This is a genomic window from Polaromonas sp. P1_G1 (assembly GCF_056405595.1).
The window spans coordinates 1-108,886 of record NZ_JBFUBU010000019.1 but is presented as its reverse complement, the minus strand read 5'-3'; the positions used below and the strand labels follow the sequence as shown (position 1 = coordinate 108,886).

110 protein-coding genes (1 of these 110 cut by a window edge) are annotated in these 108,886 nt (G+C 64.1%); 48 read left to right on the top strand and 62 right to left on the bottom strand.

Annotated features, from left to right (window positions below; all coding sequences use genetic code 11):
* Nucleotides 1–353, bottom strand: the 5' portion of a protein-coding gene (locus AC1D1Y_RS11865; RefSeq protein ID WP_477682516.1) for a hypothetical protein. The gene continues 25 nt to the left of window position 1, outside the view; 353 of the gene's 378 nt are visible here — the first part of the coding sequence; its start codon is at nt 351–353; its stop codon lies off the left edge, out of view.
* A 117-nt stretch (nt 354–470) separates the two neighbouring features.
* On the opposite strand from AC1D1Y_RS11865, the gene AC1D1Y_RS11860 reads away from it, so the two are divergent.
* The gene (locus AC1D1Y_RS11860; RefSeq protein ID WP_477682515.1) at nt 471–1,067 is read left to right on the top strand and encodes a DUF6151 family protein; all 597 of its coding nucleotides are present in this window, start codon (nt 471–473) and stop codon (nt 1,065–1,067) included.
* On the opposite strand, the gene AC1D1Y_RS11855 is transcribed toward AC1D1Y_RS11860, so the two are convergent.
* The 5 genes from AC1D1Y_RS11855 to AC1D1Y_RS11835 form a co-directional block, all read right to left on the bottom strand.
* On the bottom strand, nt 1,064–2,365 hold the full coding sequence (locus tag AC1D1Y_RS11855) for a glycosyltransferase (protein ID WP_477682514.1): 1,302 nt from the start codon (nt 2,363–2,365) through the stop codon (nt 1,064–1,066). The genes AC1D1Y_RS11860 and AC1D1Y_RS11855 overlap by 4 nt on opposite strands.
* A gap of 318 nt (nt 2,366–2,683) precedes the next feature.
* Nucleotides 2,684–4,015 (bottom strand): phosphoglucosamine mutase, encoded by a 1,332-nt coding sequence (glmM, locus tag AC1D1Y_RS11850; protein ID WP_477682513.1) that lies wholly within the window; start codon nt 4,013–4,015, stop codon nt 2,684–2,686.
* Nucleotides 4,016–4,120: 105 nt separating this feature from the next.
* Complete coding sequence (gene folP / locus AC1D1Y_RS11845; protein ID WP_477682512.1) at nt 4,121–4,978, bottom strand: dihydropteroate synthase; 858 nt, start codon at nt 4,976–4,978, stop codon at nt 4,121–4,123.
* Between the two features lie 83 nt (nt 4,979–5,061).
* Entirely contained in the window at nt 5,062–6,984 is a 1,923-nt protein-coding gene (gene ftsH / locus AC1D1Y_RS11840; RefSeq protein WP_477654014.1) for an ATP-dependent zinc metalloprotease FtsH, read from the bottom strand.
* A 154-nt stretch (nt 6,985–7,138) separates the two neighbouring features.
* The gene (locus tag AC1D1Y_RS11835) at nt 7,139–7,906 is read right to left on the bottom strand and encodes an RlmE family RNA methyltransferase (RefSeq protein WP_477682511.1); all 768 of its coding nucleotides are present in this window, start codon (nt 7,904–7,906) and stop codon (nt 7,139–7,141) included.
* 42 nt (nt 7,907–7,948) lie between these two features.
* Between AC1D1Y_RS11835 and AC1D1Y_RS11830 the strand changes: the two genes are divergently transcribed.
* The 3 genes from AC1D1Y_RS11830 (at nt 7,949) to AC1D1Y_RS11820 (ending at nt 11,350) form a co-directional block, all read left to right on the top strand.
* The gene (locus tag AC1D1Y_RS11830; RefSeq protein WP_477654016.1) at nt 7,949–8,425 is read left to right on the top strand and encodes a YhbY family RNA-binding protein; all 477 of its coding nucleotides are present in this window, start codon (nt 7,949–7,951) and stop codon (nt 8,423–8,425) included.
* 101 nt (nt 8,426–8,526) lie between these two features.
* The gene (locus AC1D1Y_RS11825; protein ID WP_477682510.1) at nt 8,527–10,587 is read left to right on the top strand and encodes a M3 family metallopeptidase; all 2,061 of its coding nucleotides are present in this window, start codon (nt 8,527–8,529) and stop codon (nt 10,585–10,587) included.
* A gap of 103 nt (nt 10,588–10,690) precedes the next feature.
* Entirely contained in the window at nt 10,691–11,350 is a 660-nt protein-coding gene (locus tag AC1D1Y_RS11820) for a glutaredoxin family protein (RefSeq protein WP_477682509.1), read from the top strand.
* 75 nt (nt 11,351–11,425) lie between these two features.
* Here AC1D1Y_RS11820 and rpiA read toward each other — a convergent pair whose 3' ends face one another.
* Nucleotides 11,426–12,097, bottom strand: a complete 672-nt coding sequence (gene rpiA, locus AC1D1Y_RS11815) for a ribose-5-phosphate isomerase RpiA (RefSeq protein WP_477654019.1) — start codon at nt 12,095–12,097, stop codon at nt 11,426–11,428.
* Between the two features lie 87 nt (nt 12,098–12,184).
* On the opposite strand from rpiA, the gene AC1D1Y_RS11810 reads away from it, so the two are divergent.
* Nucleotides 12,185–13,237: a quinone-dependent dihydroorotate dehydrogenase gene (locus tag AC1D1Y_RS11810; RefSeq protein WP_477682508.1), complete on the top strand. Its 1,053-nt coding sequence runs from the start codon at nt 12,185–12,187 to the stop codon at nt 13,235–13,237.
* On the opposite strand, the gene xth is transcribed toward AC1D1Y_RS11810, so the two are convergent.
* Nucleotides 13,234–14,085, bottom strand: coding sequence for an exodeoxyribonuclease III (gene xth / locus AC1D1Y_RS11805; RefSeq protein WP_477682507.1), 852 nt, complete (start codon nt 14,083–14,085; stop codon nt 13,234–13,236). The genes AC1D1Y_RS11810 and xth overlap by 4 nt on opposite strands.
* 21 nt (nt 14,086–14,106) lie before the next feature.
* On the bottom strand, nt 14,107–14,364 hold the full coding sequence (locus tag AC1D1Y_RS11800) for a hypothetical protein (protein ID WP_477682506.1): 258 nt from the start codon (nt 14,362–14,364) through the stop codon (nt 14,107–14,109).
* 167 nt (nt 14,365–14,531) lie between these two features.
* Here AC1D1Y_RS11800 and AC1D1Y_RS11795 point away from each other — a divergent pair, with 167 nt between their 5' ends.
* Entirely contained in the window at nt 14,532–16,637 is a 2,106-nt protein-coding gene (locus AC1D1Y_RS11795; protein ID WP_477682505.1) for an oxidoreductase, read from the top strand.
* Nucleotides 16,638–16,760: 123 nt separating this feature from the next.
* On the opposite strand, the gene AC1D1Y_RS11790 is transcribed toward AC1D1Y_RS11795, so the two are convergent.
* The 3 genes from AC1D1Y_RS11790 to AC1D1Y_RS11780 all read right to left on the bottom strand — a co-directional run bounded on the left by AC1D1Y_RS11790 (nt 16,761) and on the right by AC1D1Y_RS11780 (nt 17,873).
* Nucleotides 16,761–17,174, bottom strand: a complete 414-nt coding sequence (locus tag AC1D1Y_RS11790) for a hypothetical protein (RefSeq protein ID WP_477654024.1) — start codon at nt 17,172–17,174, stop codon at nt 16,761–16,763.
* Nucleotides 17,175–17,296: 122 nt separating this feature from the next.
* A complete protein-coding gene (locus AC1D1Y_RS11785; protein ID WP_436154996.1) occupies nt 17,297–17,509 on the bottom strand; it encodes a DUF3820 family protein in 213 nt (70 codons plus the stop codon).
* 10 nt (nt 17,510–17,519) lie between these two features.
* On the bottom strand, nt 17,520–17,873 hold the full coding sequence (locus AC1D1Y_RS11780) for a translation initiation factor Sui1 (protein ID WP_477682504.1): 354 nt from the start codon (nt 17,871–17,873) through the stop codon (nt 17,520–17,522).
* Nucleotides 17,874–18,073: 200 nt separating this feature from the next.
* Between AC1D1Y_RS11780 and AC1D1Y_RS11775 the strand changes: the two genes are divergently transcribed.
* Nucleotides 18,074–18,823 (top strand): DUF2726 domain-containing protein, encoded by a 750-nt coding sequence (locus AC1D1Y_RS11775; RefSeq protein WP_477682503.1) that lies wholly within the window; start codon nt 18,074–18,076, stop codon nt 18,821–18,823.
* 8 nt (nt 18,824–18,831) lie between these two features.
* Here AC1D1Y_RS11775 and AC1D1Y_RS11770 read toward each other — a convergent pair whose 3' ends face one another.
* A complete protein-coding gene (locus AC1D1Y_RS11770; RefSeq protein WP_477654027.1) occupies nt 18,832–19,473 on the bottom strand; it encodes an FHA domain-containing protein in 642 nt (213 codons plus the stop codon).
* 89 nt (nt 19,474–19,562) lie between these two features.
* Nucleotides 19,563–20,000 carry a surface-adhesin E family protein gene (locus AC1D1Y_RS11765; RefSeq protein WP_477682502.1) on the bottom strand — a complete coding sequence of 146 codons (438 nt, stop codon included), beginning with the start codon at nt 19,998–20,000 and terminating at the stop codon, nt 19,563–19,565.
* A gap of 345 nt (nt 20,001–20,345) precedes the next feature.
* Here AC1D1Y_RS11765 and AC1D1Y_RS11760 point away from each other — a divergent pair, with 345 nt between their 5' ends.
* The gene (locus tag AC1D1Y_RS11760) at nt 20,346–20,564 is read left to right on the top strand and encodes a CsbD family protein (RefSeq protein WP_477654029.1); all 219 of its coding nucleotides are present in this window, start codon (nt 20,346–20,348) and stop codon (nt 20,562–20,564) included.
* A gap of 165 nt (nt 20,565–20,729) precedes the next feature.
* Nucleotides 20,730–21,857 carry an ROK family protein gene (locus AC1D1Y_RS11755; protein WP_477682501.1) on the top strand — a complete coding sequence of 376 codons (1,128 nt, stop codon included), beginning with the start codon at nt 20,730–20,732 and terminating at the stop codon, nt 21,855–21,857.
* A 132-nt stretch (nt 21,858–21,989) separates the two neighbouring features.
* Here the strand turns inward: AC1D1Y_RS11755 and AC1D1Y_RS11750 are convergent, their stop codons facing one another.
* Entirely contained in the window at nt 21,990–24,431 is a 2,442-nt protein-coding gene (locus AC1D1Y_RS11750) for a penicillin-binding protein 1A (protein WP_477682500.1), read from the bottom strand.
* A gap of 220 nt (nt 24,432–24,651) precedes the next feature.
* Between AC1D1Y_RS11750 and AC1D1Y_RS11745 the strand changes: the two genes are divergently transcribed.
* The 3 genes from AC1D1Y_RS11745 to AC1D1Y_RS11735 all read left to right on the top strand — a co-directional run bounded on the left by AC1D1Y_RS11745 (nt 24,652) and on the right by AC1D1Y_RS11735 (nt 26,265).
* Complete coding sequence (locus AC1D1Y_RS11745) at nt 24,652–24,897, top strand: DUF3606 domain-containing protein (protein WP_477677262.1); 246 nt, start codon at nt 24,652–24,654, stop codon at nt 24,895–24,897.
* Nucleotides 24,898–24,917: 20 nt separating this feature from the next.
* Nucleotides 24,918–25,160, top strand: coding sequence for a DUF3606 domain-containing protein (locus tag AC1D1Y_RS11740; protein WP_477682499.1), 243 nt, complete (start codon nt 24,918–24,920; stop codon nt 25,158–25,160).
* Nucleotides 25,161–25,251: 91 nt separating this feature from the next.
* Nucleotides 25,252–26,265 carry a Vgb family protein gene (locus tag AC1D1Y_RS11735; protein ID WP_477682498.1) on the top strand — a complete coding sequence of 338 codons (1,014 nt, stop codon included), beginning with the start codon at nt 25,252–25,254 and terminating at the stop codon, nt 26,263–26,265.
* Between the two features lie 43 nt (nt 26,266–26,308).
* Here AC1D1Y_RS11735 and AC1D1Y_RS11730 read toward each other — a convergent pair whose 3' ends face one another.
* The gene (locus AC1D1Y_RS11730) at nt 26,309–26,719 is read right to left on the bottom strand and encodes a very short patch repair endonuclease (RefSeq protein ID WP_477682497.1); all 411 of its coding nucleotides are present in this window, start codon (nt 26,717–26,719) and stop codon (nt 26,309–26,311) included.
* Between the two features lie 132 nt (nt 26,720–26,851).
* On the opposite strand from AC1D1Y_RS11730, the gene AC1D1Y_RS11725 reads away from it, so the two are divergent.
* Both AC1D1Y_RS11725 and AC1D1Y_RS11720 read left to right on the top strand, forming a co-directional pair.
* Nucleotides 26,852–27,991 carry a ParB/RepB/Spo0J family partition protein gene (locus AC1D1Y_RS11725; RefSeq protein ID WP_477682496.1) on the top strand — a complete coding sequence of 380 codons (1,140 nt, stop codon included), beginning with the start codon at nt 26,852–26,854 and terminating at the stop codon, nt 27,989–27,991.
* Complete coding sequence (locus AC1D1Y_RS11720; RefSeq protein ID WP_477682495.1) at nt 27,984–29,129, top strand: hypothetical protein; 1,146 nt, start codon at nt 27,984–27,986, stop codon at nt 29,127–29,129. Before AC1D1Y_RS11725 ends, AC1D1Y_RS11720 begins: the two co-directional genes overlap by 8 nt.
* Before the next feature lie 28 nt (nt 29,130–29,157).
* Here AC1D1Y_RS11720 and AC1D1Y_RS11715 read toward each other — a convergent pair whose 3' ends face one another.
* A complete protein-coding gene (locus tag AC1D1Y_RS11715) occupies nt 29,158–30,252 on the bottom strand; it encodes a DNA cytosine methyltransferase (protein WP_477682494.1) in 1,095 nt (364 codons plus the stop codon).
* A 79-nt stretch (nt 30,253–30,331) separates the two neighbouring features.
* Nucleotides 30,332–31,600 (bottom strand): MFS transporter, encoded by a 1,269-nt coding sequence (locus AC1D1Y_RS11710; protein WP_477682493.1) that lies wholly within the window; start codon nt 31,598–31,600, stop codon nt 30,332–30,334.
* A 146-nt stretch (nt 31,601–31,746) separates the two neighbouring features.
* Here AC1D1Y_RS11710 and AC1D1Y_RS11705 point away from each other — a divergent pair, with 146 nt between their 5' ends.
* A complete protein-coding gene (locus tag AC1D1Y_RS11705; RefSeq protein WP_477682492.1) occupies nt 31,747–32,292 on the top strand; it encodes a GNAT family N-acetyltransferase in 546 nt (181 codons plus the stop codon).
* An 18-nt stretch (nt 32,293–32,310) separates the two neighbouring features.
* Here the strand turns inward: AC1D1Y_RS11705 and AC1D1Y_RS11700 are convergent, their stop codons facing one another.
* From AC1D1Y_RS11700 to AC1D1Y_RS11690, 3 genes are all read right to left on the bottom strand, one after another.
* On the bottom strand, nt 32,311–33,108 hold the full coding sequence (locus AC1D1Y_RS11700; RefSeq protein ID WP_477682491.1) for a tetratricopeptide repeat protein: 798 nt from the start codon (nt 33,106–33,108) through the stop codon (nt 32,311–32,313).
* Between the two features lie 81 nt (nt 33,109–33,189).
* The gene (locus AC1D1Y_RS11695) at nt 33,190–34,533 is read right to left on the bottom strand and encodes a S41 family peptidase (RefSeq protein ID WP_477682490.1); all 1,344 of its coding nucleotides are present in this window, start codon (nt 34,531–34,533) and stop codon (nt 33,190–33,192) included.
* Entirely contained in the window at nt 34,530–35,720 is a 1,191-nt protein-coding gene (locus AC1D1Y_RS11690; protein WP_477682532.1) for an aminotransferase-like domain-containing protein, read from the bottom strand. The genes AC1D1Y_RS11695 and AC1D1Y_RS11690 overlap by 4 nt, the downstream gene beginning before the upstream one ends.
* 142 nt (nt 35,721–35,862) lie before the next feature.
* Between AC1D1Y_RS11690 and AC1D1Y_RS11685 the strand changes: the two genes are divergently transcribed.
* From AC1D1Y_RS11685 to AC1D1Y_RS11660, 6 genes are all read left to right on the top strand, one after another.
* Nucleotides 35,863–36,474, top strand: coding sequence for a TetR/AcrR family transcriptional regulator (locus AC1D1Y_RS11685; protein ID WP_477682489.1), 612 nt, complete (start codon nt 35,863–35,865; stop codon nt 36,472–36,474).
* Nucleotides 36,475–36,531: 57 nt separating this feature from the next.
* Nucleotides 36,532–37,059, top strand: coding sequence for an SRPBCC family protein (locus AC1D1Y_RS11680; protein WP_477677996.1), 528 nt, complete (start codon nt 36,532–36,534; stop codon nt 37,057–37,059).
* Nucleotides 37,049–37,471: a PaaI family thioesterase gene (locus AC1D1Y_RS11675; protein WP_477682488.1), complete on the top strand. Its 423-nt coding sequence runs from the start codon at nt 37,049–37,051 to the stop codon at nt 37,469–37,471. Before AC1D1Y_RS11680 ends, AC1D1Y_RS11675 begins: the two co-directional genes overlap by 11 nt.
* Nucleotides 37,472–37,610: 139 nt before the next feature.
* Nucleotides 37,611–37,901 carry a helix-turn-helix domain-containing protein gene (locus AC1D1Y_RS11670; RefSeq protein ID WP_007873948.1) on the top strand — a complete coding sequence of 97 codons (291 nt, stop codon included), beginning with the start codon at nt 37,611–37,613 and terminating at the stop codon, nt 37,899–37,901.
* Between the two features lie 51 nt (nt 37,902–37,952).
* Nucleotides 37,953–39,272, top strand: coding sequence for a type II toxin-antitoxin system HipA family toxin (locus AC1D1Y_RS11665; protein WP_477682487.1), 1,320 nt, complete (start codon nt 37,953–37,955; stop codon nt 39,270–39,272).
* Nucleotides 39,272–40,249 carry an AraC family transcriptional regulator gene (locus tag AC1D1Y_RS11660; protein ID WP_477682486.1) on the top strand — a complete coding sequence of 326 codons (978 nt, stop codon included), beginning with the start codon at nt 39,272–39,274 and terminating at the stop codon, nt 40,247–40,249. Before AC1D1Y_RS11665 ends, AC1D1Y_RS11660 begins: the two co-directional genes overlap by 1 nt.
* A gap of 13 nt (nt 40,250–40,262) precedes the next feature.
* Here AC1D1Y_RS11660 and AC1D1Y_RS11655 read toward each other — a convergent pair whose 3' ends face one another.
* Nucleotides 40,263–41,255, bottom strand: coding sequence for a Bug family tripartite tricarboxylate transporter substrate binding protein (locus AC1D1Y_RS11655; protein ID WP_477682485.1), 993 nt, complete (start codon nt 41,253–41,255; stop codon nt 40,263–40,265).
* Between the two features lie 36 nt (nt 41,256–41,291).
* A complete protein-coding gene (locus tag AC1D1Y_RS11650) occupies nt 41,292–42,701 on the bottom strand; it encodes a M20 family metallopeptidase (protein WP_477682484.1) in 1,410 nt (469 codons plus the stop codon).
* Nucleotides 42,702–42,849: 148 nt separating this feature from the next.
* On the opposite strand from AC1D1Y_RS11650, the gene AC1D1Y_RS11645 reads away from it, so the two are divergent.
* The gene (locus AC1D1Y_RS11645) at nt 42,850–43,800 is read left to right on the top strand and encodes a LysR family transcriptional regulator (RefSeq protein ID WP_477682483.1); all 951 of its coding nucleotides are present in this window, start codon (nt 42,850–42,852) and stop codon (nt 43,798–43,800) included.
* A gap of 25 nt (nt 43,801–43,825) precedes the next feature.
* Here AC1D1Y_RS11645 and AC1D1Y_RS11640 read toward each other — a convergent pair whose 3' ends face one another.
* The gene (locus AC1D1Y_RS11640) at nt 43,826–45,469 is read right to left on the bottom strand and encodes an alkaline phosphatase family protein (protein ID WP_477682482.1); all 1,644 of its coding nucleotides are present in this window, start codon (nt 45,467–45,469) and stop codon (nt 43,826–43,828) included.
* Between the two features lie 226 nt (nt 45,470–45,695).
* Here AC1D1Y_RS11640 and AC1D1Y_RS11635 point away from each other — a divergent pair, with 226 nt between their 5' ends.
* Entirely contained in the window at nt 45,696–46,715 is a 1,020-nt protein-coding gene (locus AC1D1Y_RS11635; protein ID WP_477682481.1) for a BLUF domain-containing protein, read from the top strand.
* 56 nt (nt 46,716–46,771) lie between these two features.
* Nucleotides 46,772–47,416, top strand: coding sequence for an endonuclease III (gene nth / locus AC1D1Y_RS11630; RefSeq protein WP_477682480.1), 645 nt, complete (start codon nt 46,772–46,774; stop codon nt 47,414–47,416).
* 9 nt (nt 47,417–47,425) lie between these two features.
* Here the strand turns inward: nth and AC1D1Y_RS11625 are convergent, their stop codons facing one another.
* The 3 genes from AC1D1Y_RS11625 to AC1D1Y_RS11615 form a co-directional block, all read right to left on the bottom strand.
* Nucleotides 47,426–48,547 (bottom strand): ABC transporter substrate-binding protein, encoded by a 1,122-nt coding sequence (locus AC1D1Y_RS11625; RefSeq protein ID WP_477682479.1) that lies wholly within the window; start codon nt 48,545–48,547, stop codon nt 47,426–47,428.
* 90 nt (nt 48,548–48,637) lie between these two features.
* A complete protein-coding gene (locus tag AC1D1Y_RS11620) occupies nt 48,638–49,615 on the bottom strand; it encodes a Bug family tripartite tricarboxylate transporter substrate binding protein (RefSeq protein ID WP_477682478.1) in 978 nt (325 codons plus the stop codon).
* Nucleotides 49,616–49,730: 115 nt separating this feature from the next.
* A complete protein-coding gene (locus AC1D1Y_RS11615) occupies nt 49,731–50,951 on the bottom strand; it encodes a pyridoxal-phosphate-dependent aminotransferase family protein (protein ID WP_477676612.1) in 1,221 nt (406 codons plus the stop codon).
* A gap of 115 nt (nt 50,952–51,066) precedes the next feature.
* Here AC1D1Y_RS11615 and AC1D1Y_RS11610 point away from each other — a divergent pair, with 115 nt between their 5' ends.
* Entirely contained in the window at nt 51,067–54,861 is a 3,795-nt protein-coding gene (locus AC1D1Y_RS11610) for an FAD-linked oxidase C-terminal domain-containing protein (protein WP_477682477.1), read from the top strand.
* Nucleotides 54,862–54,906: 45 nt separating this feature from the next.
* On the opposite strand, the gene AC1D1Y_RS11605 is transcribed toward AC1D1Y_RS11610, so the two are convergent.
* Nucleotides 54,907–55,482 (bottom strand): hemerythrin domain-containing protein, encoded by a 576-nt coding sequence (locus AC1D1Y_RS11605; RefSeq protein WP_477682476.1) that lies wholly within the window; start codon nt 55,480–55,482, stop codon nt 54,907–54,909.
* A gap of 234 nt (nt 55,483–55,716) precedes the next feature.
* On the bottom strand, nt 55,717–55,974 hold the full coding sequence (locus AC1D1Y_RS11600) for a hypothetical protein (protein ID WP_477682475.1): 258 nt from the start codon (nt 55,972–55,974) through the stop codon (nt 55,717–55,719).
* 127 nt (nt 55,975–56,101) lie between these two features.
* Between AC1D1Y_RS11600 and AC1D1Y_RS11595 the strand changes: the two genes are divergently transcribed.
* A complete protein-coding gene (locus AC1D1Y_RS11595) occupies nt 56,102–56,698 on the top strand; it encodes a 3'-5' exonuclease (protein WP_477682474.1) in 597 nt (198 codons plus the stop codon).
* A 57-nt stretch (nt 56,699–56,755) separates the two neighbouring features.
* Here the strand turns inward: AC1D1Y_RS11595 and AC1D1Y_RS11590 are convergent, their stop codons facing one another.
* Nucleotides 56,756–58,060, bottom strand: a complete 1,305-nt coding sequence (locus AC1D1Y_RS11590; protein ID WP_477682473.1) for a c-type cytochrome — start codon at nt 58,058–58,060, stop codon at nt 56,756–56,758.
* A gap of 110 nt (nt 58,061–58,170) precedes the next feature.
* Here AC1D1Y_RS11590 and AC1D1Y_RS11585 point away from each other — a divergent pair, with 110 nt between their 5' ends.
* Nucleotides 58,171–58,404 carry a hypothetical protein gene (locus tag AC1D1Y_RS11585; RefSeq protein ID WP_477682472.1) on the top strand — a complete coding sequence of 78 codons (234 nt, stop codon included), beginning with the start codon at nt 58,171–58,173 and terminating at the stop codon, nt 58,402–58,404.
* Nucleotides 58,405–58,458: 54 nt separating this feature from the next.
* Here AC1D1Y_RS11585 and AC1D1Y_RS11580 read toward each other — a convergent pair whose 3' ends face one another.
* The 3 genes from AC1D1Y_RS11580 to AC1D1Y_RS11570 form a co-directional block, all read right to left on the bottom strand.
* A complete protein-coding gene (locus AC1D1Y_RS11580; RefSeq protein ID WP_477682471.1) occupies nt 58,459–59,730 on the bottom strand; it encodes an aKG-HExxH-type peptide beta-hydroxylase in 1,272 nt (423 codons plus the stop codon).
* Nucleotides 59,684–60,877 carry a radical SAM protein gene (locus tag AC1D1Y_RS11575; RefSeq protein ID WP_477682470.1) on the bottom strand — a complete coding sequence of 398 codons (1,194 nt, stop codon included), beginning with the start codon at nt 60,875–60,877 and terminating at the stop codon, nt 59,684–59,686. The genes AC1D1Y_RS11580 and AC1D1Y_RS11575 overlap by 47 nt, the downstream gene beginning before the upstream one ends.
* Nucleotides 60,878–60,956: 79 nt before the next feature.
* Nucleotides 60,957–61,151, bottom strand: a complete 195-nt coding sequence (locus AC1D1Y_RS11570) for a hypothetical protein (protein ID WP_477678253.1) — start codon at nt 61,149–61,151, stop codon at nt 60,957–60,959.
* A 462-nt stretch (nt 61,152–61,613) separates the two neighbouring features.
* Between AC1D1Y_RS11570 and AC1D1Y_RS11565 the strand changes: the two genes are divergently transcribed.
* Nucleotides 61,614–61,955, top strand: coding sequence for a hypothetical protein (locus tag AC1D1Y_RS11565; RefSeq protein WP_477682469.1), 342 nt, complete (start codon nt 61,614–61,616; stop codon nt 61,953–61,955).
* A 16-nt stretch (nt 61,956–61,971) separates the two neighbouring features.
* On the opposite strand, the gene dnaB is transcribed toward AC1D1Y_RS11565, so the two are convergent.
* The 10 genes from dnaB to ppsA form a co-directional block, all read right to left on the bottom strand.
* A complete protein-coding gene (gene dnaB / locus AC1D1Y_RS11560) occupies nt 61,972–63,384 on the bottom strand; it encodes a replicative DNA helicase (RefSeq protein WP_477654068.1) in 1,413 nt (470 codons plus the stop codon).
* Between the two features lie 180 nt (nt 63,385–63,564).
* Nucleotides 63,565–64,017, bottom strand: a complete 453-nt coding sequence (gene rplI / locus AC1D1Y_RS11555; protein WP_477654069.1) for a 50S ribosomal protein L9 — start codon at nt 64,015–64,017, stop codon at nt 63,565–63,567.
* An 11-nt stretch (nt 64,018–64,028) separates the two neighbouring features.
* Complete coding sequence (rpsR, locus tag AC1D1Y_RS11550) at nt 64,029–64,313, bottom strand: 30S ribosomal protein S18 (protein WP_007871078.1); 285 nt, start codon at nt 64,311–64,313, stop codon at nt 64,029–64,031.
* 10 nt (nt 64,314–64,323) lie between these two features.
* Entirely contained in the window at nt 64,324–64,632 is a 309-nt protein-coding gene (gene priB / locus AC1D1Y_RS11545; protein ID WP_477682468.1) for a primosomal replication protein N, read from the bottom strand.
* Nucleotides 64,633–64,692: 60 nt separating this feature from the next.
* Entirely contained in the window at nt 64,693–65,058 is a 366-nt protein-coding gene (gene rpsF, locus AC1D1Y_RS11540; RefSeq protein ID WP_007871089.1) for a 30S ribosomal protein S6, read from the bottom strand.
* Nucleotides 65,059–65,290: 232 nt separating this feature from the next.
* The gene (locus AC1D1Y_RS11535; protein ID WP_477682467.1) at nt 65,291–67,402 is read right to left on the bottom strand and encodes a sodium:solute symporter family protein; all 2,112 of its coding nucleotides are present in this window, start codon (nt 67,400–67,402) and stop codon (nt 65,291–65,293) included.
* Entirely contained in the window at nt 67,403–67,660 is a 258-nt protein-coding gene (locus tag AC1D1Y_RS11530; protein ID WP_477682466.1) for a DUF4212 domain-containing protein, read from the bottom strand. It abuts the gene before it with no gap.
* On the bottom strand, nt 67,647–68,276 hold the full coding sequence (locus AC1D1Y_RS11525) for a tetratricopeptide repeat protein (protein ID WP_477682465.1): 630 nt from the start codon (nt 68,274–68,276) through the stop codon (nt 67,647–67,649). The genes AC1D1Y_RS11530 and AC1D1Y_RS11525 overlap by 14 nt, the downstream gene beginning before the upstream one ends.
* Nucleotides 68,267–68,563, bottom strand: coding sequence for a hypothetical protein (locus tag AC1D1Y_RS11520; protein ID WP_477682464.1), 297 nt, complete (start codon nt 68,561–68,563; stop codon nt 68,267–68,269). Before AC1D1Y_RS11520 ends, AC1D1Y_RS11525 begins: the two co-directional genes overlap by 10 nt.
* Nucleotides 68,564–68,684: 121 nt before the next feature.
* Nucleotides 68,685–71,084, bottom strand: a complete 2,400-nt coding sequence (ppsA, locus tag AC1D1Y_RS11515; RefSeq protein ID WP_477682463.1) for a phosphoenolpyruvate synthase — start codon at nt 71,082–71,084, stop codon at nt 68,685–68,687.
* Between the two features lie 187 nt (nt 71,085–71,271).
* On the opposite strand from ppsA, the gene ppsR reads away from it, so the two are divergent.
* Nucleotides 71,272–72,093 (top strand): posphoenolpyruvate synthetase regulatory kinase/phosphorylase PpsR, encoded by an 822-nt coding sequence (ppsR, locus tag AC1D1Y_RS11510; RefSeq protein WP_477654075.1) that lies wholly within the window; start codon nt 71,272–71,274, stop codon nt 72,091–72,093.
* Nucleotides 72,094–72,133: 40 nt separating this feature from the next.
* Here ppsR and AC1D1Y_RS11505 read toward each other — a convergent pair whose 3' ends face one another.
* Nucleotides 72,134–73,348, bottom strand: coding sequence for a M20/M25/M40 family metallo-hydrolase (locus AC1D1Y_RS11505; RefSeq protein ID WP_477682531.1), 1,215 nt, complete (start codon nt 73,346–73,348; stop codon nt 72,134–72,136).
* Between the two features lie 210 nt (nt 73,349–73,558).
* Complete coding sequence (locus AC1D1Y_RS11500) at nt 73,559–74,539, bottom strand: GlxA family transcriptional regulator (RefSeq protein ID WP_477682462.1); 981 nt, start codon at nt 74,537–74,539, stop codon at nt 73,559–73,561.
* Nucleotides 74,540–74,634: 95 nt separating this feature from the next.
* Between AC1D1Y_RS11500 and AC1D1Y_RS11495 the strand changes: the two genes are divergently transcribed.
* Nucleotides 74,635–75,480 carry a dienelactone hydrolase family protein gene (locus tag AC1D1Y_RS11495; RefSeq protein WP_477682461.1) on the top strand — a complete coding sequence of 282 codons (846 nt, stop codon included), beginning with the start codon at nt 74,635–74,637 and terminating at the stop codon, nt 75,478–75,480.
* On the opposite strand, the gene modC is transcribed toward AC1D1Y_RS11495, so the two are convergent.
* From modC to modA, 3 genes are read right to left on the bottom strand one after another with little or no spacing between them, the layout of a single operon-like run.
* On the bottom strand, nt 75,455–76,543 hold the full coding sequence (gene modC / locus AC1D1Y_RS11490; protein ID WP_477682460.1) for a molybdenum ABC transporter ATP-binding protein: 1,089 nt from the start codon (nt 76,541–76,543) through the stop codon (nt 75,455–75,457). The two genes, AC1D1Y_RS11495 and modC, sit on opposite strands and share 26 nt — an antisense overlap.
* The gene (modB, locus tag AC1D1Y_RS11485; protein WP_477682459.1) at nt 76,540–77,223 is read right to left on the bottom strand and encodes a molybdate ABC transporter permease subunit; all 684 of its coding nucleotides are present in this window, start codon (nt 77,221–77,223) and stop codon (nt 76,540–76,542) included. The genes modC and modB overlap by 4 nt, the downstream gene beginning before the upstream one ends.
* A 14-nt stretch (nt 77,224–77,237) precedes the next feature.
* Nucleotides 77,238–77,993: a molybdate ABC transporter substrate-binding protein gene (gene modA / locus AC1D1Y_RS11480; RefSeq protein WP_477682458.1), complete on the bottom strand. Its 756-nt coding sequence runs from the start codon at nt 77,991–77,993 to the stop codon at nt 77,238–77,240.
* Between the two features lie 98 nt (nt 77,994–78,091).
* On the opposite strand from modA, the gene AC1D1Y_RS11475 reads away from it, so the two are divergent.
* On the top strand, nt 78,092–78,880 hold the full coding sequence (locus AC1D1Y_RS11475; protein WP_477682457.1) for a TOBE domain-containing protein: 789 nt from the start codon (nt 78,092–78,094) through the stop codon (nt 78,878–78,880).
* Nucleotides 78,881–78,883: 3 nt separating this feature from the next.
* Here the strand turns inward: AC1D1Y_RS11475 and AC1D1Y_RS11470 are convergent, their stop codons facing one another.
* The 8 genes from AC1D1Y_RS11470 to AC1D1Y_RS11435 are packed head-to-tail and all read right to left on the bottom strand — an operon-like array spanning nt 78,884 to nt 86,358.
* Nucleotides 78,884–79,735 (bottom strand): heme ABC transporter ATP-binding protein, encoded by an 852-nt coding sequence (locus AC1D1Y_RS11470; protein ID WP_477682456.1) that lies wholly within the window; start codon nt 79,733–79,735, stop codon nt 78,884–78,886.
* Nucleotides 79,732–80,790 (bottom strand): FecCD family ABC transporter permease, encoded by a 1,059-nt coding sequence (locus AC1D1Y_RS11465; RefSeq protein WP_477682455.1) that lies wholly within the window; start codon nt 80,788–80,790, stop codon nt 79,732–79,734. The genes AC1D1Y_RS11470 and AC1D1Y_RS11465 overlap by 4 nt, the downstream gene beginning before the upstream one ends.
* Nucleotides 80,787–81,197: a VOC family protein gene (locus AC1D1Y_RS11460; protein WP_477682454.1), complete on the bottom strand. Its 411-nt coding sequence runs from the start codon at nt 81,195–81,197 to the stop codon at nt 80,787–80,789. The genes AC1D1Y_RS11465 and AC1D1Y_RS11460 overlap by 4 nt, the downstream gene beginning before the upstream one ends.
* Nucleotides 81,194–82,126, bottom strand: coding sequence for a heme/hemin ABC transporter substrate-binding protein (locus tag AC1D1Y_RS11455; RefSeq protein WP_477682453.1), 933 nt, complete (start codon nt 82,124–82,126; stop codon nt 81,194–81,196). Before AC1D1Y_RS11455 ends, AC1D1Y_RS11460 begins: the two co-directional genes overlap by 4 nt.
* Nucleotides 82,127–82,165: 39 nt before the next feature.
* Nucleotides 82,166–82,546, bottom strand: a complete 381-nt coding sequence (locus AC1D1Y_RS11450) for a VOC family protein (protein WP_477682452.1) — start codon at nt 82,544–82,546, stop codon at nt 82,166–82,168.
* A complete protein-coding gene (locus AC1D1Y_RS11445; RefSeq protein WP_477682451.1) occupies nt 82,543–83,682 on the bottom strand; it encodes a hemin-degrading factor in 1,140 nt (379 codons plus the stop codon). The genes AC1D1Y_RS11450 and AC1D1Y_RS11445 overlap by 4 nt, the downstream gene beginning before the upstream one ends.
* Nucleotides 83,679–84,119 (bottom strand): hypothetical protein, encoded by a 441-nt coding sequence (locus tag AC1D1Y_RS11440; RefSeq protein WP_477682450.1) that lies wholly within the window; start codon nt 84,117–84,119, stop codon nt 83,679–83,681. Before AC1D1Y_RS11440 ends, AC1D1Y_RS11445 begins: the two co-directional genes overlap by 4 nt.
* Nucleotides 84,094–86,358, bottom strand: a complete 2,265-nt coding sequence (locus tag AC1D1Y_RS11435; RefSeq protein WP_477682449.1) for a TonB-dependent hemoglobin/transferrin/lactoferrin family receptor — start codon at nt 86,356–86,358, stop codon at nt 84,094–84,096. The genes AC1D1Y_RS11440 and AC1D1Y_RS11435 overlap by 26 nt, the downstream gene beginning before the upstream one ends.
* 333 nt (nt 86,359–86,691) lie before the next feature.
* On the opposite strand from AC1D1Y_RS11435, the gene ahpC reads away from it, so the two are divergent.
* The 14 genes from ahpC (at nt 86,692) to AC1D1Y_RS11365 (ending at nt 100,659) form a co-directional block, all read left to right on the top strand.
* Nucleotides 86,692–87,255 carry an alkyl hydroperoxide reductase subunit C gene (gene ahpC, locus AC1D1Y_RS11430; protein ID WP_007874200.1) on the top strand — a complete coding sequence of 188 codons (564 nt, stop codon included), beginning with the start codon at nt 86,692–86,694 and terminating at the stop codon, nt 87,253–87,255.
* A 108-nt stretch (nt 87,256–87,363) separates the two neighbouring features.
* Nucleotides 87,364–88,932 carry an alkyl hydroperoxide reductase subunit F gene (gene ahpF / locus AC1D1Y_RS11425; protein WP_477682448.1) on the top strand — a complete coding sequence of 523 codons (1,569 nt, stop codon included), beginning with the start codon at nt 87,364–87,366 and terminating at the stop codon, nt 88,930–88,932.
* Nucleotides 88,933–89,230: 298 nt separating this feature from the next.
* Nucleotides 89,231–91,351 carry a TonB-dependent siderophore receptor gene (locus AC1D1Y_RS11420; RefSeq protein ID WP_477682447.1) on the top strand — a complete coding sequence of 707 codons (2,121 nt, stop codon included), beginning with the start codon at nt 89,231–89,233 and terminating at the stop codon, nt 91,349–91,351.
* Between the two features lie 20 nt (nt 91,352–91,371).
* A complete protein-coding gene (locus AC1D1Y_RS11415) occupies nt 91,372–92,541 on the top strand; it encodes a PepSY-associated TM helix domain-containing protein (protein ID WP_477682446.1) in 1,170 nt (389 codons plus the stop codon).
* Nucleotides 92,538–92,732: a hypothetical protein gene (locus AC1D1Y_RS11410; protein WP_477682445.1), complete on the top strand. Its 195-nt coding sequence runs from the start codon at nt 92,538–92,540 to the stop codon at nt 92,730–92,732. The genes AC1D1Y_RS11415 and AC1D1Y_RS11410 overlap by 4 nt, the downstream gene beginning before the upstream one ends.
* Before the next feature lie 189 nt (nt 92,733–92,921).
* Nucleotides 92,922–93,695: a ferredoxin--NADP reductase gene (locus tag AC1D1Y_RS11405; RefSeq protein ID WP_477682444.1), complete on the top strand. Its 774-nt coding sequence runs from the start codon at nt 92,922–92,924 to the stop codon at nt 93,693–93,695.
* 132 nt (nt 93,696–93,827) lie between these two features.
* Nucleotides 93,828–94,304: a bacterioferritin gene (bfr, locus tag AC1D1Y_RS11400; RefSeq protein ID WP_477654094.1), complete on the top strand. Its 477-nt coding sequence runs from the start codon at nt 93,828–93,830 to the stop codon at nt 94,302–94,304.
* A gap of 383 nt (nt 94,305–94,687) precedes the next feature.
* Complete coding sequence (locus AC1D1Y_RS11395) at nt 94,688–96,976, top strand: TonB-dependent receptor (RefSeq protein WP_477682443.1); 2,289 nt, start codon at nt 94,688–94,690, stop codon at nt 96,974–96,976.
* Nucleotides 96,977–97,067: 91 nt separating this feature from the next.
* On the top strand, nt 97,068–97,775 hold the full coding sequence (locus tag AC1D1Y_RS11390) for a Fe2+-dependent dioxygenase (RefSeq protein WP_477682442.1): 708 nt from the start codon (nt 97,068–97,070) through the stop codon (nt 97,773–97,775).
* Between the two features lie 237 nt (nt 97,776–98,012).
* The gene (locus tag AC1D1Y_RS11385; RefSeq protein ID WP_436155071.1) at nt 98,013–98,258 is read left to right on the top strand and encodes a (2Fe-2S)-binding protein; all 246 of its coding nucleotides are present in this window, start codon (nt 98,013–98,015) and stop codon (nt 98,256–98,258) included.
* A gap of 132 nt (nt 98,259–98,390) precedes the next feature.
* Entirely contained in the window at nt 98,391–99,077 is a 687-nt protein-coding gene (locus AC1D1Y_RS11380) for an energy transducer TonB (RefSeq protein WP_436155072.1), read from the top strand.
* Between the two features lie 29 nt (nt 99,078–99,106).
* Nucleotides 99,107–99,820, top strand: coding sequence for a MotA/TolQ/ExbB proton channel family protein (locus AC1D1Y_RS11375; protein WP_477682441.1), 714 nt, complete (start codon nt 99,107–99,109; stop codon nt 99,818–99,820).
* Between the two features lie 72 nt (nt 99,821–99,892).
* Entirely contained in the window at nt 99,893–100,303 is a 411-nt protein-coding gene (locus AC1D1Y_RS11370) for an ExbD/TolR family protein (RefSeq protein WP_477654099.1), read from the top strand.
* Nucleotides 100,304–100,446: 143 nt separating this feature from the next.
* A complete protein-coding gene (locus AC1D1Y_RS11365) occupies nt 100,447–100,659 on the top strand; it encodes a hemin uptake protein HemP (RefSeq protein ID WP_477682440.1) in 213 nt (70 codons plus the stop codon).
* Between the two features lie 209 nt (nt 100,660–100,868).
* Here the strand turns inward: AC1D1Y_RS11365 and AC1D1Y_RS11360 are convergent, their stop codons facing one another.
* Nucleotides 100,869–101,276, bottom strand: coding sequence for a GlcG/HbpS family heme-binding protein (locus AC1D1Y_RS11360; RefSeq protein ID WP_477654101.1), 408 nt, complete (start codon nt 101,274–101,276; stop codon nt 100,869–100,871).
* Nucleotides 101,277–101,467: 191 nt separating this feature from the next.
* On the opposite strand from AC1D1Y_RS11360, the gene AC1D1Y_RS11355 reads away from it, so the two are divergent.
* On the top strand, nt 101,468–102,157 hold the full coding sequence (locus AC1D1Y_RS11355) for a Bax inhibitor-1/YccA family protein (RefSeq protein ID WP_477679083.1): 690 nt from the start codon (nt 101,468–101,470) through the stop codon (nt 102,155–102,157).
* Between the two features lie 44 nt (nt 102,158–102,201).
* Here AC1D1Y_RS11355 and rlmD read toward each other — a convergent pair whose 3' ends face one another.
* Nucleotides 102,202–103,662 (bottom strand): 23S rRNA (uracil(1939)-C(5))-methyltransferase RlmD, encoded by a 1,461-nt coding sequence (rlmD, locus tag AC1D1Y_RS11350; protein ID WP_477682439.1) that lies wholly within the window; start codon nt 103,660–103,662, stop codon nt 102,202–102,204.
* Nucleotides 103,663–103,718: 56 nt separating this feature from the next.
* Here rlmD and AC1D1Y_RS11345 point away from each other — a divergent pair, with 56 nt between their 5' ends.
* Entirely contained in the window at nt 103,719–104,138 is a 420-nt protein-coding gene (locus AC1D1Y_RS11345; protein ID WP_477682438.1) for a VOC family protein, read from the top strand.
* A 73-nt stretch (nt 104,139–104,211) separates the two neighbouring features.
* Here AC1D1Y_RS11345 and AC1D1Y_RS11340 read toward each other — a convergent pair whose 3' ends face one another.
* The 3 genes from AC1D1Y_RS11340 to surE all read right to left on the bottom strand — a co-directional run bounded on the left by AC1D1Y_RS11340 (nt 104,212) and on the right by surE (nt 106,854).
* Nucleotides 104,212–105,033, bottom strand: coding sequence for a peptidoglycan DD-metalloendopeptidase family protein (locus AC1D1Y_RS11340; protein WP_477682437.1), 822 nt, complete (start codon nt 105,031–105,033; stop codon nt 104,212–104,214).
* A 154-nt stretch (nt 105,034–105,187) separates the two neighbouring features.
* Nucleotides 105,188–106,057 carry a protein-L-isoaspartate(D-aspartate) O-methyltransferase gene (locus AC1D1Y_RS11335; RefSeq protein ID WP_477682436.1) on the bottom strand — a complete coding sequence of 290 codons (870 nt, stop codon included), beginning with the start codon at nt 106,055–106,057 and terminating at the stop codon, nt 105,188–105,190.
* Between the two features lie 11 nt (nt 106,058–106,068).
* Nucleotides 106,069–106,854, bottom strand: coding sequence for a 5'/3'-nucleotidase SurE (gene surE, locus AC1D1Y_RS11330; protein ID WP_436155081.1), 786 nt, complete (start codon nt 106,852–106,854; stop codon nt 106,069–106,071).
* Nucleotides 106,855–107,011: 157 nt separating this feature from the next.
* On the opposite strand from surE, the gene AC1D1Y_RS11325 reads away from it, so the two are divergent.
* Complete coding sequence (locus tag AC1D1Y_RS11325; RefSeq protein WP_477682435.1) at nt 107,012–107,986, top strand: NADPH:quinone oxidoreductase family protein; 975 nt, start codon at nt 107,012–107,014, stop codon at nt 107,984–107,986.
* Nucleotides 107,987–108,031: 45 nt separating this feature from the next.
* Here AC1D1Y_RS11325 and AC1D1Y_RS11320 read toward each other — a convergent pair whose 3' ends face one another.
* A complete protein-coding gene (locus AC1D1Y_RS11320) occupies nt 108,032–108,517 on the bottom strand; it encodes a surface-adhesin E family protein (protein WP_477682434.1) in 486 nt (161 codons plus the stop codon).
* Between the last annotated feature and the right edge of the window lie 369 nt (nt 108,518–108,886).

Below are 108,886 nucleotides of genomic sequence, written 5' to 3'. Positions count from 1 at the left end.
GTTGGGCGACGGGTTGGTGCATCTTTTTTCCGCATAAATGCGATCGTGAGCATGTAGATGCCTGAGCAAAAACTGGTCAGGCCGAACAAAATACACGTGGATATCGAGAAGAAGGCATACGTTCCATGTCCTGCAATGGGTATGCTGCCTCCGCTACGGCTCAAACGGGGTACTTGGCCTATGGAATAGAGGTCATAGGTATAAAAAACGAAACAAAAGCCAATGCTGGTGGCTATCAAAAACGCAAAAAATGCAATCAATCTGGGGCCAAATGGTTTGCCTCGAATCGGGTGAGTGCAGAGAAGCGCAATAAACGCAGCAAATGCAAGCCAGCCAAAAAAACTTGTATACATAGATTGAAGATTTGAGGTGATCGACCAGCGGCGATGTGACCGGCCCTGGATGACGCGATCACATTGTCTGAATGTACAGGTATAACGAAACCATACGGCGTGCGGTAAGCTCCGCGCATGAATCACCCATTGCGCTGCCAATGCGGCACTCTACGAGGCAACGTCAGCCACACCGAATCCGTGTGCCGCGGCGTCTGCTACTGCAAGGACTGCCAGGCCTATGCGCACTTCCTGGGCAAGGCCGGTGAGATCCTCGACGAGATGGGCGGATCGGACGTCGTCGCCACGCTTCCCCAGCATGTCACTTTCACGCAAGGCCTCGAAGCCCTGACCTGCATGTCCCTCAGCGACAAAGGCATGCTGCGCTGGTATGCGAGTTGCTGCAACACACCGATTGGCAATACTGGGCGCGACTACAAAGTCTCGCATGTCGGCCTGCTGCACAACTGCCTGCAAGATCCATCGACCAGCCTGGACAGCGCTTTCGGGCCGGTACGCATGCGGGTCGGCATGAAGAGCGCCAAAGGCAGCCCCAAAGCCATGGCGGCCAGCACCACCGTGTCCATCCTCCGGTTCATGGCCAGGCTGATACGCGCAAGGCTGGATGGCAGCTACAAAAACACGGCCTTCTTTGACCCGGAGACGGGAACGCCGCGTGCCTCGCCAAAGGTACTTACGCCGGATGAGCGGGCCCGTTTGATGGAGGCCGTTTAGGCCTCTGTCCTTGGGCCCGCTGCCTGCTCTACCAGTGCCAGCAGTTCAGGCAGGCAGCGTGTGGCGAGGTCAAATCGCGCCACCATGGCCTGGCGCGCCGCATGTCCCAGGTGCGCATGGGCGGCCGGGTCGGCAAGGACGCCGACGACGGTGTCCGCCAGCGCCCGCACGTCAAAAAAATCGAACAGCAGGCCGTTGACGCCGTGGGCCATGACTTCCTCGACGGGCGCGGTGCGGCTGGCGACCACCACGCAGCCCGCGCTCATGGCCTCCAGGCAACTCCATGAGAGGACGAAGGGATAGGTCAGGTACACATGGCAGCGGGACACCTGTAGCAGCTCGAGATAGCGGGCATAAGGCAGTGTGCCGACAAAATGCACGCGGTCCACCGGTAGCTGGTCGCCGACTTCCTTGAGCAGGGCCTCGCGCCATGTGCCGCCGCCCGCTGGTTTGCTGCCGTAGCTCACGTCGTCCCCGCCGACCAGCACGCAATGCGCGTGGGGCCGGGCTTTCAGGATGGCCGGCAGAGCCCGCATGAAGATATGAAACCCCCGGTACGGCTCCAGGTTGCGGTTGATGAAGGTCAGGACCTCATCGCCGGGCTTGAATTGCAGGCCTTTGTCCGCCAGCGAAAACCGGGCCTGGGCATCAGGCCTGGCCAGGTCTGTGGCGATGCCGTCGTGGACCACCCGCACTTTGCCGCGGTATTCTTCAGGCACCTGGCGGCGCTGCCACTCGGTGGGCGCATAGGCAGAATCCGCGGCGACTAGCGCATGCATCAGGGCGGTGTTTTTCAGGCGCAAAGCGGATCGTCCGGCCATGCTTTCACTATGGAACTCCGGGTCAAAACCATAGTCGGCCCCCTTGGGGGAGTAGTAGAACTCGGAAAAAATCATGAGCCTGGCATCCGGCCAGACGTCCTTGCAGAAAAGGGCTTCGCCCCAGCCGGGGTGCGCGATGATGAGTTCAGGACTGAACCCTTCGCCGGCCAGTTGCTGCATGGCTTGCGCGCAAGCCGCGCCGCGCGAAAGCTTGCGCTCGAAATCACGGCCCATGGCCACCTGGCTGGCGGCTTTCAGGCTTTCGGGCTGGTAGCGCACGACTTCGACGCCGTCAACCGGCCGGGGAGTGATCGCAAGGGCAAGGACATGGTGCCCCCGCGCCGCCAGGGCCCTGGCCAGGTGGACGAACTGCCCGGGAAAGTTCTGGTGGATAAACAGGTAACGCCGCCGCGGCGGCCCAGATGGTTCGGACGGCCTTTGGCCGGCATCAAGGAGAGCGGGAATCCTGGGCTTCATGGCGTGAATGGCGCTGAACGGCTTTCAACGGGCCCGGCCTTCGATGTGGCGGATGCGAACGTACGGCGGGCGGCGAGAAATCAGGCTATCAGCGCCACCCAGGAAGCCACCCGCAAACTGTCTTGCCGTAGACAATCTTTGCGGGATTTTTGCGGGCGTTGGATCCGGGGCAAGCTGTTGACGAGGCCGGCCCTGTCAATCGACAGCTGTGATGCAGCCAAAAAGGAAAACACCTACGCGATGACTGAATGCCGCGCGAAGAGGTGTTAACGGCACCGCCTTTGGCCGATCGGCTTGGCGCCGGGCCAGGTGTGCGCCTTAGCTGCGCACCGTATCCGCCACCCGCTCGGCGCAGCTTTTCGCCTGGGCCGCGTCACGTGCCTCGACCATCACACGCAGCAGCGGCTCGGTGCCGCTGGCGCGTATCAGCAAGCGGCCGGTATCGCCGAGCTCGGCTTCCACGGTTTTGCTCATGTCGGCAAGGCGCTTGCTGCTTTGCCAGTCCTGGCCGGGTTTGAGGCGCACGTTGATCAAAGTCTGCGGGAACAGCACGACCTCGCCAAGCAGCTGGGCAATGGTCTTGCCGCTGCGCACGCAGGCCTGCAGCACCTGCAGGGCGCTGATGAGGCCGTCGCCGGTCGTGTGCTTGTCGAGCGCCAGCAGGTGGCCGGAGCCCTCACCACCCAGCAGCCAGCCGCGCTTGTCGAGCTCTTCGAGCACATAACGGTCGCCGACTTTGGCGCGCACGAATTCGACGCCCTTCTTTTTGAGCGCGACTTCCACGGCCATATTGGTCATCAAGGTGCCGACGGTGCCGGGGACTTTTTCGCCGCGCGCCAGGCGCTCGTTGACCATGAGGAAGAGCACTTCGTCACCGTTGAAGAGGCGGCCGTCGGCGTCCACCATCTGCAGCCGGTCGGCGTCGCCGTCGAGCGCGATGCCGTAGTGGGCCTTGTTGGCCTTGACGGCCTTGATCAGCGCATCGGGATGCGTGGCGCCGACTTCGTGGTTGATGTTGAGGCCGTCGGGCGCGCAGCCGATGGCGATGACCTCGGCGCCCAGTTCATGGAAGACCATGGGCGCGATCTGATACGCCGCGCCGTGCGCGCCGTCGACCACGATCTTCAGGCCCTTGAGCGTGAGGTCGTTGGCGAAAGTGCTTTTGCAAAATTCGATGTAGCGGCCGGCCGCGTCGTCGAGGCGGCGCGCCTTGCCCAAGGTGGCCGAGTCGGCCCAGACGGGTTCCTCATCGAGGGCGGCTTCGACGGCGAGCTCCCAGGCGTCGTCGAGCTTGGTGCCCTGGGCGCTGAAGAACTTGATGCCGTTGTCGGGGTAGGCGTTGTGGCTGGCGCTGATGACCACGCCCAGGCTGGCACGCTGGGCGCGCGTGAGGTAGGCCACGCCGGGTGTGGGCAGCGGCCCGAGCAGCACCACGTCGACGCCGGCGGAGTTGAAGCCCGACTCGAGCGCGCTTTCCAGCATGTAGCCGGAGATGCGGGTGTCCTTGCCGATCAGCACCGTGGGGCGGGTCTCGGTGCGGCGCAGCACGCGGCCCACGGCGTGCGCCAGGCGCAGCACGAAGTCGGGTGTGATGGGCGGCTGGCCCACCGTGCCGCGTATGCCGTCGGTGCCGAAGTATTTTCTGGTCATTGGTTTTGTCCCTGTGGAGCTTGTTGTTCTGGATGTTGTTCTGAAAAATGTGGGGCTATTTTAGGGTGCCCCGCCCTGCCCTGGTGTCAGCCAAAGCCTGAAGACTCAGCTTGCAGCCGTCCAGACCTTCAATGCCTGAACCGTCTCTTTCACGTCATGCACGCGCACGATGCGCGCGCCACGGTCCACGGCCAGCAGGGCCGCCGCGACGCTGGGCACCATGCGGTCGGCCACGTTGAGCTGGGCCACTGCCGCCAGCGAGGTGCTGGTGACGGCGGCGAGCGAGGACTTGCGCGACCAGGCGGCCAGCAATGGGTAGCCGGCCGTGAGGAACTCCTGCTGGCGCGCCAGCAAGGCGAAGTTTTGCGCGACGGTTTTGCCGAAGCCTATACCCACGTCGAGCACGATGCGTGACTTGTCGACGCCGGCGGCCCGCAGGCCGGCCGCGGCGGCTTCCAGGAAGTCGCGCACCTGCGGCACCACGTCGCCCTCCATGGGCGCGACCTGCATGGTTTGCGGCTCGCGGTGCATGTGCATGAGGCAGACACCGCAGCTCGGGTGCCCGGCCACAACCTCGGCCGCACCGGGCTTGCGCAGGGCCCAGATGTCGTTGATGACGTCGGCGCCCAGGTCCAGCACGGCCTGCATGACCTCGGGTTTATAGGTGTCTATGGACAGCGGCACGCCCAGCCTGGCCGCATGGCGCACCACGGGCAGCACGCGCGCGAGTTCTTCTTCCAGCGGCACAGGCGGCGCGCCGGGGCGGGTGGACTCACCACCGATGTCCAGCAGGTCGGCGCCGTCCTTGAGGAGCTTGTCGCAGTGGGCGAAGACGCCGGCAAAGCCGTCGCCTTCACTGAAGTATTTGCCGCCGTCCGAGAAGGAGTCGGGCGTGACGTTGACGATGCCCATGACGCGGGGCTTCGACAGGTCTATCTGAAAGCGGGAGGTTTGCCAGATCATGGTTTGTCCTCGGAAATAAAAAACCGGGGACTGGCCCCGGTTATGGCGACTGACTGGCAGTCACGTTTTGTTCGTCACCGGCCTCATGCCACCGTAGGCGCCGGGTCTGTGCTGACGGCCGGCGTGCCGCCCGTGGGGCCGCCACCGCCGCCGACGGAGGAGTTGCGCGGCGTCCAGTCCTTGGGCGGGCGCGGCTCCTTGCCGGCCATGATGTCGTCGAGCTGGTCCATGTCGATGGTTTCCCATTCGAGCAGGGCCTTGGCCATGGCGTGCATCTTGTCCTGGTTCTCTTCGATCAGCTTGCGCGCCAGGGCGTATTGCTGGTCGATGATGCGGCGCACTTCGCCGTCGACCTTTTGCAGGGTCGACTCGCTCATGTTGTTGGTCTTGGTGACCGAACGGCCCAGGAAGACTTCGCCTTCGTTTTCGGCATAGACCATGGGGCCCAGGGCTTCGGTCATGCCGTAGCGCGTGACCATGTCGCGGGCCAGCGCGGTGGCGCGCTCGAAGTCGTTGCTGGCGCCGGTCGTCATCTGGTTCATGAAGACTTCCTCGGCGATGCGGCCGCCGAACAGCATGCTGATCTGGCTCAGCATGAATTCGCGGTCGTAGCTGTAGCGGTCCTGCGCGGGCAGGCTCATGGTCACGCCCAGCGCACGGCCGCGCGGGATGATGGTGACCTTGTGGACCGGGTCGCACTTGGGCAGCAGCTTGCCGATCAGCGCGTGGCCGGACTCGTGGTAGGCCGTGTTGCGGCGCTCTTCCTCGGGCATGACCATGCTCTTGCGCTCGGGGCCCATGAGGATCTTGTCCTTGGCTTTTTCGAAATCCTGCATCTCGACGGTGCGCGCGTTGCGGCGCGCGGCCATCAGGGCGGCTTCGTTGCAGAGGTTGGCGAGGTCGGCGCCGGACATGCCGGGCGTGCCGCGGGCGATCACGCTCGGGTTCACGTCCTGGCCCAGCGGCACCTTGCGCATGTGCACGTTGAGGATCTGCTCGCGGCCGCGGATGTCGGGCAGCGTGACGTAGACCTGGCGGTCGAAGCGGCCGGGGCGCAGCAAGGCGGCGTCCAGGATGTCGGGGCGGTTGGTGGCGGCCACCACGATCACGCCGACGTTGGTTTCAAAACCGTCCATCTCGACCAGCATCTGGTTCAGGGTCTGCTCGCGTTCGTCGTTGCCGCCGCCCAGGCCGGCGCCGCGCTGGCGGCCGACCGCGTCGATTTCATCGATGAAGATGATGCAGGGGGCGTTTTTCTTGGCGTTCTCGAACATGTCGCGCACGCGGGCAGCGCCCACGCCGACGAACATTTCGACGAAATCGGAGCCGGAAATCGAGAAGAAAGGCACTTTGGCCTCGCCGGCGATGCCCTTGGCGAGCAGGGTCTTGCCGGTGCCCGGAGGGCCGACCAGCAACAGGCCGCGCGGAATACGGCCGCCGAGTTTCTGGAATTTCTGCGGGTCCTTGAGGAAGTCGACGACTTCCTTGACTTCTTCCTTGGCTTCGTCGCAACCCGCGACGTCGGCGAAGGTGACGGGATTGGTGGACTCGTCCAGCATGCGCGCCTTGGACTTGCCGAAGCTGAAGGCGCCGCCTTTGCCGCCGCCCTGCATTTGCCGCATGAAGTAGATCCACACGCCTATCAGCAGCAGCATGGGGCCCCAGCTGATCAGCAGCGAGGTGAGCAAGGAAGTTTCTTCGCGGGGCTTGACGTCGAACTTGACGTCGTTGGCGATCAGGTCGCCGACCAGGCCGCGGTCCAGGTAGGTGGCGGTGGTGCGGACCTTGCGGTCGTCCACGGTGGTGGCCGAGATTTCGGTGCCGCCCTGGCCTTCGGCGATGGTCGCCGTCTTGATGCGCTTGCCGCGCACCTCTTCCAGGAACTCGGAGTAACCCAGGTAGTTGGAACCGGCGCCGCCGCGTGTATCAAATTGCTTGAATACGGTGAACAGCACCATGGCGATCACCAGCCAGATTGCAATTTTGGAAAACCACTGATTGTTCAAGGACTACTCCGGTGTAAGAACAAAAGTCACATGCGCCTGATTTTAGGCGTTTCAAGGGCAAAAACCGCGTATTCCGGTCCCGGCCCTTGGTTTAAAGCGGGTTTAGGGCTGCTGACACTGTGACATTTGCCACCGCGATGTGCACAGGATGCACTTATTGTGACCCCTGGGCGGGCTTTTTCAGCCCCCGGCCGATCAGAAAGGTTTCCGATGATCCCGGGCGCGAAGCCTTGGGCTTGAGCGGCTTGACGAGCTTGAAGGTGTCCCGGAACAGCTTGACCAGCTGGTCGTAGCCGCTGCCGTGGAACAGCTTGACCACCAGCGTGCCCTCGGGTTTCATGCGGTTCTGGGCGAATTCGACGGCCAGCTCGATCAGGTGGGCGATGCGGGCCGCGTCGGCCGACTCTATGCCCGAGAGGTTGGGCGCCATGTCGGAGACCACCAGGTCCACCCGGACCTGGCCCTCGGGGGTGGCCAGGGCGTCCTCGAGCTTTTGCAGCACTTCGGCTTCGCGGAAATCGCCCTCAATAAAGGTCACGCCCTCGATGGGCTCCATGGGCAGCAAATCCAGGCCGATGATGCGGCCGTTGAGCGTGCCCGCCGCCGCGCCGGTGGGCGAGAGCCGGCGCCGCACGTACTGGCTCCAGGCACCGGGCGTGCTGCCCAGGTCAACCACGCAGTCGCCCGGCTTCACCAGGCCGAAGGTTTCGTCGATTTCCTTCAATTTGTAAGCGGCGCGGGCCCGGTAGCCCTCTTTCTGGGCGAGCTTCACGTAGGGGTCGTTGATGTGGTCGTGCAGCCACGCCTTGTTGACCTTTCCCTTGCCCCCGGCCTTTACGGCGGTTTTGCCGGCCGCCTTGGCGGCGGCTTTGGAGTCGGTCTGGACGCCGGGCTTGAAACCGGTCTTGGCATTTACTTTCATGGGGCCTATTGTCCTCTCCCCGACTCGCCCGATAATTGGGCCATGGCTCAAATACAACTTACCCCCGCCCAGCGCAAGGACCACCGCGCCGATGCCCACCACCTGAACGCAGTCGTGATGATCGGCTCCGATGGCCTGACTCCCGCCGTCAAGAAGGAAACCGACGCCGCGCTCAACGCCCACGGGCTCATCAAGGTGCGGGTGCTGTCGGACGACCGCGCCGGCCGCGAGGAGATCTTCCAGACCCTGGCCGACCAGCTCAACGCCGCGCCCATCCAGCACATCGGCAAGCTGCTGGTGCTGTGGCGGCCGATGCCGCCCAAGGAAAAAAAGGTCAATGAAGACCGCATGCCCGGCCCGCGCGACGTCAAAGTGCTCAAGAACAGTTCGCGCCACGGCCAGCGGCCCGAGGTCAAAACCCTGCGTGTGCTGGGTAACCAGCGCCTCACGCCGGGCGGCACCGTCAAGCGCGCCAAAAAGCCCCAGCTCAAAAGCGCCAAGAAAAGCGCCCAGGGCTGAGCCGCTTTCCCGCCCCGGGGCAATCGCCCCGATAGGCGCATTCTTCTCACCGCGCGGCCTCAAGCCTTTAGATTCGAGACTTCCGCCCACAGCTATCCGCCATGACCAATCCCCTCCTCGATTTCTCCGATCTCCCGCTGTTCGACCGTATCCAGCCCGAACATGTGGGCCCCGCCGTCGACGAGCTCATGGCCAAGGCCGACGCGGCGCTCGAAACCGTCACCGCCGCGGACTTCCCGGCCACCTGGGCCGGCATCGCCCGCGTGCTGGACGTCGCCACCGAGAACCTGGGCCGCGCCTGGGGCGCCGTGAGCCACCTCAACAGCGTGGCCGACACGCCCGAGCTGCGTGCCGCCTACAACGCCGCCCTGCCGCGCGTGACCGAGTTCTGGACCCGCCTGGGCGCCGACGAGCGCCTCTACGCCAAATACAAAGCCATCGATGTGGCCACCCTGAACACCGAGCAGCGCCAGGCCCACAAAAACGCCATCCGCAACTTTGTGCTCTCCGGCGCCGAGCTGAAAGGTGCCGACCGCGAGCGCTTCGCGAAAATCCAGGAACGCCAGGCCGAACTGAGCCAGAAATTCAGCGAGAACGCGCTGGACGCGACCGACGCCTTCGCTTATTACGCGACCGAGGCTGAAATCGCCGGCATCCCGGCCGACGTGCTGCAGACCGCGCGCGCCCAGGCCGAGGCCGAAGGCAAGGCCGGCTACCGCCTGAGCCTCAAGATGCCCAGCTACCTGCCCGTCATGCAGTTCGCCGTCAGCGGCAAGCTGCGCGAAACCCTGTACAAGGCTTACACCACCCGCGCCAGCGACCAGGCCGCGCCCGAGTTCAGCAAATTCGACAACGGCGCGATCATGCAGGAGATCCTCGCGCTGCGCCTCGAGGAAGCGCAGCTGCTGGGCTACCGCAATTTCGGCGAGGTGTCGGTGGTGGCCAAGATGGCCCAGTCGCCCGACGAAGTCATCACCTTTTTGCGCGACCTCGCGCGCCGCGCCCGCCCCTATGCCGAAAAAGACGTCGCCGACCTTCGCGCCTTCGCCGCCAGCCAGCTGAACCTGGCCGAACTCCAGCCCTGGGACTACGCCTACGTCGGCGAAAAGCTCAAGGAAGCGCGCTACGCCTTCAGCGAGCAGGAAGTCAAACAGTACTTCACCGCGCCCAAGGTGCTGGCCGGCCTTTTCAAGATCGTCGAAACCCTGTTTGAAGTCGCCATCCGCAAGGATTCGGCCCCGGTGTGGAAGCCCGGCGTGGAGTTCTACCGCATTGAACGCGGCGGCGAACTCGTCGGCCAGTTCTACCTCGACCAGCCGGCCCGCACCGGCAAGCGCGGCGGCGCCTGGATGGACGACGTGCGCGCCCGCTGGTTGCGCCCCGACACCGGCAAGCTGCAAACCCCGGTGGCCCACCTGGTCTGCAACTTCGCCGACGGCGTCGGCGGCAAGCCGGCGCTGCTCACGCACGACGACGTGACCACGCTGTTCCATGAATTCGGCCACGGCCTGCACCACATGCTCACGCAGGTCAACGAGCGCGACGTCTCCGGCATCAGCGGCGTCGAGTGGGACGCGGTCGAGCTGCCCAGCCAGTTCATGGAGAACTTCTGCTGGGAATGGGACGTGCTCAAGCACATGACGGCCCACGTCGATACCGGCGCGCCGCTGCCGCGCGCGCTGTTCGACAAGATGCTGGCCGCCAAGAACTTCCAGAGCGGCATGCAGACGCTGCGCCAGGTGGAGTTCTCGCTGTTCGACATGCTGCTGCACACCTCGCACAAGCCGGCCGACGACCTGATGGGACTCTTGAACGAGGTGCGCCGCGAAGTCGCCGTGATCCCCTCGCCGCCCTACAGCCGCACCGCGCACACCTTCAGCCATATTTTCTCGGGTGGCTACGCCGCCGGCTACTACAGCTACAAGTGGGCCGAGGTGCTGTCGGCCGACGCCTACGCCGCTTTCGAGGAAACGGCTGCGGCCGCGCCCTCGCCGGCCGGCGACGATGGCGGCAAGACCACGGTCACGGTGGAAACCGGCCGGAAATACCGCAAAGCCATCCTGGAGGCCGGCGGAAGCCGCCCCGCCATGGAGTCTTTCAAGGCTTTCCGTGGCCGCGAACCCTCGATTGATGCTTTGCTGCGTCATCAGGGTATGGCCTGACACCCTCGAAACGCCTAAAACGTTGTGAGACTTGCAGGGCCTGCGTTAAGCTTGTCCTATCCCTGTTTTCCCCCACCCCGTACCTGAGACCGACTGGAACACCATGAAGACAAATGCCGTGAAATCCCTCGCGCCCCATGCCCTGCTGGCCCTGGCAGTGCTCGCGGGCGGTCTTTTTTCACCCCTGGCCCAAGCCCAGCCGGTCTACCGCATCGTCGGGGCCGACGGCAAGGTGACCTTCTCCGACCAGCCGCCGCCCGCGGCCACCAATGCCAAGGTCAGCGCTGCCAATACCGGCGGCCCCGGCGGCGCGGCGCCCACCGGCCTGCCTTTCGAATTGCGGCAAATCGCCAACAAATACCCGGTCACCCTGTATTCCGGCAACGACTGCGGCCCCTGCGGCACCGCCAAGTCCATGCTGACCAATCGCGGCATCCCTTTTTCCGAGCGCACCGTCATCACCAACGAGGACTTCAAGGCCTTGCAGCGGCTCAGCGGCGACACCTCCCTGCCCTTCGCCACCATCGGCAGCCAGCAGCTCAAGGGCTTTTCCGACGTCGAATGGACCCAGTTCCTGAACGCCGCCGGCTACCCCGCCGCCTCGGTGCTGCCGTCCAGTTACCGCCCACCGGCTGCCACGCCCCTGGTGGCCGTCACCGCGCCATCAGCCACGGGCAACGGCCCAGCCCGCGCCGCCGCGGCGCCCGCACCGTTGGCCCCGCCGCCACCGGCCGCGGACAACCCGGCCGGCATCAAGTTCTAAGCAAGCTGTTTTAAACGCTCAAATGCAAACGCCGGGTTTCCACCCGGCGTTTTGCTTTCTGAACAGAGCCCGAACTTAGAACACCAGCGTCTTGACGCCGCCCGGCGCACCCAACAGGCACACATGGGCTTTCTGGAAGGCGAACACCCCCACCGTCACCACGCCCGGCCATTGGCTGACCTGGGTCTCAAAGGCCAGCGGGTCGGTGATCTTCAGGCCGGTCACGTCCAGGATGTGCTGGCCGTTGTCGGTCACCAGCGGCTTGCCGTCCTTCAGGCGCAGCACGGCCGTGCCCCCCAGCGCCGCGAACTGGCGCGCGATGCGCTGGGTCGCCATCGGGATCACCTCCACCGGCAGCGGGAAGTTGCCCAGCACCGGCACCAGCTTGGATTCGTCGGCAATGCAGACGAACTTGCGCGATTGCGCGGCCACGATTTTTTCGCGCGTGAGCGCCGCGCCGCCGCCTTTGACCATATGGCCCGCGTTGTCGATTTCGTCGGCCCCGTCGATGTAGACGCCCAGTTCGTCGACCTCCGTCGCGTCGAAGACCTTGATGCCCAGCGCCTGCAGGCGTTCGGTGGAAGCCACCGAGCTGGACACCGCGCCCTTGATGCGGTCCTTCATGGTGGCCAGCGCGTCTATGAATTTGTTGACGGTGGAGCCGGTGCCGACGCCGACAATGCTGCCTTCTTCGACGTAGTGCAGGGCCGCCTGGCCGACCAGGGTTTTGAGTTCGTCTTGGGTCATGGGAGTGTGGGAGGGGGTGAAATCGGAAGGTGAAACGGGTTTTGCGACAATCGGGGCCAGTACAAGCCACCTCCACCGAATTATCCAATGTCCCTGCTCCCCTACGCCCTGGCCCGTCCCTTTTTATTTGGCCTGGACGCCGAAACCGCCCACGAGCTGACCATGGCCTCGCTGGCGCGCACCCAGGGCACGCCGCTGGCCCTGGCCTACCTGTCCAGCCGCGTCAGCGACCCGATAGAGCTGGCCGGCCTCAAGTTCCCGAACCGCGTCGGCCTGGCCGCCGGGCTGGACAAAAACGCGCGCTGCATCGACGGCCTGGCCGCCATGGGTTTCGGCTTTGTCGAGGTCGGCACCGTCACCCCCAAGGGCCAGCCCGGCAACCCCAAGCCGCGCATGTTCCGCCTGCCYGMGGCCAACGCGCTGATCAACCGCCTGGGCTTCAACAACGAAGGCCTGGACGCCTTCCTGGCCAATGTGCGGCGCTCCAGCGTGCGCAAGCCCGGCGCGCAGGGCGGCCTGCTGCTGGGCCTGAACATCGGCAAGAACGCCGCCACCCCGATTGAAAACGCGGTCGACGACTACCTGGTCTGCCTGGACGGCGTCTACCCGCATGCCGACTACGTCACCGTCAACATCTCCAGCCCCAACACCAAAAACCTGCGCGCGCTGCAAAGCGACGAGGCGCTCGACGCCCTGCTGGGCCGCATCGCCGAACGCCGCGAAGCCCTGGCCGCGCAGCACGGCAAGCGCGTGCCGATCTTTGTGAAGATCGCGCCCGACCTCGACGAAGCCCAGGTGGCCGTCATCGCCGCCACGCTGCAGCGCCACGCCATGGACGGCGTGGTCGCCACCAACACCACGCTCAGCCGCGAGGCCGTCAAAGGCATGCGCCATGCCGAAGAAGCCGGCGGCCTGAGCGGCGCGCCCGTGCTCGAAGCCAGCAACCGCGTCATCACCCAGCTGCGCGCGGCGCTCGGCAAGGGCTTCCCCATCATCGGCGTGGGCGGCATTTTGAGCGGCGCCGACGCCGTTTCCAAGATCAAAGCCGGCGCCGACGTGGTGCAGATCTACACCGGGCTGATCTACAAAGGCCCGGACCTGGTCACGCAGGCCGCGCAGGCGATCAAGAAGAGCCGTTAACCGGCAGCCCGCTTTTTCGGCGCAGCTTTTTTGGGTGCGGTCTTTTTGGCCGCAGCCTTGCGCGCTGGAGCAGCCTTGGTCGCCAGCTCCACCCATACCGGCGCATGGTCGCTAGCGTGCTCCTGCCCGCGCACCCAGCGGTCCACGCCCGCGGCTTTCAGGCGCGGCGCGAGCGCGGCGTTCAGCAGGACGTGGTCTATGCGCAGGCCCGCATCGCGCTGCCAGTGCTGGCGGAAGTAATCCCAGAAGGTGTAGATGCGCTCGTCCGGGTGCAGCGCGCGCAGGCTGTCCACCCAGCCTTGGGCCAGCAGCTTTTCATAGGCCGCGCGGCTTTCGGGCTGCAGCAGCGCATCCTTGCGCCATGACTTGGGGTTGTAGATGTCGAAGTCGGTCGGCACCACATTGAAGTCGCCGGCCAGCACCACCGGGTGCTCCGAGGCATACAGCGCCTTGGCGTGCGCCTGCAGGCGGCTGAACCAGGCCAGCTTGTAATCAAACTTCGGGCCGGGCTGCGGGTTGCCGTTGGGCAGGTAGAGACAGGCCACCACGATGCCGTCCACCGCCGCTTCCAGGTAGCGGCTCTGGTCGTCGGCCGGGTCGCCGGGCAGCTCGCGGCGTATCTCCAGCGGCGCCTGGCCTTTGGCCAGAATCGCCACGCCGTTCCAGGATCGCTGGCCTTTCCACAAGGCTTCATAACCCAACTCGCGCAAGGCCTGCTGCGGAAACACGCCGTCCAGCGCCTTGAGTTCCTGCAGGCAGGCCACGTCAGGCGCGTCTTTCTCCAGCCATGCGAGCAATTGCGGCAGCCGCGTCTTGATGCCGTTGACGTTGAAGGTCGCGATCTTCATCAGGCGCCGGTCAAACGCCGGTCAAACCCCAGGTGAAGGTTTTCCCCGGCCCGGCGTGCGCCGGAAGGCCTCGGCGCCGCCGCTGCCGCCGCCGTCGGGAAAGCTGTGCTGCCTGAGCTTGCCGGCCACGCCGGGCTCCGCGGGCTTCATCGGTTTTTCGATCAGGGTGCTGGCGTCGTTGCCGTCGGCGGCATCGTCGGGTTCGCTGTGGCGCGGATGCGGCACGGGCGCGCCTTCGCCGGTTTTGGCGCGTGTGAGGCTGGTGGTGTTTTTGGCCATGTTTCCAAGGTAGCAGCCCCGCCTGGCCACGCGTGTCGGACAACACCGCAAGGGCTTCAGGGTAAGCACCGAGCCCGCATAGAGACTGTCCCCTAGAGTACCTGGCGGGCTTTGTCGCGCCCCCTGTTGCGACTACGATGCAGGCAGTTTTGACAGGAGACCCGCTTTTGGCCGCGACCCCATCTTCCAACCCCGCGTCGGGCCCCTCCGGTCCTTCCCCCTATCCCCACCTGCTGGCCCCGCTGGACCTGGGCTTCACCACCCTCAAGAACCGCGTGCTCATGGGCAGCATGCACACCGGCCTGGAAGACGGGCGCAAGCACTTTCCCGCCATGGCCGCCTACTTCGCCGAACGCGCGCGCGGCGGCGTCGGCCTGATGGTCACCGGCGGTTTCGCGCCCAACATCGCCGGCTGGACCAAACCCTTCGCCGGCATGCTCGCCAGCTCCGGTGCCGCCCGCCGCCACARGCAGGTCACGGATGCCGTGCATGCCGAAGGCGGCAAGATCGCGCTGCAGATCCTGCACACCGGCCGCTACGGCTACCACCCGCTGTGCGTCGCGCCCTCGCGCATCCAGAGCCCGATCTCGCCCTTCACGCCGCGCGAACTCAGCGTGGGCGGCATAGAGCGGCAGATCCGCGCCTTCATACGCTGCGCCATGCTGGCGCGCGACGCCGGCTACGACGGCGTCGAGATCATGGGCAGCGAAGGTTATTTCATCAACCAGTTCCTGGTCACCCACACCAACCAGCGCAGCGACGACTGGGGCGGCAGCTACGCCAACCGCATGCGCCTGGCCGTGGAGATCGTGCGCCGCACGCGCGAGGCCGTCGGCTCCGACTTCATCATCATCTACCGCCTCTCGATGATCGACCTGATCCCCGGCGGCAGCAGCTGGGAAGAAGTTGTGCTGCTGGCCAAGGCCGTAGAAGCCGCCGGCGCCACCCTGATCAACAGCGGCATAGGCTGGCACGAGGCCCGCGTGCCGACGATTGCCACCTCGGTGCCGCGCGGCGCCTTCACCTGGGTCACCAAAAAGCTGCGCACCGACCTGCGCGCGGCCGGCCTCACGATTCCCGTGGTCACCAGCAACCGCCTGAACATGCCCGAAGTCGCCGAGCAGGTGCTGGCCGACGGCTGCGCCGACATGGTCAGCATGGCCCGCCCCTTCCTGGCCGACCCGGACTTCGTCAACAAGGCGGCCCAGGGCCGGCGCGATGAGATCAACACCTGCATCGCCTGCAACCAGGCCTGTCTGGACCACGCCTTCCAGGCCAAGCTGGCCAGCTGCCTCGTCAACCCCCGCGCCGTGCATGAGACCGAACTCGTCATCAACATCGCCCGCGCCAAAAAACGCGTCGCCGTCATAGGCGCCGGCCCCGCCGGCCTGGCCGCCGCCACCACGCTGGCACTGCGCGGCCACAGCGTCGACCTTTACGATGCGGCTGACAAGATAGGCGGCCAGTTCAACCTGGCCAAGCGCGTGCCCGGCAAGGAAGAGTTTGAGGAAACCCTGCGCTACTTCGGCCAGCGCATCAGCGGCACCGGCGTGCGCCTGCACCTGAACACCCGCGTCAGCGCGCAAGACCTCATCGCGGGCAAGTTCGACGAGGTCATACTCGCCACCGGCGTCACACCGCGCAACCCGCGCATTCCCGGACAGGACCATCCCAAGGTGCTCAGCTACATCGACGTGCTGCTGGGCCGCCAGCCCGTGGGCGAGCGCGTGGCCCTCATAGGCGCGGGCGGCATAGGCTTTGACGTCGCCGAATTCCTGGTCACGCCCACCGGCCATTCCACCGCGCTCGACCTCCCCGCCTGGCTGGCCGAATGGGGCGTGGCCGACCCGGGCGAGGTGCGCGGCGGCGTGGTGCGCCCGCAGGCCACACCGCCCGCGCGCCAGGTCACGCTGCTGCAGCGCAAGCCCGGGAAGCTGGGCGCCGGCCTGGGCAAGACCACCGGCTGGATACACCGCGCCGCGCTGAAAATGAAAAACGTCGAGATGCTCTCGGGCGTCAACTACGAACGCATAGGCGAACAGGGTCCAGACCTGGGCCTGTTCATCACCTTCGGCGAAAAGCGCCTGGACGGCACCGTGCTCGCCATCGACAACATCGTGCTGTGCGCCGGCCAGGAGCCGCTGCGCGAACTGCTGGAGCCGCTGCGCGCGGCCGGCGTGAAGACGCATTTGATAGGTGGCGCGCACGAGGCGGGTGAACTTGACGCCAAGCGGGCGATCGATCAGGGGACGCGTCTGGCTGCGACCCTTTAAGGGAGGAAGTAAGAGAGCTGCTCACAAAACCCAGCGAAGCGGTCCTGGCTAGGCGCGTCGCCGCAGACAGCACACCAGTGCGGCAAGGCGGCGCAACAACGCCAGGAGGGTTTTTGAGTGGCTCTAGACGCGCGCGAGGCTAAACAGCAGTAACCCCAGCGCCATCCCAAAACTCAGCGCATGCATATTCGCCGCCATGGCAAAGCGATTCATGAGCCTCAGGCCCTGCTGGTCCTGCGAGCCCAGCAGGAACAGCAGGCACATCTCGCGGCGCCGCTGCGGGTCGACCGCGCTGTGCTTCTTGAGCGCCTTGTGCATGGACACCGACAGGTAGATCGCGGCCACCGAGGCCAGCGCGATGATGGGAAAGAACCAGCCGCGCACCATCCATGCGGGAAGCTGCGGCGCCAGCCAGGCGCGCAGCAGGTCGGCGGCGGCAAAAATCAGGAACCCCGCGGCGAAGCCCAGCCATTCCTGGGTGCGGAACTTCGCCATCATTTTCCTGGCCCTGGTTTCCAGGGGCAGTTCGTAAGCCATGCGGATCACCTCGTGCGAACAGTACGCCCGGTGTGCAGCCCTATGCCGGCCAACGCGGGTGCAAGGATTCTGCGCAGGAACACCCGCCGCGGCAATACTGCAAATGCAGGAGAACCCTGGTTTTATTTACGTCGCAGCGGATCCAGCAAGGGCTTGAGGCCGTTGTGGTCGATTTCCTGCATCAGCGCCAGCAGGCGGCCGATTTCCCCTTTGGGGAAGCCTTCACGGGCAAACCAGTTCAGGTAATTGCCCGGCAAGTCGGCGATCAGCGTGCCCTTGTGTTTGCCGAAAGGCATTTCGCGGGTCACCAGCAGGAGCAGGTCGTCGGGGTTCATATATATAAGCCTAGCCGCCGGCCCGCTTGGGCGCGTAGCCCTGTTTCTGCAGTTCCGCCATCACGCGCTCGCAATGGTCGCCCTGCACTTCGATCACGCCGTCCTTGGCCGTGCCGCCCGAGCCGCAGGCGGCGCGCAGCTGCCTGCCCAGCAGCGCCAGCGCCATGGCGTCCAGCGGCAGGCCCTTGACCACCGTCACGGTCTTGCCGCCCCGGCCCTTGCTTTCGCGGCTTACGCGCACCGGGCCGCCCGCCGCGGCCGCCGCCTGCTTGCAGGCGCAGGCCGCCAACGGCCGGCGGCAGCCGGGGCACATTCTTCCGGCCTCGGTGGAATAGACCAGGCCGCCTGTGGGAGTTTGTTTCATTGGGAAGGGAGAACCAGGAAATGAGAACCAAGGACGTATCCGGCCGGCCGGCATCGCTGTAGTTTTAGAACGACCGTTCGCAAAAATTTGTGAACTAGTTCACGAAAACCGCAGAATGTACCTTATAAACACGGGCAGGGATCAGCAGCTACGCCCCCTCTCAGGACGATAACAACTTCGGGCGACTCGGGACGCGAACAATGACAGGCAGCAGTTTTCTGATCGGATTTTTCATCTTTGTCGGCAGTGTGGCCCTAGGCGCCCTCGGTTATGAACGCTGGCTGTCCCATGTGGTGGCCAACCGCAAAAAGGTCGCGCGCAACCATGCCCTGCGCGCCAAACCCCTGACCAGCCGCGACGAACTCCAGGTCTGGCGCTGGCTCGAAGAAGTCTTTCCCGAGCACCGCATCCTGCCCAAAATCCCCTTCACCGGTTTTATCGAACCCAACCAGCGCGGCGGCGACGCCCACTGGCAGGCGCTGCTGGGCACCGTGAATTTTTCCTGTGCGCTGGCCGACCAGAAAGGCACGGTGCTGGGCTGCATCGACGTGCTGGGCCGCGGCGAGGTGACCGGCCGCAACCATGCCTTCAAGCGCGAGCTGCTGGCCCGCGCCGGCATCCCCTACTGGATCATCGAAAGCCAGCGCCGGCCCAGCGCCGCGCTGCTGCGCGAGAAATTCCTGGGCGCCGCCATCAGTGAAGCCGGCAAGCTGGCGACCGCCGAACGCGCCCGCCGCGCCGCCCCCGCCAGGCTCGAGCAGCCCCAGCTCTCGCGCGTGTCCAGCAATGCCTCGGACCTCACCAAAACCGGCATGACGCCGCTGCACCTGAAGTCCACCCTCAAGCTGCAGTCGCTGGCCCGCGCCTTCGCCCTGCGCCTGGCCGGTGAAGAGCCGCGGCGCGACCGCATCCGCTACTCGAGCACCAATCCCAGCAGTTCGATTGTTTAGGGCTTCGGCTAAGCCCCTTTAAGCAGGAACTCCATCTCGGTCCCCGCCAGGTTCAGCACATCGTTGTGCGCCAGCGGCGTCGCCTTGGCACTTATAGGCTTGCCGTTGAGCGTCGACGGCGTCTCGCCGTCCATGTGGGCCACGTAGTAGCCGTCGCGCCGGTGCGAGATCGACACCACCGCCACGCCCGGCTGGCCGAAGGTGGTGACCGCCTTGACCACCGCCATTTCCAGGCCCGCCGATGAGCCCGACAGCACCTTGAGGCTGGCCTGCAGCGCGCCTGTGGTGCCCGGCAGCCCTATCGCATCGAGCGACATCGCCGTGGTTTCCTGGCTTTCGGCCTGCGCCTCATGCTCGGAGGTCGCCAGGTACTGGATCCTGAAGTTGCCGATGTTGATGATGTCGTTGTCGTGCAGCAGCTCGCGCGCCTTGACCATATGGCCGTTCAGGTAGGTGCCGTTGGTGCTGCCCAGGTCGCGCAGGTAGACGTCGGCGATGCCCTTGAGCTCAAACACGCAGTGCTCGCCGCTGACCACCAGGTTGTCGAACACGATGTCGTTGTACGGCCTGCGGCCCAGCGTGGTGCGGTCGCTCTTCAGGTAGACATGCTTGATTTCGACGCCTTCGACCGATGCGATGAGTTGCGGCATGAGGAGAAGCCTTTCTTCTGAGGTTGCCGCCACTCCCAACGCGGCGGTCTCTTCATCGTAGCGCCGCCCTCGCGAAGGCACAAGGGCAGCTATGTCTTGGGCGTATCTGTGTTCCGGCAGGCCGCGCGGACCAGCCGCTGCGTCGGGTTGGGTGTCACGTCGACAAACTCCATTCGCCTGACCACGCCCTCGGGGTAGGTCGAGGTCTTGTGCGACTCGCCCTGCCACAGCGGCTGCTGGTAAAAATCCAGCGAAAGGTAGCGCGCGTTTTTTTGCGCGCAGTCGAACTGCACGGTCGAGGTGTAGGAGCGGTAGGGCACGCCGTCCCAGCTGGTGCGCGGCTTGGAGCGGCTCACGCGTATCTTCATCGTGCGCACCTCGCCCTGTACCGACACCGGGATGGGATCCACCTCGATGGTGTTGACCAGGGGGTCCTGCGGGTCGCCCAGCACCGTGAACCACGCGGACTGCGCGTGCAGCATGGAGGCGCCTCCCAGCAAGCCCCAGAAAAAAAAGTTCTGTTTCATGATGACAAGTCTTCGATGTTGCTGACTCCAGGCGCCATGGCGATGAACAGCGCCCGGATGTTTCCGCCGCTTGCAGCACTTGCACAATGTCGCATTCAAACCAGTCTACCCCTCAGCGGCACGGCTTGTCACATCAAAAGACATCTCCCTACGCACGAAATTGAAGCCGGGGCGGCAAGTTGTAGGCGGCAACCCACACCCATGCGCGCCCCCTCCCTGCGCGCACCGATTTGGGTGGGGCCTAAGGTGAAGCCATGGAATTTTTCATGACCCTTTCATCACCAGTGAAGGCATGGAAAGTCCCATGGAAAGTCCATATCCCTCCAACCCCTGAAAGGTATTCCCATGAACAAGGACCAGGTCAAAGGCAAGATCAAGGAAGTCGCCGGTGAAGTGCAGGAGCACACCGGCAAGATGGTCGGCAGCACCGAGCAGCAGGCCAAGGGCCACGCCCGTGAATTCGAAGGCAAGGCCCAGAAAGCCGCCGGCGACGTGAAGGAAAACATCAAGGACCTGAACAAGGAAGTGAAAAAAGACCTGGAGCGCGATCCTCTCAAGCCTTGATGAATAGAGGTCCTCCAGGGACCTTCAACTTTCGCGCCTTCGCGCAATCCCAGATCGGCCGGTTTCCACCGGCCGATTTGCCGTGCGCGCCGCAAGGCATTGGCTGACGGGGTCGTAGCGCCTTCGCCGCTGGCACGCCTTCCGGCCGGCGCCCATCATGGGGCCATGGCCCGCAAAACCATCCGCAAAGCCGCAGCTTCCACGGCCTCCCTGCCCGACGAACTCACGCACGGCGGCCTGCGCCGGCCCGCCGTCACCATCCAGGGTTACAGCCTGCAGTTGCACGACGGCGAAGGCTTTGCCGGCGACAGCGTCAGCCGCAAGGCCTACAGCGAGATGCTCGACACCTGGCGCAAGCTCTACCGCCGCATCAGCGGGCTGGACCCGCTGGGCCGCAAGCCCACGGCCGAGATCGGCAAGAAGCGGCTCGACGAGCTGCTCAGGCGCAACGGCAAGGCCGCGGCCATCATCTCCGCCGCCTCGGAAGACTACGCCTGGCAACTGGCCCGCGTGGTGCGGCGCTTCCTCACCCATGCGTCATGGCAGGGCGTGCGGCGCATCGTGGTCGGCGGCGGCTTCCGGCAAAGCCTGGTCGGCGAGCTCGCCATAGACCGCACTGCCGAGCTGCTCTACCAGCGCGGTAGCCGTGTGCACCTGATGACCTTGCGCCACCACCCCGACGAAGGCGGCCTCATGGGCTGGGTGCACCTGGCGCCGCCCGAAGTGCTGTCCGGCTACGACGGCTTCCTGGCCGTCGACATCGGCGGCACCAATGTGCGCTGCGGCATCGTGCGGCCGCGCGCAAAGAAGATGCCCGACCTCACCGACGTCAGGGTCAGCGGCTTGCGCAAATGGGGCCATGCCGGCGATGCCGACGCCACCCGCCGCGAAGACCTGGTGCAAGGCATCGCCGCCATGCTCAAAAAACTCATCAAGCAGGCCGAGGCCAAGGGCCTCAAGCTCGCGCCCTTTGTCGGCGTGGCCTGCCCCGGCATGATTGCCGAAGACGGCTCCATTTCCTCCGGCGCGCAAAACCTGCCCGGCAACTGGGAAAGCCCGCGCTTCAACCTCGCGCAGCATCTCTGCGAAAGCCTGCCGAAACTCGGCGGCCATGACATGCAGGTGCGGCTGCACAACGACGCGGTGGTGCAGGGCTTGTCAGAGCTGCCCTTTATGCAGGGCGTCAAACGCTGGGCCGTGCTGACCGTGGGCACGGGTTTGGGGAATGCGAGTTTTGTGAATACGGCCGGGCCGGCTACCGCCAAGAAGCGGCGCACGGCTAAAAAGCGCTGAGGCCGGTATTACCCCCTCTCCCCCTGGGAGAGGGTTGGGGTGAGGGCCAGCGGCGGATCAATGGCCCACGGCTTCATGCACAGGCCGCGAGCCCTCACCCCTGCCCTCTCCCAGAGGGAGAGGGAGCAAGAATTACCGGGGCGCTATGGGCGCGCCGACAACTACACCCGGAAACACCTGCAGTTTTTCTACAGGCACAGGCGTAGGCGGCTGCAACACAACACCGGGGGACGTGCCACCCGAATCCCCACCCTGCACGGCCGGCGGCGTGCTTTCAGCCGGCACCTGGATCGTCACGTACTTGATCACCGGCGCCGGCTGCCAGCGCGGCGCSCCGCCTTCCGCGGTTGGGGCCGCACCCGCCATGCCCACGCCCGCCGGCAGTACGCCTGGCTGGCCTTCCTGCGGCGGCTCGGCGCCGTTGAGCAGGGCTTCGATGCGCTGCTGTTCCACGTCCGTCACGCCGCCGCCCTGCGGCGCGGGAAAGCGCATCTCCGCATCCACCACCTTGGCCTTGATCGCCTGCTGGAAAAATTCGCCCACGATGGGCAGCGCGCTGCGCGCGCCCTGTCCCCAGCTGTCGCCCATGGTCACGCGGTTGTCGTTAAAGCCGACCCAAGCGCCGGCCACCAGCTGCGGGTGCATCATCACGAACCAGCCGTCGGTGTTGCCCTGCGTGGTGCCGGTCTTGCCGGCGAAGTCGGCGCGCAGGCCGTAGCGGCTGCGTATCGCCGCGCCCGTACCCTGGTCGATCACGCCGCGCATCACGTCCAGCAGCGTCTGCGCCACCGTGGCCGCCATCACCGTCTCCGGCAGCTTGGGCTGGAACTCTTCCAGCACCTTGCCGTTGCGGTCTTCCACCCGCATGACGATGATGGGCTCGATGTAGCGGCCGTCATTGGCCAGCGTGCCGTAGGCCGAGACCATTTCCTTGAGCGTCACCGGGCTGGTGCCCAGCGCCAGCGACGGCACTTCTTCCAGCTTGCTTTGCCGCACGCCCATGGCCTTTGCCAGCTTGGCCACGTGCGCCGGGCCCACTACCTGCATCACCTGCGCGGTGATGGTGTTCTTGGAGAACATCAAACCCTGGCGCAGGCTCATGAACTCGCCGCTGGGCCCGCCGCCGTCGGTGGGCCGCCAGAAGGCGCCGTTGCCCAGCGGGATTTCCACCACGCCGTCGATAAACCCGTCGGTCTGCCGCGCGCCCTCCTCAAAGGCCGCGCCGTACACAAAAGGCTTGAAGGTCGAGCCCGGCTGGCGGCGCGCCTGCTGCACGTGGTCGAACTGGTCGTCCGCAAAATCCCGGCTGCCGACCCAGGCCCGCACCTGGCCGTTGCTCGGGTCCATCGCCATAAAGCCGGCCTGCAGCCGCGTCTTGTCGTCCTTCAGCGCCTGCATGAAGTCGGCATTCGCCAGCAAAACCTTGAGCGCCTGCTCGTCCGTCTGCCCCGCAGTGCGCGCGGCCTTGTACTCCGGGGTGTCGCGCACAAAGGCCAAGGCCAGCTCGCGCTGCGCGCCGCTCTTGGCCTTCCAGCCTGAATTGAAGCGCCAGTCCCCCGCCACGATTTTCTGAAGCCGGTCGCCCTGCGCCACCAGCGCCTTGTTGGCCATGGCCTGCAGGCGCGAGTCGATGGTGGTGTGCACCACCAGGCCGTCGGCATAGATGTTGTAGTCGTTGCGGTCGGCCCACTCGATCAGCCAGCGCCGCAGCTGCTGCGCCAGGTGCGGCATCTCGCCGAACTCCGGGTCCAGCCGCTCGAAGTCGATCTTCAGCGGCTTCTTCTTGAGCGCCGCGACCTTGTCTTCCGGCAGCTTGTGGTGCTTGACCATCTGCATCAGCACGGTGTTGCGGCGCTGCAGCGCGCGCTCAGGGCTGGACACCGGGTTGTAATAACTCGCGCCCTTGAGCATGCCCACCAGCGTGGCGCTTTGCAGCACGTCCAGCTCGCTGGCCGACTTGTCGAAATAGGTGCGCGCCGCCATCTCGATGCCGTAGGCGTTGTACAGAAAGGGCACGGTGTTGAGGTAGCTCTCCAGGATCTCGTCCTTGCTGTAGACCGCCTCGATCTTGAAGGCCGTGATCGCCTCCTTGAGCTTGCGCGTCAGCGTCGCCGAGCGGCCAATCTCCTCCGGGTACATATTGCGCGCCAGCTGCTGCGTGAGCGTCGAGCCGCCTTGCTTGCGGCCAGTGAGCGTCAGCAGCACCGACGACACCGTGCGCCGGAAGTCCATGCCGTGGTGGTCGTAAAAGCGATGGTCCTCCGTCGCGATCAGCGCCGCCACCACATTCGGTGAAATCGCGTCCAGCTTGACCCAGTCGCGGTTGGCGCGCTGGAAGCTCGCCAGCTCCTTGCCATCCACCGACATCAGCACCGAAGGCTTGGCCGTCTTGGCCTTGAGCAGGTCGCTGATGCTGGGCGTGAAGGGGATCAGGATCACGATGTACAGCAGCAAGGTGACCGGAATCGCCGCCAGCCCCAGGCCCACACCGCGCCAGGTGGGGTGGCGCAAGGCGGCCAGCCGGCCGGGAATGGTGGCCGCGAATGCGCGGATGCGGAGGCCTAAAGAGCTCATGAATGGGGTCTGGAAGGGGTTCTTCATTACCCGCAAGTCTAATTCGGCGCTGTAAACCCCTTTTGTAGGACGGCGGCGCAGCCAAAATCCCCCACCGGAAGCCCAAATTCGCCGCCCCGGCCCAGGCCGCCGCCCATCCCAAAACACGGCAAACGCCTACAACAGCCGCGCCGGCGCCGCCCTAAGCTGAATTTGATAAAAGAAGACAGGAGACGACCGCATGAGCTTCATCCCCTATTACCCCCATGTCCAGCCGGACCGCATCAACCTCAATGACCGCTCCGACACCGGCACCTGGACCGAGCGCCTGGGCGTCAGCCCCGAACAGCTGCGCCGCGCCATCGCCGCCGTCGGCGACACCGCCAGCAATGTCGAACGCTACCTCAGGGGCAGCAGCCGCGCTGACAGCGCGCCGGGCCGGGCAAGGCCCTCGGCCTCGGCCACGGCGTCAGACAGGCCCCGCTGAGCCCAGCCCAGGAGAGCGCCATGGCACCCCGCTTTGCAGCACCCCGCCCCATGCCCGGCACAGAGCCCGAGCTCATCGAACTCAAGGACCCCTTCGCCGCCCAGGTCTGGGCCAAAAAGTTCAACGTCAGCCCCGAGCAGTTGCGCGAAGCGATTGAAGCCGTCGGCGACAGGGCGGCCGATGTCGAGATGCACCTCAAAGGCAGCCGCAGCACCAGCAACGCGGACCGCGTCAAGAAAGTGGGCGGAGACAAGCCCCGTTGATGGCCGCGGCCATAAACGCCACAATGCCTGGGCGGTGACCCCTCGCCGCGTGCGGCGCATGCACAAGAAAGCTATGCGTAGGAGGCATTCCATGCTTGTGCAGCAAGACCACCACCCCACCCGCCGAACCGCCCTCGCGGCCTTGCCCGCCGCCGCCCTGTTGCTGCCCGGCCTGGTGGGCGCGCAAACACCATCGCGCCTGCAATCCTGGCCCCTCAACACCCGCGCCGCCACCGGCATCCACGACATCGCGCCCGCGCCCGACGGCGGCGTGTGGTTTTCGGCCCAGCGCAGCGGCCACCTCGGCTGGTTCGACCCACGCAGCGGCAAGACGGATTTGATTGCTTTGGGCGGCGGCTCATCACCCCACGGCGTCATCGCCGGCCCCGACGGCGCGGCCTGGCTCACCGACGGTGGGCAAAACGCGATTGCCCGCGTGGCCTGGCCCTCGCGCCAGGTGAAAGTATTCCCGCTGCCCGCCGGCACGCCCTACGCCAACCTCAACACCTGCGCCTTCGACGGCGACGGCAACCTGTGGTTCACCGGCCAGAGCGGCTACGTCGGCAAGGTCGACGTGCGCAGCGGCACCGTGACCGTGAAAGACTCCCCCCGCGGCCGCGGCCCCTACGGCATCTGCGCCACACCAAAAGGCGAAATCTGGTGGTGCTCCCTGGCCGGCTCCTTCATCGCCCACTTGGACCACAAAACCGGCGAATCCCGCATCGTCGAACCACCCACACCGCGCCAGGGCGCACGCAGGGTCTGGTCAGACAGCAAGGGCCGCATCTGGGTATCGGAATGGAGCAGCGGCAACCTCTCGATGCACGACCCGGCACTCGGCACAGGCGCCAACAGCTGGAAAACCTACAAAGCCCCAGGCGCCGACCCGCATGTGTATGCGGTCTACGTCGACCACAAAGACGTCGTCTGGGCTTCGGAGTGGAGCAACAACGCGATGCTGCGTTTTGACCCGGGCAGCGAGAAGTTTGAAGCCATCCCCCTGCCCCGCGCCAATGCCGCGGTGCGGCAAATCCTGGGCAGGCCCGGGGAGGTGTGGCTGCCTGAGAGTGGGACGGAGTTTGTGACGGTGATTAGGACGGGGTGAAACCATCCGATAACAATGCACGCGAAGACATATCCTGCTGAAGCTAGCTCGCCGATTTCATAAATTTAATCACTGAAGCCAACAACATTTCTGAAGAGCGTATTTCACACTCCCATATCTCCAAAACGCTCCAACCTAGTTGCGTTAGAGCTTCGCGATTGCGCTCATCGCGCTCAATGTTGCCGGTTATCTTCTTGTTCCAATACGATTGATTAGATTTTGGGAACGAAGCGATATCGCAATTGTGCCCATGCCAAAAGCATCCATGAATGAGGATAATTTTCTTGTGCCGCGGCAATACGATGTCAGGTCGCCCTGGAAGATCTCGTCGATGCAGTCGAAACCTGTATCCAAGTTTGTGTAGTAACGAGCGCACCAGCAGTTCTGGCCGAGTATCTTTGCTGCGTATCCGGCTCATTAGCTGGGAACGTTTTGCGGGAGATAGTTTGTCCATAACCAGTACTCACCAGACTCAGTTTGTCCATCTTGATACTATTGGCTTGTAACGCTCGCTATCACCGAACCCACCACGTGTTAATTCTGGGATAGAAAGCGCATTTTTCATTTTTGCTCGATTAGGGGTGCTATGGCTACTCGCAAAACAGATCCAGAACCGTTGAGCCAGCAACTTGAAGTCAACAAACTGGACTTCGACACCAAAAACCCTCGCTTCCCCACAGATATCGCGAAGGGGCCGGTAGATGCCCTTCTAGAACGGTTTGTCAGGGATGAACGCCTCCTAGAAATAGTTGAATCTATTGGTGGTCAAGGATTTTTTCCCGGCGAACCTCTCCTCGTTGTACAGAACAAAAAAAGATACACAGTAGTAGAGGGTAATCGCCGACTAGCGGCGTTAAAGCTGCTGACTGGGGAGCTTGATGTTCCCGAAGGGCGCACATCAATTGAACGCGCCTGCGAGAACGCGAATTACCAACCGTCCAAAGTGCAATGCTTAGTTTTCGAGAAAGAAGATCAAATAGTTCGCTATTTGGGATTTCGGCATATCACCGGCATAAAGGCATGGAGCGCACTCCAAAAGGCGCGGTACCTCGAAAGACTTTATGAAAAATACAAAGATCTACCAAGAGATGAAGGACTAAAAATCTTAGCGAGAGATACGGGGAGCAAAGGCCCTTATATGGGGCAGATGCTTACCTCGCTAGCGCTCTATGACAGGGCCGAGTCGAAAAACTTCTACAAATTAGGGCTCTCGCCGGACGACATTGATTTCTCAGTTCTCTCAACGGCACTCAGCTATTCCGCTATTGTGGATTTTCTTGGGATTGAATCAAGAAATGCCGCCGAAATATCGAAGCTTAAAGAAGATCGTTTAAACATGCTATTTAAATGGCTCTTTTTAGCTCGAAGTAATCAGAAAAGTATTGTCGGTGAATCAAGAAATTTAAAAAAATTAGCAGCGATCGTTACATCGGAAACAGCGGTTGTTGAACTTAACCGTAACGGATTGCTCGATGAGGCTTTCGAACTTAGCAAAGGCCCAGCCGAGGCTCTTACCGAATCTCTATCGGTATTACAAAGACGTCTTGCAAGAGCTCTTTCCCTCGTACCCAAAGTACCAGACATGAACCGGGCACATGAAGATCAAGCAGAAGAGATAGAGGCGACTGCCGCAACACTTCACGCCGCCATTCTGAACGCACTAAAACGACGGACCACACGCGACAAGATGTCAAAGCATTCCGGTGCACGAGGGAAAAATGCCTAAGTCAGCCGGCGCCACGGCCGTGCCAACAAAAAAAGCTGCAATAAAGAAGAAAGTTCATAAGCCTAAAGAGAAGAAGCCGATTCTCCAAAACTTGGAGAATCGCCCCAAGTCCTCCGATACTTATTTGTGGTGTGATTACATTGAGCTTAGGTGTCTGTCTCATGCGGACAATCGATTCTCGCGCGACAACTTGGAAGAGCTGTTGTCTGAAACCGTTGAGCTTGCAGAAGATGAAGACATGGGCAGCGAAGCTGATGAGCCCTCAGTTGAACTAGGAGAAGTTCCCCACGTTGAAGCCGAATCGGATGACGAAGCTTCTGAAGACTCTGACGAAGTAGCGGGCATCACTTCAGTTAGCTTGCCCCGCGTTGACCGTTACGAGACGCGATCTGCCGACCTATTCAAGAACCTTGCTTATCGCGCCGAAATTTTTGGCGATGCCTATCCGTTTGAGTTAAGTGCCGACTGTAGGGAATTAAAGCTTAGGGATTCTTCTTCCGTTTCTCGTCAGCTTTATCTGCAGCTTCTTCTCTCTTCGTCGCTACGGCTCGTGCCTCAAACCAGATGGGACGAAATTACAGAGCCCTTCGAGGAGCTGTGCAAGCGAATTTTTGAATGCTTGATGCCAGCGGGGTGGCAAGTCCATAGGTTTGGCGCAAAAAGTGCAAAAAGATATACCGGCCTGCTCGCTAATCGGCTTCGCAAATTAGCGAAGGACGTGAGGACAACGCTTCAATTAAAGGGAAGCGACTTCAAAGCGGGTGATCATGGGGATGGAGGTCTCGATATTGTGGCCTGGCATCCCCTTGGAAATGACTCACGCATCGGGATTCCTATTTCGTTCGCGCAATGCGGTTGCACTGCCGAAGAATGGTCGATGAAAAGCCTTGAACCAACTCCGGCGGCTATGCCCTATTTACGAACCCATCATCCTTGGGCTTCATACTATTTTATGCCTCAAGACCTAGTTAAAGCAGAAGGAAGCAAGCAGGAGTGGCAACGAAAGAGGTACCTTCGAGAATGCATCATCATTGATCGCTTGCGAATAATGCGGCTAGCAGCTGAATACGACGTAGTGGAAGAATGCCTTCCAAAAACTCGCTTAGCGGACGAGGTGAAGCTGCTTGCTGCCGCCTAGTGAATCCGAGGAATTCTTCGACCAATCGCTAGGTGCGGCGCTTACCACCACGCCTAGGATAAAGCCCCTTCCCCGAAAACAGATGACGGAAAAGCACTTCCGCAAGCAGCGGGGGAACGGCGTTTCCAATTTGCGTAAATTTTGACTCCACGTCACCGGCGGGTTCGAAGCCGTCAGCGAATGTCTGTATGAGCGCGCACTCTCTCCAGGAAAGGCGACGAGCACTAGGCAGCTTTGGGCGCTCCGGATTGGCATCTAGATGCTCGTACTTCTTACTGAAATCCCAACGTTGCTTCCACCCATCCTGCAAGTCAGACCAAGTTAGCGTCATAACCGGGCTTGCGGGATGGAGCGTGACGTGTCTCCAGTTGGCCACTACGGTGTAAGCAGGGCTATCCCATTTGGCTTTTCGATTCCTTGACATGTAATACCAAGAAAAATGGCCTTCCGGGTCATGAGGGCGTTCGTAAAACTCGCCTTCTGGCCATGTTGGCAAACCCTGTATTGCATCTCCATGAGACATATATGGCAATAGGCCATCGCTCGCTTCTGTAACTTTTCCGTGAGTAAGAGGAGGGAACTCGAAACGCTGGTTCAAATCCTTCCGGACTCCAACAATAAATAGTCGTTTCCGAGATTGAGGAATGCCATAGTCTTGCGCATTCAGAATTTGATGGCTTACGAAGTACCCCTCCTTCAAATACGCATCAGTTTGCTCTTGCAGAAATGCGCCGCTTTTTAAATGCTTAAGTCCCGAGACATTTTCCGCAATAAAGTACGGCGGACGCACAGTCCGTATCACGCGTAAAAATTGCTTGTAGAGATTTGTCCGTTTGTCCTTTTCAGGCTCCCTATTTCCAGCCATAGAAAATGATTGGCACGGATATCCACCCACAACTACGTCAGCTTCAGGGAAATTTATAACGCTTGAAATATCTTTCGCTGAAATATCGCAATCGGGAAAGTACTTTTTAAGGGTCGCACACGCATCAGCATGAACATCGTTCGCAAAGACAATGTGCCCGCCAGCGGCCTCAATGCCGAAGTCCATTCCCCCGCAACCGGAGAACAACGAAAGCACACGAATTTTTGATCCGCTTCCTTTAAATAAATTTTCACTCACGCGAAACCCGATTACTCATTGATTGCTCTCAATATCACTCATAGCTCTGCATTCTAGATTGCACCGGAATATCAGAACATCAGTTGTTCGATATCTTTGTATCCCTCCGCCTCAACGCCCACCCAAAATAAGCCCCCTCCACCGCCATCACCCCGCCCCCCAGCGCCACCACTGCGCTGGTCCCTATGCGGTCAATCAAGGCCGCGGCCAGCACCACGCCTAGCGATTGGCCCAGGAACAGGAAAGACGCGAACAGCGAAACGGCGGTGCCGCGCGCCTCGGGTGCCATCTGGGTGGCGTTGGCCTGCATGACGTTGTGGAACATGAAAAAACCAAAACCACCGACCAGGCTGGCCGGGATGGCCGGGCCCCAGTGCGGGATGTAGGCAATCGCCAGCGCACTGATGCCGAGCAGCGCGCCGCCCAATAACACCAGGCCGTGCTGGCCCAGGCGGGGGATCAGCGCGCGGCCTGCGGCCATGTAGCCGACGCCGCCCAGGCCGAAGAGCGCGACGATGGCGCCTGAGACCGAGAGCGACAGACCCAGGGCATGGTGCAGGTGCGAGGCCCACATGGCCAGCACCCCAAAACCCATGGCGCCTTCGATCACGGCCAGCAGCAGGATGGTGCGCGACCAGGGGCGGCTGGCGATCAGCAAGGCCTGCTTGATGAAATGCGGGCGTACCACGGGTGCTTGCGGTGTTGGCATGGCCTCTGCCGCAGGTTGTGCTTTTTGCTGCCGGCGCAGATCGCCCCATAGCAGCGAGCCCACAGTGCCAAACAGCAGCACGAGGAAGGCAAACGCCCAGCGCCAGCCAAGCGCGTCGGTCAGCAGCCCACCCAGCAGCTGGCCGCAGACAATGCCCAGCGTGCTGCCCAGGCCGGTGCGTGTGAGCATCTCCTGCAGCTCATGGGGCGGCACGGCGTCGCCGACCCAGGCCATGGCGAGTGGGATCAGCGCTGCGGCCCCCAGAGCCATCATGATGCGGGCGAGCAGCAGCACGTCGAGGCTGGTGGCGAACACGGCCACCCCGCTGCCGACGCTGCAGCCCAGCGCGGCAAAGGTGACGATGCGGAACTTGCCCAGCCTGTCGCCCAGCGGTCCGTAAAACAATTGCGAGATGCCGTAGGTGACGGCAAACACCGAGACGACTTGCGCGGCCTGTGCGAGGCTGACGGCGAAGACGCGTGACAACTCGGGCAGCATGGCGTCGCAAATGCGCTGGGCCACCATGCTGGAGAAGGTGGCGCAAGACAGCAGCAGGATGGAGCGGCGGGTGGCGGGAGAGAGGGATGAACCAGGCGAAGTGGAAGAGCGGGTGGCGCCAGGCGCAGCGGCTGAAGTCATGAAGTGAAGGGGCCCGAATCTGGTTGCCGCAGGCAAGACACCCACGCTGTGTTTGATTGTAGGCAAACACCTGCGAAGCGTGCGGGCAAGGGGTATGTGTCGCCGCCCCTGTGCAAAATGGCAGGTCGACAAGCCCAGGAGACACCATGGACAGCGCAACAACACGCGCACCCCAAGCCGCGGTGGCCGAGCGCTTCAGCTTCCGGCCTTTGCAAACCACCGACCTGCCCCTGCTGCACAGCTGGCTGTCGCGCCCGCACTGGACCGAGTGGTGGGGGCCTGTGCCTACGCTCGCTGAGGTACAAGCCGAATACGGCGCCTGGATCAGCGACCCTACCCAGGTGCAGCCGCATATCGCGCTGCTGGACGGTGAGCCCTTCGGCTACATCCAGTCCTATATGGCCATGGGGTCAGGCGGCGGCTGGTGGGAGGCGGAGACCGACCCGGGCGTACGCGGCATAGACCAGTCGATTGCCGACGCCGCGCAGTTGGGCAAGGGCCTGGGCACGGCGATGGTGAAGGCCTGGGTGGCGAAGCTGTTTGCCGACCCGCGGGTCACCCGCATCCAGACCGACCCGGACCCGCGCAATGCGCGCGCGATCCGCTGTTATGAAAAAGCCGGGTTTCGCGCGGTGAGTGAAGTGTTGACGCCGGATGGGACGGCGTTGTTGATGGTGTGTGAAAGGCCGTAGGCGACCGGCACAGCTTCTTCAGGGCGTGGCGACGGCGGGCGCGCGCTGCGGCGCGGGGCGCTGGGTGCGGACGTAGTTCAATTCGTTCTGCGCGCGCCTGTCGTTCTTGTCAAGTTCCAGGCACTGCAGGTAGACTTTTTCGGCATCGTCCCAGCGGCCTTGCTCGACATAGACATAAGCGATGCCGCGCCAGGCGCGGGACAGCTCCTTGTTCTTGACCTCGGGCGGGGAAAACTCCTTGGCGGCGGCTTCGGCCTGCTCGAAAATTTTGAGGGCCTGGGGCCAGTTGCGCTGCCCGAGGTAGACGGTGCCGAACTCGCCCAGGTACTGGGAGTTCCGCGGCGCCAGGGCCAGGGCGGCCTCGAGCGCGCCGCGTGCTTCGGCCGGGCGTTTGAGTTCTATCAGTGCATAAGCCTTGAGGTACCAGGCGTCAGACCAGACCTGAGGCACGATGATCGCGCCCTGCTTGGGCTCTTCCTTGGAGTTGGCCGCCTGCAGCAGGTACATCAGCTTTTCCACCTGCCAGCGGCCGGTGTAGGGTTTCGCTTTCTGGTCCTTGTAGCGCAGCTCGTAGGCGGCGATGACTTTGTCGAAATGGTCGGCAATCGCGCGATCGGGCTGGCGAAGCTGCAGCAGCTGGGCGCCGGCCATCAGTTGCTGCTCCAGCGCGGCATCCTCAGGGTTGGCCGCCGCGGCTGCTTGTGGGGGTGCACCTGCTGCTGCGGACTGGCTGAATGCGGGAGAAGCGGCAAAGAGTGAGAAAGCCAGCGCCGTTGCCGCCAGCCAGGTCGTTTGCTGTTTGAGGATTTCGCGCATTGTGGGCATCCAGGTTAGGGGCACAAAAAGAAAACTACGAGCAATCACGACAAGCGAACGGCGGGCTGCTTTGCCGGCACGCTAGCGCCGCAGGCGGTCCTTGATCTGTCCATACACCGGGTCTTGCAGCCAGGCGGCGGTGCTTTTGGGAAAGGGCCTGATGCCGCCCGGGTTGGGCAACACGACGTCGGGGCCGGCGTTGCCGGGTGTCAGGATCTTGCCCGACGGCAGACCGAGCATGCCGATCTCATAACGGACACCGGCCATGCCGCTTGCTTCATCCACGGCTTCCAGCACGTCGATGCCGAAACCGGATGCGTCGGGCGGCTGCCCCACCAGCTGCGCGCCATTGAATTCACGCAAGGCGCCGGCCAGCCAGGCGGCGCCACCACCGGTTTCACCGTCGACCAGCACCAGCCATTTCCCGGGCACCAGCCATTCACGCAGTTCGAGCATGCCGGTGGTGTTCAGGCCTTTGATGCGGTTCACGCTGTCGGTGGCGGAAAAAGGCTGGGCCAGTGTGCTGCCGGGGCGGTAGTGCACGGGCTGCCAGGCGCCCGCCCCGCCATGCTTGCCGAGCAAGGCCAGCGTCCACTGGACAACATCCATCCTGCCGCCGGGGTTGCCGCGCAGGTCCAGCACACGAACGCCGCTGTCGTCGGCGGGCTCCACGCGCAAGCCTTCCAGGAGGCGGGCCGGCGTGTCTTCAAAAAAAGCGGCAAGGCGGATGTAGAGGTGGCCAGGCGCCCACCCCACCACCACGGTTTTGTCGTACACCGAAGGGGCGCGGGCAATGCTGCGGGTTTGCGGCGGCTCGCCGGGGCGCTGCGAGACCAGTTGCAGGGGGGCCGCCGTGGAGTGGTACAACAGCTCAAAAAATTCGGCGCCGCCCATGTCCACAAGCGGCAGGCCGTCGAGGTTCACCAGCACGTCGCCGGCTTGCAGGCCGGCTACCGCCGCGGGGCTGCCGGCCACGGTGTCGCGCACCACCCACCGGCCGTTGACGCTGACCGCGACCAGGCCTGGATCGAAACGGCCGCCTTTGCGCCAGCGGTCAAATTCCGCCGGTGTGTAATAGCGGCCGCGCGGGCCCATGAGGCTCATCACGCGGCGCTTGCATCGCAGGGCCAGCCTGTCGGCCTCGGCCTGCGGCAACTGGTGCCACTCGGCGACCAGCAGGCCCAGGGCACGCCCCGCCTGCTCCGGGTCATTGGGCGCGGCAGCGAGTTCGGGTGGCGCTGTCTTTTGGGCGCAGGCTTCGTACAGCTGCGCATAGCTGTGCACTGCGAGCGCCTGGCTATGCATGGCCTGCATCAGGTAAGTCACCTCCAGCGCATTGCGTTTGGCGGGCTGGGCCTGCGCGGGCGCAGCCGCCAGCAGCGCCAAGGCAGCCAGCAGGCCGGCAGCCTGCAACCGGCGTATCACAAGGCCTTGCCCAGCCGCCCCACACCCTCTTCAATCTTCGCCACATCGGCCGTGGCAAAGCTCAGGCGCAAGGTGGCAAGGTCGGGGTTGGCCGCATAGAACGGCGCGCCGGGCACAAAGGCGACGAGCTGCTCGATCGCTTTTTTGGCGAACTCGCCGGCGTCCTGGCTTTTGCCGTTGGCGCCGGTGAGGCGGGCCCAGAAGAACAGGCCGCCTTGCGGCTGGGTGAATTCAATCGCGTCGCCGAGTTCGCGTTTGAGGGCATTGCCCATGGCGGTGGCGCGCTCGCCGTAGACCTTGCGCACGCGCTTGAGGGTCTCGGGCATGCGGCCGGCTTTGAGGTACTGGGCGGCGGTGGCCTGAGCGAAGGTAGAGGTGTGGGCGTCGCTGAACTGTTTGCACATGGTGGCCTTGGCCAGCAGTTCGGCGGGGGCGACCATCCAGCCCACGCGCAGGCCGGGGCTCAGCACCTTGCTGAGGGAGCCGCAGTGGGCGAGCAGTTCGCGGCTGCCAGGCACGCTGGCGCTGAGGGCCAGCAGCGAGGGCGGCGGCGCTTCGCCGAAAAACAGGTCACCGTAGGGATCGTCCTCGACGATGAGGGTCTGGTGCTTGACGGCCATCTCCAGCACCTTCTTGCGGTGCTCCAGGCTCAGCAGCGCGCCGCTGGGGTTGCCGAAGGTGGGGATCAGGTAGACGAACTTGGGTTTGTGCTGGGCGATGAGCTGCTCAAGCTCGTCGGTCTTGACGCCGTGGGCGTCGATAGGCGCGCTGATGAGTTCTGCGCCGTAGAGGCGGAAGCACTGGATGGTGGCGAGGAAGGTGGGGCCTTCGACGATGACCTTGTCGCCGGGGGAGATCATGGTCTTGCCGAGCAGGTCGAGCGCCTGCTGGCTGCCGGTGGTAACGATGAGGTTGTCGGGGGCGACGTCTTTGGCGCCCTTGGTGGCCATGAAGGCGCTGAGCTGTTCGCGCAGCGGGCCGTAGCCTTCGGTGGCGCCGTATTGCAGCGCGCCGCCGGGTTCTTCAGTGAGGGCCTTGTTGCTGGCTTCCTGGATGCCGGCCACGTCGAACATGGCGGGGTCGGGGAAGCCGCCGGCAAAGCTGACGATGCCGGGCTTGCCCAGCAGTTTGAACAATTCGCGGATGGCGGAGGTTTCAACGTTGTTGAGGCGGTCGGCAAAGTGCAGGGGCATGTTCGGTTTCTCGCTTTCTGGGCTGCATTGTCGCCAATTTGGGCGGGGGTTGTGCGCTACTTGGCGGCTTGGAGGCGCCTGGAGGACGTCTTTTGGGGTGGTTGACAGAGTATTAGTCTAGAGTAATACTCCATTCATGAGCGCCGCCGACAACCCATCCACCACCTCACCTTCCACGCCTGCCCCGACCCGTGATCGCCTGCTGGAGGCCGCCACCAAAGTGTTCCTGGCCCAGGGCTTCACAGCCGCCTCGATGGACATGGTGCGCCAGGAGGCGGGCGTGAGCAACGGCAGCCTGTACCACCACTTCCCGACCAAGGCGCTGCTGGCCGACGCGCTGTATGCGCACACGCTGCGCGACTTCCATGCGGCGCTGGCGGCGCCGATTGCCGGCAAGGCCTCGGCGCAGGCCGGGGTCAAGGGCCTGCTGCGCGCCTATATCCAGTGGGTGGTGCAACACCCAGAGCAGGCGCGGCTGTTGCACGCGCTGCGGCGCGGCGGCGGCGTGACGGACGGCGCGGAGATCAATGCGGCCAATGAGCACGCTTATGGCGCGCTGAAGGCCTGGATGGAGCAGCGCATGGAAGCCGGCGAGATGCGGGCCATGCCTTTTCACCTGTGGATGGCGCTGCTGTTTTCGCCGGCGATGTCGCTCACGCAGCGCTGGGCCAGCCAGCCGGCGCCGGCCGTCGCACCCAAGGTGCGTGCCGCGCTGGAGCACGCCGCCTGGATGGCCGTGGCGCCCTGAAGCCTTCATCTTCTTCACCCTCTTCACCCTCTTCACCTTCAACCAAGGAGTCCCTGTATGAAAGTTGTCAACGTTCATCAACGCCTTTTGCATGCAAGCCCGGAACGGGTGGGTGCGCTGCTTGATTCACTGGGCTCGCCGGCCGATGCGCTGTGGCCGGGACGGGCCTGGCCGCGCATGAAGTTCGACAGGCCGCTGGCTGTGGGCGCGGTCGGCGGCCATGGGCCGATTCGTTATACGGTGGAAGCGTATGTGCCGGGCCAGTCGGTGCGCTTTCGCCTAACGGCGCCTGCGGGATTCGAGGGCTGGCACGGCTTTGAAGTGCTGGACGCCACGCCCGCGCATTGCGTGCTGGAGCACCGCATCGAGATGCAGGCGCGCGGCCCCGCCCTGCTCTACTGGCCGCTGGTGATAGCGCCGCTGCACGACGTCTGCGTGGAAGACGTGCTGTCGCAGGCGCAGCTCTCGCTGGGCCTGGAGCCCCGGCCCGTGCCCTGGACGGCGCGCGTGCGCCTGCTGCGCCGGCTGGCTTCGGGCGGCAGGCGGCCGGCGCCGCCGTTCGCGCGGGGGCAGCATGCCCGCTGACACGCTCGTGGATTTGTTGCCCTTCGGCCGCGAGGTGCTGGCAAAGCAGCCTTTCAGCGCTCTGCTCGAGGCGCGGCTCGATGCCTTTGCCCCCGGCGGCGCGGAACTCTCGGTGCTTGTTGTGCCCAGCCTGCTGCAGCAGCATGGCTTTGTGCATGGGGGCGTGTTGTCTTACCTGGCGGACAACGCGCTGACGTTCGCAGGCGGATCGGTACTCGGCGATTCGGTGACGGCCGAGTTCAAGATCAATTACCTGCGGCCGGCCAAAGATGCCGAACGCCTGCTGGCCGTGGCCACGGTGGTGGGCAGCGGCAAGACACAGGCCGTGTGCCGCTGCGACATCTTTGTGCTGCGCGGGGAAGAGCGCACCTTATGCGCCGCGGCGCAGGGCACGATTCGTAAAGCGGGCTAGGGACTGTCAAGAGGCCAGGCCTCGCAAAACGCGGTACCGGTGGGACAGTACAAATCGGCCGTTTGATCGCCCTTGAACGATATATTGACAATATTGTATAAAAACGATATTGTGCAAATATCACTCAAAGGTGGTATCAATGAGCACGCTTCAAACCTTTCCCGTTCAGACATCGGCACAGCTGTCAGTGCATTTGAAATCGCTGCGAAAAGCACGCGGACTGACGCAGACCGCGTTGGGTCAGCGCATAGGCGTCAAGCAGGTCCGCATGGCCGATATTGAAAAAAATCCCGGCGCGGTGAGTCTCGATCAGCTGCTTCAGGTGTTGCACGCGCTGGATGCACGAGTGCTGCTGGCGGACTTGCGACGGTATGCCGAGACCGACGCACCACCCGCCCCCACCGCGAACAGCCCCACGGCCGATTGGTAGCCGGGGAAGCGCTTGAGAAAATCATGACGAGACAATTTCAAAAGGTGGCCCATGGCATTCGCCGATCTTGATGTGTGGATGAACGGCCAGCACGTGGGTCTGTGGTTCTGGACGCGCACCGGCACCCCGGGCTTTCGCTACGACGAAAGCTGGCTGCGCTCGCCCCAGGCGCGTCCGTTGTCGGTATCGCTCCCCATGCCGGCCGGCGGCGGCGACGTGATGGGCGCCAAGGTCGAGCATTACTTCGACAACCTGCTGCCCGACAGCGGCCGCATCCGCGAACGGCTGCGGCGGCGCTTCGGGACCTCTTCCATTCGCGCGGCCGACCTGCTGGCCGCCGTGGGCCGTGATTGCGTGGGCGCGCTTCAGTTGATGCCGCAAGGCCTGCAGCCACCGCCGCACGACCGCATCGACAGCACGCCGCTGAGCGACAACCAGGTGGAGACGCTGCTGGGCGAGGTAACCGGGGACGGCGCGGAAGGCGCCTCGCTGGCGGATGACTTCCGGATCTCGATTGCCGGTGCGCAGGAAAAAACAGCACTGCTGCGCATAGGCCGGCGTTGGCACCTGCCATCGGGCTCTACGCCTACCACGCACATCTTCAAGCTGCCCTTGGGCCTGGTGGGCAATATGCGTGCCGACATGACGGACTCGGTGGAAAACGAATGGCTCTGCGCCACCTTGCTGGCTGCATTGGGGTTTGAGGTCGCGCCGACAGAGATGGGCCGCTTCGGCAACCGAAAAGTGCTGATCGTGGAGCGCTTCGACAGGCGATGGATGGACGGCGGCGCATGGATCGCGCGCCTGCCGCAGGAGGATTTCTGCCAGGCCACCGGGACGCCCGGCGACCTCAAGTATGAAAGCGACGGCGGCCCCGGCATACGCGCGGGCCTGGACTTGCTGCGGGGAGGCAGCAATGCCGGTGCCGATCTTTTGCATTTCGCGCAGGTCCAGCTGGCCTTCTGGATCATGGGGGCCACCGACGGCCATGCTAAAAACTTCTCCATCTTCCTGGAGCGCGGCGGCAGCTTTCGCATGACGCCGCTGTACGACGTGCTGTCGGCCTGGCCCATCATCGGCAACGGGCCCAACCAGGTCAGCCCGCGCCGCGCCAAATTGGCCATGGCCTTGCGCAACAAGAATACGCACTACCACCTGCACGAAATCCGCACCCGCCACTGGGAGGAGCTGGCGCGGCAAAGCGGCGTGCCCGGCGCCTTCGACCAGATGGTGGCGCTGGTGCTGCAAGTGCCGCACGCGCTGGAACGTGTGGCCGAACAGCTACCGCCGGACTTTCCCGAACCGGTGTTTTCCGCCATACGCCGCGGCATGCTGGCGCAGGCTGAAAAGTTTGTGGCCGAACTGCCATGATGGAGACCGCTCCCCTGCAGGCGGCGCGCCAGGCCTACATTGCCCGCATCAACCGCGTGGTGGACCACATCAGTGCCAACCTGGCCGGCACGCTGGATTTGCAGGCCCTGGCCGACGTGGCTTACTTCTCGCCCTGGCACTTTCACCGCGTGTTTCAGGCAGTAACGGGCGAAACCCTGGCCGACTGCGTACGCCGGCTGCGGCTGGAGGCCGCGGCCCAGCGCCTGATTTTTACGCCGCAGACCGCGCTGCAAATCGCGCTCGACACGGGCTTTGCTTCTGCGGAAGTCTTCAGCCGTGCCTTTCGCACCCACTTCGGCACGACGCCCACAGCGTGGCGGCGCGGGGGCTGGCGCGAGTGGGCGACGCGCCGGCAGATTGAACTTAGCAAGATTCATCAAGGCAATCACAAGCCGAATCAAGACTCCATCATGGCGTTGTTTAAAGATAGAACCCTCTGGCCCACCGGGCCGGTACCTTCATCCGAAAGAACTCTTGCCATGCACATTGAACTCAAAACCCTTCCCCCCATGCGCCTGGCTTATATGCGCAACACCGGGCCGTACGGCGACCAAGTGGCGCAGCTGTGGCAGCGCTTTGTTGCCTGGTGCGGCCAGCACGGTTACATGAACCCGCGCCCCAAGATGTACGGCATCAGCCAGGACAACCCCGAGATCACACCGGCCGACAAGTGCCGCTACGACGCCTGCATTGAGGTGGACGAAACTTTCAAACCGCAAGGCGAGATAGGCGTGCAAAACTTTGGCGGCGGGCGCTATGCCTGCGGCCGCTTCACCGGCAAGCCGGGCAACGCCGTGCACGAAGCCTGGACGCACATGTTCGCCGAGTGGCTGCCGCAAAGCGGCTACCAGCCGGACAACAAACCGGCGCTGGAACTGTACGAAGAAGACTTTGTGATGGATCCGAAAACAGGAAACTTCAGCTGCTGGCTGTGTGTGCCGGTCAAGACGCTATAAAACCTGCGCCGCTTTAATCAAGGCGAATGCCGGCGCGGGCAACCGTCGCGCGGTAGCGTGTGATCTCCGAATCCATCACATCACGCAGCGCCTGCGGCCCCAGGAAGGCCGGCTCCAGGGACTGCTGCTGCAGCTTCTTGCCGACTGCGGGCTCGGCGATGATGGCCGTCAACGCTTGCAGCAGCTGGTCGCGCACGGCAGGCGAAATGCCCGCCGGCGCGGCGACCGCATACCAGCCGTCCAGCAGCGCCGGCGATAGCTGCAGCTCGCCGTAAGCGGGCACGCCGGGAATCTGGGCGGAGCGCTTTTCGCTGATGACCGCGAGGGCGCGCAGCTTGCCGGACTGCACCAGGGGATTCACGGCCGCCAGGGTGTCTATGCCCATGCTCACGTCCGCGCGCACCACGCCAATGTCGGCCTCGGCGCTGCCCTTATAGGGAATGGCGGAGAACTTCACGCCGGCGGCATTGGCCAGCATCTCGCCGGCCAGGTGCGGCGCCGAGCCGGCGCCGAAGGTGGCGTAGGTCACGGCGCCCGGCTCGGCCTTGGCTTTGGCCAGCACGTCCTTGAGGGTTTTGTAGGGTCCGGTGGCCGAGGTCACCAGAACCAGCGGCGTGCGCGCGACCATGGCGATGGGCGAGAGCTGCTTGAAGGGGTCGTAGCCCAGCTTGCTGCGCACCGCGGGGTTGACGGTGTAGCTGGTGGAGCCCGAGAACAGCAGCGTGTAGCCGTCGGGCTCGGCCGCGATCACCATGCCCACGCCAATGGCCGTGGCGGCACCGGGCTTGTTGTCGATGACCACCGGCTGGCCCAGGCGGGCGCTGAGCCGCTCGCCGATGATGCGGGCCGCGACGTCGGTGCCGCCGCCCGGCGGAAAGGGAACCACCATCCGTATCGGCTTGACGGGCCAGGCCTGCGCTTGCGCCAGGCCCGGAAGCGCGAAGGTGAAGCAGGCGGCGGCTATCAAGACCGCGTGAAGCAGCGAGCGGCATGAATCGGAAGGCATGGGCATCTCCGGTGGGGTGGCAATCACAAGACAAACTCAGGCGGCTGCCGGCGCGGCATGCCAGGGCAGCCCGGCGGGCTCACCCAGGTCCCAGTAGAGGCCGGCCATGATGCGCAGGCCCTCGCGGGCCACGGGCGCCAGCAGGTGTTCGTCGGGCGCGTGCTGCGCGCAGGCCGGGTAGGAGTGCGGCACCCATAGCGTGGGCAGGCCCAGCAGGTCGGCGAACACGTCGTTGGGCAAGGAGCCGGCCAGGTTGGGCAGCGTGACGACCGGCTTGCCGCTGCTCAGCGTGATGGAGCGCTGCGCCCAGCCCACCCAGGGGTGGTCCAGGTCCAGGCGCGTGGCCGCGCCGGTGAGCGTGATCTCGATCTCGACGCGGTTGAAACCGTAGCGGTCCAGGTGCTTGCGCAGGATGCCCGCGAGGTCCTGGTAGGGCGTGCCGACCACAAAGCGCAGCTGGCAATGGGCCACGGCCTCGGCGGGAATCGCGTTGACGGGACGCTGCGGCGAGCCGGCGCCCAGCGCCAGCACTTCGATCGTGTTCCAGCCCATCAGGCGTTCGGCCGCGCTGAGGCCGGGCTCGCCCCAGCCGGCGTCGGGCAGCGGGTCGTCCGCACCGCCGCCTATGGCCACACCGACCAGCGCGCGGCGCACCGACGGGGGCAGCACGCGCGGCTTGAGGGCCGCCACCTGGATGCGCCCGCGCGCATCGACCAGCGAGGCCACGGCGCCGGCCAGCACGCTGGCCGGGTTGAGCAAGGCGCCGCCCCAGTTGCCCGAGTGGTAGGCCTTGTCGCGGGCGCGCAGGCGCAGGCTGAAATTGACCGCGCCGCGCGAACCCAGGAACAGCGTGGGTTTGTCGGCATGCACGCGCGGGCCGTCGCAGGCGATCAGCAGGTCGGCCTTGAGCTGCGCGCGCTGGCTTTCGCAAAAGGCGTGCAGGCCGGGCGAGGCGGCTTCCTCGCCCATCTCAAGCAGCAGCGTGGCGTTGTAGCCGAGGCGGCCGCCGCGCGCCTTGATCACGCTGGCCAGCGCGCCGAGGTTGACGGTGTGCTGGCCCTTGTTGTCGGCGGTGCCGCGGCCGTACCAGCGCTCGCCTTCACGCACCAGTTCCCAGGGCTGCAGCCCTTCGCGCCAGCGCCCTTCCTGGCCGCTGACCACGTCGCCGTGGCCGTAGGTCAGCACGGTGGGCAGCGCCGCATCTTCCACGCGCCGCGCGACCAGGAAAGGGCCGGCGCCCTCGACCGGATTGGGCATGACGCTGCAGGAAAAGCCGAGCGCGCGCAACGAGTCGGTCATCTCGCCGCGCAGGTAGTCGGCCAGCGCGGGGTTGGGTTTGCCGCTGTCGCTTTCGGTGCGCAGCGCGACGCGCCTTTGCAGGACGTCGAAAAAATGGCCGTCGTCAAACCAGGCCGCGGCGGCATCAAGGCAGTCGGATCTCAGCATATTTCACCGTGTTATGGAAGCCGCGCGGCGTGGGAGCGCGGCATGCAACCAAATGTAGGAAGAATCGGGGCTTACTACAATGAGAGATATCGCAACAAACCATTGCCTTTTCGGCAAACCATGGCTTTCACCTGCCAGGCGCCTTCGCATGAAAACCTCTTTTTTCAGCACGCAGATCCGCTACTTCCTCGAGGTGGCCCGCACCGGTTCGGTCAGCCAGGCCGCGGCGCAGTTGCACGTGGCGGCTTCGGCCGTAAGCCGCCAGGTCGGCAAGCTGGAAGACCAGCTGGGCTGCGCGCTGTTCGAGCGCAGGGCGCGCGGCATGGTGCCCACAGACGCGGGCGAACGCCTGATGGCCTATGTGCGTGCGGGCAGCGACGACGCCGAACGCGTAATGGAGCAGGTGCGCGGCCTGGCGGGCTTCAGCGCACGGCGCGTGCGCGTGGCCTGCACCGAGGGCTTCGCGACAGGTTTCATGCCGGAAGTCATGACCGGCTTTCGCCTCAGCCACCCCGAAGCACTGATCGAGCTGAGCGTGGGCTCGCCCGAAGCGGTGAGCCGACTGCTGCTGCAGGGCGAGACCGACGTGGCGCTCAAGTACAGCGTGGCGCCGGAAAAAGGCGTGACGGTGCGGCATGCGGCCACCGCGCCCATCTACGCCCTGATGCTGCCCACGCACCCGCTGGCGCGGGCCCGCGTGGTGACGGCGGCGGATGTCGTGAAATACCCGCTGGGCATCAGCGCCAAGGGCATGACGGGCCGCCAGCTCTTCGACATGGTGGCCAGCATCCAGGGCCTGGAGTACCAAACCTCGGTGGTCAGCAATTTTTCGTCGGCCCTGCTGCCCAGCGTGCGCAGCGGCGACATCATGCTGTCGGGCTACCTGACGGCCGCGCACCTGATACGCCAGGGCCAACTGGTCGCCGTGCCCTTTGCCGAGCCGCAACTGAGCCAGCGCGTGCTGCAGGTGCTGTCGCTGCACGGCCAGACGCTGGCGCCGCTGGTGCTGGACTTCACGACGCAGTTGATCGCCGCCATACGCCAGTCGGGCGACGGCATGGCGCCGGCGCGCAAGCGTGCCGCGAAAAAGAGCGGCTGAGCGCGCTACCCTTTAAAAGCGGTTTTTACAAACCTGGCAGCGGCAGCAACTTGCCCTCGGCCGATGAGGGCGGCGCGATGCGCAGCACGCGCGACAGCGTGGGTGCGATGTCCACCACTTCCACACGCGCGTCAGTGCGGCCGGGCTTGACCCAGGCGGGGCCGTAGACCAGGATGGGCACCTGGGTGTCATAGGGATGGGGCGAGCCGTGCGTGGCAACCGTGTTGCCGAACATCCAGCCCGGCCTGGGCGAATACTGCACCTCGCCCGAAACATCGGGGTGCCAGGATTTGCGGATCTGTTCGAAGAACGGCGCACCGGCGCGGCTTCCGCTTAGCAGCTCGCGCCGGGTATAGGCCGCGGCGAAGCCGGGCTCGGCCATCAGCAGCGCGCGGGTTTCCTCGGCCACGGCATCGGCATCGGCCCGCTTTTGCGCGATGAGCTGTTTGTTGAGCAGCACGCTGGAGCCCGAGAAGCCCGCGGCCCATGTGCCTTCGCCGAAACGTTTTTCCAGCCCGGCGTTGACGCGCGCCAGCACCTGGCTGCCATTGATGCGGCCGGACTCACGGCCCTGGCTGGCGTTGTATTCGGGCGCTGGCATGAAGCCGTGGTCGGCGGTGAGCACGGCAATGTAGTTGTCCTTGCCGATGCGCGCGTCCAGGTCCTGGAAGAAAGCCTGCAGCAAGCGGTCCAGCTGCAGAAAATGGTCGTGCGAGAGGCGCGACTCTGCGCTGAAGGCGTGGTTCACGTAGTCGTGGCCCGAGAGGCTGACCGAGAGGATGTCGGGGATGTCGTCCTGGCCGAGCTGCTCGCCGGCGATGGCGGCGCGCGCGAAGTCCAGCGACATGGCATCAACAAACGGGCCGCGCAGCAGCGAGTTGTAAAAGCGCGGGCCGGGCGCCGCGTCTTCCTTCGCGCCGAACATGGCCGGCAGGCCGCCGCCCGCGGGGCCGTACCAGGGCTGCTGGTCGGGCAGCGAGCGCGCGTAGGCGGCTTCGGGCAGCAAGGCTTTCCATTCAGTCTTGAAGTAGCGGTCGGCGGGCTTGGCGGCATTGTAGCTGTCGACCCAGGCCGGATGCGCGGCCATGTAGTGGGTGCTGGAGGCGAACTGCCCTGTCGCGCCCATATACATATAGGCGATGCCGGTCTTGCCGGCCGGCAGGATGGCGCCGCGGTCCTTGCCCGAGATGCCGATGACCTTGGAGCGGCTGTCGACACGGCGCAGCACGTCGCCGACGGTTTCGGCCTTGAGGTTTTTCGGGCTGGTGCCGTCGAGCGCGTTGGTCTTGTGACCGATATAAGTGGCCGAAGTGTCGCCGGTGCAGTACACAGGCTCGGCCGTGAGCGGGTCGCGCCAGTCGTTGCCGATGATGCCGGTGCGCTGCGGGTAGGCGCCGGTCAGCATGGTGGCATGGCCGGCCGCGGTGACAGTGAATGCATGGCCGTAGTGCGCGTTGGCGAACCAGGCGCCGCGGTCCAGGAAGCGCGCGAAGCCGTCGGGCGCGAGCTGGTCGCGGTAGTCCAGCACCTGGCGTTGCGGCAGGCCGTCGACGACCAGGAACACCACCAGTTTGGGGCGCGGCGCGTTGCCGGGTGCGGCGGCGCAGCTGACAAGCAATGTGGCGGCCAGCGAGGCGGCCAGCAGGCGTAAAAGAGTGTGAGCTTTCATGGCTGCGATGCTAAAGCAGTTCAGGCCACATCGCCCTCCGTAATGACCCGCGCCGGTTGCATCCATGGGTGTATCTCCCAGCGGCGCCGCATCATGCACGCAAGGTCAGCGCCGAGTTGCAAGAAAATGTTGCAGCCCTGTTGGCGCGGCATTTTTGCCACTATTCACCTGCACCCTTTAGGGGCGGGGATTGACGCGGATTTTGCTTATGGGGCAGGATGGCCTCATGGTGAACAGCATCGCGCCCTATGCGGCGAGTCCTGGACAAGCGGAAGTCGAGCGTGTGGTGACAGCCAGCATCTGCCACATGAAGGAAGGCATCTACGCGCAGATGGAGGACATCCGCGCGCACTCGCTGCGCCACAACGCCGTGGACGGCATCCATGCGATCCTGCAGTACCAGAGCGGCTGGTTCATCCATTGGATGGAAGGCCCGTCGACGGCGCTGCGGGTCCTGCTGCAGCGCGTGGCCGAGGACCCGCGCCACCACTCGCCGCATACCCTGCACCTCAGTCGGGGCCGTCGCATCCTTCCTACGCCCTGGTCCATGGTGATGTCGCAGGCCACCGAGTCGGCCGTGCAGTTCGGCCGCCGCGTGGTGGCGCTGCGCGAGCAGTTCGAAAAAGGCGTGCAGTACGGGCCCTCCTCCGTGCTGCGGCGCCTGTCGGCGCCCATGCAGTTGCCGCAGGCACAAGGCTTGGCCGACCCCGAAGCTTTTCACCGGGTCGGCATTTGCGCGGCCGGCGGCAACGAGGCCTTCGCCATGGTCGGCTGGCTGGCGCAGCGCACCGGCGGGACCGTGGCCAAGCGGCGCTTCGCGGGCGAACAGGACATGGACGGCAGCAGCGAATACGTGGAATTCATGGAAAGCGGCCATCCCTGCCGCATGATCGCGGTGGCGCGCAACGGCCTGACCCACGGGCTGCGCCGCGCCTTCCTGCCGGACTGGCCGCATTTTGTGATGCTGTTCAGCGGCGCCCCCAAATTCGACGACGCGCTGATGGGCCGCATGGCCGCGGCCTGCGAGGACCTGCCGGCCACGCCGCTCTTGCTGGGCATCGCCCCGAATGCCGAAACCCACGAGCGCATGCAGGCCGCGGCCCAGGCAGCGCACCTGGCCTACCTGGCTGCCGGCACCGCCAGGCCCGATGACTGCAATGCCATCTGGCAGGCGGTGCAGGCGCGGCTCCAGCGCGCCGGCGAGCCGCCGAGTTCGGTGTGGGACGTGCCGCGCATGGCGGCCTGAGCCGCTGCCCACGGCCCCGGCGGCGCCGGCCGGCATGCACCGATACACTGCGGTGCATGAAAAAAGAAGACATCGCCCCGTTCTTTGCCACCCTCAAGGCCGCCAACCCGATGCCGGTAACGGAGCTTGAATACACCAGCGTGTTCGAACTGCTGGCCGCCGTGCTGCTGAGCGCGCAGGCGACCGACGTGGGCGTGAACAAGGCCACGCGCAAGCTCTACCCGGTGGCGAACACACCGCAGGCCATCCTCGACCTGGGGCTTGAGGGGCTGGAGTCTTACATCCGCACTATAGGGCTGTACCGCACCAAGGCCAAAAACCTGCTGGCGACCTGCGAGATATTGGTGAAGCAGCACGGCGGCCAGGTGCCGCGCACGCGCGAGGCGCTGGAGGCCCTGCCCGGCGTGGGCCGCAAGACGGCCAACGTGGTGCTGAACTCGGCCTTCGGCGAGGCGGTGATGGCGGTAGATACGCACATCTTCCGCGTGAGCAACCGCACCGGTCTGGCGCCCGGCAAAAACCCGCTGGAAGTCGAGATGAACCTGCTCAAGCGCGTGCCCACCGACTACCTGGTGGACGCGCACCACTGGCTGATCCTGCACGGGCGCTATGTGTGCATCGCGCGCAAGCCGCTGTGCTGGCAATGCGCAGTGGCGCCCTGGTGCGATTACGAACCGAAGACGCCGCCGCCTTCGGTTTGAAGAAGGCCCTTATCGCGCGAAGGTGCCGTCCGCCCGGATCATCGTCAAGTTGACGAATCGTGAGCCCAGGTTGCTCTGCTTGCTGTAAGTCACCGCGAAGCCGCCCAGGTCTTCGTTGGTGAAGGATTCCAGCGTGCTGATGAGCTTGGCGCGTGTGACGGGCACCGGCGTTTTCTGCAGCGCGCGCACCACCAGCTTGGCGTTGAGAAAACCCTCCATGCTGTTGTAGCTGAACTTCTTGTCGGCAGTTCCCGAGATCACGGTCTGGTATTCCTTCACGGCGGCGTTGCCAAGTTCTGTGAAGGGGTAAGGCACGACCTGGGAGGCGATGGTGCCGGCGGCAAACTCCTTGAGTTCGGCATGCAGGCCGGAGGACACGCTGAGCACCATGAACTGCGCACTCGCGCCCTTGGCCTTGTAAGCCCTGATGAAAGCGGCATTCGGTTTGGCCTGGGCGATCAGGATCACGGCCTGCGGCTGGGCGGCGGCGATCAGGTCCACCGCCTTGGCCACGTCCACCGTGCCGCGCGGCACGGGTGCCACGGCGACGGGCGCGGCATTGCGCTTTTGCATGGCGGCATTGAGGGCCTCCAGGCCTTCCTTGCCGAAGGCGTCGTCCTGGTAGGCGACGGCGATCTTGTTGATGCCTATGGTCCAGGCGTGGTTGACGGCGGCCTCGATCTCATCGGTGGTGCTGGCGCGCACATGGAACAGGTTGGGCACAAAAGGGTCGCGCAACGACTTGGCGCCGCTGGTGTTGCCGATCTGGGCGATGCCGGCGCCCTGGACGATGGGCACGATTTTCAACATGTTGGCGGTGCCGCGAAAACCCACCAGAGCCACCGCGTTCTGCTCGATCAGCGCCTTGGTGTTGTCGGCGGTCTTGTCGGGGTTGAAGCCGTCGTCCAGGCTGACGAGCTTGATCTTCTCGCCGCGTATGCCGCCCTTTTTGTTGACGTCGTCAAAGTAGGCGTTCATGCCGCGCACGTAGTCGGTGGTGAGCGCGGCGCTGGTGCCGGAGAGGTCGCCCGAGTGGCCCAGGATGATGTCGGCCGAGGCGCCCACGCTGGCGGCGCACAGGAAAAAACCGGCCAGCAGACGGCCGGCCCTTGAAAAATTCACAACTGTCATGAAACGATCCCTACCCTTGTTGTTGAAAAAACTAGTTTGTTGTCAATAAAAAAACCGGCCCGAGGCCGGTTCCATCCCAAGGACGCAGTATCAAGCGTCAACCTTGACCTTGGCTTGCTCCGCCACCTGCGCCCACTTCTTCTGCTCCATCTTGATGAAGGCCGCGAATTTTTCGGTGCTGCCGCCACCGTCTTCGGCGCCGTACTGGTCCATTTTTTCCTGCACGTCGGGCATGGCCAGCACCTTATTGACGTCCTCGTTCATGCGCTGCACCATGGCCGGCGGCATTTTGGAGGGGCCCATGAGGCCGTACCACACCGTCGCCTCGAAGCCCGGAAAGCCCGACTCGGCCATGGTGGGCACGTTGGGGTGGCCCTTGGCGCGCTTCAGGCGCGTCTGCGCCAGCGCGATGGCCTTGCCGCTCTTGACGTGGGGCGTGGCCGAGGTCATGGTCTCGAAGCAGTAGTTGACCTGCCCGCCGATCAGGTCGACCAGGGCCGGGCCGGAGCCGCGGTAAGGAATGTGCAGCGCGAAGATCTTCGCCTGCAGCTTGAACATCTCGAGCGCAAAGTGCTGGGCCGAGCCGCCACCGGCCGAGGCGAAGCTGATCTGCCCCGGTTTGGCCTTGCACAGCGCGACAAGGTCCTTGACCGTCTTGGCGGGCTGGTCGGCGTTGCAGATCAGCATGTTGGGCGTGACGCCGACCATGCTGATGGGCACATAGTCGCGCTCGGGGTTGTAGCCCAGCTTGATGCCAAGAGCCGGCGCCAGCGCGTGGCTGTTGATGTGGGCCATGAGCAGGGTGTTGCCGTCGCCGGGCTGCTTGGCCACGTAGTCGGCCGCGATGACACCGGCGGCGCCGCCCTTGTTTTCAATCACCACCGAGATGTTCCACATGGTGGAGAGCTTCTGGCCGACCACTCGCGCCAGCGCGTCGGTGCCGCCGCCGGGCGGAAACCCCACAACGATGCGGACCGGCCCGGACGGCAGGGTTTGCGCCCTGAGCATGGGCGATGCCACCATGGCGGCCGTGGCCGCCGTCGCGCTGATAAAGGTTCTGCGTTGCATGGTTTCCCTTCCTGATCGGTAATGTAAAAAGCTCGGTGACAGTCTGGCGGGTTAACGTGACGTAAATATTGGCGTTGTAAACAAGCGTCCTTTTCAGGCTTTTGTCAGATCCGCCTCAAGCCGCCTTGCGCTGCGGCACCACGGCCGCATGGCTGGAAAAATGCTCCATGGCGGCTTGCACGCCAGAACCCGCGAGTTTGACACCCGCAAGTTTCAGGCCCATTTCACAGCCGCTCAGCGCGGCCATCAGCGTAAGGTCGTTGCAGTCGCCGAGGTGGCCGATGCGGAACATCTTGCCCTTGACCTTGCCGAGGCCGGTGCCGAGCGAGCAGTCAAAGCGTTCGTAAATGATTTTGCGTACCGCGTCGGCGTCCACGCCCTCAGGCGTCATCACGCCGGTCAGCACCGGCGAATAGACGGACGGGTCGGCGCACTGGATCTGCAGGCCCCAAGCCTTGACCGCCGCGCGCACGCCGACGGCCCAGCGCTGGTGCCGCGCGAAGACCGTTTCCAGGCCGTGCTCGAGCAGCATGTCGCAGGCTTCGCTGAGCGCGTACAGCAGGTTGGTGTTGGGGGTGGACGGCCAGTAGCCGGTCTTGTTCATCTCGATGATCTCGTCCCAGGCCCAGAAGGCCTTGGGCAGCGTGGCCTTCTTGCTGGCCTCGACGGCCTTGGCGGAGACGGCATTGAAGCTGATGCCGGGCGGCAGCATCAGGCCTTTTTGTGAGCCGCTGATGCTGACGTCGACGCCCCACTCGTCATGGCGGTAGTCGGCGGAGGCGAGGCCGGAAATTGTGTCGACCAGCAGCAGCGCCGGGTGTCTGGCGGCGTCCATGGCCTTGCGCACGGCGGCGATGTTGCTGGTGACGCCGGTGGAGGTTTCGTTGTGCACCACGCAGACGGCCTTGATGCTGTGCTGGGTGTCGGCCTTCAGGCGCTCCTCGATCAGCGCGGCCTGCACGCCGTGGCGCCAGACGTCGGCGCCGGGATAGCTGATGACTTCGGTCTTCAGGCCCAGGCGCGCGGCCAGCTTTTGCCACAGCGCGGCGAAATGGCCGGTTTCGTACATCAGCACGTGGTCGCCGGGGTTCAGGGTGTTGGACAGGGCCGCTTCCCAGGCGCCGGTGCCGGAGGCCGGGTAAATGATGACGGGCTGTTTGGTCTGGAAGATCTTCTTGATGTCTGCCAGCACTTTCAGCCCCAGTGCGGCGAATTCAGGGCCCCGGTGGTCTATGGTGGGCAGGCTCATGGCCCGCAGGATGCGGTCCGGCACCGGCGAGGGGCCGGGAATCTGCAAGAAATGACGTCCCGTGGGGTGAAAGTCAAGCGTCAACATGGCGGTCTGCTCCTGAAGTAAGCCCCTATTTTTTGCATACAAAATTCATTTGTCAAGTCACCATAAGACTACAAATTGATTTGACAGGGGTATTTTTTGCATACAAAATTTCCACATGGTTGCTGAAATCATCCCCATCCCGCGTGCGGCACTGCACGAACAGGTCGCGCACCGGCTGCGCCAGATGCTGGTGGAAAACCGTATCCTGCCGGGCGCCAAGCTCAATGAGCGCGAACTCAGCGAGGTGCTCAACGTCTCGCGCACGCCGCTGCGCGAGGCCATCAAGATGCTGGCCGCCGAAGGCCTGGTGGAGCTGCTGCCGAACCGCGGCGCGATCGCGGTGGAGCTGACGGAAGCCGACGTGCTCAACACCTTCGAGGTGATGGCCGGGCTGGAAGCCCAGTCGGGCGAACTGGCGGCCGAACGCATCACCGCGGCCGAGCTGGCCGAGATCAAGGCCATGCATTTCGAAATGCTGGCCGCCTACACGCGCCGCGACCTGCCCAATTACTACCGGCTCAACGCCGCGATCCACAACGCCATCAACGCAGCGGCCAAGAACCCGGTGCTGGCCAGCACCTACGCGCAGGTCAATGCGCGCCTGCAGGCACTGCGCTTTCGCTCCAACCAGGACGAGGAAAAATGGAAAGCGGCCGTGAAAGAACACGAGCAGATGATTGAGGCCCTGGAGGCGCGCGACGCGGCGGCCATGCGCCGCGTTCTGCTGGACCACCTGGCCAACAAGCGCGATCCTCCCCACAGCCCCCACACAGAAAAAAGGCGAAACGCCGCGATGAACGCCCCCCTCCCCCTCAAGATCGGCCGCGAGGCCGCGGCCCAGGCATATGACGACGTGGCCCGCGTCAGCAATGAGGTCGCCGGCCGGCTGGCCGCGCGCCTGGCCGCCGAAACCCAGGGCGAGGTGCTGTTCTCGCCGGCGGACCGGGGCCGCTACGCCACCGACGCGTCCATCTACCAGATGACGCCGGTGGGCGTGTTCGTGCCGCGCACCGATGACGACGTGAAAACCGCGCTGGACATCTGCCGCGACCTGCAGGTGCCCATCGTCCCGCGCGGCGGCGGCACCAGCCAGTGCGGGCAGACCGTGGGCGCGGGCCTGGTCATAGACCATGCCAAACACCTGCGAAACATCCTGGACGTGGACCTGGGCGAGCGCACGGCCGAAGTCCAGCCCGGCATCGTGCTGGACCACCTGAACGCCTCGCTCAAGCAGCACGGCCTGTGGTACCCGGTGGACGTGTCGACCAGCGCGCAGGCCACGCTGGGCGGCATGGCGGGCAACAACTCCTGCGGCAGCCGCAGCATCGCCTACGGCAACATGGTGCACAACGTGCTGGGTGCGACCGCCTGGTGCTCCGACGGCAGCCTGCTGGAACTGGGGCGCTACGACAAGGCAGGCGGTGCGGCGCGCGAGCTGGGCGATTACGTCAAGGCGCTGTCCGACCAGCTGCGGCCCGAGCTCGAAGCGCACTGGCCCAAGGTACTGCGCCGGGTGGCCGGCTACAACCTGGACATCTTCAACAACCAGAACGAGAAGCCCTACACACAAGACGGCTCGGTCAACCTGGCCCACCTGCTGGTGGGCAGCGAAGGCACGCTGGCGCTGACGAAGTCCTTGACACTGCGGCTGGCCGAGCTGCCGCGCACCAAGGTGCTGGGCGTGGTGAACTTCCCGACCTTCTACAAGGCGATGGACACGGCCCAGCACATCGTGCAGCTGGGCGGCGACGGCACGCTGAGCGCGGTCGAGCTGGTGGACCGCACCATGATCGAACTCTCGCTGCAGAACCCGGCCTTTGCGCCCACGGTGCGCACCGCCCTCATCGGCCGGCCCGACGCGATTTTGCTGGTGGAGTTTTCGGGCAAGTCCAAGTCCGAACTGGTGCCCAAGATGCGCCAGCTGGTCGAGTTGATGGGCGACCTGGGCCTGCCCGGCTCGGTGGTCGAGATGATCGAGGACGCGCCGCAGAAGAACCTCTGGGAAGTGCGCAAGGCGGGCCTGAACATCATGATGAGCCTCAAGGGCGACGGCAAGCCGGTCAGCTTCATCGAGGACTGCGCCGTGCCGCTGGAGCACCTGGCCGAATACACCGACGCACTGACGCAGGTCTTCCGCAAATACGGCAGCAAGGGCACCTGGTACGCCCACGCCTCGGTCGGCACGCTGCACGTGCGGCCCATCCTGGACATGCGGCGCGAAGGCGGCACCAAGATGCGCGCGATCGCCGAAGAGGCCTCGGCCCTGGTGCGCCACTACAAGGGTGCCTACAGCGGCGAGCACGGTGACGGCCTGTGCCGCGGCGAGTGGATCGAATGGCAGTTCGGGACCAAGATCAACGACGCTTTTGCGCAGATCAAGAACTACCTGGACCCGCTGAACCTGCTGAGCCCGAATCGCATCATCAACCCGCCGAAGATGGACGACGCCCGGCTGATGCGTTTCCCGCCCAGCTACAAGGTCATCCCGATCAAGACCGCACTCGACTGGAGCGCCTGGAACGTGCAGAACGACCCGGTGACCGAGCAGACCAGCGAGCCGGGAACGGGCGGCGACCCGGCCCAGGGTTTTGCCAAGGCCGTGGAGATGTGCAACAACAACGGCCACTGCAGAAAGTTCGATGCCGGCACCATGTGCCCCAGCTACCGCGCCACACGCGACGAAAAACATCTGACGCGGGGGCGCGCCAACACGCTGCGCCTGGCGCTGTCGGGCCAGCTGGATGGCTTGAAAGCAGAAGACGCTTTCACCAGCGAAGCCGTGCAGGAAGCCATGGACCTGTGCGTGGGCTGCAAGGGCTGCAAGCGCGACTGCCCCACCGGCGTGGACATGGCCAAGATGAAGGTGGAGTTTTTGCACCACTACAAAGCCAGGCACGGCTACACGCTGAAAGACCGGCTGGTCGCCCACCTGCCCGACTACGCGCACTGGGCCAGCCGCTTCGCGCCGCTGCTCAACCTGCGCGACAAGGTGCCCGGCCTGGCCGCGTTGAGCGAAAAACTGCTGGGTCTCTCAGCGCGCCGCACCTTGCCGCAGTGGAGCGGCAACACCTTCTGGAAGCGCCTGGACGCCTCGGGTGAGGCCGACGCGGCGCCGCACGGCCGCATCCACACCGCCAGCCGCGAAGAAGTGCTGGCCGCCACGCGGCCCGTGGTGCTGTTCGTGGACACCTTCAACGGCTATTTCGAATCCGGGAACGCGCTGGCCGCGCTCAAGGTGCTGCAGGCCGCCGGCTACACGGTGCATGTGGCCGCCAAGACCACGCCCGACGGCAAAAGCCTGTGCTGCGGCCGCACCTACCTGGCCAGCGGCATGGTGGACAGGGCCAAGGCCAAGGCGCGCGAGGTGGTGGGAGCCCTGCTACCCTTCGCCGAACGGGGCATCGCCATCGTCGGCCTCGAGCCTTCCTGCCTGCTGACGCTGCGCGACGAGATGCTGGTGATGGGCCTGGGCGAGGCGGCGCAGGCCATCAGCCGCCATGCACTGCTGCTGGAAGAGTTTTTGGCGCGCGAGGCGGCCGACGGCAAGCTCGAGATGCTCAAGGGCCGGCTCAAGCCTTCAGCCCAGCCTATTCTGTTGCACGGCCACTGCCACCAGAAAGCCTTCGGCGCGGTGAGCCCCATTCTGGACGTGCTCAAGCTGATTCCGGGCGCCAAGCCTGAGCTGATCGAATCCAGCTGCTGCGGCATGGCCGGCAGCTTCGGCTATGAAGCGGGGCATTATGAGGTGTCGATGCAGATGGCCGAGCTGAGCCTGCTGCCGGCGGTGCGCAAGCAGCCCGACGCAATCGTGGTGGCCGACGGCACCAGTTGCCGCCACCAGATCAAGGACGGCGCGCAGCGCGAGGCGATCCACGTGGCGGTGCTGCTGGCGCGGCAGTTGCAGGGCTGAGAACACCGGAACCAGCCGGGCGCCCAGGGCCTTTCACCGGTTGGATCACACCATGGGCGCATGCCTGAGGTGAAGCGACAGGCCCAGGGCCGCCATGCGTTTGTCGTTGCGCCCCAGGATTTCTTCGGCCAGCGGAAGGAAGAACTCTTCCTCATAGCGCGCATGGGCGAGGTAAGCCTGCACCAAGGCTTCGACGGCCACCAGGTCCAGTTCAGCCGGCCGGTTGTTTGCCACCGCCCTCACCGCGGGCTCCAGTTCCTTCCAGAGTGCATCGATGCGGCGGTGGTCGGCGGTCAGGCGCATCACCAGGGTCTGGACCCGGACCGCTTCCTCCCCCTTGACGGCATTGCGCAACACGGCGGGAAACAGCTCGCCCTCCTCGTCGGCATGGTGTCCGGCCACGGCGTATTTGAAGAGGCTCAAGGTGCGGGTGGCGATGGTGTGGGCCTGCGCCTGTGCTGCCAGCAGGCCCGGCAGCTCCGCGAAGGCCTGCAACTGCGAGGCAATGCTGAAGTGGCATTGCGAGAACCCGGCCAGCGGCAGGGCCAGGTCGGTGGGCCCCGCAGCGGCCGGCGATGCCGACGATTGCCCGCCGTGAAGGGTGGCGTGATGAGTGGTCATGGATCTGCCCTGGTTAGCGGCCGCACCTGCCGGATGGCAGCCCCGGCAACTGCCGGGACGCACCCACCTGAACCGGGCCGTCAGTTTGACTATAGGGACGGCCGCCGGCGACGCTGTTGATCTACATCAAGCAGGCGGGCGGCTCCCCCCGGGGCCGTGTCAGAATACCCGGAAATTTATTCCAACAGGAAATGCTGCGCGGCGTAAGCGGCATTCGCCAGGACCCAATGTGGCTCAGTCCGGCACGAATTTCGCGTTGAAGGCGGCCTCGTCCTCGGGCAGCTCAAGCGTGACCAGCTGACCCATGCGCATGTCGGCCAGCCGGCAGGCGCCGAACAGGCTGTACTTACCCTTGAACCGATAGCTTTCCAGGTCGATGAGCATGAAAGAATGCGGCACAAACACCTGGTGCAGGAAAATCGTGCGGTGCCGGTTGCGCGGCGACGGAAAGAGCTTGTAATGCTCGGTGGTGATGCTTTGGGCTGCTGCCATGATGTCGGTGGTGCGGGCTGTCCGGTGTAATGCGCTACCCTGGACTGTAAGCTCTGGAGCCCGCCACCGCTGTTTTTTTGCGCCTTCCCTTTTCCCCGTCGCCCACTTCCCTTTTGCATGGAACCCTATGACCGAGCGCTATCCCACCCCCGACAAGGAAGCCATCGCCCTGCTGGAGCCCTTCGAGCGGCTGGGCCTGGACCAGATCGAGGTGGTCTCCACGCCCGCCCGGGCAGCCCAGGCGCTCAAGGATCTCACAGGCGCCACTGTGCTGGGCTTTGATACCGAATCCAAACCCACCTTCGCCAAAAACGAAGCCTCCGAAGGCCCGCACATCGTGCAGCTCTCGGCTCTGGACAAGGCCTGGATTTTTCAGCTCGAAGACGCCGAATGCCGCCGCGCGGTCGGCCTGGTGCTCAGTTCGCCCGCTGTCATCAAAGCCGGCTTCGGCCTGGGCGACGACCAGCGCCGCATCATCCGCAAGCTGGGCGTGGACCTGCAAGGCGTGCTGGACCTGAACGTGGTCTTCCGTGAACGCGGTTACCGCAAGGACATGGGCGTGCGCGGCGCAGTGGCCGTGGTGTTCAACAAGCGCTTCCTCAAATCCAAAAAAGCGGCGACCTCCAACTGGGCCAATGAACGGCTCACGGAAGCGCAAATCGTCTACGCTGCCAATGATGCCTACGGGGCGCTGCGGGTGTACAAGGCGCTGGGGCTACCGTAAAGCCATTCGCTCATCAGCTTCAAGCGTACCCTCTCTCGTTGAATGCTGATCACCCTTCTACCTGCGACGGGCTTGAACCTCTTCAGGCGTCACGAATTCAACCAGATGGCTGGTGAATTTGAAACGCACGTAGTTAATGACCTCGGCGATTTCTTCGTTGGGCAGCATGGTCCAGCTGGGCATGCCGCCGGTTTTTGAGCCATTCAGCATGATTCCGATGGCGCTGTCGTTTTTGGCGAGCGTGGAGGCATTGCCCAGGTCTGGAATGGGCCCGGCTCCACGGCCATTGGCCTGATGGCAGGCGGCGCAGTTGGCCTGGTAGGTGCGCTCACCCAACCCCATTTTCTGGTTGGCATTCATCGCGTAATAAGGAACAGCAGGGGGTCGGGGAATGGCTGCCCTCGGCGGAACGAGCTTGAAGCTGACGGTACCGGGGTGCCCGGTCGGCAGAGGCGGCTCCGCGAATTTACCCCCTGCGGTGTTCGCCAGATAGGCCACCGCCCTGGCCAGCTCCAGTTCCTGAAAGTCACCGCCCGCCTGGGAAGGCATGACACCCTTGCCCTTGAGAGTGGACTGAAGCATGGAAGCAAAACCCAACCGGATACGTGGCGCCCAGGCGGCGACGTCGCCCTGTTTTGGCGAACCGGCGATGCCGCTGGCATGGCAGGCCACGCACTGCGCGCGATAAACTTCTTCGCCGCTCACGACATTACGCGTGCGCATCTGGGCCGGGGCCTCAGTCGCGGCAATGGCAGCACCTTTCACCGGAGGGTTAAGCCGGTCGGCCATCTCCAGCGCGCGTTTTGCCCCCGCAGGGCTGAACATGCCCTTGGTCACTTTGTCGCGGATGCTTTGGGCCAGAAGTCCCAACATGGTGTTCGTCAAACCCTTGAGGCTCTCGATCAGCTTCTGCATCGCCGCCTGTTCTTCCGTGGAACCAGTGGACGCTGGCAGGGATGTCTGGGCGGTCGTTCGGGCGCCGCGCTCAACAACCAGCACACTCCAGTTGAGCGCGTCCAGATACTCTTCCTCATAGGCTCGAGGATTGGCGGCAAACGCTTTTTCGTAGCGAGCCAGCAAGGGCTGTATCAGTTTGGGGACCTCGGGCTCAGCGGCGTTTTTTGCCAGTCCGTCGAGGTATTCGTCGACAATGCCTGATGCCCGGGCGGGATCCAGCAGCTTGCGCAAATTCGCGCCGTTTTCAGGATCCGAATACTTGACTGGCGGCTCCGGCAGCAACACCTGCCGGCTTTCAAAAGCCAACAACTCGGATGAAAACGTACGCAGGTTTTCACCGGCCCATGCCAGGTTGTACAAACCCGCCCCCAGAACGCCGACAACCAGCAAGGTCAAACGCAACATCGTGGCCCCTCCTTCTTGTTTGGTATGCATTATCCGGGCACGCATCGCGCCAACGCATAGCATGGCATACCGGGAGCACCGATTACATTATTCCCATCAAGGAAATTTTCATGAAAAACCCGTACCTGTTGTCTTTTGTGTTGCTTGCCGCCGCCCTGCTCTCCGGTTGCGCCGCCGAGCTGCTCAGCAATACCGAAAAACTGATCATCGTCAAAGGCCGCCCTTCGCAGCTCGCTGACGCCTCGGAGATCGCCGAAACCCAGTGCCAGAAGCGCGGCGGCCAGCATGCCCGGCTGATCACCAAGCCGGCCGAAGGCCAGTACGGCTTTGAATGCGTGCGCTGAGCAGCCCTTCCCTCTGATTCGGCCTTGACCCTCCAAGGCCCGAGGGCCGGCCGGTCAGGTGTCGCGCAAGGCGGCCTCGGCCCAGCGCAGAAAGCCCTGCCCTGCCTCGGTGAAGTGAGCGTGCCCGCGCAAGAGCTCAAATCCTTCGCGCGCCTGGGCCCGCAACTCGTTCAGGCGGGCGGCGGCTTCGCACCGCTCCGCGGCATCAAGGCCGTTGCCCTCCAGGTAACGGACCAGCGCCATGACGCAGTGCAGGTGCACATACACTCCCTCGAAGATGCCAACCACAGGGCGAGGGTCGGTACGCCAGCCGACGCGAAAGCGCGCGCGGGTCTGTCCGGCTTGCAGCAGCGGAACGGCCTCCTCGACGTAGCGCAGCTTGACGTGGCTGTGCTCATGCACCAGGCTCTCGAGGGTGCGCAGGGTGCTGGATGGATGGATCCATGCCGCACCCTGCATGGATGAGATCGTGAATCCCTCCATCTGCCAGCCTGGCGGCGGCATGCGCGGCACCACGACACGCATCATGCAGCGCCAGTCCTCGTACTCCTCAGGCCAGGTCGACAGCAGGGCTTGCGCCGCTTCGACGACGGGACGATGGCGGCCCTGCGGGTAGGAACGCTCCCGCGCGTCGATTTCCTGCTCGCGCACGGCACTGCCACGCTCGGGTGTGCGTGTCTCGTCGAGCGACACCCGCAGGCCCGGCAAGTCGTTGCGGACAACGATGTTGGATCGCGGCAGCACCGCCTCCGTCGGGACCAGGCATGAGCTCAGCGTCTGGACGCCCGAGCTCGGGCGGCTCAGTTGCACCCATGCCCCTTTGCGCCTGCATTGCCAGCCGCCGTCCGGGTAGCCGGCCGGCAGCTCGACGCTGCTGGTGCAATCCCAGGTTTCTATGCGACCATCGCGCGCCATCAACACCCTGGCGCGCGGCGACGTTTCGGTGAAGCCCGGCACGTAATTGGCGACCGCCGCGAGCAGCGGCTCGAGGGCCGTCGGCGGTGCGCCCTCGATCAGCGCACGCCCCGTCGCGTGCAGCCAGCGGCGATACAGAGGCGACGATCCGATGGCGATGCGTTCATGCACCAACAGCGCTTCGAGGTCGACCGCAGCCTGTTCCCAACGTTCGCGGTGCGCAGCCAGCGCCGGCGAAGTCCGCACGATGTCGGCCAGGGCCCGGAAGTCATCCAGGCGGTCGAATGCCGAAGCGCCGACCAGTTCGGCCGTGATGACGGCGTCCGGCATCAGGGCGAGTTCGACGAAATCGGCGGACTGCAGCTCAGGCCTGGAGGCCTGCGGCGGCATTTGCTGGGTCACTGTGGACATGGGTATCTCGCTGTTGAAGTGAGGATTCGATGAGGCCGAGGGCAGTGTCAAAAAAATGCATCTGGTCCGCGCACAGCACGGACTCGCGGGGCGAGATGCCGTCGCTGGCGTCGCTGCGGCCGGGCAGGAAACCACCACCGCAGACCCGGCGGTGGCGGCAGCCTCCACATTTCGCGGGAAGTTCGGCGCGCAGGTTGAGCAGCCGGGCGAACAGCGGATCGCCGGCCAGCACGGCAATGCCGTCCGTATCAATATGAAAGGGCGTGCTGGCCGAGCCGTCGCCCGCCACGCGCAGGTAGTCGGGGTATTCGTAGCTGCCGTCGGTATTGACGACGAACATGTTGTAGCTATCGTTCACCAGGGCATCGATATGACCCTGCCCTCCCAGCGCGACGTGCAGCAGATTGTTGAAGAGCCGTATGGTGAGGCCCGGATCATCCAGTGCCCACCAGGCGCGGAACAGATCCGCAAACCAGGCGCCGTAGCGCGGCTCGGCGGCATAAGCGCGCGAAGCGCCCAGCGGCCATGGAGGGTTCCGCCAATTGAACTCGATGGGCCACAACACATCGACCTTTGGAACCGGCAGGCTGCGCACCCAGGCGAGGAAGTCGGGMGGCGACAACGAAGGGTTGGCCACCGAAAGGAAACCACCGATCAGGGCGCCGTCACCGTCATCCAGCATGCGATTGATGTTGGCCATGACGCGCTCATAAGTGCCGCGGCCGAGCTTGTCAACGCGCGCGGCATCGTTCACCTCGCGCGGGCCGTCGAGGCTGACGCCGAGCGACACCCGGTGCTCGCGAAACAGCGCGAGCAATTCCGGGTTGACCGGCTGCACCAGGTTGGTCTGCACAGCGACATCGAGATGCCACCCCTGGTCGCGGCGCCGCTCGACCGCTGAAAGCAGCGCGGCAAAGCTGGCATCTGGCCAGAGCATGGGCTCACCGCCATGCAAGACGATAGAGAAAGGTTCGGGCTCGCCCGGTGGATAGTAGTCGCAGATGCGGTCCAGCAGGCGCAAGGCGGTGTGCAGCAGCATGCGCGCCGGCATGCGCTTGAAGGTCTGGTCCGCCTGGTTGAACATATAGCAGTAGGTGCAATCGATGTCACATACCGCGGTCAGCTTGACGATGGACGAGCGAAACATTGTGGAAGCAAAGATGGAGCCGGGGCCGGGACGGGGCACGCGAGACGGACTCGCGCACCCCGCGGCGGCTAGCCGGCAGTTACCACTTCAGGCCGAACACGATGCTGATCGCGGCGGGGTTGAACCCTGGGCGGCCAGCGAGCTGGGCAATCGCGGTTTCAAGAATGCGGCCTTCCACGACCTTCTGGTTGAGTGAGTGCACGTCCCCTTTGAAATTGGATGTCAGGTTACGCGGCAGGGCATGGGCTTCCGCGTTGTTCGAGGTGGTAGTCATAAGAATTTTCCTTATAGGTTGGTTAACAACTTCACACTTCAAGCGACGGTTCGGGTGCCGGCGAAACGACCGGACGAAACAAGCTTTGCATCCAGACGAACGCTGATCGCGCCTTGCCGTCCCGGCGGATGCTAGCCAGTCTTGGCGGCAAAGAACAGGTCGAAAGGAGCGAGCTTCAGGAAATCCGACAAACATTTACCGCGAGCAGACAATTCGCGCGAACTTGCTTGATGAACTCGAATACCTTTCAACGTCTTCACAAGCGTTCAGCAAGCAACGCGATGAGCGCAGCAAGAGCAGCGGCACATAGACCGCGCAGGCCGCACAGGCGCACCGAGCGAGATCAAAGTCTGAAGGGGAGAACGATGCAGAAAATAGCGACCGAGAAAGGTATCGCGGGCGTCAGCCGTCGCGACCGATGGGCCTGGGGCCATCCAGCATGCCGCCCAGAGAGGAAGCGACATGAATGAACGCCTCACGGTTCGCCTGCACAAAATCCTGAGGGCACCCTGGGCGATTCCACCGGTTGACTACTACCGCGTGATCGGGACGGTCCACCGTGGAATGGAGTTCGGCTTTCTGGCCATCACGCGCGACGGCTGTTATCTGCAGGTCAACGGTTCCGTGGTCCAGCGCTTGAACCATGCCGACGTGGATGCCGCCATTGGCAGCGCCGAGCACTTGTCTGCGGCCAGGCCCATGCAAGCCCCGGCACCGACACCGGCACCGATGCATTCCGCCGGGCCGGTAACGGTCATACACAAAAAAAGGCGCGCGCCCGCTGAAGCGGGTGTTGCGCCTTGACGGCCGTCAGCAGACGTTAGAAATCTCCCGACGCTCCATGCGCCAGGCTTTCGAATTTAGTGATGCGGTTGATGAAGGCCAGCTTCACCGTGCCCGTGGGGCCGTTACGCTGCTTGCTGATGATGACCTCGGCGACGCCGGGCTCCTTGCAAGCCTCTTTGGTGTAGTACTCGTCACGGTAGATGAACATGATGATGTCGGCGTCCTGCTCGATGGCGCCGGATTCGCGCAGGTCGCTCATCATGGGGCGCTTGTCGGTGCGCGACTCGACGCCGCGGCTGAGCTGCGACAGGGCGATCACCGGGCACTGCAATTCCTTGGCCAGCATCTTCAGGCCGCGCGAGATTTCACCGACCGCGGTGGCGCGGTTCTCATCGGCCATGCCGCCGGAAACGCTCATGAGCTGCAAATAGTCGACCACGATAAGGCCGAGCTTGCCGCACTGCCGTGCCAGCCGCCGGGCGTTGGCGCGCAGCTCGCTCACGGTGAGGCCAGGCGTTTCATCGATATGCAGCGAAACGGTGCGCAGCTTTTCAATCGCTTCAGTCAGGCGCGGCCACTCCTCGTCGGTCAGGCCGCCGGTGCGCAAATGGGTCTGGTCGATGCGGCCGATAGAGCCGACGATACGCACGGCGAGCTGGGAGGCGCCCATTTCCATGGAGAACACGGCCACCGGCAAGCCCTCGTTGAGCGCGACGTGTTCTGCGATATTGATGGCCAGCGCGGTCTTGCCCATGGAAGGACGCGCCGCCAGGATGACCAGGTCGCCGGCCTGGAAACCGGAGGTCATCTGGTCGAGGTCCCGAAAACCCGTGGGCACGCCGGTGACGTCTTGCGGATTTTCGGCCATCTCGGTCACGCGGTCCAGCAGACTCACGACCAACGTGTCCATGCTCTGAAAACCTTCCTTCATGCGCGAACCCTGCTCGCCGATCTTGAAGATCTTTTGCTCGGCTTCGTCGAGGATGGTGGCGACGTCCTTGCCCTGCGGGTTGAAGGCGTTGGTGGCAATTTCGTCGGAAGCCGACACCAGCTTGCGCAGGATGGAGCGCTCGCGCACGATTTCCGCATAACGGCGGATGTTGCTGGCGCTGGGCACGTACTGGGCGAGTGAATTCAAATAGCTCAGGCCCCCTACCTCGTCGGCCTTGCCCTGGTTCTGCAGGTATTCGTAGACGGTGATGATGTCGGCCGGCTTGGTGGCGTTGATCAGCGCGCCTATGGCGCCATAAATCAGCTTGTGTTCAGAACGGTAGAAGTCCTCGTCGACCAGCAGGTCTCCCACCCGGTCCCAGGCACCGTTGTCGAGCAGCAAGCCGCCCAGGACACTGGATTCGCCCTCGATGGAATGCGGCGGGATGCGCAGCTGGGCGATCTGGCGATCGGGGCTGTAGCCGGGATCGTCATAGGTGGAAAGTACGGCGGACATGGGTTTCCTTGGGAGAGGGTGAATGGTACGCCGGGAGCGCAAAACACCGCGGGATAAGGCTGTGGATAACCAGGGGAAATCGGGTGGAAATACGGCGGGAAGATGTGCACAGCTGGCGCCGGCGGCCAGCCATGAAAAAAGCCGCTCGGCGAGCGGCTTTTTGAGTGAGGGAGAAAACGCTTAAGCGGTTTCGCCGTACACGGTGACGGTGATGTCCACAGCCACGTCGGTGTGCAGAGCCACGGTCACGGCGTGGTCGCCAACGATCTTCAGCGGGCCGTTTGGCATGCGGATCTGCGACTTCAGGACAGGGAAGCCCTGCTTGGTCAGCTCAGCCGAAATGTCGTGGTTGGTGACGGAACCGAACAGGCGGCCGTCAACACCGGCTTTTTGCGTGAGCTTGACGGTGGTGCCGCCGAGCTTTTCGCCCTGGGCTTGCATCTCGGCCAGCTTGGCGGCCGCAGCCTTTTCGAGTTCGACGCGCTTGGCTTCGAATTCGGCCTTGTTGGCTTCGGTGGCGCGGCGTGCGCGGCCCGAAGGGATCAGGAAGTTGCGTGCGTAGCCGTCTTTGACCTTGACGATTTCGCCGAGGTTACCGAGGTTCACGACTTTGTCGAGCAGAATGATTTGCATGGTCGCGCTCCTTACAGGGTACGGTGCTGGTCGCTGTAAGGCAGCATCGCGAGGAAGCGAGCGCGCTTGACGGCGGTGTTGATCTGGCGCTGGAAAATCGCGCGCGTGCCGGTCAGGCGTGCGGGGATGATTTTTCCGTTTTCGGCGACGAAATCGCGCAAGGTGTCGATGTCCTTGTAGTCGATTTCTTCAACGCCGGCGGCGGTAAAGCGGCAAAAGCGCTTGCGCTTGAACAGCAGGGATTGGGTATTGCGCTTGGGGCGCTTGTCTTTGTTGAAACGTTTTGGTCCGGCCATGATGGACTCCTTAAATGGGGTTCGGTACTTGCTCTACCTTGTGCAGAGCTTGAATGTGGAAAACAACGCCTTTGCTGGTGCGCGCATTGATGAGGAAACCGGTGAACCTGAAGGGCTGGCCTAAGGGCGACTTGGCTGATTGCTCAGCCAGCGTTCCGAAGGCAACCGCCCTGACCGTCAACTTGACCTGTCTGGTAACACCGGCTTCGACGATTTCGGACTCGTGTTCGAGAACGAAATTGGCGGCGGGGATTCCAGCGGGCGTGTAGCGAAGAGGACTTGCCTCGGCGATACAAGCGGTCAGTTCAACGTGGTTCACTGCGGGCTTTTGCTCAATGGCAGCTGCGCGGCAGCGAGGCGTTCAACAGCATGGTGGCAATTAAGCCGCATACTCCTGCTGTTGGGCTTTACGGGCTTCTTCCCTCTCGACATTGCGCATCATGAGGGATGGGCCGGTTTCGGCCTTTTTCTTGACCACGGTCAGGTGGCGCAGCACGGCATCGTTGAACTTGAACGCGTGTTCAATTTCTTCCATCACAGCCTGGCTGGCTTCGATGTTGATGCAGAGGTAGTGGGCTTTGGCCAGTTTCTGGATCAGGTACACCAGTTGGCGGCGGCCCCAATCTTCAACACGGTGCACTTTTCCACCGCCGGCGGTGATCATGCCCTTGTAACGTTCCAGCATGGCTGGGACTTGCTCGCTTTGATCCGGGTGGATCAGCAAGACGATCTCATAGTGACGCATAAACTCTCCTTGTGGTTGATTGAAGCTGCCCCAGCGTCGTTAAGGGTGCAGCAAGGCGAAGCCCAAGAGTATAGCATGCCCCCACGCTCCCCCACTTCGTGTGGGTCGCTGCCCCCCGAGGGGGCGCTGCGCCTGCGGCCCGGCAAAGCCGGTTCCGCGGCCCCTGCTGGTGGAGACATGAGCCCCAATCGCCATGTCTGTTACATATCCGCTCACGCCTTGGCCGCCGGCTCTAGAGGCGTTTCAGGTCCGGGTAGCGGATGTATTCGACCAATTCCTGGATTTTCTGGCTGGGGGGCCGGGTGGCCAGGCTAACCAGCACGATCACCGCAAAACCCACCGGGACACCGAAAAGCCCGGCCGAAATCGGGTCTATGCCCCACCACAGCTGCACGGGCGAGGTGATACCGAAGGTCGCGCGCAGCCAGGGCTGGTTGGTGAACATGTAATAGGAGGTCACGCCCAGGCCGGAAACCATGCCCAGCACGGCCCCTACGCCGTTGGCGCGCTTCCAGAAGATTCCCAGGCTGAGCGCCGGGAAGAAGGAGGCGGCGGCGAAGGAAAACGCCGCCGACACCAGGAACAGGATGTCCGCCGGCTTTTGCGCCGCCACATAGGCCGCCAGCAGGGCCACGATAAGCAGCAGGATCTTGGACACCGTGACCCGGCTCACGGTGGAGGCGTTGGGATCGATCATCTTGTAATAAAGGTCATGGCCCAGCGCATTGGCAATCGTCAGCAGCAGGCCGTCGGCGGTCGACAGCGCCGCGGCCAACCCGCCGGCCGCCACCAGGCCGGAGATCACATAAGGCAGCCCCGCCAGCTCAGGAGTGAGCAGCACGATGATGTCGCCGCCTATGGTCATTTCATTGAGCTGCAGGATGTTGTCGCGGTTGATGTCGGCCACCGACAGCAGGCCCGGGTCGACCCGGCTCCAGGCGCTGACCCAGGACGGAAGCTGGTCAAACCGCGTGCCGACCAGCACCGTGAAGATTTCATACTTCACCAGCACGGCCAGGGCCGGCGCGGTGAAGTACAGCAAGAAGATGAAAAACAGCGACCAGGTGACCGACTGCCGTGCCTCACGCACGCTGGGCACCGTGTAATAGCGCATCAGGATGTGCGGCAAGGCGGCCGTGCCCACCATGAGGCAGAACACCAGCGCCAGGAAGTTGCGGCGGGACGTGTCGTAGCTTTCCTGCTCCTTGGGCGTGCCATCGGGGTCGCCCGAGAACTGAGCCGCATGGGCGGGCATGCCGTTGAGCGGCTGGGTCTTGGCCTCGGCTGCCGCCCTGGCGGCCGTCCAGGCCTTGACGGCCGCTGCCTCGTCCCTGGGCATGGTGGCCAGGGCCTTGGCCGCCGAGCTGATTTCGGCCACCGAGGCATTGCCGCCCTTGAGCTGCTCCATGCGTTTGGCTGCAGCCAGTTTGTCGGCGGCCAGCGATTCGGCCGGATGGTCCAGCTTGCCGGACAGCACCTCCGCGCGCTGCCTGAACAGCTCGCGCACCTGCAGCTCCTTGGGGTCCGCGGCCAGCTCTTTTTCCTTGGCACTGACCTTTTCGAGCTGAAAACCGTAGACCAGTTGCGGCACCGGAACGCCGGTCTGCTTGACCGACAGCCACACCACCGGGATCAGGTAGGCCACCACCAGGATGATGTACTGCGCCACCTGCGTCCAGGTGACGGCGCGCATGCCGCCCAGGAATGAGCACACCAGGATGCCACCCAGGCCCAGGAAGATGCCCAGTTCGAAAGCGATGCCGGTCAGGTAGGAGGTGATCAGGCCCACGCCGTAAATCTGTGCGACCAGATAGGTAAAGGAGCACAGGATGGCGGCCCCCACACCGATGAGGCGCGGCAGGCTGCCGCCATAACGCTCGCCCAGGAAATCTGGAATGGTGAACTGGCCGAACTTGCGCAGATAAGGTGCCAGCACCAGCGCAACCAGGCAGTAGCCGCCGGTCCAGCCCATGATGAAGGCCAGGCCGTTGTAGCCCGTGAGGTAGAGCGTTCCCGCCAAGCCGATGAAGGACGCGGCCGACATCCAGTCGGCGCCGGTGGCCATGCCGTTGTAGACCGCCGGCACGCGCCTGCCAGCCACATAATATTCGCCCGCATCGGTGGTGCGGCTCATGATGCCTATGCCCGCGTACAGTCCAATCGTGGCCAGCAGGAAAGCCGTGCCTATCCACAGACGCGGCAGGCCCATGCGCTCCAGGCCCGCGAGGATGAGCACGAACGCCACCAGACCCACGGTGTACCAGCGGTAGACGCGGTTGAGCTGCGCCTTGAACTGCTGGCTGGAGAGTAAAACCCCATCGCGCGAACCGAAGAAGCCGGCCATCTAGTCCCCGTCCGCCACGTCGTGCTCGATGTCGAGCCGGTTCATGTACCAGGCGTAAAAGCCGATGATCAGGCAGTACACCAACAGGGCGCCCTGGGCGCCCATCCAGAAGCTGAAAGGCCAGCCGAAAAAACGGAAACTCAGCGCGCGCGCGAAATAGCTCACCCCGAAAGTCACGCTGAACCAGGCCAGCAGCAGCACGGCCGTCACTACCAGGTTTTTGCGCCAGTAGCGGCGGTGGCTGTCAGCCGGCTGCATGATCGGCCTCGGTCGTGGGCGCCCTGCCCGCCTGCAGCGCCGCGGCGTTCTCGCGCTCCAGTTGCGCGGCAACGCGAGGTTCAAAGCGCCGCAGATGGGCTACAACCTTGCGCGCCTTGCCTGCCTCGCCCAGCGCAAGCCAGACCTGCGCGAGCCGGTACCAGCCGTAGGGACCCAGCGGCTGCAGCGCGGTGTTGCGCTCCAGCGCCTCGGCGGCTTCCGGCCAGCGCTGCTCTTCGATCCGTACCAACGCCAGGCCGTACCAGGCCCGGTCCAGGCTCGGGTCCAGCGCCAGCGCACGTTCGAAAGCAGGGCCGGCCTCGCCATGGCGGCCGGCCTGTTGCAGCACATAGCCGAGGTTGAACCAGCCCGAGGCCTGTAGCGGCCAGGCACTGGTGAGCTGCCGCAGGCTGGCAATCGCCTCCTGCGTGAGATGCAGTTGCGCCTCCACATGGCCACGGCTGGCCAGGGCGTAAGGATCGGCTGGCCGCAGGCGCAGCATCTGGGCGAACTTCGGTAAGGCGGCCGCGCGCTTGCCGGCCGCAAGCATTAGCAGGGCCTGCGCTTTCAGGAAGTGATAGTGCAGGGACAACGCGAACGGCAAAGCTATTTGCACAGCGCCACCCCGATTTCCAGGCAGATGCGGATTTTCGCGACGGCGGCTGCAAGCCACAGCATCGCCAATACCAGGAAGGCCACCAGCGGCAGGTGGCGCTCTAGCACCACGGGCGGCGAAATCCAGCGTGCAGCCCTCACCCAGGGCCGGCCCAGCAGTTGCAGCAGGCGGTAAAAAAGATTGTTGTCGCGTCCCGCGCCGGCCAGCAAGCCCACCACCCATTGGCCGGCCAGCGCGAGCAGCGCAATTTCAGCAAGCAGTTTGGCGGTGGTGGCGGCGGCGAGCATGGCTGATGGCAGACAAGGAAAAGCGGTGCTTCCGATTGTCATCGGAGGCACCGCCAATTACTTGCCGCGAGTGGCGCCGGCCTCCGGGGGTTTTCCCTCGGTCAGCCCGCGAGGGAGCTGCCTAGCTGGCCAGCTGCTTCCAGGTGCTTATCACCGTGTCGGGGTTCAGCGAGATCGAGCCTATGCCCTGCTCCTTGAGCCACAGGGCAAAGTCGGGATGGTCGCTGGGCCCCTGGCCGCAGATGCCGACGTATTTGTTGGCACGCTTGCAGGCAGCAATGGCCTGGCTCAGCAGCGCCTTGACCGCCGGATCGCGTTCGTCAAAGTCTTTGGCCAGAATGTCCAGGCCCGAGTCGCGGTCCAGGCCCAGCGTGAGCTGGGTCAGGTCGTTGGAGCCAATGGAGAAGCCGTCGAAAAATTCGAGGAACTGGTCGGCCAGCACCGCGTTGCTCGGCACCTCGCACATCATGATGATTTTCAGGCCCTGCTCGCCGCGCTTGAGGCCGTGTTTGGCCAGCAGTTCTGTCACGGCCTTGGCCTGGCCCAGGGTGCGCACAAAGGGCACCATCACCTCGACGTTGGTCAGGCCCATGTCGTTGCGCACGCGCTTGAGCGCTTCGCATTCCATGGCAAAGGCCTCGGCGAAATCCGGGCTCAGGTAACGCGCCGCGCCGCGGAAACCCAGCATCGGGTTTTCTTCTTCGGGCTCGTAGCGCGAGCCGCCTATCAGCTTGCGGTACTCATTGGACTTGAAGTCCGACAGGCGCACGATCACCGGCTTGGGCCAGAAAGCCGCGCCAATCGTGGCGATGCCTTCAGCCACCTTGTCGACGTAAAAGGCGCGCGGCGAGGCATGGCCGCGGGCGACGCTCTCGACGGCTTTTTTGAGGTCAGCATCGATGTTGGGGTACTCCAGGATCGCCTTGGGGTGCACGCCGATGTTGTTGTTGATGATGAACTCCAGCCGCGCCAGGCCCACGCCGTGGTTGGGCACCTGGCAGAAGTCGAAAGCCAGTTGCGGGTTGCCCACGTTCATCATGATCTTGAGGTCTATGGGCGGCATCGCGCCGCGCTGTACCTCTGTCACCTCGGTTTCGAGCAGGCCGTCATAGATGTTGCCGGTGTCGCCCTCGGCGCAGCTCACCGTCACCAGCATGCCGTCCTTGAGCGTCTCGGTCGCGTCGCCGCAGCCGACCACGGCCGGGATGCCGAGCTCGCGCGCGATGATGGCCGCGTGGCAGGTACGGCCGCCGCGGTTGGTGACGATGGCACTGGCGCGCTTCATCACCGGCTCCCAGTTCGGGTCGGTCATGTCRGTSACCARRATGTCACCGGCCTGCACCTGGTCCATSTCSTTGATGTYRTGCACGATGCGSACCGGGCCGGTGCCRATYTTCTGGCCRATCGCCCTGCCCTCGGCCAATACTGTGCCGGTGCCCTTGAGCGTGTAGCGCTGCTCAGCCTTGCCCTTGGCCTGGCTCTTCACCGTCTCGGGGCGCGCCTGCAGGATGTAAAGCTGGCCGTCGGTGCCGTCCTTGCCCCATTCGATGTCCATGGGGCGTCCGTAATGCGCCTCGATGATGAGCGCGTAGCGGGCCAGTTGCTCGACGTCCTCGTCGCTCAGCGAATAGCGGTTGCGCAGCTCGGTCGGCACGTCGGTGGTCTTGACCAGCTTGCCGCCGGATTTTTTCTCCTCCGGCGTGGTGAACTCCATCTGGAGCAGCTTGCTGCCCAGGTTGCGGCGGATCACGGCGCGCTTGCCGGCCTTGAGCATGGGCTTGTGCACGTAGAACTCGTCGGGGTTGACGGCGCCCTGCACCACGGTTTCGCCCAGGCCGTAGCTGGAGGTGATGAAGACCACGTCTTCAAAGCCGCTTTCCGTGTCTATGGTGAACATCACGCCGGCCGCGCCCTTGTCGCTGCGCACCATGCGCTGGATACCGGCCGACAGCGCCACGTCGGAATGGGCAAAACCCTGGTGCACGCGATAGCTGATGGCGCGGTCGTTGTAGAGCGAGGCGAACACCTCTTTCATCTTGTGCAGCACGTCCTCGATGCCGACTACGTTCAGGAAGGTTTCCTGTTGGCCCGCGAAGGACGCGTCGGGCAAATCCTCGGCCGTGGCGGAGGAGCGCACCGCGAAGCTGGCCTGGGCATTGCCGGCACTCAGGACGGCGAAGCTGTCGCGCACGGCTTTTTCGAGGTCGGCCGGAAAAGGCTGGGCTTCGACCAGCGCGCGGATTTTGGCGCCCGCCTCGGCCAAGGCACGCACGTCGTCGGTGTTGAGCGCGTCCAGCACGCCGTTGATTTTTTTGTCCAGCCCGTCGTGGGCCAGGAACACGCGGAAGGCATGCGCCGTGGTGGCGAATCCGGTGGGCACCCGCACGCCCTGGGGTCCGGTGGGCAGTTGCGAGATCATCTCGCCGAGGCTGGCGTTCTTGCCGCCAACGGCCTCGACGTCTGTCATCCTCAGGTTTTCAAACGGTACGACCAGGGCGGTCGCCTCAAACAGATTGGACATGAAAATACTCCGGGAGGTTTAAAAACCGGGGAATTCACCATGCGCGGCAGGCAACCTTGTTGTTGTTCGAGGGGGTTGTGGCGGGGCATGGCGTGACAAACTGGATAATTGGCCCAATTGTAGGGGCGAGCCGCCGGATGTGCCGCGTCAGCCTTTCACCCAGCTTTCAATCAGCCAAACACCCACCATGTCCCAACGCACCGTGTTTTTCATCTCCGACGGCACCGGCATCACTGCGGAAACCTTTGGTAACGCCATCCTGGCGCAGTTCGAATTCAAGCCGCGCCACGTCCGCCTGCCCTTCATCGACAGCGTGGACAAGGCCCACCAGGCGATACGGCAGATCAACCACACGGCTGAAGTCGAAGGCAAACGCCCCATCGTCTTCACCACGCTGGTCAACATGGAAATCCTGGCCGTCATCAAAACCCACTGCAACGGCATGCTGCTGGACATGTTCGGCATGTTCGTGGCGCCGCTGGAGGGCGAGCTGGGCATCAAGTCCAACCATCGCGTGGGCCGGTTTTCGGACGCTTCCAAGAGCAAGGAATACGACGACCGCATCGAGGCCATCAATTTCTCGCTGGCGCATGACGACGGCCAGAGCAACCGCGACCTGGAAAACTCGGACGTGATCCTGGTGGGCGTGAGCCGCAGCGGCAAGACGCCGACCTCGCTTTACCTGGCCATGCAGTACGGCCTCAAGGCCTCGAATTACCCACTGATCCCGGAAGATTTTGAGCGCCGCCAGCTGCCCCCGGCGCTGGTGCCGCACCGCAAGAAGATCTTCGGCCTGACCATCGCGCCCGAGCGCCTGGCACAGATACGCAACGAACGCCGGCCCAACTCGAAATACGCGAGCCTGGAGAACTGCCGCGACGAGATCCACGAGGCCGAGGCCATGATGCGCCGCGAAGGCATACGCTGGCTCTCGACCACCACCAAGTCGATCGAAGAGATTTCGACCACCATCCTGCAGGAAATCCGGCCCGAGCGGCTCGAGTACTGAACTGAACCGGGCGGGCCCTGCCCGGTTCATGCGCACGACCTTATTTGGTCAGTTCCACCAGCATGCGGGCCAGCAGGTAAAAGCGCGGGACGATGCTCTCAATCTCAGCGTACTCGTTTTCCGTATGGATTTCACCGCCCACGATGCCGAATCCGTCCAGCGTGGGTGTCCCCACCCCGGCCGACAGGCTGGCGTCGGCCGCACCGCCGCTGCCTTCCAGCGTCAGCTTGCGGCCGATTTCACCGTAGATCGCCTGGGCCTTGGCCGCCAGCACGTCCTGTTTGGCGGTTTGCGGCATGGGCGGCAGGCCGCGGCTCAAGGTGGTTTTGACCTCAGTGTCGGGAATCAGCTTGTTGGCCGACACCCTCGCCAAATCCTTTTCGATCCGGTCGAACTCCTCGGGAACGGTCACCCGCACGTCGGCCTTGGCGCTGGCGGCATCCGGGATCACATTGGTACGGTCTCCGGCCTTGAGCACCGTGAAATTGATGGTCGTCTGCTTTTCCTTGTTGCCCAGCTTGCCCAGTTGCAGGACCTGGTGCGCCACCTCCATGGCCGCGTTGCGGCCGCTGTCGGGCGCGACACCGGCGTGCGCCGACTTTCCCTTGACCTCCACCGTGGCCGTGCCGCCGCCCTTGCGCCAGATCACCAGCCCGTCCGCAGGCCGGCCGGGCTCAAGGTTGAGCGTGACGTCGTGTTGCCTGGCCACTTTTTCGATCAGCGCGGTAGTCATGGCTGAGCCGGTTTCCTCGTTGTTGTCGAGCAAAAAAGTGATCTGTGCGTAGTCCTTGAAATTAAGCTGCTGAAGAATCTTCAGCGCATACAGGCCCGCGATGATGCCGCCTTTGTTGTCCATGACACCGGGGCCGTAGGCACGGTTGCCCTTGATGTAAAACGGCTTGGCCGCCGCCGTGCCTTCCTTGAAGACCGTGTCCATGTGCGCCATCAAGAGGATTCTGGCCTTGCCGGTACCTGTGAGCGTGGCCACCACGTTCAAGCCGCCCTCCGGCGTCGCCTGGAAAGTCTCGATGCGCGCGCCGAGTTTTTTCAGTTCATCGACGGAAATTGCGCGCACCTGGGCTAGCCCCTTTTCATAGCCCGAACCAGAATCGATATTGACCAGCTTCTCCAGCAAGGCCAGCGCCTCGCCTTTGTAGCTTTCGGCTTTTTCGAGGACTGCCTTGTCGGCCTGTGCGTGCGCATGGGGAGCGGCGATGCCGAGCGCAAGTCCGATGGACAAGCCAGATGCCAGCATGGTGCTCTTGAAATTAAACCGCATGTCGATGTTCTCCTGCTTGAATGAATAGGGGAATTTGTGATGCACATCCCGTGCCTGTCGCAGGAACGTGAAGAGTGACCATACATCGAGCAAGAATCAGCGTCGATACGCAGTTCCCGCAGCACATCGGCTAAAGCCCCGTTTCCCCCAAGCAGACAGGTTGAAGAGCCCGGCTGTCCCGCATCCTCAGGACCGCACACCCGCCGGCCTGTAGCGGCTGGGGTTGGCGCCCGTCGACTTGCGCATCAGGCGCCGCAGGGCGGTGGCGTCTTCATAGCCAACCTGTTCGGCCACTCGCTCTATGCTCATACGGCTGGATTCGATCAGCATCCGGGCGCGATGCAGCCGCACGCTTTGCAGCAGCGCCATGGTGCTTTGACCCGTGGCCTCACGCACCCGTCGCGACAGCGTTCGCTGCGACATGGCGAATTCGCCGGCCAGCGCCTCCACGCTGGGCGGATACGGCAAGGCCGCTTCGATGCGAGCCGTCAGCCGGGCCACCAGCTCGTTGCCGTTGGAGAGCATGGCCGGCACCACAAACGGGGCCTGCGCCTGCCGCCCGTCTATCAACAGGACGCGCCCCACGGCGTCGGCCAACCCCACGCCGAACTGCCTGCGCAGCAGGTGGAGCATCAAATCGGTCTGCGCGAAGGCGGCTCCCGCCGTGCTGACGGGACCGTCGGCGCACACCATGCGGTCGGCATCGACGGTGCAGCGCGGCTCCAGCCGACGCAGCTCAGCCGCCATCCACCAGGAAGTCGTGGCGCGGCGCCCGGCCAGCAGGCCAGCGGCTTGCAGCAGGAACACCGCCGAGCAGGAGGCCGCGACGCGCCCGCCCCGGGCCGCATGCGCGACGACAGCCTGGATGGCCCGCTGCGCATCGGCGCCCGCCAGCCCGGCCGCGACCGCTTCGGCGTTGTCCAGGCCCAGCCCCGGGATGATCCAGGTCGCCGCGTCAGGACGATGGCGTTTCGGCAGGGCCGCGGTGTCCACACGCATGCCGCTGCTCAAGGGCACGGCGCCACCGGACGGCGACAGCACGCGCCAGCTGGGGCGCGCCAGCTTCAGGCGCGGCGCGAGCGAGGCCGCCGCCTGCAGCACGTCAAGCGTGGCGGCCACGCTGGTCGCGAAAGCGCCTGGCAGCACCAGGATGGTGAAATCGGTCATTGACTGAAAAAGCCTCAAAGATGTCGAAACAGACACTCGCAGTTTAACCGCCGGTCGCGTCCAATGCAGGCTTTCCCACTCCTGAAAGCACGGTCATGACCACTGCCACCGCACAGCGCACCATGAAAGAAGACGATCTCCTCGACGACTTCACGAGGCGCGAGATCACGCTGGACGGCATGGCCAAAAAAGTCTACGTGGCCGGCTCGGGGCCGGCCGTGATCGTCATGACCGAGATGCCGGGCATCAGCCCGCATGTCGCGCGTTTCAGCCGCTGGGTGCGCGATGCGGGTTTTACCGTCTACATGCCCTCGCTGTTCGGCCGCGACGGCGCGATACCCGGCGCCGATGAGGGCGCGGCCGTCTTCCAGCGCGCCTGTGTCAGCGCCGAGTTCCGCGCGCTGCGCGCGAATGAGACCAGCCCGGTGACGCAATGGCTGATGGCGCTGGCGAGGCTGGCACACCAGGAATGCGGCGGGCCCGGTGTGGGTGCCATCGGCATGTGCTGGACCGGCAACTTCGCGCTCTCGATGATGCTGGAGCCCACGGTGTTGGCGCCGGTGCTGTCGCAGCCCTCGCTGCCGCTCAACGACCCGGCCGGGCTGGAGATATCACCCGCCGATATCCAGGCGGTGCGCAGGCGGCTCGACAAGGAAAATCTCACCGTGCTGGCCTACCGCTTCGAGGGAGACAAGTTTTGCCGGGCCCAGCGCTTTGCGGCTTATGCGCAGGCCCTGGGCGACCGTTTTGTGGGCCGGGTGCTGCCCGACAGCGCCGCCAACCCGGATGTGCCGCCCTTCTTTTCCACGTATGTGCCCACGCCTCACAGCGTGGTGACGGCCCACCTGGTCGACGAGGCGGGACAGCCCACGGTGGCTGCGCGCGATGAAATCCTGGCCTTCTTTGCAGAACGTCTCAGCCCAGCACCGCCACGCCCTTGACCTGCGCGAATACACGGCTGCCGGGCTGCAACTGCAGCGCGTCGGCCGATTTTTGGGTGATGCGGGCCAGCAGCGCGCTGCCGCCGGCATCCAGACCCACCATCACCTGGCCCGGGCTGTCGGCCGACAGTGCCGTGACGGTGGCGGCAAAGATGTTCTGCACGCTGGTACCTGTCTGGCGCTCCAGCGTGAGGCTCACGTCGCGCGCCTGGATGCGCACGCGCACGCGCTGGCCGACCTGCAGGCTGGGGTTGAGCAGGCTGATGCTGCCGCCGGAAAACTCGGCATGGCTCATGTGCCAGCCGGGTTCGACGGCGCTGACCACGGCGTCCAGCACCGCGGCCGCGGCGTCGCCATGCGCCAGCGGCAGGTCCAGCCGCGTCATCAGTTCGCGCGTGGGGCCCGAAGCCGTGACCCGGCCGGCATCCAGCAGCACCAGGTGGTCGGCCAGCCGGGCGACCTCGTCGGGCGCATGGCTCACGTAGAGCACGGGCATGTCGAGTTCGTCATGCAGGCGCTCCAGGTAAGGCAGGATTTCGGCCTTGCGCGCGAGGTCCAGAGAGGCCAGGGGTTCGTCCATCAGCAGCAGGCGCGGGCTGGTGGCCAGCGCCCGCGCGATCGCCACACGCTGGCGCTCGCCGCCCGAGAGCGTGCCCGGCATGCGCTGCATCAGCGCTTGCAGGCCCAGCAGTTCAATGGCTTGCGCCAGCGAGACGCGGCGCTGCGCGGCCGGCACGCGGCGCAGGCCGAAGTCAAGGTTGCGGCGCACGTCCAGGTGGGCAAACAGGCTGGCCTCCTGGAACACATAGCCCAGCGGGCGCCGATGCACTGGCAAAAAAACGCCGGCGGCATCGTCCTGCCAGACCTCGCCGTTAACCGAAAGGTAGCCGTCACCGGCGCGCTCAAGACCGGCGATGCTCCGCAGCAAGCTGGTCTTTCCGGAGCCTGAAGGTCCAAAGATGGCCGTCACGCCGCGCCCCGGCACGGCCAGCGACACGTCGAGCGAAAAACCGGTGAAGGCGCGGCTGAACGAAGCGGCAATGCCTGTGTCGGCGGCCGTCATGTGCCCTGCCCTTTGCGCCGGTCCGGCTGCAGGGTGTAAAGCGCCAGCAGCACCAGGAAGGAAAACACCAGCAAGCCGCCGGCCAGCCAGTGCGCCTGGCGATATTCAAGCGTCTCCACGTGGTCGTAAATCTGCACCGACATCACGCGCGTCTTGCCGGGAATGTTGCCGCCCATCATCAGCACAATGCCGAACTCGCCCACCGTGTGCGCAAAGCCCATGACGGCGGCTGTCAGGTAGGCCGGCCGCGCCATTGGCAGCACCACGCTGAAGAAGGTGTCCAGCGGCGAGGCGCGCAAGGTGGCGGCGGCCTCCAGCGGCCTGTCTCCCAGGGCTTCAAAGGCGTTCTGCAGTGGCTGCACAACGAAGGGCATGGAATACAGCACCGAGCCCACTACCAGCCCGGCAAAGGTGAACGGCAGCACGCCCCAGCCAAGCGACTGCGTGAACTGGCCTACCGGGCCGTTCGGCCCCATCAGCACCAGCAGGTAAAAACCCAGCACCACCGGCGGCAGCACCAGCGGCAAGGCCACAAGGGCGCCCACCGGCCCTTTGAGCCGCGAATGCGTGCGCGCCAGCCACCAGGCCAGGGGCGTGCCGGCCAGCAGCAGCACCACGGTGGTGGTGGCCGCCAGCCGAAAAGTCAGCGCCAGGGCCTGAAGGCTTGCATCGTCGAGCATGCTTCAGCCGCGCTTCACGGTTCGTAGCCGAAAGAGCGGATCACCGCCCTGGCCTTCTCTGTTTTAAGGAATGCCATCAGCTGCGCCGAGGCCTTGCTGTCTTTGGCCTTGGCCAGCAGCACCGCGTCCTGGCGGATCGGGCTGTGCAGGCTCTCCGGAACAATCCAGGCCGAACCGGATTTGATCTTGCCGCTTTCGTAAACCTGCGACAGCGCGATGAAACCGAGTTCGGCATTGCCGGTGGAGACAAAGCTGAAGGCCTGCCCAATGCTTTCGCCCTGCACCAGCTTGGGCTCCAATGCGGCCTGCAGGCCCAGCTTGCTTATGGCCTCAACGGCGGCCGCACCATAGGGCGCTAGCTTGGGCGCGGCAATAGCGATCCTTTTGAAGTCGCCCTTCTTCAAGACTTCGCCTTGCGCATCGACCACACCGGGCTGCGCCGACCAGAGCACCAGCTTGCCGGTGGCATAGGTAAAGCGGCTGCCATTGACGGCCGCGCCTTCCTTTTCGAGTTTGGCGGGCGTCTCGTCATCCGCGGCGAGGAACACCTCAAACGGCGCGCCGTTAGTGATCTGCGCGTAGAACTTTCCGGTTGCGCCGAAGGTCAGCATCGCCTTGTGGCCGGTGTCTTTTTCAAAGTCCGCGGCGATCAGCTTCATGGGGGCGGTGAAGTTGGCCGCCACAGCGACCTGGACGTCTTCAGCCAGCGCCGGGGCCGATGACAACGCGATACACAGCGCCGGCAGCCAGCGCAACATGGTTGGGGACATGGGAGAGCTCCAGTGATGAAATGAAGGGGCCAAGGCATCCGGCCCATCCGCTATTCTATTTTAGAATAGCGCTTCCTGTCCCGATCCCGAGGCCTTCCATGCAAAAAGCCGCCCCCTCATCGTCCGCCGCCCCCTCCTTCGCCAGTGCCTTCGGCCATGAGCCGGCCGACAAGCGCATCGACATCCTGCGCCTGGTCGGCGAGAGCGGTTCGATCTCGCAGGCGGCGCGCCAGGCCAAGGTCAGCTACAAGGCGGCCTGGCAGGCCATAGACACATTGACCAATCTGGCCGGTGTGGCGCTGGTGGAGCGCGCCGTGGGCGGCTCGGGCGGCGGCGGCGCCACCCTCACGCCGGCAGGCCAGAAGCTGCTGGCGGTGGCGGGACTCTTGAGCGACACCCGCAGCCAGGTGCTGGCCGCCTTCAAATCAAACGAGCTGCTGCTGCCGCGTGCCCTGCCCGCACTCTCCAACATGAGCGTGCGTACCAGCATGCGCAACCAGTTGCCCTGCCGGGTCGACAAGCTCGAAGTGCGAGGCCAGGTGGCGCGCGTACATCTGCAACTTGCCGACGGCACAGCGCTGGTTTCGCGCATCACCAAGGCCAGCGCCGAGCTGCTGGGCTTACAAATGRGACAAGCGGTGCTGGCACTGTGCAAGGCCACGGCGGTGGCGGTGAGTGCGCAAAGCGCCACACCCCCAGGCGTTCAAAACCTCAAGGGCCGGGCCGTGCGCATCAGCCGCGGTGCCAGCGGCGATGAAGTGTCGCTGCAGCTTGACGGTGGCCTGCAGCTCGTGGGTTTTGCGGCGGCGGGCAGCGGACTGAAGACCAAAGCCCTGGTGCAGGCCCTGATCGACGAATCGGCTGTCGTGATCGCCCTGGCAGCCTAGGTTTTAAACCGGTGCCTCAAACAGGTACTGGGAAGGCCCCGCCGCCTCGCCCTGCGGTGCGACCGGATGCGCGACCACGCCCCACACTTTTTCAATGCAGGCAGGCGTGAGCACCTCGGCGGTGGCGCCGCTGCCCACCACCTCGCCGCCCTGCAGCACCACGCAGCGGTCGCTGTAGCGCAATGCGAGGTTCAAGTCGTGCAGCACGGCCACCACGCCCACACCCTGGGCGGTCGCCCAGGCGCGCGCCAGCTGCAGCATGCGGTGCTGGTGATGCAAATCGAGGGCGGCCGTGGGCTCGTCCAGCAGCAGCCAGCGTGTGGCCTGGGCGCTTGCCGGGCCAGCGGCGGGCTCCCATACCTGCGCCAGCGCGCGCGCCAGGTGCACACGCGCCTTCTCGCCGCCCGAGAGCGTGTTGAGCGCGCGGTGCTGCAGGTGTTCGACCGCGGTGGCCTGCATGGCCTGCAGGGGGATATCGGCTTCGGACCTGCCCGGCTGGCTGCGGTGCGGGTAGCGGCCCAGTTCCACCACCTCGCGCACGGTGAATTCAAAAGCGACCTGGGTTTCTTGCGCAACTGAGGCGCGTACACGGGCGAGTTCAAGCGGCGCATACGCGGCCAGCGCCTTGCCGGCCAGGTAGACAGCACCGCCCGTGGGTTGGCGCTGGCCGGTCAGCACCGACATCAGCGTGGACTTGCCCGCACCGTTGGGCCCCAGCACGGCGGTGACCTGCCCGGCCGCGAATTTCGCCGAGGCGGCCCGCAGCAGCGACCGGCCTGGCACATCCACCCCCACGCCCACCACTTCGAGCAGGCCGGCGATGAGCGAAAAATCATGCATGTTTCGTGCGTTCATAGCCGGTTCTTGAAGTGGCGCAGCAGCAACAAAAAGAAGGGCACGCCGACAAAAGCGGTCAGCACGCCCAGCGGCAGCTCGGCGGGCTTGACCACCGTGCGGGCCACGCTATCGGCGGCCAGCACCAGGGCCGCGCCCAGCAGGGCCGAGCCCGGCAGCACGATGCGGTGGTCGGGCCCGGCCACCAGGCGCACGCAGTGCGGCGCCACCAGGCCGATGAAACCAATGATGCCGGTGGTGGCCGTAACGGCCCCCACGGCCAGCGCCGTCACCAGCACGGCAAAACGCTTGACGCGCTCGACCGGCACGCCCAGCAGCGCGGCCTGTGCCTCGCCCAACGCGATGGCATTGAGCGGCCGGGCCAGCGTCAGGCCCGCACCCAGCGCGGCCAGCACAATGGAAAACACCAACGCCACCGCGCTCCAGCGCGCGCCGCCCAGGCTGCCGAGCAGCCAGAACTGGATGTTGCGTAGTTGCTCGTCGGTGGCCAGAAAGGTCAGGTAGCCCAGGCCTGCGCCGGCCAGCGCGTTGACGGCAATGCCGGCCAGCAGCATGATGCCGACCCGCGTCGCGCCGTCCTGCTGCGATAGCACGTACACCAGCACCGTCACCAGCAGGCTGCCCAGGAAGGCCATGAGCACCAGCGTCCAGCTGCCCAGCGTGCGCGGCATCTCGGGAAACCACAGGCTGCCGAGCACGATGGCCATGCCGGCGGCCAGCGCCGCGCCGCTGCTGACGCCGATGAGCCCCGGGTCGGCCAAAGGATTGCGGAACAGGCCTTGCATCAGCGCGCCCGACATGCCCAGCGCCGCACCGGCGGCTACGCCCAGCAGCAGGCGCGGCAGGCGTATGTTCATGAAGACCAGGTGCTCGGGCGAAGGCTGGCCGCTGCCCGCCAGCATGTCGAGTAGCACGTTCCACAGCTGCAGCGGGCTGATGGCGTAAGCGCCGCGCGCGCTGCCGATGACAAAGCTCAGGGCCAGCAGCAGCACGCCCGCGCCCAGCACCAGCGCCGCCGGCCAGCGCCGGTGGTCACCGTGCAACGCGGCCTTCATGCGCGGGCCCTGCGCCTGGCGGCATGCGGTGCCGACTGCACCAGCAGCAGCCGGTTGCCTTCGCAATCGCTGATGCCCCATTCGGTGCCCCACTCCTGCTCGACCAGCGCATGCGGCGCCTGGCCGGACGCCGATTGCAGGGCCATGTGCCACTGTTCAATGTTGTCCACCAGCAGGCGGCAGGCAAAGTGTTGCGGAGCCATGTCGGCGCGGCGCTGCCAGAGCTGCACCGTCACCGATTCGCGTGTGAGCACGGCGATGACGCCGGGCACGCTGTGCCGGACGGCAAAACCCCAGCAGTCGCGGTAAAACGCCAGTGCCCGGCGCAAATCGGCGCAGTGCAGCACGGCGGGGGTGCGTGCGCAGAGGACTTCGGTCATGGCGGCTTTCATGGGCTGGTCGTTCATGCGGCGGCTTTCAGGCCGGCCTGGTGCAGTTCGGCCACGGCCTGCGGCAGGCGCGGGCCGAAGCCGATCAGGTAGAGCGCGTCCAGCGCCACCAGGGCGCGGCGCTTGTAGGCCGGCGTGAGCTCCAGGCCGGGGCGCCGCCAGAATTTTTCGAGCCCGCCGCTGGCCTCGACGCCCTGCGTGGTGGTGACGATCACGTCGGGGGCGGATGTCACCAGGGCTTCGGGCGTCATGGCGCGGTAACCGCTGAAATTGGCGCCGCCGCCGGGCGTGATCAGGGCGTTGTCCAGGCCCGCGAAGGTGAACATCGCATGCGCGGCGGTTTTCTCACCGGCCACCTGCGGCGAACCCGAGTGCGTGAGGATGAACACGGCGCGGGGTTTGCGGCCGGTCTTGCGGGCCACCGCGGCCAGCACTTCCGCCCATTGGGCGTCAAGCTTGGCCTGCAGCGCGGTGGCCTGCGCAACGCGCGACGTTGCGCGTCCGACGGCGGCGACTTTGCGCTGAACCTCGGCCCAGCTGTGGTCGGCCTCGACCAGTTCGACCTTGACGCCGGCGCTGCGGATCTGGTCCATCACCACACCGGGCCCGGCTTCCGTCGTGCCGATGACGGCATCGGGCTTGAGCGACAGCAGCCCTTCCGCCGAAAGCTGGCGCATGTAGCCGACCTTCGGCGTTTGCAACGCCGCGGCCGGAAAGAGGCTGGTGGTGTCGGTGCCGACCAGTTGCTTTTCAGCGCCCAGCGCGTAGACGATTTCCGTGGTCGCGCCGCTCACCGAGACGATACGCGGCATCTTCGCCGCTACCGTCGCCTGCGCCTGCGCAGCAGTCGCAGACAGGCCGCAGACGCTGGAGACGGCGGAAACCGCCGGCAGTGAAAAATACCGCAAGGCTTCGCGCCGGCGGATTGGAGTTGGGGCTGCTGTCATGGGAAGCCTTGTGGGGGAGTGTTTTGCTCAAGGAAGTCTTCATGCGATGTTCTGCGCGATGCGCCAGAGCACGCCGGACGGGTCGCAGAGCACGAAGTCGCGCTGGCGCCAGGGCTGGTCTTGCGGCGCGACGGTGCGCACGCCATAGCGGCCGGCCACGTCCGCCTGCTGCAGCCGCGCCCACCAGCTTTCCACGTCCTGCACGATCAGGTGCATCATGAAATTGCTGGCGTGCTCGGCCAGGTAAAAGTTCTGCAGGAAGAAGGCCGTGTCACCCAGGCGCATATAGGCCAGGGTGTCGTCCGACCATGGGATCTCAAACCCCAGCTCTTCATAAAAGCGTTTGGACAGCGCGAAGTCTTTCGCAGGCACAAAGGCCTTGATCTCCACCGCGCCAAAACCGGTTGAGCCACCGCTCATGCGGCTTCCTTGAGCCTGGGCAGCCGCGCCACGATGTCGCGCCAGGCCTGCAGTTCGGGAAGGCCGGGCTTGCGGGCGCCGAAAAACATCGCCATCAGTTCGCCCTTGCCGTCGAATACCTCGACCGAGGTGACCAGGCCTTCGGTCGTGGGCTTCTCCACAATCCAGGCGCTCTTGACCATGTCTTCGCGCAGGTGCAGGTTGAAGCCCGTATCGAGCACGTTGATCCATTGCGCGGTCGGGGTGACCATGGGTTCGATGCGCTTGACCGGCCCGGTGTGGATCTGGATGCAGCCCAGGCTGCCGACGAACACCATGATGGGCGTGCCGTCCATGGAGGCTTCGTCGAGCAGCTTGCGGACTATCGTCAGCTCGGCCTTCCGGGTGAAGCGGCCTTCGACCAGGCGGAAGGCTTGCTGGCGCTCAGCGCCGGCCTTGCCGATCAGGCCGAAAAATTCGTGCGTGTCCTTCATCTCGCTCCAGCCCTGGGCCAGTGCTGCGGCGTCGATGTCCGCATCAGGCTTGGGCGCGGGCTTGGGGATGGCGGGCGTGAAAACGTAAGCCTTGTCTGCGTCGGTGAACTGGTTGGCCACGTCCCTGAAGGCTTCGCGGTCGGTCTCGGGCCGCGCAAACACCTTGTGCACGGCCACACCATGCGCGTCAAAAAATTGCAGGCTTTCCGAAGCCGGGTTCTTCGGGTCGTTGGCCGGCTCAAAAACGTAGAAGCCGGCATGCCAGCGGCTGAAGAAGATGCGCAGGTCGATTTCTTCGCCCAGCGCCAGGCCCATATGGCCCTGAGCGCTGATATTGCGGTAGACGCCGGTCTTTTCATGCACGGTGGATTCATTGCGCGTAAGCGCCATGACCGGCCCGCACAGCTCCATCGCCTGAAGTATCTCGACCCACGGGCCCTTGAGCGGTGTGGCCTTGAGGGCTTGGTCGTGCGCACCCGCGTGGACGGCGACGGCCTGGCCTTCGGTGATGCCTATGCTCTCGGCGGCGTCCTTTGCGCGCTTGCCGCTGCTGCGCGCGGCGGCAAAGCGCTCGCGCAGGGCGGCTGGATTCAGGTGGGCAGTGCCGGCATCTGCCTGGCCTGCGGCGTCGGGCCGCGTCTGGGTTTGAAGGACTGCGCTCATTGAAGGGTCTCCGGGGTTGTGTGCCAAAGCACGCGATGGGTATCAGAATGGTCCGCAGGCAAAAGCCCCTGCTGTGGCTGCTCAGGGCCAGGCTGCAATACGCGCACCCACAAAGGATGCAGGTTGGCGGCAATGGCCCTGAAGTTCGGTGGCGCTGCCGGATGGCGCGACAGCATGAAAAGGTTGGCGATGATTTTTTGGGCCAGCAAGGCGCGCTGACCGTCGCAGCAGGCCTGGGCGTGGCCGGTCATCAGGGCCAGCGTTCCGGCCAGCAGGGCTTCCGCCGGGGGAAGGCCCTGCGCATCGGCCGCAGCGCTGTCGCCATTGTTGATGCCGTGGTCGGAGAACTGGCTCATGTGCTTTCGCTTTCCTCTGTTTGTCAAAAAAACGTTCAGGACGAAATCGGAAAAATCAGAAATCGGCCACCAGCGAGACATTGAAATAGCGGCCCGGCTGGCTGTAGGCGTCGCGGAAGGAGGAGTTGGCCGCCACACCGCGGACATCCGACCAGTTCCAGTACTTTTTGTTCGTCAGGTTGATAAGGCCGGCGTTCAGGCGCAAGGTCTTGCTGAAACGCCACTGGCCGGTGAGGTCCAGCGTGGTCGCGGACGGCACGGCGAACTGGGTGGTCGCCACAGGCACCGCGGGCGGGGAGGCGGCAATGGTCTGCGCGCTGATGTCGTCGAACTTCTTGGCGGAATGGTGGCTTGCATCCAGGCGCACATCCCAGGTCGCGGTTTCATACTTCAGGCCGACGCTGAGCTTGGCCGGGTCTATGGTGTCCAGCGGCTTGCCGGTGTTCTTCACGGTGCCGCGGGTGTAGCCATAGGAGAACGGCGTGCTGAGCTTGCCGTCGCCGACCTTGCCCCAGTTCATGTCGCCCTTGATCTCAAAACCGCTGATGGTCGCGTTGTCGATGTTGATCGACTGGATCACGGCGGGGTTGCCCGGGTTGCCGAAGGCGCCGCTCACGATGGCGCCGTCCTGGATCAGGTCTTTGAAGCGGCCGTAAAACACGGCGGTGTCGAAACTCAGCTGCTCCAGGCGTCCGCGCACGCCGAATTCGACGTTCCGGCTCTTCTCAGGCTTGAGGTTGGGGTTGGGCACGGTGCGGTAGCCGCCGGCAAGGTTCTGGAAGAAACCGTTGACCTGGCCGGCATTGGGCGCGCGGAAACCGCTTGCATAGTTGCCGAAGAAACTCCACTGCGGCGTGGCGCGGTAGATGACGCCGACCTTGGGCGACACGGCCGAGCCCGACAGCGACACGGCGGGCACCGGGAAGCCGGCCTGCGCCGCGTCGATCTTGAAGCTGTCCGCGCGCACGCCCGGCGTCACGCTCCAGTCGCCCAGAATGAACTCGTCCTGCACATAAAAGGCCGTGGCGGTTTCGGTGGTGTCGGGGAAGCGTTTGAGCGGGAAGGTTTCGCCGGCGGGCGGCACCAGGCCGGTCTGAAGGTTTTCGATTTTTGCGCTGGTGTGGTCCAGGCCGTAGGTGATCTTCTGCGCCGAGTTGGCGCCCATGCGGAGGGTCTTGTCGGCCTGGACGCTGGCCTGCAGCGTGCGCTCGCTGTAGGTCGTGTCACGCACGCGCTCCTGCGGCAACGCCGTACGCCGCTCATAGGTGTAATCGTTGGACTTCGCATCCTGGTAGCTGAGCACCGTCTGGATGTTGTCGGTCAGCACGGTATCGACCTTGTATTTGGCATCCCAGGTCAGGCGGTCGCGGTCCATCTTTCCGGTCGAGTACGAGTCTTGCACCGTGGCCGAGCGCGCGGTCAGCAGGTTGTAATCACTCTTCTTGTCGACGTGCTCGAAGGTAATGACGTGTTTTTGCGAAGCGGTCGGGTTCAGCACGACCTTGGCCAGCAGCGAATTGGCCTTGTCTTTTTGCGGGTTGGGCTGGGTGCGGGTAAAGCCGGTGCCGCCGTTGTCGCCACGGTTTTCCAGTTCCTTGCCGCTGCTGGTGGCCACGCTCAGCTGCCAGGCCAGCATTTCATTGACGCGTCCGGCAATCGTGCCGCTGGCGGCAGTCTCGTTGTTGTCGCCGCTGTAGCCGATGGACGCGCGGCCGCCCAGCGACTTGCCGTCCCTCAGGTAATCGTCCGGCTCATTGGTGATGAAGTTGACCAGGCCGGCAATGCCGTCGGAACCATACAGCACCGAGGCCGGGCCCTTGACGATTTCAATGCGCTTGATGAGATCGATGGACAGGCTGTCGCGCCCAAAGGAGTTGGGGCTGAAGGCATAACTGCGTGGAATGCGGATGCCGTCGACCATCATCAGCACGCGGTTTCCGTCGAGGCCGCGGATGTTGAAACCAGCATTGCCTTCGCGGCCGGTGTCGCCTTGCGCCAGGCCGAAACGCGCGGGCGCACGGCGCACCGAGACGTTGGGAATGTTTTTGGCCGCGTCACGAATGTCCCTGATCTGCCCCTGCTCGATGTCCTCGGCGTTGATCACGTCGATGGTTTGCGGAATGTCTTCCACCGATTGCTCGTTGCGCGAACCGCTGACGACGGTTTCTTTCAGGGCGGCGACTTGCACCGCGGCGGTCATGGCCGGTGCGGCCGATACGACCGTTTGCGCCTGCGCGGCGAAACCGGCGCCACAGGCCAGGGCGGTCAACAGGGAGATTTCGCGCAGCGCGAAACGGGAGGAAGGATGGATGGAAGTCATGCAAGCCCAAAGTAAAAAGTTTGGAGGGCTTGCTGCTGCAACGGGAAGCTGTCGGCCCCTGTCGCTTGTGGCTGGCTCTGGAAAAGTCGAAGTATATGCGAATTATTCTCATTCGCAACATTTGGATGCAAAATAATCCAGGGAGCAGCGCGGCCAGTGCGTCTCGGCCTCCGCCAGTCACCGCTAGGTCACGGCGGTCGAAGAGGATGGAAGGCCGATCCGGCGCGCGACGCCTATTCGATAAATAGCCAATAACTATCGAACAATGGTGTTTTTAATAGTTATACTATCGTTTCGCAAGCATTTTTAACCAGCCTATAGGAAGCTATCCAGATGTCCCTGATCAATACCCAAGTCCAGCCCTTCAAAACCCAAGCCTTTCTCAATGGCAAGTTCATCGACGTTTCAGACGAATCGCTGAAGGGCAAATGGTCGGTCCTGATCTTCATGCCGGCTGCATTCACGTTCAATTGCCCCACGGAAGTGGAAGATGCGGCCGACAACTACGCCGAATTCCAGAAGGCCGGCGCCGAGGTCTACATCGTGACCACCGACACCCATTTCTCGCACAAGGTCTGGCACGAAACCTCCCCCGCAGTCGGCAAGGCCAAGTTCCCGCTGGTGGGCGACCCGACCCACACGCTGACCAAAGCCTTTGACGTGTTCATCCCTGAAGAAGGCCTGGCACTGCGCGGCACCTTCGTGATCAACCCCGAAGGCGTCATCAAGACCGCTGAAGTGCACTCCAACGAGATCGCACGTGACGTGAAAGAAACCCTGCGCAAGCTGAAGGCAGCCCAGTACACCGCAGCACACCCCGGCCAGGTCTGCCCTGCCAAGTGGAACGAAGGCGCCAAGACAATCGCCCCGTCCATCGACCTGGTTGGCAAGATCTAAGCGCCCTGCCGCCTTCCCGACAAAGGCCCGGGGGCCCGGCACATGTGTGCCGTCCCGGGCTTTTTTGTTCCCTTTTGATCCCGTTTTGCCATTGAAAGTGAGTTCCCCATGCTCGACGACGCCACCAAAGCCCAACTGAAAAGTTACCTCGAACGCGCCACGCAGCCGATTGAAATCGTTGCCTCGCTCGACGACAGCGAAGGCTCCGGCGAAATGCTGTCGCTGCTAAAGGACGTTGCCGAGGCGTCGCCGCTGGTCAAGCTGACCGAAAGCCGCGACGACAAGCACCGCAAGCCCTCGTTCTCCATCAATCGCCCGAGCGAAAACCACGGCCCGCGTTTTGCCGGCCTGCCCATGGGCCATGAATTCACCTCGCTGATCCTCGCGCTGCTGCAAATCGGCGGTTACCCGCCAAAGGTCGAGCAAGCCGTGCTGGACCAGATCCGCGCGCTCGACGGCGATTTCGAGTTCGAAATCTATGTCTCGCTGACCTGCCACAACTGCCCCGACGTGGTCCAGGCGCTGAACCTGATGGCGGTGCAAAACCCGCGCATCCGCGCCACCATGATTGAAGGCGGCATGTTCCAGGAAGAAGTCAAGGAACGCCAGATCATGGCCGTGCCCACTGTGTTCCTGAACGGCACCGAGTTCGGCCAGGGCCGCATGAGCCTGGAAGAAATCCTCGCCAAGATAGACACCAGCGGTGTCGAACGCGAAGCAAAAAAGATTGACGGCAAGGACGCTTTCGACGTGCTGATCGTCGGCGGCGGCCCGGCCGGCGCCGCGGCGGCGGTGTATGCCGCACGCAAGGGCATACGCACTGGTGTCGCATCCGAGCGTTTCGGCGGCCAGGTGCTGGACACCATGGGCATCGAGAACTTCATTTCCATCAAGGAAACCGAAGGGCCCAAATTCGCCCACGCGCTGGAAGAACACGTGCGCAACTACGACGTGGACATCATGAACCTGCAGCGCGCCAAGGCCTTGATCCCGAACAGCGGGCCGGATAAAAACCTGATCGAAGTCCAGCTCGAAAGCGGCGCTTCGCTCAAGAGTAAATCCATCGTGATCTCAACCGGCGCGCGCTGGCGCAACATCAACGTGCCCGGCGAGCACGAGTTCAAGAACAAGGGCGTGGCTTATTGCCCGCACTGTGATGGACCGCTGTTCAAGGGCAAGCGCGTGGCGGTCATTGGCGGCGGCAACTCGGGTGTCGAGGCGGCCATCGACCTGGCCGGCATCGTCGGCCACGTGACGCTGATCGAATACGACACCGCGCTGCGCGCCGACGCCGTGCTGCAGCGCAAGCTGAACAGCCTGCAGAACGTGACGGTGATCACCAACGCGCAGACCACCGAAATCACCGGTGACCAGAAGGTCAATGGCCTGGTCTACAAGGATCGCGCCGGTGGTGAGCTGAAAACCGTGGCACTCGAAGGGGTGTTCATCCAGATCGGCCTGGTGCCCAACACCGACTGGCTCAAGGGAACGGTCGAATTGTCAAAGCACGGCGAAATCATCGTCGACGTCAAGGGCCAGACCTCCGTGCCTGGCGTGTTCGCGGCCGGCGACGTGACGACGGTGCCCTTCAAGCAGATCATCATCGCGGCCGGTGAAGGCGCGAAGGCGGCCCTCAGCGCCTTCGACTACCTGATCCGCAGCCCTATCCCCGCGTGATGCGCTGAAGCTGAAAAAGCCGCCCCGACCGGGCGGCTTTTTTTCGCCCGAAAACCCGCTAGTCCGACCCAAAACCGCAGCGCCGGGAAGGGTCTTCAAATGAGAATTGCTCTCATCGGATGGTATAGTTCGCAGCGTCCTTTTCCGCTAGCCAAAACACTCCTGAAGCAGCTTTTGCTGCGAGTTGTAGCAAGCCAATAACCGCCCGCGAGGCCCCTGGATTTTCGCCACCCACGGTGGCGCATCGGGCCGCCGTGAGCACGCCAGTTTCCTGGCGATCCTCCCCGGAGTTTTGACCTTGCCCACCTCGCCCCTGCCGTGCGCCGGACGCGCCATACACCGCCTGGCCCCGCTCAGCGCCCTCTCCCTGGCCGCCGCGCTTCAAGGCGCTTACGCCCAGACCCCTGCCCCTTCCGCAACCACCTTGCGCGAAGTGCGGGTCAGCGCGGACCAGGAAAAAGAAACGGCCACCGGCCCGGTGATCGGCTACCGCGCCAAAAGAGCCTCCACCGCCACCAAGACCGACACGCTGCTGTCCGAAACGCCGCAGGCCGTCACCGTCGTCACCAGCCAGCAGATCACCGACCAGGGCGCCGCCAATCTGCAGGATGCCCTGGGCTATGCCGCCGGAGTGCGCTCCGACGCTTATGGGCTGGACTCACGGACCGATTCGGTGCGGGTGCGCGGCGCCAACCCCGACAACTACCTGGACGGCCTGCGCGAGGCCTACGGCTACTACACCAGCCGCACCCGCGCCGCCCCCTACACGCTGGAGCGCCTCGAAGTGCTGCGCGGCCCCTCGGGCATGCTGTTCGGCGCGGGCACGGCCGCCGGGGTGATCAACATGGTCAGCAAACGGCCGCAGGCCGAGGCCCAGCGCGAAGTGGGCGTGCAATACGGCAGCCATGGCCGCAAGCAGTTCCAGGTCGACCTGACCGGCCCGCTGACGCAGGACGGCGAATGGTTGTACCGGCTGGTCGCGCTCAAGCGCTCATCGGACACCCAGGTGGACTATGTGCCGGACGACCGCAGCCTGGTCGCGCCTTCGCTGACCTGGCGGCCCAGCGCCGCCACCTCGCTGACCTTGCAGGCGCTGTGGCAAAAAGACAAAAGCGGCTCGACCTCGCAATTCTTTCCGTGGGAGGGCACGCTGCTGCCCAACCCCAACGGCCGCCTGCCCACGAACCGTTTCATCGGCGAGCCCGGCGACTACTACAACTCAGAACGCAAGACCCTGGGCTGGCTGTTCGAGCACAAGTTCAACGACAGCTGGACGGTGCGCCAGAACTTCCGCGTCTCGACCAACGAGAACGACAACCGTTACCACTATGGCGACTTCTTCACCAGCCCGGGCAGCTGGGGCTCCGACCCGGTTGCCAAGCGGCGACTGGGCCGCATCAACGACAGCTCGCTGACGCGCAACCGCATCACTGCGCTGGACAACCATGCCGAAGGCCATTTCAGCACCGGCGCGCTGCAGCACACGCTGCTGTTCGGTGCGGACTTCGCGCGCCACCGCGAGAACGTCTGGTCGGGCGCGACCGTCAGCGAGATAGACGCCTATGCGCCGGTCTACGGCAACCTGCTGGTGCCGGATCGCACCGCGCTGCCGCGCACCACGCAGCGCCAGACCGGCCTGTATGTGCAGGACCAGATGAAGTGGGACCACTGGATCGTCACGGCGGGCCTGCGCCATGACAAGGCTGTCGCGGGCGCCGAAGGCAGCCCCGAGGAGGAAAGCACGGCCACGACCAAACGCCTGGGCCTGATGTACGCCTTCCCCTCGGGCTGGTCGCCGTATGTGAGCTACAGCGAATCCTTCACGCCGCAGGCCGCCATCAAGGGCCGGCTGTTCAAGCCCTTGCGCGGCGAGCAGTGGGAACTGGGCCTGAAATATGAGCCGGCGGGCCGGGCGCTGGCCTACAGCGCCGCGTTTTATGACCTGCGCGAAAAAAACCAGATCGCCTCGCCGCTGCCCGACGTCTACACCCAGGTCGGCGCCACGCGCACTAGGGGGCTGGAGCTCGAAGTCAAGGGCCCCGTCACGCCCAACCTGGAGCTGGTCGCGCACTACAACTACACCGAGCTGGACAAGCAGCTCGAAGGCCTGCCCAAACACCAGGCCAGTGTTTGGGCCAAGTACCGATTTTCCATCGCCGGCCTCAACGGTTTCTCAGCCGGCGCCGGGGTGCGCTGGATGGGCGCCTTCAATGACCAGCAGGGCGGCGGCAACGGCCCGCAGATTCCCAGTGCCGCGCTGCTGGWCCTGATGTTTGCCTATGACACCGCGAACTGGCGCTACGCCGTCAACATCAACAACGCGACCGACAAGACCTACTTCAGCACCTGCCTGGCGCGCGGCGACTGCTGGTATGGCGCGCGGCGCAACGTGGTGGCCAGCGCCACCTACCGCTTCTAGGCCCCTCAAGGAGAACCACGATGAACAGCCGCAAAATCAAAACCTGGACCTGGATCCATAAATGGAGCAGCCTGGTCTGCACTGTGTTCATGCTGCTGCTGTGCCTGACCGGCTTGCCGCTGATTTTTCACCATGAGATCGGCCACCTGCTGGGCACGGAAGTGGGAGCGCCAGACCTGCCCAAGGGCACGCCGCGCGCCAGCCTCGACAACGTGATGCAGGTGGCGCAGGCACTGCACCCCGGCAAAGTGCCCATGTTCGCCTCGCACGAGATCGACGACGACCGCTTCTGGTACGTCACGCTGGGCGACACGCCGACCTCCGAGGTCGGAAACAAGACCGTGGCCGTCGATGCGCGCACCGCGGCGGTGCTGGCCCAGCCCAAGTTCGACGAAGGCTTTATGTACATCATGTTCAAGCTGCACGTGGACCTGTTCGCCGGGCTGGCCGGCAAGCTCTTCCTCGGATTCATGGGCCTGTTGCTGCTGGTGGCGATTGTCTCGGGCGCGGTGCTGTACGCGCCCTTCATGCGCAAGCTGGAATTCGGCGCCGTGCGGCAAAGCCGGCCGCGCGCCAAGTGGCTGGACCTGCACAACCTGCTAGGCGTCGTGACGCTGGTATGGGCCTTCACCGTGGGCGCAACCGGCATGATCAACACCTGGGCCGACCTGCTGATCAAGTACTGGCAGTACGATCAGCTCAGTGCGCTGCTGGCGCCCTACCAGGGACAGAAACCACCGGCGCGCCTGGCCTCGGTGCAGCAGGCGGCATCGTCGGCCACCGCGCTCGCGCCCGACATGAAGATGGCCTTCATCGCTTTCCCGGGCACGACCTTTTCCAGCCCGCACCATTACACGGTGTTCCTGCGCGGCAACGAGCCTTTCAACTCGCGGCTGCTCAAGCCTGTGCTGGTGGATGCGGGCACCAATGCGCTCACCGCCAGCCCGCCGCTACCCTGGTACCTCACGGCGCTGCTGGTGTCGCAGCCGCTGCATTTCGGCGACTACGGCGGCATGCCCATGCAGGTCCTCTGGGCGCTGCTGGACGTCGCCACCATCATCGTGCTGGGTAGCGGCCTCTATCTCTGGGTCAAGCGCCGCAATCCGGCCGCGGCTGCGAAGCCTGCTACGTCCGTGGCCGCGCGGGAATCGCATGTTCTTTCCCACAAGGCGCCAGGCGGTGCGGCATGAGCGCGCCACAAACGCCCTTCTGGCGCATGTGGGGCTGGCCCCTGGTGCTGGGGCTTCTCAGTGCCAGCGGGCTGCTGACGGCATTGGTGTCCGACGGCTGGGGTGACTGGTGGGCCTGGCTCGGCCTGGGCTTACCCGTGGCCGTGATGGCCTGGTTCGCATGGGTGCCGCGCAAGCCGGCCAAGCATTGAGTGAAACGGGGCGAAACCTTGGGGCCGACATGGCGGCCAGGTGGACGCACACCATCGCTTCGCGCAGGCGATAAAATACAGCGCTGCTCACGCACGATCTGAAGGCCTGGACTGAAGGAGTGCGCGGCGGCCTCCGCCCTCTTGCATTGTTCAAATTACTTTTCCTTCTTTCCTTCTTCTTTTTTTCACATGAGCGCCTTTAACACCGAACGCATTATTTCCGTCCACCACTGGACCGATACGCTCTTCAGCTTCACCGCCACGCGCGACCCGGGCTTTCGTTTCGTCAATGGCCAGTTCACCATGATCGGCCTGCCGGTGGACGGCAAACCGCTGATGCGCGCCTATAGCGTAGCCAGCGCCAACCATGAGGACCAGCTGGAGTTTTTCAGCATCAAGGTAGCCAACGGCCCGCTGACCTCGCGGCTGCAGCACCTGCAGCCCGGCGACGACATCCTGGTGGGCCGCAAACCCACCGGCACGCTGCTGCTGCAAAATCTGCTGCCCGGCAAGACCCTGTGGCTGCTGGCCACTGGCACGGGCCTCGCCCCCTTCCTCTCGCTGATCAAGGACCCCGACACCTATGAGCGCTTTGAGCGAGTGGTGCTGGTGCACGGCTGCCGCACCAGCGCCGAGCTGGCCTACCGCGGCTTGATCGAGCACGAGTTGCACGAGCATGAGTTCCTGGGCGAACTGGTGCGCGGGCGGCTGCTTTATTACCCGACCGTGACACGTGAGCGCTTTCGCAACGAAGGACGCATCACCGAGCTCATGCAGTCGGGCAAGCTCTACAGCGACCTCAGCCTGCCGGCGCTCTCGGCGGACAACGATCGCCTGATGCTGTGCGGCAGCCCCGACATGCTGCGCGACATCAAGGCCATGCTGGAAGCACAGGGCCTGGAAGAAGGCAATATGCAGCACGCTGGCCACTTCGTGGTGGAGCGCGCCTTCGCTGAGCGCTGAGCGCCGATTCGCTGCAATACGAACAGTTCTCACAATCAAACGCAAGCAGACCGCGAGAGCAGGGGAATGCTTGAGTTGTCGCCTGCGCCCAGTGACAATGAGAGATCCGCACAACAACGATAAGGAATTCCCATGAAAGGCGACGCAAAAGTCATCGCTCACCTGCAGGCGCAGCTCAAGAACGAACTGACGGCCATCAACCAGTACTTTTTGCACTACCGCATGTACAAGCACTGGGGCCTGGACAAGCTGGCCAAGAAGGAATACGAGGAATCCATCGGCGAAATGAAGCACGCCGACAAGCTGATGGACCGCATCTTCATGCTTGACGGCCTGCCCAACTTGCAGGACCTGGGCAAGCTGATGATCGGCGAGGACGTGCTGGAGGCCTTGAACTGCGACCTCAAAGCCGAAACCGGTGCACAGGCAACGATCAAGGACGGCATTGCCCACTGCGAAAGCGTTCGCGATTACGTCTCGCGCGACCTGCTCCAGGAAATCCTGGACGACACCGAAGAACACATCGACTTCCTGGAAACCCAGATCGAACTGGTCGCCAAGGTCGGCGTGCAGAACTACCTGCAAAGCCAGATGGGTGAAGTCAGCTAGTCACGCGGCAACCGGGCAAACGCCCGTCGCGCGCAAAAATGGGGCCAGCGGGCCCCATTGTCGTTTTCAGAGATCTCCGAGTGGCAGCCTTCCGGTTTGCGTTGCAGCGCAGTCCCCATCTTTCTCCAAGCCCGTGCGGCCTTAAAACACCCCGCGCATTCGTTTTTGGCATTTCCGCCACAAAAAGCCGCCCTTCCCGCACGCGTTCTTCATCGTTTCGAAACAAGATATTACGAATCATTATCATTTGATATACACTTCGAGCGAACTTTTCGCGCCAGCCAACTCGTCTCGCCAACCGGTGATTTCGAGCCAGCCAAGCATTTTTTCCTGAACCCGGTCCGCCTGCCGAATGGCTGGCTGGACCCTGCTTGGAGGCCATCTTGGCACACCCGTCCGCTCGCGCCGCAYGACCTGCGCGCAACAAAAAAAACCGCAATGCCGGTACTAACAACAACGTCTCCCCTCTCGCTGCACCAGCGTCCGACAAAGCCCTGTTGCCGCTGGGCGCGCTGATGCTGGCGGTTTCGGTGTCCGGATGGGCGCAAAGCGTCACGCCTGCTCCCGCCGCCGCAGGCACCACCTCCTCCACGCCGGCCGAAGGCAAAAGCCTGGCCCCCGTCACCGTCACGGGTACCCGCGACCGCGCGAACCAGACCTACCAGAGCGGCGTCACCAGCGTCGGCAAGATGCCCGTGCCCGCCAAAGACATCCCACAGTCGCTGACGGTGGTCAACGAAAAGCTGATTCACGACCAGGGCAAGGACAGCTTCAAGAGCGCGCTCGAAAACGTCATCGGCATCACCTTTGAAGCCGGTGAAGGCGGCCGGGTTGGCGACAACGTCCGCTTGCGCGGCTTCAGCGCCGCCGGCGACATGTATTCCGACGGTATGCGCGACATCGCCCAGTACAACCGCGACCTGTTCAACGTCGAGCGCGTGGAAGTGCTGCGCGGCGCGGCGTCCATGCTGTTCGGCCGCGGTTCCACCGGCGGCATCATCAACCAGGTCAGCAAACAGGCACGCCTGATCACCGAACACGAGGTGAACGCCACCGTCGGCACCAAGGGCTACCAGCGCTACCAGGGCGACTTCAACTTCAAGCTCGGTGATGACGCGGCCTTGCGGATCAACGCCATGGCCACCGACAGCGACGGCCGCGGCGACAACGCCAGCGCCTCCACCCACCGCCGCGGCCTGGCGCTGGACTACCGCTTCGGCATCGGCACGGCCAACGAATTTGAGGTCAGCTACTACCACCTGCATTACAACGACAAGCCCGACTGGGGCTTTGCGTGGTTCAACAGCCGCCCCGCACCCCTGACCGAAAAATTCTGGTACGGCCTGAACACCGACTTCCAGAACGACAAGGCCGACGCCGTCACCTTGAGCCACACCCACCGCTGGGCCGACGGCAGCAGCCTGAAGACCACTGTGCGTGATGGCTACTACTCGCGCACGCTGCGCGCCACACAGGCCAGCTTCGCCGCCGGCACCACGCTGGCCAACCTGAACGCCAATACCCTGGTCAGCCGCGGCAACACCAGCGCCGGCAATGCCAAGGCGGGCAACGAGCACCACACCTTCCTGCAAACCGACTACCTCACCACCACCCAGTGGTTCGGCCGCAAGAACAGCCTGCTGATCGGCGCCGAGTACGCGGTCGAAAATTCAGATCGCCTCAGCTACCCTCTCCTGACGGGTGCCAAACCGGGCACCACGGTGGGCAACCCGATCAGCACCGGCATCGGCGGCAACTACACGCAGCGCCTGGAAACGTCGTTCAAGGCCACCACGCTGGGCCTGTACATGCAGGACACGATTGACCTCACGCCTTACTGGAAGCTGGTCGCCGGCCTGCGCGTCGACAACTTCAAGGCCGACTACGATCGTCCCACCGGTGCGCCCCCCAACAATGGAAGGCTCTCCAGGTCCGACAGCCTGTTGAGCAAACGCCTGGGCGTGATGTACCAGCCGACCGACGAGGTCAGCTACTACGCCGCCTATGGCACGTCGTTCAACACTTCGGGCGACCTGTACCAGTTCGACCCGAACTCGGCCAATACGGCGCCTGAAAGCAGCCGCAACATGGAAATCGGCGCCAAGTGGGAACTCTACGGCGGCGACCTTTCGCTGCGCGCAGCACTGGCCCGCACCGAGAAGTACAACGAGCGCAACACCGACATCGATACCAACACCAACTCCTATCTGTTGTCCGGCAAGCGCCACACCGACGCACTCGAATTCGAGGTCGCCGGCCGCATCACGCCGCAATGGGATGTCTTTGCCGGCATCGGCTTCCTGAAGGCCAGGATCGACCAATCGGGTTCCAACGCAGCGGGCCAGGCCGAAGTCGGGCAGAACCCGGGCCTGAGCCCGAGCCGCCAAGCCACCCTGTTCACCACCTACCGCATCGGCGACAAGTGGCGCATCGGCGGCGGCTTCACCGGCGTCAGCACCAACAAGCCGGCCAACAGTGTCACCAGCACCAACCGCGCGCCGGGCTATGTGAAGGCCGATGCACTGCTGGAATATCGCATCAACGAAGGCAACACCGTCAAGCTCAACATCGACAACGTGTTTAACAAGGTGTACTACAACACGCTGTACCGCGGCTTTGTGGCGCCCGGCGACGCACGCAGCGTGCGCGTGACGCTGACCAGCAAATTCTGATTTCAAAAAGAACTTTTTCCAAGGTTTCAGGCACCTGGGGGATACTCCGGGTGCCTTTTTTCATTTCAGCGCTCTTTCCGGAGATTCCTCCATGCTGCTCCGCATTCACCAAGCCCTCCAGCCAGCCGAACTCGCGCAGGTCCGCCAGCTGATCCTGGGCACCGACTGGGCCGACGGCCGCATCACCGCCGGCAGCCAGAGCGGCACTGTCAAAAACAACCTGCAGCTGCCGGAAGACCTGCCGGCAGCCCAGCAAGCCCGCCACATCGTGTCGGTAGCGCTGGCCCGCAACCCCATGTTCGTCACCGGCGCGCTGCCAAAGTCGGTTTACCCGCCGCTTTTCAACCGCTATGGCGGCGACGCCAACAATTTCGGCAACCACATCGACAATGCCGTGCGCACGCATGCCGCCACCGCGCGCCACGTGCGCACCGACATCTCCTGCACGCTGTTCCTGAGCGATCCCACCAGCTACGACGGCGGCGAATTGGTGGTCCAGGACACCTACGGCGAACAACGCATCAAGTTCGAGGCTGGCGACCTCGTGATGTATCCAGGCACCTCCGTGCATCGCGTGGAGCCGGTCACGCGCGGTGAACGGCTGGCCTGCTTTTTCTGGATCGAGAGCATGGTCCGCTCCGATGCCCAGCGCCGCCTTCTCTACGAAATGGACATGGCCATCACCTCGCTACGCCAGAAAGACCTGGAACGCGCGGCCCAAGGCGTCCCCGAGAGCCCGGAAGTGGTGCGGCTGACCGGCTGTTATCACAACCTGCTGCGCATGTGGGCTGAGGTTTAGCGCTCTTTCCGAGTATCCCCTGCCCCCAAGGGGTGTTGCCTCAGAAGACTACTAAATTCATAGCACTATAAGCATGCCCGACAAGGGAAGCAGGCCTGTTTCAAGCTAAAAAGTCGACGGCTGGCGGAGGCTTGGCGGCAGGTCGGCGCGGAAATAAACTTTCCTCGATTGCAAATGCGATAGATTCGCATTTATAATCGGCGTACCGATTGAATCAATCCCCAGCCAAGCCCATCCATGATTGTTTGCGTCTGCCGCCGAATCTCCGACCGCGAAATTGCCCGTCATGCCCGCGCGGGCCTGGGCTTTGACGAGATCCAGTTCGAACTCGGCGTGGCCACCCAGTGCGGCCAATGCGAAGGCTGCGCCCGTGACGTGGTGGCGCAGTGCAGCACCAGCTGTCCGACCGCCAACATCAAGCTCGCCACCCATACACAGGAAGGCAGCCCATGGCACATCTTGCAACACTCAGCTCAAGCCTGATTGCGGCGCTTCCCGCCAGCCTGATCCTGGTGATAGTTTCCACGTGGTGGATCTTCCGCCGCTGATTCTGCTCAAACACTGATTGAACTGGGCCCGCGGCACGCACGCGGCCATTTTCCCCACCCATTCCCGATGACCGCCACCGCCTTCTCCACCGCCCCGCGCCCGCCCGCGCCGCGCCAGCCCCTGAGCCGAAATGCCGTGATCGCCCTGGTGGTGGTCGGCCTGCATATAGGCTTCATCTGGGCACTGCAAAGCGGCCTGCTGATGCGCGCCGCCGAAATCGTGGTGCCTGCGGAAATCCTGACGCAATTCATCGATCCGCCCGCCCCCAAGGTAGAGCCCGTACCGCCCACCCCGCCTACACCGACCGTGCAGAAAAAGGCCGTGGCCAAGGCACCCGTAAAACCGGCGCCCCAACCCCTGGCCATCCAGGACCCCACACCTTCGCCGAATGCCCCGACGGGCGTGGTCACACCGCCGCTTCCGCCAGCGCCCGTGGCCGTGGCCCCAGTCGCGCCGCCCGCGCCTCCCGCCGTACAGCTGCCCTCCAGCGACGCCGACTATCTGCAGAACCCGAAGCCGCCTTATCCCCCCATCAGCAGACGCCTGGGCGAACAGGGCAAGGTGCTCTTGCGCGTGCTCATCGGCGTGGACGGCCAGCCAAAGAAAGCTGAAATTCGCAAGTCAAGCGGATTTGACCGGCTCGACCAGGCAGCCATGACCGCCGCCATGCGCTGGCGTTATGTGCCAGGCAAGCGGGGCGGCGTAGCCGAAGAGATGTGGTCAGAAGTGCCCATCAATTTCGTTCTAGAGTAATTTTTCTGAAAACCGTGGAGTATTGATTCATGAATTCCCAATTCGGCCTTGCCAACGTCTGGAGCCAGGGCGATATCGTCACCAAATCCGTGGCTTTGTTGCTGCTGGCGATGTCGCTGGCCTCGTGGATGGTCATCATCATCAAATCATTGGACCTCATCAAATACAAGCGCATCGCGCGCGCAGCCGAAGACTTCTGGCACAGCGAGGATTTCGCGGCCGGCCTGACCAAGCTGGGCGGTGACCCCACCAACCCGTTTCGCCAGTTGGCCCTGGAAGGCCGTGAAGCCACACTGCACCACCGCAATACCAAAGCGCACCTGCATGACGCTTTGGACGTAAGCGACTGGGTCACGCGCACGCTGCGCAACGCCATCGACGAATTCACCGCCAAGCTGCAATCCGGCCTGGCCATCCTGGCCTCGGTCGGCTCGACCGCCCCCTTCGTCGGCCTGTTCGGCACCGTGTGGGGCATCTACCATGCGCTGCTGTCCATAGGCGCGGCCGGCCAGGCGACCATCGACAAGGTGGCCGGCCCCATCGGCGAGTCGCTGATCATGACGGCCCTGGGCCTGGCCGTGGCGATTCCTGCGGTGCTGGGCTACAACGCGCTGGTGCGCGGCAACAAGGGCGTGCTGCAAAAGCTCAGCCGTTTCGCGCACGACCTGCATGCCTACTTCGTGACCGGCGCCCGCGTGAGCGCCGGCGGCCAGGCCAATGTCGTTCCGATGAAAAAGGCCTGAGCGCCTCCCACACCCTACCCGGTCTCGCCGCCAAAAGCAGCCAGGCCCCCTATTCAGTGACCGAGAAGCACCATGGCCTTTGGAACCCAAGACGACAGCGATGACGTGATGAACGAGATCAACATGACGCCCATGGTGGACATCATGCTGGTGCTGCTCATCATCTTTATCATCACGGTCCCCGTGATGAAGCACTCCGTCAACATCGACCTGCCGCGCGCCTCCAACGAAGCGCAGAACATCAAGCCGGAGACGGTTCGCCTCAGCGTGGACGCCGAAGGCAGCTATTTCCTCAACGAAACCAAAATCACCGATGAAGAGCTGGGCACCCAGCTCAAGACCGCGGCGGCCCAGAACCCGCAGCCCGAACTGCACATCCGCGGCGACAAGTCGGTGCGTTACGAACGCGTGGCGCAGGCAATGGCGGCCGCGCAGCAAGCCGGCCTGCGCAAGATCGGCTTTATCACCGAGCCAAAAAACTGATCCAGTGAATCAAGGCCTGCCAGAAGAACCACTGGACAGGTCTTTTTCATTGACATAAAAAAACACTTCGCAGCCCAAATTCGCTTGACTTTCAAATGAGAATGGTTATCATTAACTCAACGAAACCCAAACAGGTTTAAACCATGTCTATCGCACTGCCCCCCTCCAACACCTTGAGCCTTCCTGCTCGCGCCCCCGTGCACACAGAGACCGCTTCAGGCAGCCAGGGCGGCTCCGCGGCCACGGTCAACAGCACGGAAATCCTGCGCGGACAAAAGGCCGTCGAGATCAACCACAACGGGTCAACTTACCGCCTGCAGGCCACGCGCCTGGGAAAATTGATCCTGACCAAATAAGCTCGCGCACCATAGCGACGGCACATTTCTTTTCATCGAGAGTTTCATCGTGGGGCGATCCGGGGCTATCAAGCTCCCAAGGTCGTTTTTAGCCAGCCACCGACTCCCCGGAGTTGTTTAGCCAGGCTTTTTTTCCTGATGCTTTCCCTGCTCCCGCCAACAAAAAAGCCGACCCCTGGTCGGCTTTTTCATGCTCCTGGCAGCAGGATCTAGAGGCCGATAGCGGCCATGCCCGCACGGGCAATCTGCGCATCTTCACTCGATTTCACACCACTCACACCCACGGCGCCAATGCATTGCCCATCCTTGATGATGGGCACGCCGCCCTCCAGCATGCCCTGGAGATACGGCGCCGACAGAAAGGACATGCGCCCGCCGTTGATGACATCTTCATAGATCTTGCTATCGCGGCGGCCCATGGCGGCGGTATTGGCCTTGGAAGGTGCGAGGTGCGAGGAGATAGGCGGCGCGCCGTCCAGGCGCTGCAGGTGCAGCAGGTGGCCGCCGTCGTCGACGATGGCAATGGTCACGGCCCAGTTGTTCTTGAGGGCTTCCGCCTCGGCGGCGGCGGCGATGGTTTTGACGTCGGCGAATTCAAGCACTGCTTTTGATTTCATGGTCTTCAGGATTTCCGGGTTTATTGGCAAAGATACCGAGCATACGCAAATTCGAGGGCGTCTTTCACGCCCATTGCCGCCAAATTAGCTTATAGAACCCTTACAAAAAGTAGGGGGTGAGGGCTGGAAAAACCGCAATGCACCCTAAAATAATCTTGCCCGCATTTGCTGGCGCCCTGGAGACGACTCTCATGACTGACAATGTTCAAACCCTCGACTATGGCGTTGCCACAAGCGTCGAGCAACGCAACAAGGTCCTGCGCAACACTTACTGGTTGCTGGCCCTGAGCCTGTTGCCCACCGTGCTGGGCGCCTGGCTGGGCGTGGCGACCGGCATCACTCGCTCGCTATCCGGCGGGTTGGGCCTGATCGTGTTCCTGGGCGGCGCATTCGGCTTTATCTTCGCCATTGAGAAGACCAAAAACTCGGCCGCCGGCGTGCCTGTGCTGCTGGGCTTTACCTTCTTCATGGGCCTGATGCTCTCGCGCATGATTGCCATGGTGCTGGGCTTCAGCAACGGCGCATCGCTGGTCATGACGGCCTTTGCCGGCACGGCAGGCGTGATGTTCGTGATGGCCAGCCTGGCCACCGTCATCAAGCGCGACCTGAGCGGCATGAGCAAATGGCTGTTTGCCGGCGCCCTGGTCATCATGGTGGCGGCCGTCATCAACGTGTTTGTCGGTTCGACCATGATGATGGCGGTGATCAGCACCCTGGCCATAGCCGTGTTCAGCGCCTACCTGCTGTATGACCTGAAACAGGTGATCGACGGCGGCGAAACCAACTACATCAGCGCCACCCTGGCCATTTACCTGGACCTGTTCAACATCTTCCAGAGCCTGCTGGCCCTGCTGGGGATCTTCGGCGGCGAGAGGGACTGAGCGTCCCCGCCACTCGCAAAAAAGGAGCCCTCGGGCTCCTTTTTTTATGCCCGCTCGAATACCGCGATGGACTCCACATGCGCCGTGTGCGGAAACATGTTGACCACGCCCGCCGCGGTGCAGCGCCAGGCACCGCTTTCCACCAGCACGCCCGCGTCCCGCGCCAGGGTGGCCGGATTGCAACTCACGTAGACGATGCGCCGGGGCGGTGTCCAGCCGTTCAGGGCCAGGCTTTGCTGGTGCTCGCCGTCGTCGCAGGGAACGCCGCTCACGATCTGTTGTTGCAGGGCCGCAAGCGATTTGAACAACTCAAACGCACCTTCGCGCGGCGGGTCCACCAGCCATTTGTCGGCGGCGCCGTCCTTGACCAGCATGGCCGGCGTCATTTCAAACAGGTTGCGCGCCACAAACCGGGTCGGGGCCAATGCCCGGCGAGCGAGTGATGCGCTCCTGTTTCTCTCAAAATTCTCGCGGGAACGGGCTACCAACACTTCACTGCCCTCGATGCCGAGCACTTCCCGGGCGCGTGTCGCCAGCGGCAGCGTGAAATTGCCCAGCCCGCAAAACCAGTCGATCACCCGTTCATCCGGCTGCACGGCCAGCAGGCGCAAGGCGCGCGAAACCAGCACCTGGTTGATCTGCGGGTTGACCTGGGTGAAATCGGTCGGCTTGAAGGGCATGGTGATACCGAACTCGGGCAGGCCGTAGCTCAGTTCTTCGGCGGCATCGTCAAGCAGTTTCACCGTTTCCAGCCCGCCCGGCTGCAGCCACCATTGCAGGCCCGGGTGGGCCGCGGCAAAGGCGCGCAGGCGTGCCAGGTCGCCCTCGCTGAGCGCTTCCATGTGGCGCAGCACCATGGCCGTCACATCGTCGCCGCAGGCCAGTTCGATCTGCGGCAGGGTCTCTTTCGCGTCCATGGCGCCGATCAACTCGCGCAACGGCACCAGCATGTCGCTGACGTGGCGGGGCAGCACATGGCATTCGCTCATGTCGGCCACATAGCTGCTTTTGCGCTCATGAAAGCCCACCAGCACGGTGCCCTTTTTGCGTACATAGCGCACCGACAGCCGCGCGCGGTAGCGATAGCCCCAGGCCGGCCCCTCGATGGGCCGCAGCAGGCCGTCCGCCTTAAGCTTGCCGATGTGCCGGAGGTTGTCTTCCAGCACGCGCTGCTTCACGGCCACCTGCGCGCCCACATGCAGGTGCTGCATCTTGCAGCCGCCGCAGGCGCCGGTGTGCATGCCGAAATGCGGGCAGGCCGGGCGCACGCGCTGGGACGATTCGCGGTGGATCGCCATCACCACGGCCTTTTCAAAGCTGCTTTTCTTGCGGTAAACATTGGCCGTCACTTGCTCGAAAGGCAACGCGCCCTCGATGAACACTACTTTGCCGTCGGGCCTGTGGGCAATGCCTTGAGCCTCGATGTCAAGCGATTCGACCTCGAGCACGTCCGGCGGGTAGTCCGCGGCGGCGGCTGGCTTCGATGTGGGGCTTTCTTCTGTCATAGGCCAATTGTCTCAGGCTGCGGTACCATTTTCTGGGCACCCGCAAAGGAATGACGATGGAACTTCGCATCTGCATCGACGTTGACGACATGGAGCGCGCCGTCGCGTTCTATACGCAAGGGCTGGGGCTGCGCGTGGGCCGCCGCTTCAAGAGCGACTTCGTGGAAATCCTGGGCGCCGGCAGCCCTATAGACTTGCTCTTCAACGCACCGGGCACGCGGCCCATCGCCGGTGGGCCCGGTAGCGAGACCACCCGCCACTACAGCCGCCACTGGACGCCCGTACATCTGGATTTCGTCGTGGAGGACATCGATGCCGCCGTGCTGCGGCTGCGGCAGCACGGCGCGGTGCTGGAAATGCCGGTGGCCGAGCGCGTCTGGGGACGCATCGCCGGGCTGGCCGATCCTTTCGGCCACGGCCTGGATCTGCTGGAATTCAAGGGCCGCGGCTACGACGAAATCCTTCAACCGCATTGAGGCAGCAAAACGGCGCGGCAAAGAAAAAGGAGCCGGGCGCTAGCCGGGCTCCTTTTGTCGTCGCTTTGGGCGTTTACTTGGCAGGCAGGTATTTGGCCGGGTCCACCGGTTTGCCCTGGCGGCGAATTTCAAAATGCAGCTTCACGCGATCCGCGTCGCTATTGCCCATTTCCGCGATCTTCTGGCCCTTCTTGACATTCTGGTCTTCCTTCACCAGCAGCGTCTGGTTGTGCGCATAAGCCGTGAGGAAGGTGTTGTTGTGCTTGAGGATGACCAGGTTGCCGTAGCCGCGCAAGCCTGCCCCCGCATACACCACACGCCCGTCGGCGGAGGCCACCACCGCATCGCCGGCTTTGCCGGAGATATCCAGGCCCTTGTTCTTGGCTTCGTCAAAGCCCGCCACCATGGCGCCTTGCGCGGGCCAGATCCAGGCGATGTCTTCCTCACCCGTCGCGGCCGGTGCCGGGCCGGCGCTGGCGGGCGCCGATGCGGGCTTCGCAGCGCTGGCGGCTTGCGCGGGCGCCGTGCTGGACGCTGGCGCCGAGCCCGGCGACACCGGACGAGTCACTACCAAGGGGTTTTCGCTGGTCGGCGGCACGACGCGCAGCACCTGCCCCACTTCGATGATGTTGGGGTTCTCAAGGTTGTTCCAGCGCACGATGTCGCGCCAGTTCTGGCCGTTCTCCAGGCCGATACGGATCATGGTGTCACCGGGCTTGACCGTGTAGTAGCCGGGTTTGCCGGCGTTTTCAAAGCCGGGCAGTTGCTTGACGTTGCCGGCGTCCACGGCGCCCGGAGCCGGCCGCGACCCGAAGGTCCCGCGGTCTTCCACTGGTGCATTGGTAGGGGATCGCGAGGCGCAGCCCGCCGCAACGAGCAGCACGGCGGCAAGCATGCAGGACAGAGCCAGCCTGCCGGGCCTGGAGCGGGTTGAAGGCAGGGCGACTGCCCTGTTCGACCGTACGGTTTGATTCATTGCTTCTTTCGTCTTCAATCTTGACTGACTTGCCTGGATCACAAAGCCCATGGGGACTTCCGGAGCCAGGCCTCTAGCTTGTTCCCGATTTTAAAGGCACAAAGTGGACGGCCTCCAGCAAGGTCTGCCTGATGCCCTGGGGGGTTTTGTCCACCACCACCAACGCTTGCGCGCCGCCGGCCGTCTGCATGGGCGCCACCAGCCGTCCGCCCACGGCCAGCTGGTCTATCCAGGCCGGAGGGATGGCTTCACCGCCCGCCGCGGCGATGATGGCCGCATAGGGCGCGCCCTTGGCGTAGCCCATCATGCCATCCCCAAAGAGCAGGTGCACATTGGGCAGCCGCAAAGTCCGCAGGTTCTCCCTGGCTTTCTCATGCAGGCCGCGCAGCCGCTCTATGCTGTAGACCTCGGTGGCCAGGTGGCTCAGCACGGCGGCCTGGTAGCCGCAGCCGGTGCCGATCTCCAGCACCCGGCCCAATTTCCCCGCATTGCCCTTCGCGCCGTGGCGCAACAGCTCGATCATGCGGGCCACCACATTGGGTTTGGAGATGGTCTGCCCCAGGCCTATCGGCAGGCTGGTGTCTTCGTAGGCCTGGTTGACCAGCGCGGAGTCGACAAAACGGTGGCGTTCCACCAGCCCCATGGCGGCTAGCACCTGAGGGTCGCTGACGCCCTGCGCCGCGAGCTTGGCGACCATGCGCGTGCGCACGGCTTGCGAGTCCAGTCCCACACCGCCTGGCCTCGTAGGGGCGGCAGGCGCGGTCTTCTTCAGGACATTGGGGACGCCCACCACAGGCCGAGCACTGGAAGCGGGTAATTTTGTCGCCGACGGAACACCCGCATCGGGCTTGAGGCGCACCGGGAAGGCCGGGCGTGGCGCCACGTCTGGCGTCTTCGGGGCCTTGGCCGAAGGATTAAAAGGCGGCTTGAGGCTGGGTTTCATGCGTCAGGCCTTCAGTGCGACCCGGTCAGCCTGGCGGCTGTCTGGGCCCAATACGGCAGGCGCTCGTGGTCGGTCAAATCCACCTGCAGCGGCGTGATGGACACAAACTTCTGGCTGGTGGCGTAAAAATCAGTGCCGTCGCCGGCTTCCTTCGCGGGCCCCGCGCCACCTATCCAGTACATGGTCTCGCCGCGCGGGCTGGTCTGCATGATGACGCGCTCGGCCGCATGGCGGCGCCCCAGGCGGGCCACTTTCACGCCGCGAATCTCGTCGTCAGGCAGGTTGGGAATATTCACGTTGAGCAGCCAGGGCGGCACGGTGGGCTCCGCACCCTCAGCCACGTTTTCCAGCGAAGGGATCAGCTGTTGCACCAGTTCGGCCGCGCGCCTGGCGGCGACGTCGATATGGGCCCAGCCTTTTTCGGTCTGCGAAAACGCGATGGACGGGATGCCGAACAGGTAGCCCTCCATGGCCGCACCCACCGTGCCGGAGTAAATCGTGTCGTCGCCCATATTGGCGCCATTGTTGATGCCTGACACCACCAGGTCGGGCCGGTAGCCCAACAAGCCGGTCAGTGCGATGTGGACACAGTCGGCCGGCGTGCCGTTGATGTAGCGAAAGCCATTGGCCGCCGTCTGCACGTACATCGGCGAGTGCAGGGTCAGCGCGTTGGATTTGGCGCTGTTGTTGTGCTCGGGCGCCACCACCTCGACATCCGCAACGGTTTTAAGCGCTTCGTAGAGGGCGATGATGCCGGAAGCCTGGTAACCGTCGTCGTTGCAGATGAGAATTTTCATGGAGTGATTTTACGGTCACGGCCGTGACAGCCCGGACGTATTTGGGACTGGCGAGGACGCTTGCTTTGCCTATGATGCAGTCAAGGTGCCGCCCTCCCCGTTTTCCGCCTCTCTGGCGTGTCGCCGCACTCCACCCTCACCTCACCGGAGACCTCCCATGCAAGCCTGGCTTTGTGAAAATCCCACCGGCGTAGACGCCCTGGCCTGGAAAGAACTGCCGACGCCGCAACCCAAGGCCGGCGAAGTCCTGATTGAAATCAAGGCTGCCAGCCTGAATTTTCCCGACCTGCTGATCGTGCAGAACAAATACCAGATCAAGCCGCCCCTGCCCTTTGTGCCGGGCTCCGAATATGCCGGTGTCGTCCAGGCCGTGGGGGAAGGCGTCAAGCACCTCCAGGTGGGGCAGAACGTCGCCTGCCTCTCGGGCACAGGCGGCTTCGGCACGCACACGATCGCGCCTGCAGCCCTGTGCATGCCGCTGCCGAAAGGCTTTTCTTATGTGGACGCCGCCGCGTTCATCATGATTTACGCCACGTCCTGGCATGCCCTGATGGACCGCGCGCAGCTGAAGGCAGGCGAGACCGTGCTAGTGCTAGGCGCCGCGGGCGGCGTGGGCACCGCCGCCATCCAGATCGCCAAGGCCGCCGGTGCCCGCGTGATCGCGGCCGCATCGACGGATGAGAAGTGCGCGCTCTGCACTTCCATCGACGCGGACGCCACCATCAACTACAGCACGAAAAACCTGCGCGATGAAATCAAGGCACTGACCGACGGTAAGGGGCCGGACGTGATCTACGACCCGGTGGGCGGCGACTTTGCCGAGCCAGCCTTCCGCTCCATCGCCTGGCGCGGCCGCTATTTGGTCGTTGGCTTCGCCTCGGGCCCCATCCCCGCCCTGCCGCTGAACCTGACGCTGCTCAAGGGCGCCTCCATCGTGGGCGTGTTCTGGGGTGACTTTGCCAGGCGCGAGCCCAAAGCCAATGCCGCCATGATGGCCGAGTTGGCAGGCTGGTACGCACAAGGCAAGATCAAGCCGGTGATAGACCGCACCATGCCCATGAGCGAACTCAAGGCCGCCTACGCCCACATGGGCTCGCGCGGCGTCAAGGGCAAGCTGGTCATGGTCAACTGACTTCCCCCGGTGCCTGCGGCGGCGCCGCAGGCACCGCGTCCCGCGCTAATTGTTGGTCACGTTCTTGACGCTGCACGCGGCCTTGATGATGCGCGCATTGGGGTCGTCGTCAGTGTCCTTGAAGATCATCGGACGTATGTCATCACCGGCATAAGTGGTGATCCGGAAAGGCTCGCCGCGAAAATCCGGCAAGGCATAAAAAGCCGCCTTCACATAACGGGCGATTTGCTGAGTGCAGTCGATCTGCACCTCAGTCGCCACTGAGCGGAACTGAAGGCCCTCGCCGGCGGGGGCCCATTGCGTCGCGCGGTTGATGCGTACCTGAATGCGCCGCTGGTCATCCTTGATGTCGATAGCGGCCACGTTGACTTGGACATAGTGACTCGCGGAATTGGCGGGATCGCCGGTAACGGTAAGCCAGGTATCCGCCGCATGCGCGGCTGCCGCCACCAGCACTGCTGCCAGGGACATGGCCGGCAGCCGGATGAGGGCCCATCCGGCCGAGGCGAGAAGACTCAATGTGGGAAACAAGGCATTCCTGTCGTGAAGGGCGGCGTCCCTAAAGGAATGTAAGGGGGCCTGGGTGGATGGCCGGCAAACAGCTTGAAACAGGTACCGGCATCTGTATCTTGCAGCACATCGATAGCGGGCACGTTTCGAATTGTGACCCCGGGGCGTTCACCGGAACGGATGGCCGGCGTGCCGCCAAAGAAAAAATCCCGCGTACCAAACGGCACGCGGGACTTCAGATACTGGGGTGGCTGATGGGGCTCGAACCCACGACAACAGGAATCACAATCTGGCGGTCAAAACCAATATACATGCGGGCTGCGGCGTGATTCTTGGGAATATTTTCGCTGATTTCATAGCGATTTGGTGCGGCTTCGCGGCTGTTCGTTC

Excerpts from the sequence above, each read along its gene's own strand:
- ahpC (WP_007874200.1), top strand. The coding sequence starts at position 86,692 with ATGTCCCTGATCAATACCCAAGTCCAGCCCTTCAAAACCCAAGCCTTT.
- AC1D1Y_RS11345 (WP_477682438.1), top strand. The coding sequence starts at position 103,719 with ATGGAACTTCGCATCTGCATCGACGTTGACGACATGGAGCGCGCCGTC.
- AC1D1Y_RS11780 (WP_477682504.1), bottom strand. The coding sequence starts at position 17,873 with ATGAAACAAACTCCCACAGGCGGCCTGGTCTATTCCACCGAGGCCGGA.
- nth (WP_477682480.1), top strand. The coding sequence starts at position 46,772 with ATGAAAAAAGAAGACATCGCCCCGTTCTTTGCCACCCTCAAGGCCGCC.
- AC1D1Y_RS11565 (WP_477682469.1), top strand. The coding sequence starts at position 61,614 with ATGAATGAACGCCTCACGGTTCGCCTGCACAAAATCCTGAGGGCACCC.
- AC1D1Y_RS11735 (WP_477682498.1), top strand. The coding sequence starts at position 25,252 with ATGCTTGTGCAGCAAGACCACCACCCCACCCGCCGAACCGCCCTCGCG.
- AC1D1Y_RS11585 (WP_477682472.1), top strand. The coding sequence starts at position 58,171 with ATGAAAAACCCGTACCTGTTGTCTTTTGTGTTGCTTGCCGCCGCCCTG.
- rpsR (WP_007871078.1), bottom strand. The coding sequence starts at position 64,313 with ATGGCCGGACCAAAACGTTTCAACAAAGACAAGCGCCCCAAGCGCAAT.
- AC1D1Y_RS11325 (WP_477682435.1), top strand. The coding sequence starts at position 107,012 with ATGCAAGCCTGGCTTTGTGAAAATCCCACCGGCGTAGACGCCCTGGCC.
- AC1D1Y_RS11595 (WP_477682474.1), top strand. The coding sequence starts at position 56,102 with ATGACCGAGCGCTATCCCACCCCCGACAAGGAAGCCATCGCCCTGCTG.
- AC1D1Y_RS11685 (WP_477682489.1), top strand. The coding sequence starts at position 35,863 with ATGAGCGCCGCCGACAACCCATCCACCACCTCACCTTCCACGCCTGCC.
- AC1D1Y_RS11450 (WP_477682452.1), bottom strand. The coding sequence starts at position 82,546 with ATGAGCGGTGGCTCAACCGGTTTTGGCGCGGTGGAGATCAAGGCCTTT.
- AC1D1Y_RS11535 (WP_477682467.1), bottom strand. The coding sequence starts at position 67,402 with ATGGCCGGCTTCTTCGGTTCGCGCGATGGGGTTTTACTCTCCAGCCAG.
- AC1D1Y_RS11635 (WP_477682481.1), top strand. The coding sequence starts at position 45,696 with ATGGTGAACAGCATCGCGCCCTATGCGGCGAGTCCTGGACAAGCGGAA.
- modC (WP_477682460.1), bottom strand. The coding sequence starts at position 76,543 with ATGACGGCCGCCGACACAGGCATTGCCGCTTCGTTCAGCCGCGCCTTC.
- AC1D1Y_RS11530 (WP_477682466.1), bottom strand. The coding sequence starts at position 67,660 with ATGCAGCCGGCTGACAGCCACCGCCGCTACTGGCGCAAAAACCTGGTA.
- AC1D1Y_RS11745 (WP_477677262.1), top strand. The coding sequence starts at position 24,652 with ATGAGCTTCATCCCCTATTACCCCCATGTCCAGCCGGACCGCATCAAC.
- AC1D1Y_RS11730 (WP_477682497.1), bottom strand. The coding sequence starts at position 26,719 with ATGGACAAACTATCTCCCGCAAAACGTTCCCAGCTAATGAGCCGGATA.
- modB (WP_477682459.1), bottom strand. The coding sequence starts at position 77,223 with ATGCTCGACGATGCAAGCCTTCAGGCCCTGGCGCTGACTTTTCGGCTG.
- AC1D1Y_RS11445 (WP_477682451.1), bottom strand. The coding sequence starts at position 83,682 with ATGAGCGCAGTCCTTCAAACCCAGACGCGGCCCGACGCCGCAGGCCAG.
- AC1D1Y_RS11385 (WP_436155071.1), top strand. The coding sequence starts at position 98,013 with ATGATTGTTTGCGTCTGCCGCCGAATCTCCGACCGCGAAATTGCCCGT.
- AC1D1Y_RS11500 (WP_477682462.1), bottom strand. The coding sequence starts at position 74,539 with ATGACCGATTTCACCATCCTGGTGCTGCCAGGCGCTTTCGCGACCAGC.
- AC1D1Y_RS11645 (WP_477682483.1), top strand. The coding sequence starts at position 42,850 with ATGAAAACCTCTTTTTTCAGCACGCAGATCCGCTACTTCCTCGAGGTG.
- modA (WP_477682458.1), bottom strand. The coding sequence starts at position 77,993 with ATGTCCCCAACCATGTTGCGCTGGCTGCCGGCGCTGTGTATCGCGTTG.
- AC1D1Y_RS11655 (WP_477682485.1), bottom strand. The coding sequence starts at position 41,255 with ATGCCTTCCGATTCATGCCGCTCGCTGCTTCACGCGGTCTTGATAGCC.
- AC1D1Y_RS11615 (WP_477676612.1), bottom strand. The coding sequence starts at position 50,951 with ATGTTGACGCTTGACTTTCACCCCACGGGACGTCATTTCTTGCAGATT.
- AC1D1Y_RS11800 (WP_477682506.1), bottom strand. The coding sequence starts at position 14,364 with ATGGCCAAAAACACCACCAGCCTCACACGCGCCAAAACCGGCGAAGGC.
- AC1D1Y_RS11860 (WP_477682515.1), top strand. The coding sequence starts at position 471 with ATGAATCACCCATTGCGCTGCCAATGCGGCACTCTACGAGGCAACGTC.
- AC1D1Y_RS11725 (WP_477682496.1), top strand. The coding sequence starts at position 26,852 with ATGGCTACTCGCAAAACAGATCCAGAACCGTTGAGCCAGCAACTTGAA.
- AC1D1Y_RS11375 (WP_477682441.1), top strand. The coding sequence starts at position 99,107 with ATGAATTCCCAATTCGGCCTTGCCAACGTCTGGAGCCAGGGCGATATC.
- AC1D1Y_RS11770 (WP_477654027.1), bottom strand. The coding sequence starts at position 19,473 with ATGCCGCAACTCATCGCATCGGTCGAAGGCGTCGAAATCAAGCATGTC.
- AC1D1Y_RS11465 (WP_477682455.1), bottom strand. The coding sequence starts at position 80,790 with ATGAAGGCCGCGTTGCACGGTGACCACCGGCGCTGGCCGGCGGCGCTG.
- AC1D1Y_RS11380 (WP_436155072.1), top strand. The coding sequence starts at position 98,391 with ATGACCGCCACCGCCTTCTCCACCGCCCCGCGCCCGCCCGCGCCGCGC.
- AC1D1Y_RS11600 (WP_477682475.1), bottom strand. The coding sequence starts at position 55,974 with ATGGCAGCAGCCCAAAGCATCACCACCGAGCATTACAAGCTCTTTCCG.
- AC1D1Y_RS11520 (WP_477682464.1), bottom strand. The coding sequence starts at position 68,563 with ATGCTCGCCGCCGCCACCACCGCCAAACTGCTTGCTGAAATTGCGCTG.
- AC1D1Y_RS11410 (WP_477682445.1), top strand. The coding sequence starts at position 92,538 with ATGAGCGCGCCACAAACGCCCTTCTGGCGCATGTGGGGCTGGCCCCTG.
- AC1D1Y_RS11705 (WP_477682492.1), top strand. The coding sequence starts at position 31,747 with ATGGACAGCGCAACAACACGCGCACCCCAAGCCGCGGTGGCCGAGCGC.
- AC1D1Y_RS11785 (WP_436154996.1), bottom strand. The coding sequence starts at position 17,509 with ATGAACCCCGACGACCTGCTCCTGCTGGTGACCCGCGAAATGCCTTTC.
- AC1D1Y_RS11855 (WP_477682514.1), bottom strand. The coding sequence starts at position 2,365 with ATGAAGCCCAGGATTCCCGCTCTCCTTGATGCCGGCCAAAGGCCGTCC.
- AC1D1Y_RS11470 (WP_477682456.1), bottom strand. The coding sequence starts at position 79,735 with ATGAACGCACGAAACATGCATGATTTTTCGCTCATCGCCGGCCTGCTC.
- AC1D1Y_RS11390 (WP_477682442.1), top strand. The coding sequence starts at position 97,068 with ATGCTGCTCCGCATTCACCAAGCCCTCCAGCCAGCCGAACTCGCGCAG.
- AC1D1Y_RS11365 (WP_477682440.1), top strand. The coding sequence starts at position 100,447 with ATGTCTATCGCACTGCCCCCCTCCAACACCTTGAGCCTTCCTGCTCGC.
- AC1D1Y_RS11570 (WP_477678253.1), bottom strand. The coding sequence starts at position 61,151 with ATGACTACCACCTCGAACAACGCGGAAGCCCATGCCCTGCCGCGTAAC.
- AC1D1Y_RS11440 (WP_477682450.1), bottom strand. The coding sequence starts at position 84,119 with ATGTCTCGCTGGTGGCCGATTTCTGATTTTTCCGATTTCGTCCTGAAC.
- AC1D1Y_RS11775 (WP_477682503.1), top strand. The coding sequence starts at position 18,074 with ATGACAGGCAGCAGTTTTCTGATCGGATTTTTCATCTTTGTCGGCAGT.
- bfr (WP_477654094.1), top strand. The coding sequence starts at position 93,828 with ATGAAAGGCGACGCAAAAGTCATCGCTCACCTGCAGGCGCAGCTCAAG.
- AC1D1Y_RS11740 (WP_477682499.1), top strand. The coding sequence starts at position 24,918 with ATGGCACCCCGCTTTGCAGCACCCCGCCCCATGCCCGGCACAGAGCCC.
- AC1D1Y_RS11825 (WP_477682510.1), top strand. The coding sequence starts at position 8,527 with ATGACCAATCCCCTCCTCGATTTCTCCGATCTCCCGCTGTTCGACCGT.
- AC1D1Y_RS11790 (WP_477654024.1), bottom strand. The coding sequence starts at position 17,174 with ATGGCTTACGAACTGCCCCTGGAAACCAGGGCCAGGAAAATGATGGCG.
- AC1D1Y_RS11680 (WP_477677996.1), top strand. The coding sequence starts at position 36,532 with ATGAAAGTTGTCAACGTTCATCAACGCCTTTTGCATGCAAGCCCGGAA.
- AC1D1Y_RS11650 (WP_477682484.1), bottom strand. The coding sequence starts at position 42,701 with ATGCTGAGATCCGACTGCCTTGATGCCGCCGCGGCCTGGTTTGACGAC.
- folP (WP_477682512.1), bottom strand. The coding sequence starts at position 4,978 with ATGATCTGGCAAACCTCCCGCTTTCAGATAGACCTGTCGAAGCCCCGC.
- AC1D1Y_RS11625 (WP_477682479.1), bottom strand. The coding sequence starts at position 48,547 with ATGACAGTTGTGAATTTTTCAAGGGCCGGCCGTCTGCTGGCCGGTTTT.
- AC1D1Y_RS11580 (WP_477682471.1), bottom strand. The coding sequence starts at position 59,730 with ATGTCCACAGTGACCCAGCAAATGCCGCCGCAGGCCTCCAGGCCTGAG.
- AC1D1Y_RS11710 (WP_477682493.1), bottom strand. The coding sequence starts at position 31,600 with ATGACTTCAGCCGCTGCGCCTGGCGCCACCCGCTCTTCCACTTCGCCT.
- AC1D1Y_RS11590 (WP_477682473.1), bottom strand. The coding sequence starts at position 58,060 with ATGTTGCGTTTGACCTTGCTGGTTGTCGGCGTTCTGGGGGCGGGTTTG.
- dnaB (WP_477654068.1), bottom strand. The coding sequence starts at position 63,384 with ATGTCCGCCGTACTTTCCACCTATGACGATCCCGGCTACAGCCCCGAT.
- AC1D1Y_RS11610 (WP_477682477.1), top strand. The coding sequence starts at position 51,067 with ATGGTTGCTGAAATCATCCCCATCCCGCGTGCGGCACTGCACGAACAG.
- AC1D1Y_RS11765 (WP_477682502.1), bottom strand. The coding sequence starts at position 20,000 with ATGAAACAGAACTTTTTTTTCTGGGGCTTGCTGGGAGGCGCCTCCATG.
- AC1D1Y_RS11665 (WP_477682487.1), top strand. The coding sequence starts at position 37,953 with ATGGCATTCGCCGATCTTGATGTGTGGATGAACGGCCAGCACGTGGGT.
- AC1D1Y_RS11340 (WP_477682437.1), bottom strand. The coding sequence starts at position 105,033 with ATGCTTGCCGCCGTGCTGCTCGTTGCGGCGGGCTGCGCCTCGCGATCC.
- AC1D1Y_RS11605 (WP_477682476.1), bottom strand. The coding sequence starts at position 55,482 with ATGACCACTCATCACGCCACCCTTCACGGCGGGCAATCGTCGGCATCG.
- AC1D1Y_RS11405 (WP_477682444.1), top strand. The coding sequence starts at position 92,922 with ATGAGCGCCTTTAACACCGAACGCATTATTTCCGTCCACCACTGGACC.
- AC1D1Y_RS11355 (WP_477679083.1), top strand. The coding sequence starts at position 101,468 with ATGACTGACAATGTTCAAACCCTCGACTATGGCGTTGCCACAAGCGTC.
- rlmD (WP_477682439.1), bottom strand. The coding sequence starts at position 103,662 with ATGACAGAAGAAAGCCCCACATCGAAGCCAGCCGCCGCCGCGGACTAC.
- AC1D1Y_RS11675 (WP_477682488.1), top strand. The coding sequence starts at position 37,049 with ATGCCCGCTGACACGCTCGTGGATTTGTTGCCCTTCGGCCGCGAGGTG.
- AC1D1Y_RS11415 (WP_477682446.1), top strand. The coding sequence starts at position 91,372 with ATGAACAGCCGCAAAATCAAAACCTGGACCTGGATCCATAAATGGAGC.
- AC1D1Y_RS11460 (WP_477682454.1), bottom strand. The coding sequence starts at position 81,197 with ATGAACGACCAGCCCATGAAAGCCGCCATGACCGAAGTCCTCTGCGCA.
- AC1D1Y_RS11835 (WP_477682511.1), bottom strand. The coding sequence starts at position 7,906 with ATGAAAGTAAATGCCAAGACCGGTTTCAAGCCCGGCGTCCAGACCGAC.
- AC1D1Y_RS11830 (WP_477654016.1), top strand. The coding sequence starts at position 7,949 with ATGGCTCAAATACAACTTACCCCCGCCCAGCGCAAGGACCACCGCGCC.
- rpsF (WP_007871089.1), bottom strand. The coding sequence starts at position 65,058 with ATGCGTCACTATGAGATCGTCTTGCTGATCCACCCGGATCAAAGCGAG.
- AC1D1Y_RS11640 (WP_477682482.1), bottom strand. The coding sequence starts at position 45,469 with ATGAAAGCTCACACTCTTTTACGCCTGCTGGCCGCCTCGCTGGCCGCC.
- AC1D1Y_RS11670 (WP_007873948.1), top strand. The coding sequence starts at position 37,611 with ATGAGCACGCTTCAAACCTTTCCCGTTCAGACATCGGCACAGCTGTCA.
- AC1D1Y_RS11660 (WP_477682486.1), top strand. The coding sequence starts at position 39,272 with ATGGAGACCGCTCCCCTGCAGGCGGCGCGCCAGGCCTACATTGCCCGC.
- rplI (WP_477654069.1), bottom strand. The coding sequence starts at position 64,017 with ATGCAAATCATTCTGCTCGACAAAGTCGTGAACCTCGGTAACCTCGGC.
- ppsR (WP_477654075.1), top strand. The coding sequence starts at position 71,272 with ATGTCCCAACGCACCGTGTTTTTCATCTCCGACGGCACCGGCATCACT.
- rpiA (WP_477654019.1), bottom strand. The coding sequence starts at position 12,097 with ATGACCCAAGACGAACTCAAAACCCTGGTCGGCCAGGCGGCCCTGCAC.
- xth (WP_477682507.1), bottom strand. The coding sequence starts at position 14,085 with ATGAAGATCGCGACCTTCAACGTCAACGGCATCAAGACGCGGCTGCCG.
- surE (WP_436155081.1), bottom strand. The coding sequence starts at position 106,854 with ATGAAAATTCTCATCTGCAACGACGACGGTTACCAGGCTTCCGGCATC.
- AC1D1Y_RS11335 (WP_477682436.1), bottom strand. The coding sequence starts at position 106,057 with ATGAAACCCAGCCTCAAGCCGCCTTTTAATCCTTCGGCCAAGGCCCCG.
- AC1D1Y_RS11455 (WP_477682453.1), bottom strand. The coding sequence starts at position 82,126 with ATGACAGCAGCCCCAACTCCAATCCGCCGGCGCGAAGCCTTGCGGTAT.
- AC1D1Y_RS11435 (WP_477682449.1), bottom strand. The coding sequence starts at position 86,358 with ATGACTTCCATCCATCCTTCCTCCCGTTTCGCGCTGCGCGAAATCTCC.
- ahpF (WP_477682448.1), top strand. The coding sequence starts at position 87,364 with ATGCTCGACGACGCCACCAAAGCCCAACTGAAAAGTTACCTCGAACGC.
- glmM (WP_477682513.1), bottom strand. The coding sequence starts at position 4,015 with ATGACCAGAAAATACTTCGGCACCGACGGCATACGCGGCACGGTGGGC.
- AC1D1Y_RS11360 (WP_477654101.1), bottom strand. The coding sequence starts at position 101,276 with ATGAAATCAAAAGCAGTGCTTGAATTCGCCGACGTCAAAACCATCGCC.
- AC1D1Y_RS11505 (WP_477682531.1), bottom strand. The coding sequence starts at position 73,348 with ATGCTGGCATCTGGCTTGTCCATCGGACTTGCGCTCGGCATCGCCGCT.
- AC1D1Y_RS11620 (WP_477682478.1), bottom strand. The coding sequence starts at position 49,615 with ATGCAACGCAGAACCTTTATCAGCGCGACGGCGGCCACGGCCGCCATG.
- AC1D1Y_RS11720 (WP_477682495.1), top strand. The coding sequence starts at position 27,984 with ATGCCTAAGTCAGCCGGCGCCACGGCCGTGCCAACAAAAAAAGCTGCA.
- AC1D1Y_RS11700 (WP_477682491.1), bottom strand. The coding sequence starts at position 33,108 with ATGCGCGAAATCCTCAAACAGCAAACGACCTGGCTGGCGGCAACGGCG.
- AC1D1Y_RS11820 (WP_477682509.1), top strand. The coding sequence starts at position 10,691 with ATGAAGACAAATGCCGTGAAATCCCTCGCGCCCCATGCCCTGCTGGCC.
- AC1D1Y_RS11760 (WP_477654029.1), top strand. The coding sequence starts at position 20,346 with ATGAACAAGGACCAGGTCAAAGGCAAGATCAAGGAAGTCGCCGGTGAA.
- AC1D1Y_RS11755 (WP_477682501.1), top strand. The coding sequence starts at position 20,730 with ATGGCCCGCAAAACCATCCGCAAAGCCGCAGCTTCCACGGCCTCCCTG.
- AC1D1Y_RS11370 (WP_477654099.1), top strand. The coding sequence starts at position 99,893 with ATGGCCTTTGGAACCCAAGACGACAGCGATGACGTGATGAACGAGATC.
- AC1D1Y_RS11495 (WP_477682461.1), top strand. The coding sequence starts at position 74,635 with ATGACCACTGCCACCGCACAGCGCACCATGAAAGAAGACGATCTCCTC.